The organism is Pelagibacterium sp., from assembly GCF_048264985.1.
Taxonomy (GTDB): Bacteria; Pseudomonadota; Alphaproteobacteria; order Rhizobiales; family Devosiaceae; genus Pelagibacterium.
This window is the reverse complement of the sequence record NZ_JBLXCL010000001.1, coordinates 1,531,819-1,647,161: the sequence shown is the minus strand read 5'-3', so window position 1 is coordinate 1,647,161 and position 115,343 is coordinate 1,531,819. Positions and strand designations below refer to the sequence as shown.

The window sequence follows — 115,343 nt, the reverse complement described above, 5'->3', positions numbered from 1 at the left end:
CCGTTGTCTTCGGACACGAAAGAGACGATGGGGTAAAAGTCCGCATAGCGGTCTTCACCCAGCATTTTCCCTTCGCCGTTGTAGATCGCAAGATCGAGGTCGGCGCAGTCTTCGTCGCAATCACCCATGATTTCGACAGCAGTGTTGGACGGCAAATCGAGCTCTATGCTTGCCGTTCCTGCTTCGTCGAGGCGAAGGACGCCAAAGGAATCAAGATAGAAGCCCGGCTTGGTGTATTCGATGTTCTCGAGAACCTGCTCATACAGACGCGAAATATGCACGTTCTGGCCCATCGCCGGGTGCGCCGCCATACACAGGGCAGACGCCGACAGCGCGGCGATGAAAGGCTTCACGTACACCATTGAATAGACCCTCGTTTTCATCGGTCCCCGTTGTCCGGGATTTACCTTCAGCAATAATCGGCCACCGCACTTACGGCAAGGCATAGGGAGAGGGAAAACGCGCTCAGGCTTAATTGTTCGCGCGGCCGTCCCGCCACGGGTGCGACTATGGCGCCATGTTAAGGGGGATTGGCGACGGCTCATTGATGACGGTGATCCTGATCCGCTCATTTGCCGCAAGGTAGGGATCATTGGCGAAAAATGGGTCGCTGCTAGCCCGTCCGACCACAGAGTGGATGTGATCGTCCGAAAGCCCGAACTCACCCAGAAGCGATCTTACGGTATTGGCGCGGTCGCTGGACAGTTCCCAAGCACCGTAAGCTGGATTGGAATAGACAGTTCCAGCGGCAGTGTGGCCCGAAACCCGGATCTGATTGGGGAGGCGCTGGAGTGTCGGCGCGACAGCTGCAATGGCGCCGCGCATCCACTCATAAGGGTATTTCGATCCTTCCTGAAACATGGGTCTCCCACGCTGCTCGACAATCTGAATGTCGAGGCCGTTTTCAGTGACTTCGACAATAAGGTTGTCCGACATCTCTGTGATGTCGGGCAGCGCTTCCCAGGCCTGCCTGATGCTGGCGGCTGCGCTGTGAAACATTTGCGGGTCAGATGCGGAAAGATCGAAGGCAGAGTCCTTTTCTGCAGTGGCTCCTTCGCGAACATTGCCGGCGCCGCGCGCCGAAGAATCACGGCTTTGGCCATCGACGGCTGCGATGCCGTTGGATTCAACGCTTGATGTCATGGCACCTTCATCGTCCATGGCTCGCCCTCCCATAGCGCCACCGGAACCTGACGTGCTTTCGCTAATGTTGGGAGGCGCGAAATAGTTGGCGAGCCCTTCTTTTTGTTCCGGGGTGGTCATGTTGATGAGCCACAGCAGAAGAAAAAAGGCCATCATGGCGGTTACGAAGTCTGCATAGGCAATTTTCCATGCGCCGCCGTGATGAGCGTGTGAACCCTTTTTGACCTTCTTGACGATGATCGAGCCTTGCTGACGCGACATGACAGGTTCTCCTGAAGGAATTTTAGACAGCGGCCTTCAGGTCGGACGTGGCGCGGTCGACTTCGGCAAAGCTGGGGCGGTCTTCTGACATGACCGCTTTTCGGGCGAACTCGATAGCAATGACTGGCGGGTAGCCCGAGACATGGGCGAGCAGGCCCGCCTTCATCGACAGGAAATATTTCGATTCCGCTTCGTTGGTATTGCGGAGAGCCTGAGCCATTGGGCCGAAAAATCCGTAAGCGACAAAAACACCAAGGAATGTGCCCACCAGCGCGCCACCGATCAGGTGACCGAGGACTTCGGGCGGCTCGGAAATGGCGCCCATCGTCTTGATGACGCCCAGAACCGCGGCAACGATGCCAAGGGCAGGTGTGGCATCGGCCAAGGACTGGACAGCATTTACGACGCGTTCAGTTTCCTGATGATGGGTTTCAAGCTCCTCATCCATGAGGGATTCGAGTTCATGGACTGCATATGTGCCCAGTGTAATCATGCGCAGGTAATCGCACATGAATTCCACTGCATGATGGTTTTTTGCAAATGTGGGAAAGCGCGAGAAGAGCTCAGACTGATCGGGATTCTCGATATGCTGTTCGAGAACGAGCAGTCCCTTGGATTGAACCAACTTGAAAATCGAGAATTGCAGGCCAAGCAGCTCCACATAGGATTGCTTGTTGTAGCGTGGACCTTTGAACAGCGAGCCGAAGACGCCAAGGCTTTGTTTGAGAATGGCTTTGGGATTGCCGATAATGAACGCGCCGATGGCAGCGCCCAATATGATGACGGCTTCGAAGGGTTGCCAGAGAACTTCGAGGTGGCCGCCCATAGCGGCGTAGCCCCCGAGCACCGAGACGAAGACGATTACGGCCCCGATAATCAATCGCATGCGTTCTGCACTCCCGCGGTCTCGGCGCCATTCTGCACCATCACCATCTATACCGGGGCAAAGTTACTGAACTCTAAGTTCGCTTTTAGTACGAATCCTGCTGCGCAACTCACCCTCGGCTGAGGGTCAGTCCGCGCAGGACACAGACCTGCAGAGTACGCATATCGCTGAAAATGGTAGGCTCGCCGGGGCTCGAACCCGGGACAACTCGATTAAAAGTCGAGTGCTCTACCAGCTGAGCTACGAGCCCTTACCGAAGCGGTCGACAAAGCGACCTGCTGGAGACGCGCGGAACATAGTGGCTGGCGACGTCGAGTCAACCCGTTTATTGAGCGAGATCCGTGCTAGACTTCATCGTGGAAGTGACGTGCCTGCGTATGGTGCGGGCTCGCAGGTCAGATCAAGCCTTACGATACGGGCGCAAAGCGCCTCTGCGGAGGGCAGATCGGGCAGGGGGCCAAGTACGATCCGGCTGTAGTCAGGTTGTGAAGATTCGACGGCTAGCGGAGCCGTGCCGAGGAGCAGCATTCCGGCCGTTGCGCTGATTTCGGCGTAGAGCGCAGGCGAATCGGCGAGCGTGACGTCGGGGCCGACGGCGATCCCCTGAAGCGCCGTAACGTCGACCCGCGTCGTTGTGGATGCTGGAGGAGCCGTAGGCACTAGCAGAGGCGGCATCGGCTGGTCGGCTGCTGGGGTAGGCACAGCGCCTTCGAAGAGCGGACTGTACCGCACGACCATCTTGCTACCGTCGAATTGGTAAATTTCTTCAGCCGCGTCTGCTATTGACGCTGTGAGCAGTGAGCGGTCGATATCACTGGTAAGGGGCAGGGATTCGATCAGAAGGGGAAGGCTTTTTTCGAGTGCTCCGAGGCGCGTTATGGCTTCGCCGCCATTGTCATCGAGCACATTAAAGCGAGCCAGTAACGCTCGATATTGAGCCATGATGCGCGTGCGATCTTCGGCCAATTCGGCAAGCTGGCTGCGCATCTGGTAATAATTGGCGCCATCCCGAAAGGGCGTATGCAGGCCACCAAGGGCGTTGGCGGGCAGAAGCGCCGACAAGTTGATCGAGGCGATAGCGATTGATCCGCACACAATTGCCGCGACGCCCCAGTGGGCAATCTCGGTACGATCGTCTGGCAGGGAAAACCGCTTCGGCTTTGGCACCTAAATATGTCCCGCTTTCTAGGCGAATCAGATCAAAGCTGAGTGTAGACAGACAAATGTAAACGGAGCGGTTACGCGGATCTGTTAGGGGAACTGCCAACACCGTGCCGCCACAAAGATGATTAAGAGGGGCGGCAAACAAAGGCTGGGGAAACAGATATGACCGATCTTATGGCAATTGTTCTGGCAGCGGGCGAGGGCACGCGCATGAAGTCAGCACAACCCAAGGTGCTGCACAAAGTCGGCGGGCGGCCAATTGCCGGACACGTCTTACAGGCAGCGCACGATGCGGGAGCATCCAAAATCGCAATGATTACCGGTCCTGGCCACGACGCGGTACGCAGGGCGATGGCTGGCATCGATCCCGATATCGCATTCTTTGAGCAGATTGAACGGAAGGGGACTGCCCACGCCGCTTCGATGGCGCAGCCGGCGTTTGCTGAGGCCAAAGGCTATGTCGCTGTCGTCTATGGCGATCATCCATTGCTGCGTGGAGCCGATTTTTCGCGTGTAACGGCGCGACTCGATGCCGGTCTGGACGTTGCGATATTGGGGTTCGAGCCGAAAGATCCGACTGGATATGGGCGGTTCATCACCGATGGCGAAAAATTGCTGGCCATTCGTGAACACAAGGATGCCAGTGAAAGCGAACGTGAAATCGGGCTGTGTAACGCCTGCATTCTGGCTTTCCGGGCGGAGGTTTTTACAGCTCTGATCAACAAAGTCGGCACCAATAACGCCCAAGGCGAATATTATCTTACTGACCTTGTCGCGCTTGCCAATGAGGCTGGGCACGAGGTCGGATACGCCGTGGCGCCCGAAGATAGTGTTATGGGCGTTAACGACCGTGCGCAGCTTGCGCGAGCCGAAGCCGTATTCCAGGCAGCGCGGCGCGAAGATTTCATGGCTGCCGGTGTGACATTGCACGATCCGGCAAGCGTCTATTTTTCGTACGACACCGAGATTGCGCAGGATGTGGAGATCGAACCGAATGTCGTGTTCGGCCCTGGCGTCAAAATCGAAAGCGGCGCTGTGATTCACGCGTTTTCTCATGTCGAGGGCGCCCACATTGGGCCGTATGCCAATGTTGGGCCGTTCGCGCGACTTCGGCCCGGCACTTCGCTCAGCGATAGGGCGAAGGTTGGCAATTTCGTTGAGGTCAAAAATGCGGATATCGGGGAGGGGGCCAAGGTGAGCCATCTGACCTATATCGGTGACGCTGAGATCGGGGCGGGTTCCAATATCGGTGCCGGTACAGTGACCTGCAATTATGACGGCTATAACAAGGCCAAGACCTTAATAGGCACAGGCGCTTTTATTGGATCGAACTCGGCTCTGGTGGCGCCGGTCGAGATCGGCGATGGAGCCTATGTCGCGTCGGGGTCGGTGATAACCGAGCCCGTTCCTTCCGATGCCTTGGGTATTGGGCGCTCGCGGCAGATCAACAAGCCGGGCTATGGCAAGGCGCTCAATGCGCGTTTCAAGGCCATCAAAGACAACAAATAGGGGCGGCGGCATGTGTGGCATAGTTGGAATTATAGGGGTCGAACCAGTTGCCGACCGGCTTGTCGACGCTTTGCGTCGTCTCGAGTATCGCGGCTATGATAGCGCCGGAATTGCAACACTAAGCAGTAGCGGACTGGATCGCCGACGCGCAGAAGGCAAGTTGAACAACCTTGCGAGCAAGCTTGCAGGCGAGCCTCTCGAAGGCACTATCGGGATTGGGCATACGCGTTGGGCAACTCATGGTGGCGCAACCGAAGGCAATGCGCATCCTCATATGGCGGGCAAGGTCGCAGTTGTCCATAATGGTATAATTGAGAACTTTAAAGATCTGCTCGAAGATCTTGCTCGTGATGGATATTTTCCCTCCAGTCAAACGGATACGGAGTCCGTGGCACTGTGGGTGACGCGGGAAATCGAGCGGGGCGTTTCTCCCCGTGAGGCCGTAGAAAATACGCTTCCTAAGCTGCGCGGAACGTTCGGTCTGGTGTTCATGTTTGCCGGTGAGGATCAATTGCTGATCGCCGCGCGGCAGGGGTCGCCGCTTGCTGTGGGGCATGGCACGAATGAAATGTATCTGGGGTCCGACGCTTTTGCCCTGGCACCTTTCACCAATCAGATCACGTATCTCGAAGAAGGGGATTGGGCCGTCATTACGCCGGGGAAGGTGGAAATTTTCGATTTCGACGGCAATCATATCGAGCGTGCACGGCAAGTGTCGTCAGCATCTGCAGCGCTGGCCGACAAAGGCAATCATCGCCACTTCATGTCCAAGGAAATTTACGAGCAACCCGAAACCGTTTCGCATACGCTTGCGCACTATCTTGATCTGGCCGGAGAGACGGTGAAACTGCGCGAGGCATTGCCTTTCGATTTCGCCAAGCTATCTCGCCTGACGATTACGGCATGCGGCACTGCATTTTATGCCGGTTTGGTGGCCAAATATTGGTTCGAGCGATACGCACGGCTACCCGTGGATGTGGATGTGGCATCCGAGTTTCGCTATCGCGAGCCGCCGCTGCCAAAAGACGGACTAACGCTCGTTATCTCCCAGTCGGGCGAGACAGCCGATACGCTTGCTGCTCTGCGCTACGCGGCTAAAGAGGGACAGCACATTGCGGCGTTGGTCAATGTGCAGGAATCAACGATTGCGCGCGAGAGCCACGTCATTTTCCCAACGCTGTGCGGACCAGAAATCGCCGTGGCCTCGACCAAGGCGACGACGGCGCAGCTTTCCATTCTCGCCAGCCTGGCGATCGCAGCCGGGCAGGCGCGGGGGGTGCTGAGCCCATCTGATGCCCATGCACTGGTGCGGGCGCTCATCGAATTGCCGCGCAACATCTCGGAAATGCTGCGATCTGAAGGACGTATCGAGGAAATCTCGCGCAATCTTTCAAGAGCCAAGGACGTGCTTTATCTTGGTCGCGGGCAGCTGTATCCGATTGCGCTCGAGGGCGCACTCAAGCTCAAGGAAATCTCCTATATTCACGCCGAAGGCTACGCGGCAGGGGAACTCAAGCATGGGCCGATCGCGCTGGTGAACGAGGAGATGCCGGTGATCGTGGTGGCGCCATCGGACGAGTTGATGGAAAAGACGCTGTCGAACATGCACGAGGTCGCGGCGCGCGGCGGCAAGATCATCCTGATTACCGATGCCGAGGGAAAGGCCGAGGCCGGCGCTGGGATTGACGATATCATCGAGATGCCGCGCGTTCATCCTTTCGTCGCGCCGATCCTGGCGGCGGTACCCGTGCAGCTTCTGGCCTATCACACTGCCGTTTTCATGGGGACCGATGTCGATCAGCCAAGAAATCTGGCGAAATCGGTGACTGTGGAGTAGGGCGCGGGGTGCAATTGCCCTAAGCTAGCGCCATGCCGGATCATTTGCGATATGCAGACGTGTCGCCCGCAGAGCAGCTTGCTGCGCTGGAAGCTCTGGTTCGCGGCAATCCCGGGCTGATGGGCGTCCTTGAGGATTTGCGGGCGGCCGGCTTGCCGCAGGTCATGGTCGGCGGCGGGGCTGTCTATCAGACCGTCTGGAATGCACTTACGAGCCGGCCGATCTGGCATGGTGTCAAGGATATCGACGTCATCTATTTCGATGACGCCGACTTGAGTTATGCGGCCGAGGACGCTGTGATACAGCGGGTTGGAGCGCTGCTGTTGAACGCTCCGGTGCCTGTCGAAATCCGCAATCAGGCCCGGGTGCATCTGTGGTTCGGACAAAAATTCGGGTTCGCCGTCCCGCCGCTTACATCATCGGCCGAAGCCCTGATGCGCTATGCGTCCCGCACGCATGCGGTTGCCGTCGCGCTGGACGAACACGGCAGTCTCAGGATCGAGGCGCCGTTCGGGCTGAGCGATCTTTTTGCATTCCGCGTCACGCCGAACAGACTGGGCAAGAGCCGCCGGGCTCACATCGAGAAGGGCGAGCGAGCCAGACGCGTCTGGCCGGAGGTGGAGGTCGAACCCTGGACGGAGGTTTAGGGCGTTCGACGGAGGCCACGGACAGCATCGCTTTGAGATATACAAGATTCGCATAATATATATTATGGAACTTATGCATATATGAAAATGCCGAAATTCTGACGTTTCCGTCTTGCGCATCAGCTAATTGGGTTCTGATGGCGTCAACCCGTTCTCATGTGAAGGCCACGCGATATCGGCCATCTGGCCATGATCTTGTGCGGCTGGTACAAGCGCGGCTTATTTCAACGTGGAATTTCAAAGATGGATAGCTGCGTTCTTGAACTCGGCAATTTTAATGTCCTTGTTCTCGATGCCTCCAATGATCTGCCGGCTGCGACCGTGCCAAACGATCTGATCGGGGTGGCGTGGGAGCATGAGGTGGAAATCGTTGCGGTGCCGACCAGCTGTCTGCCGGAGAAAGTTTTCGAACTGCGCTCGGGGCTGCTGGGTGAATTGGCGCAGAAAGCCGCCAATTATCGCATACGCCTGGTGATCGTCGGCGATGTCTCGCGCTATTTGGCGGCCAGCAAAGCCTTCCACGACTATGTCTATGAAACCAACACCGGCCTGACGTTGTGGTTCGTGCCGGACATGGCTGTGCTGGAGACACGGCTCACCAGCTAATTTCAGGGGTTTACTACTGTCCCTTTCCAATCGATGCGGCGGCGGCCCAGGTGCTGAGAAAGGCAAGGCATGCAGCCGCTGCCATGATCCAGCGATAGGACATGTTCAGGGTATCGGGCGATAGGGTTGCGAGATCGGTGCCGCCGAAGGCGAAACCGAGGGCCGCAACTGCAATCAGCCCGCCGATGCGCGAAGCAGCATTGTTGATGCCCGATGCTGTACCGCCGGCATCGTCGGGCGCAGCGTCGAACACGGCCGTCGTGAGCGGCGCGACGGTTATGGTCATGCCAATGCCGATGACTACGAGGCCCGGAAAGAAGGCCAGCCAATAGGAGCCCAGATCGACCATCAGGGCCAGGACGACATAGCCCACGCCCGTCGTCGACGGGCCGGCGATCAGCATGACGCGTGTGCCGATGCGTTTGGCGAGCGCCCCGGCAAAACGCGAACCCAGACCGAGCAAAATCGAGAACGGCAAAAGCGCGGCGCCAGCCATGGTGGCGCTGTAGCCATGGGCGTAGATGAGCACGAAGGGCAAAATGAACAGCGAGCCCGACAGCGAGGCATAGAGCGTTATGGTGAGCAGGTTCGCTCCGGAAAATTGGCTGTTGGCAAAAAGTCCCATGGGTACGAGTGGTTCGCTGGCCTGACGTTCGATGGCGAAAAAGACGATTGCGAAGGGTATCGATGCGGCGATGGCCAAGCCGCCGATGGTCCCGTTGCCCTCCCCTGCAGTGATGAGCCCAAAAGAGAGCAGACCTAGCCCAACGACCATGATTATGGTGCCGGCGATGTCGAAATCGCGATAGGTGCGGTTGGTGGGCGCCGTGGCGATGCGCCAAGCCATCGCCAGGGCCGCGGCGGCTATGGGGATGTTGATATAGAAGATGGCGCGCCAGCCGATGGTGTCGACAAGCCAACCGCCGAATGGCGGACCAAGCGCGGTCGTCAGGGCGCCTGCCGCCGCCCATGTTCCGATAGCCCTGCCGCGTGCTTCTCCCGTAAAGGCCGAGCCGATCAGCGCCAGGCTCGACGGAACGAGAAACGCCGCTGCAATGCCCTGGATGGTTCGCGCTGCAACAAGAGTAAGCGGAGTCGGAGCCAATGCACATGCAATCGAAGCCAGGGCAAAGCCGATAAGCCCCCAGAGAAATATACGCCTTTGCCCAAATCGATCACCGATGGACCCGCCAAGCAGTATAAGGCTGCCCAACATGAGCATGTAACCGTTGACTACCCATTGGGCCGTGGCCAATCCAGCGTTCAAATCCGATTGTATGGCGGGCAATGCGACGTTGACCACCGAGCTATCGATGAACCCAAGGCTGGACCCCAATATCGTGGCGGGTAGGACCCAGCGGGTATTGCGAATGGCAGTTTCGGAGGTGTCGGGTGTGCTCATTGCGCGTCCTTGGGATCGCGCTACTGTGCCTTACGGATCAATGCGGCGCTAGAGCTTGATCTCAATCTCCATGCCGTCAAAGGCCGGAACGACGTTGTGCGGAGTTTCAGCTGCGATCGTCGCGTAGTCCATATCGACATGAAGATTGGTAAGAATAGCGCGATGCGGGGCGTGCATTTTGATGAGGTCCAGCGCTTGTTCAAAATTGAGATGGCTGGGATGCGGCGTGTAGCGCAGAGCGTCGATAATCCAAGTGTCGAGGTCCTTAATCGCCCAAAGTGACGAACTGGGAATGCTCGATAAATCACACGAATAAGCTAGTTTCCCTATACGGAAACCCAAGGAGGTTATGGAACCATGTTGTTGCTCGAATGGCCTCAGCGTTATTGTGCCCCCTGCCCCTTCGACCAAGATGTTTTCTCCGTCGGCTATCGAGTTGGTATTGAGGATAGGAGGATAAGACGATCCTTCAGGTGATGAAAAACAGTAGCCAAAGGCTTCGCGCAGCCGTACTTCAGTTTCTGTCGACATATAGGCGTTGACGCGACGCTTTGCGTTAAGGGCCAATACCCGCAAATCGTCGATGCCATGGGTATGATCGGCGTGTTCATGCGTAAAAAACACACCATCGATCTCAGGCACAGCAGCAGCCAGCATTTGCTCGCGCAAATCTGGCCCGGCGTCGATCAGGACGCGGGTAACACCATCGGAATCTTCGCGTTTACCGGTGATGAGCAGCGCGCAGCGGAGACGGCGATTTCTTGGGTTGTCTGGATCGCAGGCGCCCCACATGTTGCCTATGCGTGGCACGCCTCCGGACGATCCGCAGCCAAGGATGCGGGCGGTGAGGTGTGTCGCCGGACTGCCGCTCATACGATCAGCCCGGTCTTTGAAAACAGGCGCGCAAAATTGCGGGTAGATTGTTCTGCGATGGTATCGAACGAAACTCCACGCAGCTCCGCCAGCTTTTCAGCTGTGTGGCGCACGTAGGCGGGCTGGTTCGGCTTGCCTCTGTGCGGTACAGGCGCAAGGTATGGCGCGTCGGTCTCTACAAGAAAACGGTCTTCGGGGACGAATTTGGCAACGTCCTGGATTTCGGCGGCATTCTTGAAGGTGACGATGCCGGAAAACGAGACGTAGCCGCCCAATGCCAAGCCTCGGCGCGCCAGTTCGGCCCCTGACGAAAAGCAGTGCAGAACGAACGGGAAGGCCCCCTGCCCGGTTTCTTCCTCGAGAATGGCAATCATGTCGTCATCGGCGGCGCGGGCGTGGATGACCAGCGGCAGTCCGGTCTGTCGCGCCGCGGCGATGTGGGTTCGGAAACCCCGAGCCTGCGCGTCGCGGGGTGAGGAATCGTAGTGGTAGTCGAGGCCGGCTTCGCCGATGGCGACACATTTGGAGTGCTGGGATAGAGCGACTATTTCTTCCAGGCTTATGTCGAGTTCTTCATGCGCGTTATGCGGATGCGTGCCGACCGAGCAGAAGACATTGTTGTGCTTTTCGGCGATGGCCAGAAGTGTATCGAAGCGGCGGATGCGCGTGGAAATGGTGACGCAATGGCTCACGCCATTGTCGCGCGCGCGCGAAAGTACGCCGTCGATATCGTCGGCCAGCACGTCGAAATCGAGATGGCAGTGGCTATCGACAAGCATCAGGCCGTGCCTTCGTCCTTTTCCACGTAGCGCGGAAAAATACCCTGCGGTGTGGGCAGTGCAGTACCGCCAACCAAGCGCCCGTAGTTCCCCAATTGCTCAAAAGAGCGTCCTTCGGCATGAAGACCGAGAAGGTCGAGGAGTTTTTCGCTCGATGCGGGCATGACGGGCTGGGCGAGAATGGCGACCTGACGCACCACTTCGATCGTGACGTAGAGCACAGTGGCCATGCGGGCCGGGTCGGTCTTGCGCAGCGCCCAGGGCTCCTGTCCCGCGAAATAGCGGTTGGCATCGGCCACGACCTGCCAGACGGCATTGAGCATCTGGTGGATGGCCTGATCGTCCATCGCCTTGCGCGAGGTTTCGAGCAGAGCATCGGCGGCGGAAAGGATTGCGGTGTCCTCGGCGGATAATTCCCCGGGTGTGGGCACCTGCCCATCGCAGTTCTTGGAGACCATGGAAAGCGAGCGCTGGGCGAGATTGCCCAAGTCGTTGGCAAGGTCGGCATTGATACGGTTGACGATGGCTTCGTGATTGTAAGAGCCGTCGCTGCCGAACGAGACTTCGCGCAGGAAATAATAGCGCATGGCGTCGAGGCCGTATTTCGCGACGAGCTCGAACGGATCGACGACGTTGCCGACTGATTTGCTCATCTTCTCGCCGCGGTTGAAGAGGAACCCGTGGGCAAAGACGCGCTTGGGCAATTCGATGTCGGCGCTCATCAAGAAGGCGGGCCAATAGACGGCATGGAAACGCACGATGTCCTTGCCGATCATATGAACGTCGGCCGGCCAGTACTTCCAGCGCTCGGCGCTCTCGTTGGGGTAGCCGGCGGCCGTAATGTAATTGGTCAGTGCATCGACCCATACATACATGATGTGTTTTGGATCGTTGGGAACAGGTACGCCCCAGTCGAAAGTGGTACGGGAAATCGACAGATCGCGTAGGCCGGATTTAACGAAGCTGGCAACTTCATTGCGTCGTTCGGCGGGTAGAATAAAGCCTGGGTTGGCCTCGTAATGAGCCAAGAGCTTGTCGCCATAGGCTGAAAGCCGGAAGAAATAGCTCTCTTCTTCAACCCATTCCACCGGGGAGCCGAGGGGCTCCCGACGCACACCGTCCTCGCCCAGCTTCGTTTCCTTCTCGTCGAAGAACGCTTCCTGGCGGACTGAATACCAGCCTGAATAAGAGTCGAGATAAATGTCACCTTTTTCGACCATCTTGTTCCAGATCGCCTGTGATGCGGTGTGGTGACGGTCCTCGGTCGTCCGGATATAATCGTCGTAGGAAACATTGAGGGTTGCCCATAGGTCCCTGAACGCCTGCGAGTTCTTGGTCGCCAGCTCAAGCGGCGTTATGCCTTCCTTCTCAGCGGTCTGCTGCATCTTCTGGCCATGCTCGTCGGTCCCGGTCAGAAAGAACACATCCTTACCGTCCAGCCGATGGAAGCGCGCGATGACGTCGCTTGCAATGGCGGTATAGGCATGACCGATATGGGGAACGCCGTTGGGGTAAAAGATGGGCGTGGTGATGTAAAAGGTCGGGCGGCTCATAGGGAAATCAGCTCACGGGCGTGGTTCTGCGCACATGATCGCGCAGAAAATCGAAAACAGCGACCAGCGTTTGCCGCCGGTCAAGATTATAGATATCAGCATCTGCGATAAGGGCGTTGGCCTTCTCCCACAGCCCATTGGCCGAAGCAAGGCGGAAACGCGAACCAGAGCCCGCGCGTGCGGCTGTTTCTGCCTCTGTGGCGAGCCAGTCGCGGATCATATCCTGAGCAAAACCGAGTTCGGCTCCTTTCGAGGCGGCCAGCCCTTCGGCAATCTTAAGATGGGCGCGGGTGGGATGGGCGGCCGGGTTCTCGAGCCAGGTTTGCAACGCATCCAGAACATCGCCTTCCTCAAGCATCAGCGATTCAAAAGCCCGGCGTGGCCGACCGTTTGCAAAACCAACAGCGCGAGAAACATCTTGCGGCGCGATATCAGGGCGTATTTTGGTGATGATCTGACCCGTCTGCTGGTCGTTAAGCGGACGCAGGCCGAAGCTCTGGCAACGGGACCGGATCGTCGCCAACATGCCGCCCGGTCGATGGGAGAGCACAATGAACATGGTGTCGGAGGGCGGTTCTTCGAGCGTCTTAAGTAGCGCATTGGCCGAATTGGCGTTGCAGTCATCTACGCTATCGACGATGGCGATGCGATAGCCTGCCCTGCCCCGCGTCTGATGCAGTGAATCGCGCATGGCGCGGACATCGTCGACCCGAATTGCAGAGTAGTATTTCTGCGCATTTGCGGGGTCTGTGGTGCGACGCAACAAGGATAGGTTGGGATGAGAAAGAGCAGCAACCTGGGCGCTTATCCGCTCCTCGGTCTCATCGGACGTGCGCGAAAGCACTTCTCGTGCAATCTCGAAGGCAAATGTTGCCTTGCCGATGCCGCGCGGACCATGCAGCAAAATGGCGCTTGGAAGGCGGTTGCGATCGAGCGCTGTCATCAACGAAGCAAGAGGGGCTTGATGGCCCACAAGCATTCCGAATTCGGGGGCTGGAACGTTCTCGATCTGGTCAGCTTCGCGGCGCTCCATACTCATCCCCACGCCGCTTTCTCAGCCAGGTCTGGGAAATGATCGAGCACTGCTCTCCAGATAGCCTCAGTGAGCACATCCTCCTCGGTGTCGGCCGACAACACGACACAACGGCCCGGATTTGCGATTGCGACGGCTAGAAAATTCTCACGTAGGCGACGATGAAACGCGAGATCTTCTTTTTCGAAGCGGTCGACAACATCGGCCATGCCTTCTTCAAGCGCCCGTTTGCGAACGCGCTCAAAGGCGATGTCGGGATCCATATCGAGAATAATGGTGAGATCGGGTAGATGCCCGTTCAGAGCCAGGTGCTCAAGCGCGTCGATCAGCTTGTCATCGACGCCGCCCGTCAGTCCTTGATAGGCGCGGGTTGAGTCGGCAAATCGGTCGCAAATGACCCATTTTCCCTCCGCCAGAGACGGCGCAATGAGCTGATTGACGTGGTCGAGACGCGCTGATGCGAACAGCACGGCTTCAGCGCCTACGCCCCAGCTTTCTGGATTGCCCTGCAATATGAACGACCGGATAGCCTCAGCCTTTGGGGTGCCGCCTGGTTCACGGGTACGGACGACTGAAATGCCCATTTCCGATAGCCGCATGGCGAGGCGGCGAACCTGTGTCGACTTGCCTACGCCCTCCCCACCCTCGAACGTTATAAATCGGGGTCTGATCGATCGGTGCTGATCTGCCGCCATCGTTTTCGTATCAAATCCTGTTGCTGCCGCCGGGCCGACATCATTTCTGAGATAACATCGAGATGTCGCGGTTCGTATTCGCGAACAGGCTCAAAGTCGTTGGTTTTGGTTCTAAAACCAGCCGAACGCCAGTTCCCAAATCGCATCCGTCGCCCGACGAACAACATCGCCCTGCCCAACGGCCTCAGCCGCATATAGCGGAGCGGTCTGAATAATCTGGTCATCGCAAAGTATGTTGAGTTGCGCAAGCCTGTCACCGGCGCGAACTGGCGGAAGGATGGGTGCAGCATAGGTAATGCTCGCGGAAAGACAGCGGCGATTGCCGCGCGGTAGGTAGATATCGATACTTCCCTCCCCGACAAGACCGACGCTGGCGCGCTCTCCACCATAAACACTGGCTTCGCCAACGATCGCTCCATTTGCGAAGGCCGGAATACGCTCAAAGCTCCGAGCGCCCCATGTGATCAGTGCACGGGCCTGTTCGTTCCGTTGGCTGACGCTGTCCATGCCGTGCAGGACGGCAACCAAACGACGCCCCCCCTCGGTTGTCGAGACGACAATACCGTAGCCAGCAGATTCTGTGTGGCCGGTCTTAAGGCCATCAACGCCGATTCCGAGACCGAGAAGCCCATTGCGGTTCGACTGCCGAATATTGTTCCAAGTGAACTCATCAATGGCAAATACCGGATAGTAGTCGGGAAACTCTCGGATAATGTAGCGGCCCAGATTGGCCAGATCGCGGGCGGTGACATGCATGTCAGGATCCGGAAGGCCACTGGCGTTGGTAAAATGCGAGTCTGCCAAACCAATGTCGGCGGCAAATTCATTCATGATCGACGCAAATGCCGCTTCGCTTCCCGCGACACCTTCGGCCAGGGCGATCGATGCATCATTGCCGGACTGGATGATGACCGAGTGCAGCAGATCATCAACGCTGACTTGCGATCCGAGTTCGGCAAACATCGCCGATCCACCTGAAGGCGCTCCACCAGTTCGCCAGGCATTTTCCGAAATGAAGAACTGGTCCTGAAGACTCAACGCACCACTATCGACCAAATCGAGTATGACAGCGACAGTCATCAATTTGGCCATGCTTGCCGGTTCGATCCGGGTGTCTGCTTCCTTTTGAAACAGGACCGTACCCGATTCATGATCGACAAGAATGGCGTAAGGAGCGCTTGTATCGAAATCGAGTTGGGCATTGGCGGGCGCCGTCAGAATGGCCGCAAGGGACAGTCCCACGAGCATCAAGCGCCAGCAACGTCCCAAAAAAGCCATGAAAGTAAGCCGCGCCGTGGCGCCCCTTCTCTAATTTAGACCTTGTTCCATCAATACAAAATTGGCGACGACAAGCCAAGTGAGGTTGCCAGATCGCGGGCGTCGGTTTCGGTCACACCTTCGCGAAGATGGGTAAGCATGAGATGTGTCACCGTTTGATCGCCTTGAACAATCGTTGTGGTGTCCACCGCTCCAATGAGCGCGAACTGGGTCGCTACCTCATTGGCAATGTTCGCGTCGGGCCATGTTCCGAGCACCATGCGGACTGGTGTGCCATTGGGTTCGCGAGCCGGTTCGAGATTGTCGGCGCCGGCGTATGACAGAACCTGGAATGGAATATAGTCCGGGGCTGCGATGCTGCCGGCGGCCTCCGAAGCAGTGGTCGGACGCTGAACTGGTGTGGGTGCCGGCGCTGCCGGTGCCTGCTCCGCTTGAGCGACCTGGACGGGCTCCTGGAAGGCCATGCGCGTGTTGTTCTGAAGTTCGTACGGGGTCAGCTGATTGATCGAGGCCACCAGAAATTTGGTATCGTCACCTTCAAGCGGTGCCGGCCCGATGTATTGCACACGGACGTCTGCCGTACCTTGCTGCTGAAAGCCAAGCACTTCGGCGGCACGGCGCGACAGGTCAATAGTGCGCTCGTATGAAAACGGCCCGCGATCGTTGATGCGAACGATCGTTGATGCACCGTTATCGGCATTTGTGACACGCACATAGGAGGGTAGAGGCAGTGTTGGGTGTGCACCCGAAAGTGCAAACATGTCGAACACTTCGCCATTTGCGGTCAGCCGTCCGTGGAACGCAGGGCCATACCAGGAAGCTCGGCCGGTGACGTCGAGGTCCGGCTGCTCTCGGGGAACAAATCGGTTGCCTGCAACTGTATAGGGCTGCCCAACAATATAGCGCCCACCCCCTTTGGGCACGTTGCGCGATGTGGTCACTCGAGGCGAAGCTTTTACGCCCATCGAGGACTCAGAGAAAAACTCGTTGCCCGCGAACAGGTCTGCTCCACTACAACCGGCCAAAAGCACAGCAGCAGCGACCGATGTGCCGATGGTGGCAAAGAGCGAACGGCGACGTGCCGATCCGATACTCGAACTCATACAATCTGACCCAATACTAACAAGATTGTCCTGCTCTCGAACTGCAGAAGTGGATGCCACTTTTGCTGAAAGCGCTCTCACGAGATTGCCGATGCTTTCGCGCGTTTAAACTTCCAAAAACCATAGGTTTGTGTAGGTTTTCTTAACAAACGAGCAATCTATGCTGCGTGAAAGGCTAGGTCGGTACGCGCGATCCAAGGGCGGCACGGACCGCCCGCGCATGCTCCAGCGCCCCTGTGGTATCGCCATGCAAGCAGATCGAGCTGGCCGCGGAGCGGAAAACGGTCCCGTCAAATGCGACAATTTCTCCCTCCTCTGCGAGACGTACGCATTGGGCGACAATGGCGGCGGTATCCTCAAGAACGGCGCCGGGCTGGCTGCGGGGAACAAGAAGCCCGTCAGGATTGTAGGCGCGGTCGGCATAGGCTTCGGTAATAACCGTAAGGCCGACCGACCGTGCTGCGGCCTCTTGGGCCGAAGCCGCCAGAGCCAGAATGGCCATGCCTGGAAATGTTTCAGCTACGCCCAAGAAAATGGCGTGCGAAAGAGTTTTGTCCTCGGCGGTCATGTTGGCCAGGGCGCCATGCAATTTTAGATATGAAACCGAGGCCCCCTCTTGAGTCGCAATGGCTACGAGGCGCGCCGTTTGGGAAACAACCTGGCTGCGAATTGTCTCCGATGACAAATCGAGCCGGCGGCGGCCGAAATGGTCACGATCCTCGAAACCCGGGTGGGCCCCGATACGGACTGCGTTGGCAAGTGCGCCCCGGATCGCCTTGCGCATGGTTTGATCGTCGCCTGCGTGTCCACCACAGGCGATCGATGCGCTGGATACAATTTGGAGCATGGCGATATCGTCGCCTATGCCTTCGCCCAGATCGGCATTGAGATCCATCATGGCTGCCATTTGGAAATACGGTGTGCGTGAGCGACTGTGACTGGTGAAAAACTCACCATTTTGCCGGGCCGGATTTGAGCGAATCTATCAAGATCGGCGTCAATTATGGTGCCGATGCGCGGATAGCCACCAGTCGGCTGACAGTCACGCATCAGAACGATCGGCGTACCGTCACCAAGGATCTGGATATCGCCGGGCACTACGGCGTCCGACACCAGATTGAGCAATTTGGCATCGGCAAAAACCGAGTTTGTGTCTTGTAGCTTGACGCCCATACGATCCATGCGCGCAGACACGCGGAATTCGGACGAGATGAACGCAGCTCTGGCCTGGGCCGTAAACAGTTCGGCGTGAATACCCCAAATGAAACGAATGGGCGCCCCGGGTTGCACTGGCTGGGGCCGTGAGTTCTCAAATTCGTCGCCAAGTTCGTTCAAGGGCACAAGTTCAAGATCATCGCCTGCCCTGAGAGTGCGTCCGTCGAGACCACCCAAGCCCACCGTTGCATTGGTCGAGCGGCTGCCTAGGACCAGTGGGACGCCGATTTGGGAAGCGAAACGCAAATAGGCGTAATTGCCCTGTGGGCCGGTCTTGATCGAAATCTCGGTATTGTCCGTTAGCACAACTTTGGTTGGCCAAGGAAGATGCGAGCCATTTACAGTGAGGCTGAATTCCCCTCCGGCGGCCCCAAACAGAAGCGGGGCGCCGTAGTAAGTGAAATCAAGGCCAAGGGGACCAATTTCTATGGCTGCGCCGCACGCCTGAGCCGTGACATCACCTGCAAGCACATAGCCGGCGCGGTCCATTGGACCCGAACCGCCAATGCCGTGAGCAAAAAGGCCCGGCCTGCCGGTATCCTGTATGGTCGTCATCGGACCGACGCGGGAGAGAACAATCCGGCTCATGGGGCACCCGTGAAGTTTATGATGTCCCCTGCCCTGATACGTGTCGGCGGATTTGTTGATGGATCGAAATTCTTAAACTGCGTGCGCCCGATTACGGCCCAGCCGGTGGGAACCGGCGTTGCTGTTACAGCGGTTTGGCGCGCCGCGAAAAGGATGCTCCCCGCAGGCACCGATAGTCTGACGTCAGCTCTACGCGGCACGTGCAAATCAGCCCCATGCATGCCGCAGTAAAAAAAGCCGGGGGCAAAGCCGACTGCGAGAATTTTGAGTAGTCTAGCCTGGTGCGCCGCGATGAAGGTGGGAACCGTCATCCCCAGCTCGCCGGCAACGGCAACAATGTCCGGGCCGTCTTCACCGCCGTAAGCAACATTGATTTCGTGGCTGTTAATCTGTGCGCCGTCCGGTGTGTTCGAATCGATAAGCCGAAGCTCGCCACTCAGGACGGCATACCCGATCCGCCTGGGGTCGTATCGCACCAGAACCGACGCAAGATTGGGTACGATCTCGATCACGCCGGGAATTGGGCGGCTTTGAAGGCGTCGCGCATAGTCTATGGCCGCCGCATTGGCATTTAGGTCGAGCCGATCGGCAAAGCGCAAGAGAATCCCGCTGTCACCCAATGGCATGAGTGTGGGTATGATTTCGCCAGCGCTTTCCAATGGGTAACCTTTTTTGCCAACCGCTGTCAGCGGGGTAGCCGGGTCTACTTGCATTAGCAAGTCAAACACGACACGATGGCTCAGGGATGGAGGCACCATGCGGATCTTTATGATAGCGGCCAGTCTTGTCGTTCTGGTTGTTGCACTTTTGACGTTGGGCCTTTCGGCGGCCGAGTTCGGATTTGTCATGCTCGGTGGCGCGCTCGTCGTGGCTGTCGTGATGTATTTCATCACACGCCGCCGTTATCAACGCATGAGCGACAGCGACAAGGATGGTCGCGAGCCGCCGAACCTGCCCTAGTGGTGATCCGCCGACACGAGATTTATTCAATTTTTCGGAATTGCGTTTGTCGGCCTTTGGCAACTTTGTGGTGAAGTGAGCGCCATGAAGCAGATGACATCAGAAACATTGCAGCAGCGCGCTGTTTGCGGCCAAGCTGAAGCCGTTCTTGAAAATCTTTGCCGCTCGCAAAGCCTACCGAGCTGTCTCAGCCTGTCGATCGAGGAGATTCTCGAGCGGGCGTGGGAACATGCATATCGCCAAAATGGCGGCCGTCGGGAAAGCAATGTGATCGTGGTGCCGCAATGGGCGTTTCATCATCGAGGTGTGACGGAACAGCGCTAGCCGTTGCGCCGATGCCAAGGGCAACCTAAATTTGCTCGGCATCGGTAAAGAAGGGCGCGGGCTATGAACGTCGAGATCGTCGACACGGCAACTTCTCCCAGTATCGGTGTGGCCCTGGGTGGCGGCGCGGCGCGCGGGCTTTCCCACATTCCCTACATTGAAGCCATGGATGAATTGGGTCTCAAACCGGCCCGAATTTCCGGTTGCTCGATTGGAGCGTTGATTGGCGCCGGTTGGGCAAATGGCATGACCGGAGCGGAGCTGCGCGAATATGCCTATAGCGTGCTTGGCAGTTTTCAACTTGTCGCAGGCACTGTGTGGTCGGCGCACCGCCCCAGTCTCATCGGCATCCTTCAGAACGGCATCAGTTTTCAGGTCGATCCTGAAAGTATCACCAAGGCTTTTTTGCCTGAGGGATTCCCTGAGGATTTTTCCGACCTTAAAGTCCCGTTCTCAACGGTTGCTGCCGATTACTACAGTTGGGAACAGGTCGTGTTCAATTCCGGCCCACTGCAGATCGCCATTGCGGCGTCGCTGGCAATACCCGCTGCATTCAAACCTGTCCATTTTGCCGGCCGCACTTACATTGATGGCGGTGTGATAAACCCTGTTCCGGTCGATCAGGTCACCGATGGTTCCGATATTGTTATTGCCGTCGACGTCAATGGTAGTCCGGAGCCGCCGCGACAGTCGGCAGCGCCAGGCATGGTCGATCTTGGGTTCGTTGCGACCCAGATCATGATTCAAACGATCGTCCGCGCCCAACTCGAAAGAAACCCGCCCGATATCTATGTGCGCCCCGCGGTAAATCCTTTCGGATTGATGGAGTTTTGGCGGGTCAGAGAGCTCTTGGAAGCTTGCGATCCCGACAAGGACCGGTTCAAGCGAGCTATGGAAGAAAAGCTGGAAAATTTCCAAAGTTCGGGGCATAGCATCAGTATTTGATCCGGTGATGAGACGAGACATATGAGAATTGTTGCTTTTGTACTTTGCCTGCTCGCCCTTGCAGGGTGCTCGTCCACTTCTCAGGGACGACCGGATCTCAATGTTCGCCAAAAGACAAAGGTCGAGTGCGTTGCCAGCAATTTTGAGCCCAATGGGTGCAAAACTTCACATGAGCTGGCAGTTTCGGCAACACTGACTACCGGTCAGGGTGCCCTGCCGAGTGCTGCTGATCTGCGTGCTTCGGGAACTGGCGAATCCGAGTTTTAGGCTGCCGCCTTCGATCCACATACGGCTGACGCACCAACACGTGTTTATCGGAGGAACCGAGCCAGGGTTCGCAGGTTTACCGTACACACTCATAAGCGGAGCCTGATTATGGATCATACGAACCACGTTCGCCTTGGCGAAACCGAGCTTAACGAAACCACGCTTAAGGACGCCACAGTATTTGGTGCTGACGATCACAAAGTCGGCAAAGTCTCCCATCTCCATGGGACCGGCGATGGCGCACAGGCTGTAATTGATGTCGGTGGCTTCCTAGGCATTGGGTCAAAGCCGGTTGCAATCGCAGTGAATCAGCTAGATTTCATGCGAGATGAGAACGGCGAAGTTCATGCTGTCACAGGGTGGACTAAGGATACGCTCAAAGACATGCCTGAACATCACCACTGATATCAGTATCTCGAGATAGAGCCCCTGCCCTGGTGGGGGCTTTTCTTTACCTTGAGCTAGCCGATTTTGTTAAAATCGACAGCTAGAGTGGCGGGTGGGGGGAGATTCGAACTCCCGAGACGCTCTCACGCCCGCCGGTTTTCAAGACCGGTGCATTCAACCACTCTGCCACCCACCCGTTGAGCTGCAAACCCTTCAAAGGGCTGGTCGATAGGATTGCGGTTTAGCGGTTCATTGCCAGGCTGTCCAGAGGATCAGAGCACTGTAATTGACGGTTTCTGTCTAGGGCGCAAAATCATGTCCTTGGAGGCCAGAATTGCGCCACCGGTGATGAGCACGCAAGCGAGGGTTACAGGGACGGTCAGAGCGCTGATGCCGAACAGGATCAGAAGCAGTGTGGATAGAAGCGGCGCTGCATAACTTGCTGCTCCGAGGATTTGAATGTTTCCGTGTTTCACGCCGTAGTCCCAGACAAAGAATGCGCCTCCAACCGGCATAAGCCCCATGCCCAACACGACCAGCCATTGTACGCTGTCGGCAGGCAAGACAGTTTCTTCAAGCGCAAGATGACATATAAGGGAAAGTACAGCGGCGGCCGCGCAGTACCCAGTGACCATACGTGTCGGGACCTGGGCAAACCGGCGGGACAAGAGTGAGTAGCTCGCCCAGGTGACGGCGGCCAAAATACCGAAGCCATATCCGATTGCAAACTCGGCCTCAAAGGCAAACCGTCCGCCGTCGGAAACGATCAATACAGTGCCCGCCAAACCCAAGAGTGCACCCGCGAGGTGATGCCAACGCAGTCCTTCACCGGGCATCAGGGTCGAGCCGAGTACGATGAGCAGCGGCCATAGATAATTTATCAGATTGGCTTCGATCACCGGCGCGTTACGAACCGCAGAGAAGTAAAAGAAGTGGTAGCCGAACAGGCCCCCAATCCCTACGACCCAGGCCATGAGCGGGACTTTTGCGGCAGGGCTGTGTGGTTTGCCCTGACGACCGGTTGCGACGAGGCCGATAAGTGTCGCGACAGCGAACGAAACGGCGCATAGAAGAAACGGCGGTACTGCGCCTGACAGGCTGGAAAACAACGCCAAGAGGGACCACATCAGGATCGCCGTGAAACCAGTTAGCGTCGCTCGAACCACCGTTGTTTCCTTTGCCCGCCGTAAATGGAGTCCATGCTATGGCCCCAAACCTTTAATGCGCGAAATCAGGGCAAGAGGATCGTCGAACCCACAGTTTTGCGACCTTCAAGTGCGCGATGGGCTTCCGCCGCTTCGGAAAGCGCGAAACGCTGGCCGATATGAGGTTTGACGGCACCGGATTCTACAGCGGAAAACAGCGCTTTGGCTCCGGCGAGCAGCGCGGGACGCTCGGCAAAGTAATGAGCCCCTGTCGGACGCGTCAGAAACAGCGATCCCTTCCGAGCAAGAATGCCGAGGTCGGGTACGGAAACAGGACCGGTTGCATTACCATAGCTGACCATGAGGCCCATCGGCCGCAGACAGTCGAGAGATTTTTCAAAGGTATCCTGCCCTACCCCGTCATACACAACGTCAACGCCTTTGCCGTTGGTTAACTCGCGCACCCGCGCGGCGAAGTCTTCCTCGGAATAGTTGATGACCTCATCACAGCCATTGGCCCTGGCCAGCGCAACTTTGTCTGCGTTACCTGCGGTACCGATGACCCGTGCGCCAATCGACTTGGCCCACTGGCAGGCAATGAGGCCCATGCCGCCCGCGGCGGCCTGAAACAGGATAGTTTCGCCCGAGCGAACCGGCCAGGTCAAAAACAGAAGATAATATGCTGTTAGCCCTTTGAGCATGATGCCGGCAGCCGTTTCGTAGTCGATTGCATCGGGCAGCAGCACGGCTTTGGACGCTGGCATTATCCGTTCTTCTGCATACGATCCGATGGTACCTTGATATGCAATCCGGTCGCCTGGCTTGAAACCTGTTACGCCGGCGCCAACCGATACCACTTCACCGGCTCCTTCAGAGCCGGGAACCAGTGGCAGGGGATTCGGATAGAGCCCAGTGCGGTGATATGTATCGATGAAGTTGACGCCGATGGCGTGATGGCGCACACGAATTTCACCGGAACCTGGTTCTCCGACCTCGATCTCACGGAAATCGAGGGTCTCGGGGCCACCAAACTGATCAACGACAATGGCTTTCATAGTTCCTGCCTATTCTCTTCTACGGGCCGTACGCAGCCTTGGGGGGCGGCGCCGGACAATGGTCTTTTTTCGGGGCGACTTTTGCACAGCGGCATCGTCTTCGCCAAGGGGCGGTTCGCCCTCGGGTATCATTTCCTCGAGTGAGGGGCCGTCGACAACGGCTGGTTCTACCGGCTCGACAGGTTCGTTGTCTGTCGCGAAAGTTGTTCGGCTCGGTGCCGGTTCGAATTCCTGATCAGGCAATTTATCGGTCCGATTTGCAGGTTCCAGATCCGGTTCGAGATGAGGTTCGGCGCGATCCTGAATGGGCATCACGGTCGTTCCGGACATTGCTGCCGATGGCGCCACGGCGTATTCCGCTCCTGTCGGCCTTAGATTTTTGGTGGTGTCTGCTTTGTGGAGAAGTTTTGATACCCCAAGCATTAGAACGCCTATTCCCATGGCGATATAGAGATAGTCGCGCAGCACCGGCATTCCGAGACCTTCGGCGACGAGCACGGTCCCTACAACGAACAAAATGCCAAAGGCTACCGCCCTTACAGCTGCGTGCCTTGCAAGAAACGCGGTTATCGGCACGGTCGCAAAATAAAGAATTGCGACTGCTGCGAGGATGGCTACAACAATCGCCTGGACATAGGTTGTCAGTCCAACAGCGAGCACGACCGAATCGGCCGAGAATACCACGCTAAGCGCAACCAGTTGGGCGACCACCATTGTCGGGCGATCAGAGAAGCCGATGTCCGCTTCTTCATGCGTGACGGATTGCGGCTCAACCATAAAATGCAGCTCGGTCACTGCCTTGTAGATCAGAAATAATCCCCCGCCCAGAAGCACGAATTGCCCCCAGGTGGGTGTCCACCCGGCTAAGGAGAACGCGACCCGTTCCAGCCCGAGAAGCCACAACAATACCGCAAGCAGGCCAAGCCGCATGATAGTCGATACGCCTGCTCCCAAAACTGCGGCGCGGCGCTGCTGCTCCTCCGGCAAGAGGGCTACGCGATTGGCGATCAGATTGGTGCTCTCGGTGCCCAGCACCACTTCCATGAAGATCAAGAGAATAAGGCTGGCCCAGAAGGCCGGTTCGATGAAAAATTCCAACATATTGCCCTCAGCGGTTGAGACATGGACGCCGATCAGATGTCCACGATAGAGAACGGCGACCGCCCCGGCGCGCGAATTGCGCACATTTGCGGCCAACAACGGCAATAAAGCGGCAGACATGGCACGGCGGCTTGCGAGGGCTGCCTTGGCGGCCTACATCATGGACAAGTATCGAGGTAAGCATGGCCAATCACAAACAGATCGCAGTTGTCGGCGGTGGGCTCGTCGGCAAGGCAACAGCAGTTGCTGCAGCCAGTGCCGGGTTCTCAACGATCCACGTAGCGCCGCGGACCCCGCTGGACCGCAGGACATCTGCGCTCATGGGGCCGTCCGTCACTTACATGATCGATGCAGGTCTGATCGGTGATCCCGAAACGCTGGGTGTCCCCCTTTCTCGAATTCGAATCATCGATGCGACCGAAAGATTACTGCGAGCGCCAGAAACGGTGTTTAACGCGGCCGAATTCGGCCATCGCGCCTTTGGGTGGAACTTTGCGAACGCGCGACTAGGTGAAAGTTTCTCTCAGGCCGGTGCGACGCGCGACAATCTGGAACTGCGTGCGGCCAGTCTTGGTACCGCCCGGCGTCTCGACGAAAGCTGGCAACTCGAACTCGACGACGGGACCGCGCTCACAGCCGACCTACTTGTTGGTGCCGACGGCAAAGGATCCAGCGTCAGAAAAGCCGCCGACATTGGCGTGCGCGAGCGCAACTTCGAGCAGGCAGCGATGGTATGCGATTTAGAACTGGGCCGGGGACTGGATGGAGAGTCGGTCGAGTTTCACTATCCCAACGGCCCCTTCACTCTGGTTCCAGCGGGTGAGAAACGAGCCAATTTGGTGTGGATCGACGCATTGGAGGTTCTGGAGGACGCCCGGCGTGATGCCGAACGTTTGGCGTCACTGCTCAATGAAAAGTCGCGACATCTGTTTGGCGTTATCAAGGTCGTGACGCCCAGTTTTGTATTCCCGCTTTCAATGTTATCGGTCGAGGTGGCGGGACGTGATGCAGCCGTTTTGGTTGGAGAATCAGCGCACGCATTTCCTCCCATTGGCGCACAGGGTCTAAACCTTGGTCTACGGGACGTCGCCAGCCTCAACGCTTGCCTTAACGCGGCAAATCCTGGGTCGTATGGGTGGGCAGATGCGGTTTCACGCAGCTATGCTGCAGCACGACGCAGCGATTTGACACGTACAGGTGCTTTTGTGGACGGGCTGTTTACGTCCCTGCTGTCTCCGCATCTGCCTGCGCAGGCCCTGCGCAGTGCGGGACTTTGGGGGCTCAAAACGGTCCCCGGTCTGAGAAAGCACGCGATTTCATTTGGCATGGGCCAATAAAAAAGGCGGACCATCTGGTCCGCCTTTTCATTTCTAGGATCACACAGAGCATTATTGAGCGGGTGCTGGCTCTGCAGGCGTTTCTTCGGCAGGTGCCTGGTCTGCCGGTGCAGTCTCGCCGCCTTCCATTTCCTCACGGAGCTGGTTAGCGCGATCTTGCAGAACCTGTTCGAGCACGTTTTCGGTCGAATTGGCCTGGTTGAGCTCTTCGATCGAAATGCCTTCTGGATTGTCATAAACAGCGGTGAAACCAGCAAGCGTAATATCAATAGCGATATCTTCGTTCTGGCGGTTCTTCGCAATGAGCTTGAGATTGCTGCCGCGTTTGAGGCTTTGAATATAAGACTCGTTGATCACGAGCTGAGCCGAACAGGCCTGCGGGTCGCACAGCATGTAAGGGACACGCACAGGCTTGCCACTGTCGATCTGCCAGGTCAGGCCAAAGGGCAGCAATACCCCGATTGGCACCGATGCGACAGCAAGCAGCCGGCTTTCCTGGCTGGGATCGTCGCGTAGCAGGAATGAACCGGTAAAGACGCCTGAATTGCTGACAACCTGGCGCATGATGCACGCCTGACTGCCGTCATCGAGGTCGCTACAAACCTTGAGCCAATTGTTGTCGGCAGAGCCCTCGGTGGGTTCTGCCTGATCGATCATTCCCGCGTTTGCGGACTGCGCATTGACAGCACCGACCATCGAAAAAGCCAGTCCCGTGGCAACAGCGCCTGCAAGTATCGCGTTTTTGAGTTTCATGGACATTCCTGTTGCTCTGGGCAGGTGGACCCCGCCGGAATCATTAGGTTCAAACACGTTCAAGAGCGGCGAAATCGGGCAATAGCATGACGTTGCGACCCTGCCAATGCGCTTGCACCATTCCTGTTGCCCAAAGACGTCACTGTCCGGCAAGCGCCGCGAGGCGCGAGAGGATGGTGGCGCTACCCTTGAGTCGTTGCTCGGCTGTTGGCCAGTTGCGCGCGAACATAATTTTTTGATCAGGTCGCAACCGTGCCGCTTGGCCGGGATCTGCGATATGGCGCACCAATCCGGCAGGATTTGGGAAAACGCCGTTGCGCAGGGTGACAAGTGCACCCTTGGGACCAGCATCGACCTTTTCGACATTGGCGGTGCGACACAAAGACTTGATCAGCACGACCTTGAGCAAAGCCTCCACCTCTTCTGGCAACGGACCGAATCGGTCGATCATTTCTGCACCGACCCCATCGATTTCGTTGGCGTCCGTCAGATCTCCAAGGCGACGGTATAGCTGCATGCGCACCTGAAGGTCCGGCACATAGGCTTCCGGAATCATCACGGGCATGCCCAGCGATATCTGCGGAGACCATTGCCCCTCCTCTGCTTCCTCGGCAGATTGCCCTGCCCTCAACGAAGCTACTGCTTCTTCGAGCATGGATTGATAGAGTTCGAAGCCGACTTCGCGGATATGCCCCGATTGTTCCTCACCCAACAGATTGCCGGCGCCTCGGATGTCGAGATCGTGGCTGGCGAGCTGGAACCCTGCCCCCAGGGATTCGAGGGACTGGAGGACTTGCAGACGGCGTTGGGCCTGGTCGTTGAGCTTGCGATCGGCAGGCACTGTGAAAATAGCGTAGGCTCGGGTCTTGGACCGGCCAATACGTCCACGGATCTGATAGAGCTGGGCGAGGCCGAATTTATCAGCCCGATGCACAATCAACGTGTTTGCGGTGGGAACGTCGAGACCGGATTCGACGATCGTTGTGGCAACAAGCACGTCGAACTTGCCGTCATAAAAGGCGTTCATAGTATCGTCGAGCTGCTGCGGAGCCATTTGGCCGTTGGCTACTACAAAGCTGACTTCCGGCACATGGTCTCTCAGAAATTGCGCGATGTCACCCTGGTCGGAAATACGTGGGCAGACATAGAATGCCTGGCCGCCCCTGTACTTTTCGCGCAACAGTGCTTCGCGGACGACCAGCGGATCGAAGGGTGACACGAAGGTTCGAATAGCAAGGCGATCAACTGGAGGCGTTGCCAAAAGCGAAAGGTCGCGCACCCCGGTCAGGGCCAGTTGCAATGTCCGTGGGATCGGCGTTGCGGAGAGTGTCAGCACATGGACGTTGGCGCGCATCTCCTTGAGCCGCTCTTTATGCGCGACTCCGAAATGCTGCTCCTCGTCGACGATCATCAGGCCGATATCGCGGAACTCGATCGATTTCGAGAGCAAGGCATGTGTGCCGACAACGATATCGACGCTACCATCCTTCAGGCCCTCTTTCGTCGCCTTGAGTTCGGCCGCCGGCACGAGCCGTGACGCTTGTCTCACGCGAACCGGCAGGCCGGCAAACCGTTCAGCGAAGGTTTTGAAATGTTGGCGAGACAGGAGGGTTGTGGGTACGACTATAGCGACCTGACGACCGCTCATAGCCATGACGAAGGCCGCTCGCAGCGCAACTTCGGTTTTGCCGAACCCGACGTCGCCACAGACCAATCGATCCATGATTCGGCCCGAGGTGAGGTCGTCGAACACGGCATCGATCGTTGTGATCTGATCTTCGGTTTCTTCGTATGGGAACCGAGCGCAGAATTCGTCATATGCGCCGGTCTGCACCTCGATCGGATCGGTATGTGCGGTCTGTCGCGCCGCGGCGATCTTGATGAGCTGCTCGGCCATGTCGCGAATGCGTTTTTTGAGCTTGGACTTTTTGGCTTGCCAGGCCACGCCGCCCAGCTTGTCAAGCTCAGCGCCCTCCGAGCCATAGCGCGAAAGCAGTTCAATATTTTCTACAGGCAGATAGAGCTTATCGCCTTTGGCGTATTCGATCTCTACGCAATCGTGGGGCGCGCCTTGCACTTCGATTGCTTTCAGGCCGATGAATCGACCGATGCCGTGATCAACGTGAACCACCAAATCATTTGCCGAAAGCGAGCTGGCTTCAGTCAGTGCATCGGAAGCCTTCCGACGCCGAGTTTGGCGGATGATGCGCTCGCCTAGAATGTCCTGTTCGGACAGAACTGCGATATCGTCTGTTACGTAGCCAGTTTCGAGCGGCAAAACGACCAGACCAAGCTGGCCGACCTTAAGAAGATCGATCTGTTTCCAGTTCTCAAGTTTTTTGACGGCCTTGAGGCCGTGGTCTTTGAGCACCTGCCCCATGCGGTCGCGTGTGCCTTCGGTCCAGCAGCTTATGACGGTCTTGCGCCCTGCCCGGGCCTCGGTCTTGATGCGGGCAATCACCGCTTCAAACAGGTTGGTGTCTGTTGCCTGACGCTCGGCAGCAAAGCTGGGCGCCAGGTGTCCCGAGCAATCGATGACAGGCAAGGTTTCATCGGCTGGAAGGAAAGGTGTGAGTTCGGAAATCTCGTGCCCGCGGATCAGCTCGTAAGGTCCCTGCTCTACGTTGTAGAGCAGCTCAGGCTTGAGAGGCTTATAGGGTGCGCCTGCGGTGCTACCTTGTTCACGAGCATCCTTGCGGGCAGTGAAGTAATCGAGGATCTGATCGCATCGCTCGGCATATGCTTCACGCGATTGATCGTCGAAATAGACCGGAGCGTCTCCGATGTAAGCCGCCAGGGTCGGCATTTCTTCGTAAAAGAACGGCAGCCAGTGTTCCATGCCCGCGAAACGCTGGCCCGCGCTGATCGCGCCGTAGAGCGGATCGTCCGCTGTGTTACCGCCGAAAGCCGTTGTGTAGTTACGGCGGAAACGCCTTATCGTCTCTTCGGTCAACATGGCCTCGCTCATCGGAACGAGAGTCACAGATTTGATATTGCCCGTGGTGCGCTGGCTTTCAGGATCGAAGGCGCGAATGCTTTCAAGCTGTTGACCAAAAAAATCAAAACGCAGCGGCGCGTCGTGGCCGGCCGGATAGAGATCGAGAAGTCCGCCACGCACTGCATACTCGCCAGCCTCTCGCACGGTTGGCACGCGAAGGTAGCCGTTATTGGTAGCCCATCCTATTAGCTTATCGCTGTCGACCATACGGCCAGCTGCGGCGGAGAACGTCATTGCTTCCACGACCTCACGCGGCACAACGCGCTGGATTAACGCGTTGACGGCAGTGAGAACGATAGCGCCATTGATGTTGGGTTCAACAAGCTTGGCGAGCGCAGACATACGCGCTGCGATCGTGATGGCATTGGGTGAAACGCGATCATAAGGCAAACAATCCCAAGCGGGAAAGATCAAGACTGGGTGCCCTGGCAGCATGGTTTGTATGATATCGGCCATACGTTGCAGCCGGCGACCATCGCGCGCAATAAACACAAGCGAAACAGGAGCTTGGGGCGCATCTTTGAGGCGCTGCTCGATTTCACGCACCAGCACCGCCGGCTGCATGCCGTCGGGAAGATTGGCGAGAATCCTTGAGGGTCTGTCGCGCAGCAAATCGTCCATGAGATTAGTTCTGTGAAAGTTTGTGGTTGCGGATCAAGTCGATCAACCTGTGATCGGCGTCATGAGGGATATCGCGCTGCCCCATGAGCCAGGCCTGCAGGTCGGTTTCCTCGTGATCCATGAGGCGCTCAATTCGTTCCAGCAGTTCAGAATCGAGCGTTTCCAGGTGATCGGCGACAAACCCACCGATGAGAATATCCATTTCCTGGGTCCCACGATGCTGGGCGCGATAAAGCGCGCGCTTACGGCGCATTTCGATGGTGATGTTGTCGGTCATGGTCCAGACAGAAATTAAGGCTTGGGACCGCACTTATTAGAGACATTTGGTGGCGCTGTCAGCCTTTTGCCACAGCGAACAAGCATATATTGTTCCGTTTCCGTTCATATGACCCCGTTTTGAGTCGTGCCGCGTCCCGATCTACTAAACCCGCTGTTCAAGTCGCTAAAATCGATGAAAGGCGTAGGGCCGCAATTGGGCGCCCTTTTCGCCAAATTCTTCGGCGCGCCGGACGGGCAGGACGCAGTTGTAATTGATGTTCTCACGCACATGCCGTCTGGCGTTATAGATCGTCGCGCTCAAGACGGTGTAGCCCATGCTCCTGTTGGATCGATCGCTACGCTCAAACTGCATGTCGACGAGCACATTGTGCCCCCGCGCAATAGCCGTGCCCCGCTGCGCATAAAAGCTCATGACGAGAGCGGCGAGATTACGCTGAGCTTTTTCGGTGCAAAAGGAGGCTGGGTCGAAAAACAGCTTCCCATTGGCGAGATACGCTACGTTTCGGGCGAGATCGGCTTTTTCGGTCGCGAAAAGCAGATGACCCACCCCGACTACATTGTCGAGCCGGACAAGTTGTCGAGCCTGCCGATGGTCGAGCCCGTTTATCCTCTGACGCACGGCTTGTCCTCCAGGGCTCTGCGCAAAGTGATCGCTTCGGGTCTCGAGTTGGTGCCAATCATCCCCGAATGGATCGGCAAGGACCGGCGAACCCTTATGAACTGGCCCGGGTTTTCCGATGCATTGCGCCACATCCACGCGCCGCAGAGGCCAAGTGAAGGCGATATTGTTTCGCCTTCACGTATGCGGCTGGCTTATGACGAATATCTCGCAGGACAGCTGGCTCTTTCATTGATCCGTGAAACTATGGTCAAGGCTTCCGGTATCGCACGACACTTTACTGAAGAGATCACCGAGAAGGTCGAAGCCGCTCTGCCTTTTGCATTGACCGATGGTCAGCGTCTCGCCGTCAGTGACATTCGCCAGGATCTTGAAAAACCGACCCGGATGTCACGGCTTTTACAAGGCGATGTGGGTTCGGGGAAAACAGTTGTGGCTTTGATGGCAATGGCCATGGTGGCTGAGGACGGCGGGCAATCCGCGCTGATGGCACCGACGGAGATTTTGGCCAACCAGCATTTTAGAACACTTCGGCCGCTGGCCGAAAGAGCGGGACTCAAAGTCGTCCTGATGACAGGAAAAATGCCCGCGGCCGAAAAACGAACCGCGTTGGCCGGCCTGGCGGATGGCTCGATTACCATAGCCGTGGGTACTCATGCTTTGTTTCAGACGGGTGTCGAGTTCGAAAATCTTGGACTTACCGTCGTGGACGAACAGCACCGGTTTGGCGTGCACCAGAGACTGGCGCTGTCGGAAAAGGGTAACAAGACAGACCTCTTGGTGATGACAGCTACGCCGATCCCCCGCACATTGGTTCTCACCCATTTCGGCGACATGGATGTTTCCATACTGCGCGAGAAACCTGCGGGACGACAACCGATCGACACGGCGACACTGCCAATTTCCGAATATGAGCGTGTTGTGGGACGCCTGGCGTCCAGGCTCGCCGAAGGCGCGCAGGCCTATTGGGTGTGCCCCTTGGTTGAGGAAAGCGACCTGCTTGATGTCGTGGCTGCCGAAGATCGCTTTGCCGAACTCAAGAATTCTTTCGGTGACAGGGTCGAGCTTGTCCATGGAAGGATGAGTGGCGCTGCCAAGCAGGAGGCCATGGCACGGTTTTCCTCAGGTGAGGCGCAGATTCTTGTCGCGACAACGGTTATCGAAGTGGGCGTTGACGTGCCCAATGCCACAATCATCATTATCGAGCACGCCGAGAGGTTTGGACTGGCACAGCTGCATCAGTTACGCGGACGCGTGGGACGAGGCTCGGCACGCTCGGCCTGTCTCTTGCTCTATTCCGATCCTTTGAGTGAAACAGCAAAACAGCGTCTCCAAGCCATACGTGATACCGATGATGGCTTTGAGATTGCCGAAAAGGATCTCGAACTTCGTGGTCAGGGAGATTTGCTCGGCACGCGCCAATCGGGCATGCCGGGATACAAAATTGCGGTCCCCGATGTTCATAAGCATCTGCTGGAAATGGCCCATGACGATGCGCGAGCGGCCCTCGACCGCAATCCAGGTCTCAAGGGTCCCGAAGGCGAGGCTCTGCGTTCCCTCCTATATATATTCCGCAAGGATTTGGCTATTCCGCTAATCAAGGCCGGCTGATTGGTGGCCGCCTACTCGCCCGACCGTTAATACGAACCCATCCTCTCCACTCTCAAGGTCATCTTATGCAGCCTTCCCGCGATATTTCCCGCCTCATCGAGATCATGGCGCGCCTGCGCGACAAGGAAACCGGCTGCCCGTGGGACGTCGAGCAAGATTTCAGGTCAATCCGACACTATACGATAGAAGAAGCCTACGAAGTGGCAGATGCCATCGAGCGTGAGGATTACGAAGACCTTCGCGACGAGCTGGGAGATCTATTGTTGCAGCCCATTTATCACGCGCAAATGGCCAAGGAAGTAGGCTTGTTCGAGATCGGCGACGTGATTTATGCAGTCACCGAAAAGCTGATCCGCCGTCATCCTCACGTCTTCGCTAACGATGAGGCAGGTACTGCAGCATCGAGTGAGAACCGCTGGGAGGCGATAAAGGCTGCCGAGCGGGCAAGAAAGGCCGAACGACGTGGTGGCGAGAAATCACCATCGCTGCTCGACGACGTCCCAACCGGACTGCCAGCTTTGACCCGAGCCGGAAAACTCGCCAAGCGTGCCGCTCGCGTGGGCTTTGACTGGCCCGATACAAAGTCGGTCGTCGCCAAGATCGAAGAGGAACTTGGCGAGGTTCAAGAAGCACTTGTCGGAGACAACGAGGCAGCGAAATCTGAAGAAATGGGCGACCTGTTATTTGCCGTCGCAAATCTGGCACGTCATGCCGGCATCGACCCGGAGGCCGCGCTTCGCGATGCGAACGCAAAATTTATTCGCCGCTTCGAGCATGTCGAAGCTCGGTGCAGAGAAGATGGGGCTGAGATTTCAGAGGCTGGGCTCGAGCGGCTTGATCGCTACTGGAACGAAATCCGCAGGGCCGATAAATCAGCCTGATCCATCAAGTCCGGTAATTCGACCTGCAAATTTCTCTGAAAATTCGGAGCGATGTCGCGGAAGAACGCGCACTTTATAGCGCGTGCCTTCATCGTCAGGCTCTCCGCGTTCAACCACTTCGGCGTTCGCATAAAGCCAACCGGTTTCCGAACTCGATTCGTGTGGGATCAGGACGCTGAACAGGCGTGAGTCTTGGGCGAGCGTTTTTTCGACAGCCAACAACAATTCGGGCAGGCCCTGCCCAGTCACCGCTGAAGCTGGGATACTCGCAGCAACCTTGCCCGCTGGTGCAATTGCCGCGAGGCCGTCGGTCGCCTCAGCCGGAACATTGTCGATCTTGTTCCACACTTCGATGATCGGAGTGGTCTCGCCTGTGACGCCAAGTGAGGCCAGGACCGAGAGCACGTCGGCGGCCTGGGCAGGATGGTCGGGGTTGGAAATATCGCGCACATGCAAAATGACCTGCGCTTGCGTAACTTCTTCGAGCGTCCCGCGGAACGCGGCGACAAGATCGGTCGGTAGATCCGAAATAAAACCGACAGTGTCCGATAGAATAATGTCACGTCCATGTGGAAGCGCGGCGCGGCGTACAGTCGTATCGAGCGTGGCGAACAACAGGTTTTCTGCCATCACGCCAGAGCCGGTAATTGCGTTGAAAAGACTCGACTTCCCTGCATTGGTGTAACCAACCAGTGCGACCACGGGGTAAGGCACTGCGGCCCGTGGACCACGCTGGAGCTGACGGGTGCGTCGGACTTTTTCGAGTCTGCGTTCGAGAACGAGGATGCGGTCCTGGATCTGGCGTCGATCCGATTCGATCTGGGTCTCGCCGGGGCCCCCGAGAAACCCGCCGCCACCGCGCTGACGCTCGAGATGGGTCCAAGACCTTACGAGGCGGCCCTTCTGGTAGTTGAGGTGAGCCAGTTCGACCTGTAGCACACCTTCTCGCGTTGCCGCCCGTTCACCGAATATCTCAAGAATAAGCGCCGTGCGATCGAGCACCTTCACGCCGACATCGCGCTCAAGATTGCGTTGCTGGATGGGAGAGAGTGGCGCGTCGACGACGAGCAACTCGATCTCTTTTTCCTTGGCCCATTCAGCAAGCTGTTGCACCTGCCCACCACCAAGATAGGTCGCCGGCTTGATTTCGCGGACGCGGAAAATTTCGGTGAACACGAGGTCGAGCGAAATTGCAGCGGCAAGTCCGATAAACTCGTCATGCCGCGCTTCAGCCGGTCTGGAATAGCGGCTATGCCTGACGTCTGGGGTGACAAGTCCAGTGCGTGTGGGGACTTCGCGAAGGTCTACGAAGCCCTTGCCGTCTTCATCTTCTTCTTTATCGATCAATCGGTATTGCTCTCGGGGTCGAACAGCTGAATGGGCGCGCCCGGCATAATCGTTGAAATTGCGTGCTTATAAACTAGCTGGCTCTGAGCATCGCGACGCAGCAGCAGACAGAAATTATCAAACCAGGTGATTACGCCCTGTAGTTTGACGCCGTTGACGAGAAAAATCGTCACCGGCACCTTGTTCTTGCGAACGTGATTGAGAAACGCATCCTGAAGGTTCTGAACCTTTTCACTGGGCATTGTTCGGCCTCTTGTTTGCGTCGGGCATGAGGCACCGGTCAGACGCCCCGACCTGCTTTTTGAATGACAACCAGCTTGGGTGCCGCGCTGCTCATTTCGACGCATTTAATGTCAACGCCGCAACTATTGCATATCTCGTGGAGCGAGCCTAGAGCGGAATTACCAGCGATTTCCAGTAATTGCCGCCAACACGACGAGGATTTCAATGCGAGCGATCGCCGCGAGCGCCGAGATGGTCAGCAATGTCGCGTCGGAAGCTACGCCTTGCGAGAGGCCAGGAATTGCTGAGTCGACAACATTGCCTACCTGAGAAAAAGAACCGGCAGCGATGGCCATAGCAGCAGGCAATGAGTGACCCTGCGCAGCAAAAATCAACAGTGCTATGGTCACGGCTACTATGCCGAGAAAGAATGTGCTCCAAACCGATTTGGCGATGATGCGTTGCTGGGTGTCATACTGCACATCGTCGCGCAGGATTGCGCTTGGATATACGAGCCTATCGAGTTCGTTGCCTACATGTTTGAGCATCGTGAGCAGCCTGAAGGCCTTGATTCCGCCTGCTGTCGAATATGAGCAGCCGCCGATAAAGACTATAATCAAAATTGCCTCGAACGGAATCGATACACCGAGGCGTTGGTCATGGGTTACGCCAGTGGTAGTAGCGATCGAGACCATGTCGAACACATAGTTGAATGCGCTATCCAGGCCGTATCGGCCAGCCGGTGGGGCAAAGATCGATGCAAGAATGGCAAGGGCGACCAAGGCGCCAATGGCGACAAGATAGCGGACGCTTTCATGATGCTCGCGGGAATCTCTCCCAACGCGCCCGATTAATAGCCGATGCCAGATAATGCTTGTGGCGCCGATCAGCATGAAAACCATCATGACAGTTTCCGCCAGCCGGTTGTCGAGCACAGACTGGGTTGAACCTGGCGGCACAAATCCGTTGGTCGACAACATGCTCATTGCCACCACGATGGCATCGTCGGCCGGCACACGGACGATGATAAGCAGCATGGCACAAAAAATCGTCAGCGTGAGGTAAGGAACGGCTATCGAGCGCAGCGTGACAAGTATGCGGGGATCGTTTTCGGTGCGCGAATGCTGGACTTGTCGCAGATTGGCGTTGGGAATCCCTCCGACACGATAGGGTCCCAGCACATACACCGCCAGGGTTAGCGTGGTTAGTCCGCCGACCCATGCCACCGTCGCGCGATAGAACGTCATCGACGGAGAAATATCTGCTGGCGGGCGCAATGTTGCACCCAAGGTGACTGCAGCTGAACTTGCCTCGAAAATCGCTGGAATCAGGGCTTGGCCCTCAACAAGAATGAACAAAGGGACTGCGGCAGCGATCAATGACAGCCATACGGTGATGGCCGCCATAAACACCCCTGCCCTGTTGAGTGTGCGAACGCGCCTGCTCAGGGAAAGGATCGTGACTGCCGACAGGAAGCCATAGCCGATGGCGACAAGAAAAATGGCTTCGAGCGCGCGCAAATTTCCTTCCACGAGGGCAACGAATAACGGCAGCACCAATGAGAGCGCGAACACCCCGAACACACCGGCAGAAAGAATTCCGATGGTGGGCAAACCCATCCCCTCGCGCGTGGAATATTAAAAAAAGTCGATGCTGACCCGGAACATCTGCTCAACCTGACGCAGACTCGCTGCCAGCGCAAAGACGATAACGAAATCGCCTGCACGCACTATGGTGTCGCCTGTGGGCATAATCGACTCACTACCGCGCACGATGGCGCCGATGCGAATCCCAGAGGGAAGTTTAAACTCGCGGAGCGGCTTGCCCACCAGGGTTGACGTCTCCAGCGCTTCGGCCTCGAGAATTTCTGCAGCGCCATTACCGAGCGTATAAACGCCCCGGATGCGGCCGCGCCTGACATGGCGTAGTACCTTGGAGACTGTGATGGCTCGTGGATTGATGAAGGCATCTACGCCCAAGCGGCGCGCGACCCGCGGGTATTGGCTCTGATTGACAAGAGCAATATTGGCGTGACAGCCCATTTCACTGGCGATGACAGACGAGAGGATGTTGGTCTTGTCGTCATTGGTGAGCCCAAGGAACATGTGAGCGTCACGGATGTCGACTTCGCGCATGATGTCTTCGGCCAGCGCGTCGCCGAAGACGACGATCGAGTGCTTCATGGCCTCAGCGGTACGCTGTGCGTTCTCGCGATTGCTCTCGATGATGCGAATTGAAACCGTTGGATCGGTTTCCTCGATCCGGCGTGCAACATAGCGGCCAACATTTCCTGCGCCGGCGATGACCACCCGGCTCGGCGGCGCCTCATCACGCCCGAACAGCCCTAGCACCCTCTGTACCTGATCGCGTGCGACGGCCACGACAGCCTGATCGCCTGCGATCATCTGTTCATGGGAGTGAATTATCCGCATTTCGCCATCGCGACGCACGGCCATTACCGTGGCCTGCAGATTGGGAAACAAATCGGTGAGATGGCGCAGGGGTGTATCGATCACCGCACAGTCTTCAGTGACGTTGACCTCAATCACGACAACCTGGTCGTCCTCGAAAGTGACGATTTCGTTGGCGCCGGGATAGGCCATGCGCTGCAGAATCAGTTCGCCCACTTCGACTTCAGGCGAGATGATCACATCGATTGGCAGGTGGTCCCGAGAGAACATGTTGCTCCATTCGGGGTCGAGATAGCTTTGGGAACGGATCCGCGCGATGCGGGTCGGCACCTCGAAGATCGAATGGGCTACCTGGCAGGCGGTCATGTTGACTTCGTCGACCTGTGTCACTGCAATCAGCATGTCGGCATCCCGCGCGCCGGCTTGCGCCAGCACGTCAGGATGTGAGCCGTGACCATGCAGTCCGCGCGCGTCGAGCGTGTCTCGGACGCGCTGCACCAATGCAGGGTTGTTATCGATAACTGTGACTTCGTTGCCTTCGGCCGACAGGCGTTCAGCGATCCCGTAGCCGACCTGGCCGGCGCCGCAGATAATGACTCTCATTTCAGCGTCCCAGATGGAAGCGAGGGCGCTTGTGTTAGCACGCCATCAGTCCTCACTAAAGCCCGAGCGATTTGATCTTGCGGTGTAGCGCGCTTCGCTCCATTCCCACAAATTCGGCGGTTTTCGATATATTCCCGCCAAAGCGCTCTATCTGGGCAATGAGATATTGGCGCTCGAAGACCTCTCGCGCATCGCGCAAAGGTAGGCTCATAAGATGAGCCGATGAGTCGGTGTCGCCGATGGTCGGCAGCACCTCTGAAATATCGGATGGCAACATCGACGCTGTTATGATGCCGTCATCGGGCTGCTGGTCGCGCACCAAAATGAGCAGTCGCTCAATGGCATTACGCAATTGCCGCGCATTGCCAGGCCAATCCTGCCCCTGGAGCACTGCGATTGCGTCATCGCCGAACAAAAAGCGCGGCAAATTGTGCATGCGGGACAACTGAGCCACAAACAGGCTGACTAATGAGGGAATATCCTCGCGCCGTTCGCGCAAAGACGTGAGTTGCAATGGTACGACCGAGAGCCTGTGGAACAGGTCCGTTCGAAACTTCCCTTCATCGATCAGGCCGGCAACGTTTTGCGAGCTTGAGGACACTATGCGCACATCGACGGGAACCGGACCATGGCCGTCTACACGGGTAAACTTGTTTTCGACAAGTGCCCGTAACAGGGACGTTTGGGCCTCCAGAGGCAGCGAGGCAACTTCCGAGAGATAGAGTGTTCCGCCGTGAGCCCGCTCAAGAGCGCCGACTTCCGTCCGAAGTCCGTTCTTTTCCCGCACTTCACGGCCAAATAGCACCACTGGGATTTCGTCGGGCGCATATAGCGAAGCATTTATCTCAATGAAAGGGCCAGTCGCGCGCGGGCTTTTGAAGTGAAGCAGGCGGGCACACATGCCCTTGCCTGTGCCGGCACCACCTGAAATGAAGACACGCGAGCGCGTTCCTGCAGACTTTTCGATAAGCGAGCGAACCTGGGCAATTGCGCCAGAGACGCCGACCAGTTCGGTTTCGTCACCAGTGCGCTCCTTAAGGTCGGCAACCTCAGTTCGGAGTTTGCTTGCCTCTATCGCCCGTTGAGTAATAAGCAGCAAACGATCAATCTTGAACGGTTTTTCAATGTAGTCGTATGCGCCGCGGCGGATAGCGGAAACCGCGGTTTCAACATTGCCGTGGCCGGAGATCATAACCACCGGAAGATCGGGATGATCGTTCTGCAAAACATCGAGCAATTGCAACCCATCGAGCCGCGACCCCTGCATCCAGATATCGAGGTAAACAAGATTGGGGCGTCGTTTGGCGATTTCGTTCAACGCGCCGTCGGCATCGGATGCCTGTCTCGGCTCGTAGCCTTCGTCTTCAAGAATTCCGGCGATCAGCTCCCGGATATCTTCTTCGTCGTCCACAATGAGAATGTCACGAGCCATTTACTTAATTGCCATCGCGGATGCGCGCGATGTCTCCTCTTGGGTCGTTTTGTCGATGTTTCGAACGTCGCCTTGGGACACAGCTGGCTGTTTTCCACTTTCATGCAACGGTAACGTGAAGGCGAAACAGGCGCCTATCCGGCCATGGGTGTCAGGAGCAGAGTCACGCAAATCGACGCGACCGCCATGCTGTTCAATGATCTTTGCGACAATAGCAAGTCCAAGACCGGTCCCTTTTTCGCGTGTGGTCATGTACGGTTCGAGAAGTTGGTGGCGGTTTTCCTCCGGCCAGCCCTTGCCATTATCGCTCACCTCAATGATTGCTTCGTCGCCGCGGATTGACGCAGACACTATCACTTCGGGATCTTGTATCGTTTCAAGTCCAATGGTTTCAATGGCTTCAACGGCGTTTTTGACAAGATTAGTCAGCGCCTGAGATACGAGCCTGGCGTCGAATTGGGCATAGATCGTCTCATCGGGAAGATCGGCTTTAATGTTGATCTCCGGCTGACGCACGCTCTCGAGAAAGACAGCCTGCCGCACTGTATCTGAAAGATCGGCGCGAGCTATTGCTGCCGATGGCATGCGGGCGAAGGATGAAAACTCGTCCACCATCCGACCGATGTCGCCGACCTGACGCACTATCGTCGAGATGCACTTGTCGAACACGTCGAAGTCATCGACCAGCTTGTTGGCGTAACGGCGACGCAGCCGTTCAGCCGAGAGCTGAATTGGGGTCAACGGGTTTTTGATTTCGTGAGCGATCCGGCGTGCCACGTCAGCCCAGGCACTGTTACGCTGGGCAGCGACGAGTTCGGTAATATCATCAAGCGTGACCACGTACCCCTTGGATTCGGTGATTGTGCCTTCGCGAGTCAGTCGCACCTGATATGTGCGACGGTCAAAGCCTGTGGACAGCTGTACCTGGTCTTGCACCCTGCCGCGGCGCGCCGATTGGGCCCTTTGCACTGTCGGGGCCAATTCAGGCGTGATTTGTGCCAATTCCTGGTTCATCAAGTCCAATTCGCTCTGACCAAGCGCTGCGCAGGCACGGGAATTGACCAATGTAATGCGGCCAAATGCATCAAGACCAATAATGCCTGCGGAAACGCCTTCCACTACCGCTTCAGTAAACTGACGACGCTGGTCATTGGTGCGACTGGCCGCAACAAGGGCTGCCCGCTGATTGCGTAATTGGGCCGTCATCTTGTTGAAGCGAACTGCCAAATCGTGCAGATCACCGCCCCGTTCAGGCACCGGAAGCTGTACATCGAGATCGCCATTCGAAACGCGGTTTGAGGCGATCATGAGATTGCGGATCGGATCGATCAGACCGTTGGCGAGTGCGATGCCGATCCAGAGCGCTGCGAGCAGGAAAACAAACGCCACGCCTACATACATCAGCGCAAATGTGATCTGGAAAGCCAGCCGGCTAGAGTCGTAGAGACGGTAATCCGTTATATTTTCGTCGGTTAGCCGCACATATTCGAGCACTTCGGGGTCAACAGGACGGGCGACGAAAAGATAGAGGTCTTCATAGCCTCGCAGTTTGACCACTGCCCCCACGAGTGAACTCGTTGCGCCCGGCGCGATCAACGTCGGCGCGCTTTCACCGGCAGCCTGCAACACTTCATCGGGAACGCGGGGTACTGCGCCCTGTACGTTGATCTGGGCGCGCATGACATTTTCGCCGGACCGGTTGACCAGGCTCGTAAATGGCAGCGATCGAGTGGTGGCAAGCGCCGTCAGAATGCGTTGAAAGCGCTCAGGATCATTGTTGTAGCTATCGCGAGCGGTTTCGAGTTCACTGGCAACCCAGATCGTATCATCACGCAACACCTGGGCATGTTCGAGCATATAGGAACGGGCAACCAGCCGAGAACTTTCCACCATCGAGCGCATCCGCTCGGAGAACCATTGGTCTAGGCCCTGGTTGAGGGAAAGCGTGGCGACGACGGCAACGATAAAGGCGGGACCTGCAGCAACGATCGCAAACATCGCGACTATGCGGACCTGAAGGCGTGCACCCTCCTGCTTGCGGATACGCGTTTGGACCAGCATGACCAGCTCGGTCAGAACCAGTGCCACAACCAAGGTGATCAAAATTGCGTTTGCAATCCAGATCCAGGTCCAAACATCGGGCCCCGGTTCAATGTTTGTAGCGCCGCTCATCACGAGGAATGAGCCTGTCGCTACGACCACCGATATCAGGACAACAACAAACCCCACCTGCCGAAGCAGGCGGTTATCGTTGAAGAGGGGAGCTGACTTATCCCTGGACCGTGAGAGCTGCCGATTGCTTGCTCTAACCGCCATACACGCCGCCTCTACTGCCCCGGCTCTCGGGCGTCGCAATACCTCCGGGGCCGCTATGGAGTGCTGCGCTTGATTGCATGCGGTCTTCCATTTTGACGGGTACTAAGGGGCCAAACATTCAGGCTACATAGAGTCTGAACCAACTTGGCCCTTGGTTCAAGAATATTGTTGCCAAAATGTGACAGTCCCTGCGCCCGCGGTTGGGGTCAGTCACCTCCGAACGGCGCTTAGCCCAATTGCCGAGAATGTTTTACGATCTCGATGCCGTGCCCGCGAATTTTCTTGCGAAGGGTGTTTCGATTTAGCCCCAGCAATTCGGCTGCCTTGATCTGATTGCCTGCGCACAAATTCAGGACAGTTGAAATCAAAGGCACCTCAACCTTGTCGATCACGCGTTGGTAAACTCCAGCGGGGGGCAAATTGGGTTCATATTCACGAAACAGTTCGGACAACTCGCTTTCGATGACGGTAACGATGTCGGCTGGCCCAGGCTTGGACGAGAAATTCCCACGGTCGGCAAGGTTGAGTTCGTTCTGTACGATCTCGAGCGAAATGACCTCATCGACGTAAAGTGCAGCGAGACGACGGACGAGATTTTCCAGTTCGCGCACGTTGCCGGGCCAGTGATACTGCTGCATCAATTTGAGCGCTTCGGATGAAAGCACTTTGGGCGCCTCATTGTCGCGTTGCGCTGCCTTCAGGAAGCTTGCAGCGAGATCCGGCACATCGTCGATACGCTCGCGCAACGGCGGAAGGCGGATCGGAACAACGTTCAGGCGATAATAGAGATCTTCCCGGAACAATCCTTGCCGAATGAGTTGGCTGAGATCTCGGTGCGTTGCCGCTACAATCCTGACGTCTGTCTTGATTGCAGTGCGGCCGCCGACCATTGTGTACTCACCCTCCTGCAAAACACGCAGCAATCGGGTCTGAGCGTCCATGGGCATGTCGCCGATTTCGTCGAGAAACAGGGTACCCCCTTCAGCTTGCTCGAACCGGCCGGAAGAACGCGATGTGGCGCCGGTGAAGGCCCCTTTTTCGTGTCCGAACAACTCGGCTTCAATGAGATCGCGCGGAATTGCGGCCATGTTTATGGCGACGAATGGCCCATTCTTGCGCTTTCCGAAATTGTGGAGAGCCTTTGCGACGAGCTCCTTGCCCGTACCGCTCTCACCCGTAATCATCACTGTAAGGTCGGTCTGCATCAGGCGAGCCAATGCGCGATAGATGTCTTGCATGGCAGCTGAGCGTCCGACCAGCGGCATGTTTTCGCCCTGCTCGTCCTGACGCCGATCGGGGGCTGGCCGCTTGGCTTCGGCAAGCGCCCGTCCGACAACTGCCAGCACTTCAGTCAGATCGAAGGGTTTGGGCAGGTACTCGTAGGCGCCCATTTCCGAGGCCCGGATGGCCGTCATGAAGGTGTTCTGGGCGCTCATCACGACAATAGGTAAATCGGGCCGAAGCTTCTTTATTTTGGGCATGACGTCGAACGCATTACCGTCCGGCATCGAGACATCGGTGATGAGCAGGTCCCCTTCACCGCGTGTTACCCAATTCCACATTGTCGAAATATTGCCCGTTGGCCGGACTTCGTACCCGGCCCTCGAAAGCGCCTGATTGAGCACCATGCGGATGGCAGCATCATCATCGGCGAGGAGAATTGTCTGTCCGGCCATGGTCTAGTCCTGATCTGCGGCTTTGAGGTCAGTTTTCTGAGCGACGGGCAAAAGGATGCGGAAACGCGTCCTGCCCGGCTTGCTGTCGCAATCGATGACGCCCCCATGGTCGCCAACAATCTTGGCAACCAAAGCAAGTCCCAGCCCCGAGCCCGACAACTTGGTTGTGACAAAGGGATCGAAAAGAAAGGGCAGTATGTCGGCTGGAACGCCAGGCCCGTTATCCTCAATGACAATTTCGAGCGGAAGCGAAACACGATTGCTGTTGCCAGCAACGCTGATACGTATGCCCGGCCGGAAGGCTGTCATAATTTTTATTTCGGCCTTTGCTGTTCTTTCAAGGGCTTCTGCGGCGTTCTTAATCAAGTTTAGGAAAATCTGGATCAACTGGTCGCGATCGCCGAGCACGGGCGGCAGGCTCGGGTCGTAATCTTCGGAAAACGTAATACCCTTGGCAACTCCATTCGAAGCGAGCAGTTTCACACGCTCGAGAATGACGTGGATGTTGATGGGTGTGCGCTCGACAGGGCGCTCGTCCCCGAATACTTCCATACGGTCCACAAGATCGACGATCCTGTCAGTCTCGTCGCGGATAAGCCGCGCCAGTGCCCTATCGTCGCCGACAGCTGACTGTTCGAGCAGTTGAGATGCGCCACGAATGCCCGATAGCGGGTTCTTGATTTCATGGGCAAGCATTGAAGCCAGCCCAGTCACCGAGCGCGCTGCGCCGCGTGAAACCAGCTGTCGATCGATTTTGTCCGCCATTGTTCGCTCCTGGAAAACGAGCGTGGCATGGCCCGGCATTTCCGGAATCGGACTTGCATAGACGTCGGCGACCCTATCCTCGACGACCCGAGCCGTACCCACTTGAACACGATACTCGATCATTGGCGCAAGCCTGGTCGCAACACTTTCAATCAACCCGAGAATTGGAGAGCCGAACGCTATGAAATCTGAGAGTTTTTGCCGGGTCAGTATGGAAGCTGATGCGTGAAAAAACGCCTCGGCAGCATAGTTGGCATATACGATGGATCCGTTCTGAGCACAGACGATGACCGGCTGGGGCAAAGACTGAAGTATGGAGGCATGCAGATCTATTTCCATGAGCGCGCTCATGCGGCCTGGCTCCATGTCAGTTCGAAAAGTTGCGGCAAGAGGCGCAGAACGGCGCACGGATCGCATTCAGTCATGATTGGGCGGCGTTCTGCGTTGGAAATATCGCCGGCGGCGTCGAGATACCAGCCGATGTGTTTTCTGGCCATGCGGACACCTAGTTCGGTTCCGTATTCGGACAGTATGTCCTCATAGTGCTCCGCGACCAGCGCGACCAGTTCGCTGCCCTGGGGTATCGATGGGGCGCGGCGGCCACCGAGGTGTGCCGCAACCTGCCCCACAATCCAAGGCTGCCCTTGTGCGCCACGGCCGATCATCACAGCATTGGCGCCAGATTGTGAGAGCGCTCTATCGGCGTGTTCGGCGCTGGTAATGTCGCCATTGACCACGACAGGAATGGTAACCGCTTCGGTTACCGGTTTGACGAGGTGCCAGCGGGCGGTATCCTTATAAAACTGCTGACGTGTGCGCCCATGCACTGTAATCATTTTGACGCCGGCGTCATGGGCCCGGCGGGCGATGTCTGCTGCATTGAGGCTATCGTCATCCCAGCCCAGCCGCATTTTCACGGTGACCGGCAGGTTCGTTGCAGCAACAACCGCATCGACCAACGAAAGGGCAATATCGGGTACACGCATCAAGGCGGATCCAGCAAAGCCGTTGGTTACGCGCTTTGAGGGACAGCCGAAATTTATGTCGATGACGTCCGCTCCGGCATCTTGGGCAATTTTTGCCCCGCGCACCAGCCAATCAGCTTCACAGCCGGCAAGTTGCACGATATGCGGCAACCCATGGCTCGGTGTGAGCTTTCTGATCATCTCCTTGTGCCCTGTGACGAGAGCGGCGCTGGCAATCATTTCCGATACAACAAGGCCGGCGCCGAATCGCGCTGCAAGGTCACGCATCGGACGGTCGGTTATTCCGGCCATCGGCGCCAAAAATGCTCGATTTGGCAGACGGAGGTCGCCTATGCTTATTTCAGAGGCATCTTCGGCCAATTTATTGCCTCAAAACTATACAGTGGCTGAATTTTGGTGACAGATTAGTCAAAATTCGATCCCGTTCAATGCCTCATGCTGGATCAGTTTGCTAAAGGCAGCGGTGCTGACCTTGTTTCGTCGGGCGTGGGGCTTTAATTGCGGATGAAGTTTGCGCAACGCATCGTCGGTAACGAGTAACGCCCTATGAGTGAAGATAAAACAATCGCTGCGCTAGTCGTCGCGGCTGGACGCGGCGAGCGTGCTGGTCCTGCAGGACTTCCAAAACAGTTTCGGCCCGTCGCCGGCGAACCGCTTTTGGCAAAAACGCTCAATGCGCTGCTCGCAGTGAAGGCAATCGATCAGGTTGTACCGGTAATCGGAGAGGGTCAGGAAGAGATGTTCGCTGCCATGGGGCTTTCTGACGCACGTCTTATGGCACCGGTAACGGGCGGAGACACCCGACAGGTTTCTGTTCTCAAGGGGCTGGAATCGCTATCCTCCCAAGCGCCGGATATAGTGCTCATTCACGATGGCGCACGGCCGTTTGTGGATGCGAGTTTGATCGAGAGCGTGATTGTTGCGCTTGATGATGCCGATGGCGCACTTCCCGTGACGCTGGTAACTGATACGATCAAGCGTTCGCTCGATGGCAAGACGGTTGGCGGCACAGAAGACCGAACGCAACTATTTGCTGCCCAAACGCCGCAGGGATTTCATTTCGATTCCATCTATAAAGCGCATAAGCGCGCTATCGAGATGAGCGATGGGTTCACCGACGACGCGGCGATCGCCGAGTGGGCAGGGCTTAGCGTTGCGCTTGCGCAAGGTAATACCCGCAACATCAAGATAACGCTGCCTGGTGATTTCGAACGGGCCGAACGAATGAGTGCTGAGGGACAGTCCATGGAAACACGCGTTGGGTCAGGCTACGATGTTCATGCCTTTGCCGAGGGGGACGCGGTCAAACTGGGCAATATTTCCATCCCGCACACTGCAAAGCTCAAGGGTCATTCCGACGCCGACGTTGTGCTGCATGCTCTTTCCGATGCAATTTATGGTGCCCTCGCTGATGGTGACATCGGCAAACATTTCCCTCCGAGCGAAATGAGCTGGAAAGACGCGGATTCTTCGATTTTCCTTGCTCATGCCGTGGGTCTCGTTCGCCAGCGCGGCGGGCGGGTGGTCCATATGGATGCGACAATTATCTGCGAATTTCCCAAGATAGGACCGCATGTGGACGCCATGCGGAGCCGTGTAGCCGAGATTGCTGGCGTGAGTGTGGATCGAGTTGCTGTCAAAGCCACCACCTCCGAACAGCTGGGCTTTACAGGGCGGGGCGAAGGAATCGCGGCGCAGGCTGTCGCCACCATAGAGGTGCCGAGGAGCTGAGCAATGCTTGACAACGAGACGCTCGCGCTTGCGCAGAAGGTCAATGATCGATTGATCCTGGCTGGACACACAATGGCGACCGCTGAAAGTTGCACCGGGGGCCTGATCGCCGCCGCCATAACCTCGGTTTCAGGATCATCGGCAGTGCTCTATGGAGGGTTCGTGACCTATTCCAATGCCGCCAAGACTGAGATGATCGACGTGCCTGCAACATTGATCGAGAGTTACGGGGCCGTTTCTGAGCCTGTAGCACGAGCCATGGCTGAAGGAGCAGTGCGCAGAACGGATGTGGATCTGGCAATTGCGGTGACCGGCATCGCAGGTCCGGGGGGTGGATCGGAGGAAAAACCGATAGGGCTTGTCCATTTCGGGTTGGCACACTCCGGCCAGTTTGTTCATCGCGAAAAACAGTACGGCGATCTTGGACGCGACGGTATTCGCCAAGCTACAGTGCGGGCCGCACTGGAAATGGTCCTGGAAGTCTACGCTCCATAACGCCTGAGCGCCTCTGCGACAAACGCATCCATAATTTCGTCCTGTTTGGCGGCGAAAGCGGGTTCGGCGACAGAGCGGATCAGCGGATTTGCAATCTTGAAGTCGATATCGAAGACAATGGCTGTCCCCTGCCCGTCGTCAGTAAATCGCCAAATGCTCTCGAGGTGGCTGAACGGTCCGTCAACGGCTCGGGCGCGCAATGTCATGGCTTTTCGGTCGACGACGATGCGACTCGTGTATGCTTGGCTGATTGGACCGAAACGTATGTGCATCCGCGCATCGAACTTTTCGTCCGGGCTCGCGCTGTCTCGGTTGACGTCCATTCGCTCGCAATGCGGGATGAACCGCGGATAGGTATCGACGTCAGCAACCAGCGCCAGCATTTGCGCAGCCGAATGCGGTACGTGCCGCTCCAAATGCTTCTGCATCAAACCAGTCCGAGTTTTTCCTGCCGCGCCTTGCGCAATGCGGCGAAATCTTCTCCCGCGTGGTGCGAGGAACGCGTGAGGGGGCTGGATGAAACCAGAAGAAAGCCCTTTGTCTTGGCCACAGTGGCGAAGGACTTGAACTCCTCGGGCGTGACGAACCGATCGACCTTGTGGTGTTTCCGGGTCGGCTGGAGGTACTGGCCGATCGTCAGAAAATCGACTTCGGCAACGCGCAGGTCGTCCATGAGTTGGAGCACTTCGTTACGTTCTTCGCCGAGCCCTACCATTATCCCTGACTTGGTGAACATTTGTGGATCAAGTTCCTTAACCCGCTGCAGCAGCCGGATTGAATGGAAGTAGCGAGCGCCAGGGCGAACCTTTAGGTATTTTGAGGGGACGGTTTCAAGGTTGTGGTTGAACACATCGGGTTTGGCGGCCACCACAATTTCCAAAGCGCCGTCTTTGCGCAGGAAGTCGGGCGTCAGAATTTCGATTGTCGTCTTTGGATTGCGGGCCCGGATAGCAAGGATCACGTCGGCAAAGTGCCGTGCACCTCCGTCGGCGAGATCGTCACGGTCGACTGAGGTTATGACCACATGCTCAAGGCCGAGTTTTTCAACGGCCTTGGCAACGTTTTCAGGTTCCTTGGGATCGAGAGCTGTTGGCAGACCGGTACGCACATTACAGAAGGCGCATGCGCGCGTGCAGATTTCGCCCATGATCATCATGGTCGCGTGTTTCTTGCTCCAGCACTCGCCAATGTTGGGGCAGCCAGCTTCCTCGCAAACGGTGACAAGATTGTTTTCGCGAACTATCTGTTGCGTTTCGCGATAGACAGCCGATCCTGGGGCTTTGACCCGGATCCAATCAGGCTTACGGAGCATCTCGGTGTCGGGACGCTTGGCCTTTTCGGGGTGTCTTGGTGATTTGGCGCCTACGGTATCGAGAAGAGTGACCATTGTGTCCTTTTCCGAACCTGTCAGGCTGATGAATCAACCACCCTGACAAAGGTTACGACGAATATGGCTCCAGCGGCTGCAACGCTGAGCTGACGTACCAGCCAGTTGGCTATCGGCACGTCAATACCAAAGTAAGCAATCGCAAAGCTGATTACCACCGATCCGGCCACGCCAGCGGCGAGGTAGCGCCAGATCAATTCGGTTCCAAACAAAAATGCGCCGATCAGGCCAATGGCCAGTCCGACCAGCACCCAGTACATCAACAGCTCTTGAGCCATGACGAACCCCAAATATGGACGGTTTCAGAGATCTATCCGCGCCATATTTAACATAGGTGCCACACATTCTGCGGCAGGATTAGCTGAATTGCTTACCGAATTATCAACCTTGAGTTTACTTTCCAACAAATCGAGCCGCTAAGCCCGGTCATTGCCTATATGTTGAGTGCCTGACCGTATGCGTCAAGTACGCTCTCTTTCATGGTTTCCGAAAGCGTTGGATGCGGGAAGATCGTGTGCATCAGGTCTTCTTCTGTGGTTTCGAGATTCATCGCCACCACAAAGCCCTGGATCAGCTCGGTTACTTCCGCACCGACCATGTGAGCGCCGAGCAATTCCCCAGTCTTTTTGTCAAATATCGTCTTGACCAATCCGTCAGGCTCGCCCAGTGCGATTGCCTTTCCATTACCAACGAACGGAAAGCGCCCCACACGGATTTCACGTCCGGCTTCCTTGGCTTTGGCCTCGGTCAGACCGACGCTTGCAACCTGTGGTTCACAGTAGGTACAGCCGGGAATCTTGGACTTGTCCAGACCGTGAACAGTCTTGCCAGCTATCGTTTCGACCGCGAGGACGGCTTCGTGCTCAGCCTTATGGGCCAGCATGGGAGGACCGGCAACATCGCCAATCGCCCAGATACCTTCGATATTGGTACGTCCGTGGCCATCGACGACAATCACACCGCGGTCGATCTTCACGCCGGCTTTTTCAAGTCCGAGGTTTTCCGAGTTCGCCTGAACGCCAACGGCGGAGATCAGCACGTCGGCCTTCACTTCCTTCTTATCGCCGTTCTTGAGTTCGACATGAGCAGCTACGCCATCTTTGGTCTTGTCGACCTTGGAAACCTTGGCGTCGGTGAGTATCGAGATACCACGTTTTTCGAACCGCTTGCGGGCAAGGCCGGCGATCTCGGCATCTTCGACCGGCATGATTTGGGGCAACAGTTCGATGACTGTCACTTCGGCTCCGAGCGAACGGTAGAAGGATGCAAATTCGATTCCGATGGCGCCTGAGCCCATCACAGCGACCGATTTTGGCATCTTTGCGGGCTTAAGAGCTTCGAAATAGGTCCAGATTTTCTCACCATCCGGCTCGATACCAGGCAGAACGCGTGGCCGCGCACCGGTCGCAATTATGATATTCTTTGCCTTATAGCTGCCTTCACCCAAGGTCGTCTTGGGTTTCGGATGCTGCGGTTCCACGGGCTTTTTCTTTGTCGCTTCGACTTTTATTTCGCCTGGCTCGGTGATCGTTGCTTCGCCCCAGATGATGTCGACCTTGTTCTTTTTCATCAAGAACTGAACGCCATCATTCATTCGCCCAGCGATGCCTCGCGAGCGCTTTACGATGGCATCAATTTCAAAACCGAATTTATCGGCAGTCAGGCCGTAATCCTTGGCATGGTCCATATGCCCGTAGACCTCGGCTGAGCGCAGCAGTGCCTTGGTCGGGATGCAACCCCAGTTCGAGCAGATGCCCGCCATGTGCTCGCGCTCGACTATTGCGGCCTTGAGGCCCAATTGGGACGCGCGGATGGCAGCAATATAGCCGCCGGGGCCGGCACCGATCACGATGATATCGTATTGATCCGCCATGGCTTTCCTCTTGGTTTTTTGGGCTAGAGCCCAAGCATGTCTTTAACGAGCGGCGCAAGTGCGTCGCCTATTGCGCGTGTATTTTCCGCATCGAGATGAACGCCATCGGCCGCATCGGCTTTCGCCACGTTCGCAGCATCGAAGAACCCGCATCCGAGTTCGTTCGCAATCCGTTTGTAATGGCCGGAAAGCAATTTCGATTCTTCAATGCCTGTCTTGAACATTGGATCGAGATCCCGGTGCTCGGTGGACACGCAATGCGGCGGCGATACCAACACGATTCCGGGAATGCTGGTCCCCTGCGGCCAGGGATGAGACCGAACAACTTCGACGAGCCGCTTCATGCCCATTGCAGCGCCGAGCGCACTGCCGCAGAGGTAAGACTTCATGTCATTCGTGCCGAGCATAATGACGACCGCATCGAGCGGTGCGTGGCTTGCCAGCAGTGTCGGCAAGATACGCGCACCATTCCGATCGCCGACTGCCGAAAAGTCGTCGAACACTGTTGTACGCCCGCCGAGACCTTCTGCAATTACTCGCGCCCTGCCCCCAAGACCCGCTTCGAGCCGAGTCGGCCAACGATCCTCATGCTCATGGCGCTTGCCAGCCACCACCGGATCGGTGCCGTAAGTCAAACTGTCCCCGAACGCCAGAATGGTTCTCATTTGCGCCATGGGATCAGGCCAGCATCATTACAGGCGTTTCGATCAGCTTTTTGAATGCTGCTAGCAATTCGGCACCCAGCGCGCCATCGACGGCCCGGTGATCGCACGACAGAGTGACCGTCATGAAGCTGCCGGTCTTGACTTGACCCTTATCAGCATAGACGCGTTCTTCGCCTGCGCCGACGGCGAGAATTGTACCGTGCGGCGGGTTGATGACAGCGCCAAAATGCTTGATGCCGTACATGCCAAGATTGGAGACCGAGGAGGCGCCGCCTTGATATTCATGGGGAGCCAACTTCTTATTTCTGGCCCGCGTTGCCAGATCCTTGACCTCTTCTGAAATCTGCCGAAGGCTCTTGGTGTCGCAGGACTTGACGACCGGCGTAAACAGCCCGCCGGGCACCGCGACAGCGACGGCCACATCTGAACGATGATGATAGAGGATCGAGTCCCCCGCCCAAGTCGCGTTGGCTTGCGGCACCTGCTGGAGGGCTGCAGCCCAGGCTTTCATCACGAAATCATTGACCGAAAGTTTGTATGCAGGTTTGCCTTCCTTGCTCTTGGGCGCGGCAGCGTTGATTTCCTCACGAGCTTTCATCAAGGCATCGATGTTGCAATCGAGCGTCAGATAAAAATGGGGAACTGTCTGCTTGGATTCCGTAAGGCGGGCCGCAACGGTTTTACGCATGCCGTCATTGGGCACGATGTCGTAAGTGCCCTCCTCGTACATAGCGAGAACCTGATTTTTGCCCATACCCGAGGGCATTGATGCTCCGGCTGCTGGCGACGCGCCAGGTTTTGACGAAACGCCGTCCTTTTTGGCCTTCTCGATATCGGCCTTTACCACACGGCCCTTTGGGCCTGAGCCTGAAAGGGCCGCAAGGTCTATGCCGGCATCTTTTGCAAGGCGACGGGCCAATGGCGAGGCAAACACACGCTTGCCGTCAGCCTTTGGTGCAGGCAGCGGTTCAGGCGCGGGCTTGGCGTCGGCACTCGAAGATGGAGCTTTTGGCTCGTCAGCTGAAGTCCCTTCAGCGGCCGGAATCTCTTTCTTCGCCTCAGATTTGGAGTCTTCCGCTTTGGGCGCTGGGGCAGCATCGCTGATATCGGAAGCGCTCTCGCCCTCTTCGAGCAGCACGGCAATTACAGCATTGACCTTGACGTTCTCACTACCCTCGGTGACCAGGATTTTACCGATCGTACCTTCATCAACGGCTTCCACTTCCATGGTTGCCTTGTCGGTTTCGATCTCGGCGATCACGTCACCGGACGAGACGGTATCGCCTTCCTTGACGTGCCATTTGGCCAGCGTGCCCTCTTCCATTGTGGGCGATAGGGCGGGCATCGTGATGTTGATAGGCATCGCAAGAGCCTCCCTTAGCTGCGGTACGTGACGGCATTGACCGCGGCGACGACCTCATCGACGCTGGGCAATGCCAGCTTTTCGAGGTTGGCGGCATACGGCATGGGCACGTCCTTGCCGGTTACGCGGGTCACCGGCGCATCGAGATAGTCGAAGGCGCGCTCCATAAGGCGGGCGGAGATTTCCGAGCCGATGCCACCCTGGGGCCAGCCTTCTTCGACAGTAACGATCCGGCCAGTTTTTTTGACCGATTCGACAACTGTATCGATGTCGAGTGGACGCAAGGTGCGCAGGTCGATCAATTCGACATCGACACCGGCTGCTACCAGCTTCTCTGTTGCCTGAGTGGCGTATCGCATTCCCATAGAGAACGAAACGATGGTTACGTCCTTACCTTCGCGTGCAACACGGGCCTTGCCGATTGGCAAGACGAAATCGTCCATCTTGGGCACTTCGCCCGTGGTGCCGTAAAGTAGCTCGTTTTCAAGAAACACCACTGGGTTTGGCGACCGAATGGCGGCCTTGAGCAAACCCTTGGCGTCAGCAGCGGTATACGGTGCGACAACAGTCAGCCCCGGCACGTGGCTATACCATGCCGAATAGTCCTGACTATGCTGAGCGCCGACGCGTGAGGCAACACCATTTGGGCCGCGGAAAACCATTGGGGCTGTCACCTGCCCGCCAGACATATAGAGCTGCTTGGCGGCAGAGTTGATGATTTGGTCAATGGCCTGCATGCCAAAATTCCAGGTCATGAACTCGATGATGGGCTTTAGTCCAGCAAATGCCGCCCCAACGCCAAGACCAGCAAATCCGTGCTCGGTGATGGGGGTATCGATCACACGCTCGGCGCCGAATTCCTGCAGCAGTCCCTGGGTCACCTTGTAGGCGCCCTGGTACTCGGCAACTTCCTCGCCCATGACGAAAACGTCCTTGTCGGCGCGCATTTCCTCGGCCATGGCGTCGCGCAGAGCTTCGCGAACTGTGATGGTCACCATCTCAACATCATCGGGGATATCGGGGTCATCCTGCGGCTTGAACTGCGGCGCCGCTGGAGCATCCTTGGCCTTAGTTGTTGGCTCAGACTTATCGGCAACTTCGGTGTCGGGACCAGGCTTTTCGGATTCTTTAGGCTCATCGGATGAGATTTCCGGTGTCGCAACGTCCGACGCGCTTTCGCCTTCACCGAGCAACGCGGCGATCGGAGTGTTCACCTTAACACCTTCGGTGCCCTCGGCGACGAAGATTTTGCCGATCACACCTTCATCAACCGCCTCGACCTCCATTGTGGCCTTATCGGTTTCAATTTCGGCCAGGACGTCGCCTGGGCCGACCTTGTCGCCCTCCTTGACGATCCATTTGGCAAGTGTGCCCTCTTCCATGGTGGGCGAGAGCGCGGGCATAAGAATATCGGTTGGCATATCGTGAGGTCTCCCTGCCGGCGCTTATACGGTGATGTCGGTATAGAGCTCGGATGTATCGGGCTCGGGATCGTTGGTGGCAAAGTCTGCGGCCTCGGTTACGATGGCACGGATATCCTTTTCGATCTCCTTGAGCTCGTCCTCGCTGGCAAACTTCTGTTCCAGAATGCGTTTTCTGACTTGTTCGATGGGATCCCGCTCGGAGCGCATCGTCGTCACTTCATCCTTTGAGCGATACTTCGCCGGATCGGACATCGAGTGACCACGATAGCGATAGGTGAGCATTTCGAGGATATAAGGGCCCTGACCTGACCGCGCGTGCTCGATGGCGCGCTCGGCGGCTTCCTTCACCATGCGGACGTCCATGCCGTCCACCTGCTCGCCTTGGATGCCGAACGACACGCCGCGCTGGGACAGGTCGGTGGTCGAAGCCGACCGCTCGATCGAAGTGCCCATTGCGTATTTGTTGTTTTCGATCACATAGACCACGGGCAGTTTCCAGAGCTTGGCCATGTTGAAGCTCTCATAAACCTGCCCCTGATTGGCGGCGCCGTCACCGAAATAGGTGATCGAAACCGATCCGTCGCCGCGGTATTTCGAGGCGAATGCCAGACCCGTTCCCAGCGAAGCCTGCGCGCCGACGATGCCGTTGCCGCCGTAAAAGCGATGTTCGTTGGAGAACATGTGCATCGAGCCGCCCTTGCCCTTGGACAACCCGCCCTTGCGGCCGGTCAGCTCAGCCATGACGCCCTTGGGGTCCAGCCCCATGACCAGCATGTGGCCGTGGTCGCGGTACCCGGTGATCTGGGCGTCCTCACCCTTCTTGGATGCCATGGTTATGCCGGTGACGACTGCTTCCTGGCCGATATAGAGGTGGCAGAACCCGCCGATCAGGCCCATGCCATACATCTGGCCGGCTTTTTCTTCAAAGCGCCTGATGAGCAGCATTTCGCGGAAAGCGTGCAGTTCCTGGTCCTTGGTAAATTCGGGGGCATTAGATTTGGCCTTGGCGGCCGTCGCTTTACGCGCCATGCGATATCTCCGGAAAGAACTTAATCGCTGCCGCCAACCGCATTGGGGCTAGACGGGATGCTGAATGCATTGATGCACAATAGACCCAGTCGCGCTAGACACCAAGCAGATCCATTGAGCAGTCACGCTGCCTATGGCGTTGATTAATTTGAGAATAATTGAATTAATCAGAAAGTGGTTAAAATATCCCATTAACCGAAATATGATTAATTTAATCGTCAGGGACTACGATGATGTCGTCTGGATGGACAAGCCCAAGCAGCGCGCGAGCGCGTTCGGTGAGAATATCCGGATCGAGTTGCCGGGGATCAAAGAGCGCAATGCGGTGCTCGTAGGATTCGATCTCAGTTTCCAGCGCGGCTCGCCGCGCCTCAAGAACCTTAACCTCGCCCAACATCTCGCGTCGGCTTTCGATGCCAAATGTTCCTGTCACCACGTGATAGCCCAGATACCCCTGAAACGCGAGGAGACTGGCTGTAATGCCTAGCTTCAAGAGAATGGAAGGACGTTTGACGCGGGTTGGCATGGGAACTCAAAACAATCGGACCAGCCTGTTCTTAATACCCCATCATGCTTAAGGACTTATTGATGTCGCCAGGTCACACCAGTTAGCCGGCGGGAAGACCTGGTTTTGGTAGCACGAGTGCCAGGCAGATCCGGGTATGATGGTCGCCAAGTATGCAATGTCACCTACACCTGAATTTCAGCCCAAAATGCCTAGTTAAGAAAAGGGGCGCCACCGCGCCCCTCATTCCTTAGCGACCCTTCAGGATCGAACGACCGGCGTAGCGGCCAGACGTTCCGAGGAACTCCTCAATGCGGATCAACTGGTTGTATTTGGCGAGCCGGTCCGAACGCGCCAGTGAACCGGTTTTGATTTGCCCGCAGTTGAGCGCCACTGCCAGGTCGGCAATTATCGAATCCTCGGTCTCACCCGATCGGTGCGACATGACTGAAGTGTACGAAGCCTTATGCGCGGCTTCGACGGCCTCAAGGGTTTCGGACAGCGAGCCGATCTGGTTGACTTTGACCAGAATGGAATTTGCGACACCCATCTTTATGCCTGAGGTCAAGCGCTCGGTATTGGTGACGAACAGATCATCGCCGACGAGCTGTACCTTCGATCCGATGGCATCTGTGAGTGCCTTCCAGCCGTCCCAATCGTCCTCGGCCATGCCGTCCTCGATCGAAATGATCGGAAAGCGGTTGGTCAGATCTTCGAGGTAGCGAACCATGTCGTCCGAACCCAAAGTCTTGCCTTCGCCTTTGAGATTGTATGTGCCGTTCTTGAAGAACTCGGTCGAAGCGCAATCGAGAGCGAGGAACACATCTTCGCCGGGCGCATAGCCTGCCATCTCAACGGACTTCATGATGAAGCCCAAGGCATTTTCGGTTGAGCTCAGATTTGGCGCAAAGCCGCCTTCATCGCCCACATTGGTGTTGTGTCCCTGCTCGGCCAGGCCCTTTTTTAGGGTATGAAAAATCTCCGAACCAATCCGCACGGCATCAGCAAGCGAATTCGCGCCGACCGGCATTATCATGAATTCCTGGATGTCGATCGGATTGTCGGCGTGCTCGCCACCATTAATGATGTTCATCATCGGAACGGGGAGCATACGCGCGTTTGGTCCGCCGACATACCGCCACAGCGGCAATGCACTGGATTCGGCGGCGGCGCGCGCAACAGCAAGCGACACGCCAAGGATGGCATTGGCGCCGAGCTTGGCCTTGTTGGGTGTGCCATCGAGTTCGATCATCGCCTGATCCACTGCGATCTGATCGAGAGCATCGAGACCCTCGATTTCACTGGCGATCAAGGTATTGACGTTGTCGACGGCGTTGAGCACGCCCTTGCCCAGATAAGCTTCGCCGCCGTCGCGCAATTCAACGGCTTCATGTGCGCCCGTGGACGCGCCCGACGGAACGGCGGCGCGGCCGAAGCTGCCATCGTCCAAAACCACGTCGACTTCGACAGTCGGATTGCCGCGGCTGTCAAAGATTTGACGGCCAATGACGTCAACAATTGCAGACATAGATGCGCCCTTCGTTTCATGAATAAACCCGGTTGCAGCCCTTCTAAATAAGGCGGCCCGGCTTAGGAAGGGCTTGGCGTAAAAATAATATGGCCCGATGACAAATCATGGGGCCACATAGATCTTAACTTATATTACCTCGGGCTAATGCCAGTAGGGATCGACCTTGTAATAGGAATAGGCTTCCTGACGGGCGTGCATCCCATCATCCTTGGTCAGTTCTGTGATCGTATCGGCCGGACCAGCCTCGAGTTCGTCGCGCGTGAAGGGCACGACATAACCCTCCTGTTCCTGATTGTAATCGAGTGTAGCCCAAGGAAGCGCGTGATATTTTTCGCCCATTCCGAGGAAACCGCCGAAACCGACGACGGCAAACATGATGGAACTGTCGGTCTTGTCGAGAATGATATCCTCGACCTTGCCGATCTTTTTGCCATCGAGATTATAGACATCTGTGCCAACAGCGCGCGTGGCGCGAATGGCGGTCGTGTGTCCGGATGCAGTAGGCATGAGCAACCTCCGTTTGTGGGGTCTTTTGTTATGCGCGTACACAACGCCCCCAAGACGTTCAGGTTCCTATTCCTTGCTATCAGATTCACGTTTGTGAAAATCGAGGCGCTTGGCGTCGAGATCAGCCTGTTTGTCGGCGCTCTCGCGCTCGGACTTTGAACGACCAAATTTCGCGCGATTTCCATCAGCTGCGCGCACCTTCTCGGCGCGCAGCTTGTTTTTGCGAGCCTGACGGAGATTGACGATCTCAGCCATGCACCCTGCCCCTAGACCAGACGGCTCTGTTCGACCGCAGCGGCGATGAAGGAGCTGAACAGCGGATGCGGTTCAAAGGGTCGCGATTTCAGTTCGGGATGGTATTGAACGCCAATGAACCATGGGTGATCAGTCCGTTCCACTATCTCGGGCAGCGTGCCATCGGGCGAAAGACCGGAGAACAGCAGGCCATTTGCCTCAAGCACCTTGCGGTACGTCATGTTGACTTCGTAGCGATGCCTGTGACGCTCGGAAATGCGGTTCGTGCCGTAGATATCGGCGACGCGACTCCCGCGGACGAGCTGTGCAGGATAGGCGCCCAGCCGCATAGTGCCGCCAAGATCCTTGTCCGAGCCGGCACGCTTTTCATTGTCTTTCAACCACTCGGTCATCAAGCCAACAACAGCCTCTTTGGTCGGTCCGAATTCGGTCGAAGACGCTTTGGGAATGTGTGCCGTGTTGCGGGCAGCTTCGATACATGCCATCTGCATGCCAAAACAAATTCCGAAATAGGGGACGTCGCGGATGCGGGCAAACCGCGCAGCGTTGATTTTGCCTTCCGAGCCACGCTCACCAAACCCGCCTGGCACCAGTATGCCGTGGATTCCCTCAAGATACGGTGCCGGATCGTCCCGTTCAAAGACCTCAGAGTCGATCCATTCGAGGTTCACCTTGACATTGTTGGCGATGCCGCCATGTGCCAAAGCTTCGGACAGCGACTTATAAGCATCCTTGAGGCCGGTATATTTTCCAACGATGGCGATGTTGACTTCGCCCTCGGGGTTATGGATCCGGCGTGAGGTTTCACGCCACCCTTCAAGCTTAGGCGCCGGTGCATCCTTGATGCCGAAGGCGGCTAGAACTTCGTCGTCCAGACCTTCTTCGTGATAGGAAATCGGCACGTCATAGATCGAGGACACGTCGAGAGCCTGGATGACCGCCGACGGACGAACGTTACAGAACAGGGAAAGCTTGCGCTTTTCTCCTTCCGGGATCGGGCGGTCGCAACGGATCAGAAGAACATCAGGCTGAATGCCGATCGAGCGCAATTCCTTGACCGAGTGCTGGGTCGGCTTGGTCTTGAGTTCGCCAGCGCTTGGTATGAAAGGCATCAGCGTCAAATGCACAAACACAGCATCGCCGCGTGGCAGCTCGTTGCCGAGTTGGCGGATCGCTTCAAGAAACGGCATGGCTTCGATGTCACCGACAGTGCCGCCAATTTCGCATAAGACGAAATCGAAATCGTCATTGTCGGAAGTCACGAAGGATTTGATCTCGTCGGTAACGTGCGGAATTACCTGGACGGTCGCGCCGAGATAATCGCCCCGGCGCTCTTTGGCCAGAATATCGGAATAGATTCGACCGGTTGTCACGTTATCCTGCTGATTGGCCGAGCGCCCGGTGAAGCGCTCATAGTGGCCGAGATCGAGGTCTGTTTCCGCGCCGTCATCGGTCACGAACACTTCGCCATGCTGATATGGCGACATCGTCCCCGGATCAACGTTGAGATAGGGGTCGAGCTTGCGAAGCCGAACCTTGTACCCACGCGTTTGCAGCACGGCGCCAAGCGCCGCCGAAGCAAGACCTTTTCCGAGCGAGGAAACCACGCCACCGGTGATGAAAACGTACCGAGCCATGGAGCTTTACCTTACATAAGCCGCTTTCGATTCGAAGCGCGAAATTGATCGCACCCACACAAAAAAGAAGGGGATGTTTCCATCCCCATTCTCCGTATCCTATTCCGGCGCCGCTAGTTGCCGGTGGTCGTTGTTGCTTCCGCCGGAGCCTCTTCCTCCGCAGCGGGCTCCTCCGACATTGTCGACATCATCGACGTTTCAGGAGCGATGGCCTCCGACTCTCCGGTCGTTGCAGGCGTCTCGGTCGTAGCAGGAGCTGGCGCCTCGGGCGCTACCGGTGCTGCAAGATCGTCATTGATTGCCGCAGGCTGCGCTGGAACGGCCAGGTCGTCATTCTCAGTACCAAGAGCGTCCAGAGCGTCAAGCACCGTTGCAGGGCTGCCGTCGGCATTCTGAGCTGCCTGATCCAGGATCGAAGTGGAGCTGCGGTCGGTCTGACTAATAATAGTGAGGCCAATCGCCGTTACCATAAAAAGAGTACCCAGGATTGCAGTGGTCCGGGTCAGCAAATTGGCCGAGCCTCGCGAGGACATGAAATTGCCGCCGCCGCCGCCACCCATTCCAAGACCGCCACCTTCAGAGCGCTGGAGCAGGATCACCACGATCATGGCGATCACGATCAACAGATAGGCAACAATAAGTACTGTGGCCATTTAATGGTTCGTCCTTCAAATGCTCTCGCGCCCAGACTGACGTATATGGGATGCAGGCCCCGGCAGCGCAATATCCATATGATGCGAGCAGAGCGTTCTTTCCCGTTGGGGCTTAACGGCTCAAGCCCTGCCCCGACCGTCTGACCGGGAAGCAAGGCTCTGCACAGGCATCGCTTTGGCCGGCGTTCTACACGCAAAGATCGGTATTGGCCAGCCCTCTGGCGCTACAGTTTCTTGTTCAAATTTCAAGTGGCGACTATGATTGAAAAGAAGTCATTGGCAAGAAGGCTCGCGCCCCCCACCAGTGCTCCATTGACGTCTGCCGTCCCCAAGATTTCCTCGGCATTTGATGGCTTTACCGACCCACCATAGAGCAGCAAGGCGTTTTCGCCCGTAGAGCCGAAACGGCTGACCAGCAACGTACGTATGTGCGCGTGCATCTGTGCGATATCATCAAGTGTGGGCGTGCGACCGGTGCCGATGGCCCAGACGGGCTCATAGGCGATGATGATACGCGTTTTACCAAAGTTGTCCGGCAGCGATGTACTGAGCTGTTCATTCACCACCTGATTCGCTGTTCCATCGAGGCGTTGGGCTTCCGTTTCTCCGACACAGACAATGGGGATCAAACCGGCCGATAACGCGGCTTGCACCTTCTCATTGACGGCCTGGCTCGTCTCGCCGTGGTCAGTCCGACGTTCCGAGTGCCCCAAAATTACATGAGAAGCGCCCGCGTCGAATAGCATTGTGGCGCTGACATCACCGGTATGCGCGCCGTTCGGATTTGAATGGCAGTCCTGGCCACCGATGCGGATCGGGCTTCCCTCAGCGCTTTGAGCTGCCCTGTGCAGCAGGGTCGCCGGTGGGCATACAAGCACATCACTTTCGATATTGCCTGCTTCTTCGAGAAGAGTCTTGAGCTTGGCGATCTGCTCGAGCGCAGCGCCTGTTCCATTCATCTTCCAGTTTCCGGCAATCAATGGCCGCATCCGGTCCTGCATCCCTACTCCAACAACACCTTGCACGCACACTGAGAATGGCTTAACCGGGCGTCCTGTGTGTGCCTTGCAGGTCCCGATATACCCTGTCTATTATGCGCGCGCTTCGAATGCCATAGGGTGTGCCTACGACAATAGGCTAGAGTTCACCTTCAACCGATCGGTACTAAATGCTCGATAATCTTCGTAATTTCGGCCGTAGCTGGGTCGCCAAAGTTTTTCTTGGTGTTTTGATCATCGCTGTCGCCGGTTTCGGCATTCCGAGCGTTTTTCTCGACCTTAACGCCAATACAGTAGCGCGAGTTGGCGATCAGAACATTTCTGTGCGCGATTTTGATCGGGTCTATCGTGGCCAGGTCAACCAGTTCGCTGCCCAGACCGGAATGGCCCCAAGTGCGCAGCAGGCAATGAGCTTTGGTATTCCCAATGCCGCTATTGCGCGGCTGGCCAATGATGCTTCCATCGAAATTCTGGCCCGCGATCTGGGTCTGGGAGCCTCCGATGCCAAACTTGCAGAGCTGGTGCGCCAGGACCCAAACTTTTCCGGCGCGCTCGGCCTGTTTGATGCCAGCGAGTTTGTCGCCGTGCTGCGGCAGTCGGGCTACACTGAAACCGAATATCTTAATCTTCAGCGCCGCGCCGCCGGCCGCGAACAGATTGGTTCGATTTTTGAAGGGGTCAAAGTGCCTCAGATCGCTCTCGATATTGCTCGGTCCTATGATGGCGACCAGCGCACTATCGAATACATTGAACTCAATCCTGTGCTGTTCTCGGTGACCGAAGAGCCGAGCGAACAAGATCTGCAGCAGTTCTTTGAGGAAAACCGTGGCCGGTTCCGCACTGTCGAAACGCGTGTCGTGAGTTTGCTGCCTCTGACGGTTGACGCTCTCGCACAGGGCGTTGATGTTACTGAAGACGAGGTTGCTGCTGAATACGAGCGGAGCGCGGGCCAGTTCGTTGCGCCTGAACGTCGGACGATAAGTCAACTGATTCTGGCTGATGCGGACGCGGCGCAACCATTTGTCGATGGTGCTGAAAGCGGCGCCTCCTTTGCCAGCGTCGTCTCTGAGACCGGGCTGCAGACAGAAGTGTCGTCTCTTGGCACTTTGGCGCAGAACCAGATTACAGATGCCAATCTCGCTCAGACTGCCTTTGGACTTGAGGAAAATGGTTTTGCTGTGCTCGAAGGCAGCAATGGTTTTCGTGTGGTTTGGGTCAGTTCCATCGACGAAGGCGGCCAGCAACCACTCGATGAAGTGCGCGATCAGCTTGAGCAGTCTGTAGCGACGCGCAAGGCGCAGGACATCCTGTTCGATGTCTATGATGCTATCGAAGAGGCGCGGGCAGCTTTCCAGCCCATCGCGGACGTTGCAGAGCAATATGGCCTGGAAATCTATGATCTCGAGCTGACCGCAGATGGCGCCCAACTTGCCGATATCGAGTCGTTACCGCAAGGCTCGACACAGACCATTACTGATGCCGTGTTTTCGGCATCGCCTGATGCGCGCGTGACACCAGCGATCAGCCTTGGTTCGAATCGCACAGTGTTTTTTGAGCTTGCCGAGGTTCAACCCGCGCGCGATCAGGCGCTGGACGAAGTGCGTGATGAAGTTGTTGCGGCCTGGCAGGAACTTCAGACCGACATGGAGATGACCCGCACTGCCGAAGATATCGTTGCGGCTGTTGACAGCGGAAGCGACATCTTCAGTGTTGCAGCCGAACGTGGGCAGATTCCACAAAGCTCAGTACCATTTTCGCGCAACAGTGCTGGCGCAGCGATCGACCCAGATTTGGCCCAGGCGGCATTCCAGGGTGGCGAAGACTACGCAAACTATGTCTCGACCCAGGACGGTGATGTCGTCGTGTTTCAGGTAACAGAAGTTATCGCTGCCACGGCAGACACCACCTCGCAGGTCGCCGACGCATTACAGGTTGATTTCCCCGATCTGATCTTTGCCAATTTTGTCGAAGGGCTCCGCTCGGATGTGGGAATCAGGATCAACGAGGAAGCCCTCAATCGCGTGATCGGGCTCGAATAGGTTCGCCATGTCGGACGGCTATGACTTTGAGTCCTTTGCGAAAATATATGAATCCGGCAAGGGTCAGGTTCTCTACAAGCGCATCGTGGCCGACCTTGAAACGCCGATCGGCACCTATCTGAAGCTGGCCGATGGGCTGCGCTACAGCTTCCTGCTTGAGTCAGTCGAAGGTGGAGCCGTTCGCGGACGCTACTCGATGATCGGCCTTGACCCCGACATCTTGTGGAGGGTCCGCGACGGGGTTGCCGAGATCAACAGAACGGCTCAAACCGCCAGCGATACTTATTCGCATCTTGGCGAACTACCGCTTGATGCGCTTCGATCGTTGATCGCTGAAAGCCAGATCGACATGCCCAAGGAGCTGCCTGCCAACTCGGCTGGTGTTTTCGGCTACCTTGGCTACGACATGGTGCGGTTCATGGAAGAACTGCCAGACAACAATCCCGATACGATCGGTGTTCCGGATGCAATGATGATGCGGCCCTCAATGCTGGCCGTCTTCGATACACTGAAGGACGAGTTATTTCTTACGGCACCCGTGTACCCGCGCGATGGTATAACCGCTCGGCAAGCATTTGAAGCTGCCAACGAACGCATTGAAAGCGCTATCTTGCGGTTGGAAAAGCCCCTGCCCCGCATGAACGAGATTCCCGATCTGGCCAAAATCGAAATTACGTCGAACACTTCGCGCGAGCGGTATTTCGATATGGTTCGCGCGGCACAGGATTACATTGCGGCCGGTGACATTTTTCAGGTGGTCCTGAGCCAACGTTTTTCTGCTGACTTCACTTTGCCGCCCACAGCGCTTTATCGCGCCCTGCGGCGTACAAATCCCTCGCCCTATATGTACTTCTTGGATTTCGGGGATTTCGCCGTTGCAGGTTCGAGTCCGGAAATTCTGGTTAGAGTGGATGAGGGCGAAGTCACGATCCGTCCCATCGCCGGAACGCGCAAACGTGGCGCTACACCCGAGCAGGACAAGGCAATGGCCGATGAGCTGTTGTCGGATCCCAAGGAATTGTCCGAGCATTTAATGCTGCTCGATCTTGGCCGCAACGATGCTGGCCGTGTCTCGCAGATCGGGACGGTCAAGGTCACCGATAAGTACTTTCTAGAGTACTATTCCCACGTAATGCACATCGTTTCCAACGTCGTGGGCAAGCTTGATCCCAAATACGACAACATCGATGCATTGGCCGCCGGCTTCCCCGCGGGAACGGTGTCGGGCGCTCCCAAGGTGCGAGCTATGGAAATCATTGATGAGCTCGAGGTGGCGCGCCGCGGCGTTTATGCCGGGTGTGTTGGGTATTTCGGCGCAGATGGACGCATGGATACGTGCATCGTCTTGCGTACGGCGATCTTGAAAGATGGCAAGCTGCATGTGCAGGCCGGTGCGGGGATCGTTGCGGATTCCAAACCCGAGCTGGAACAGCTCGAGTGCGAGAACAAGGCTCGAGCCCTGTTCAGTGCTGCCGAAGAAGCGCTACGCTACGCCCGTCAGGCACGGGTGGGCCAGTAGATGCGTATCTTGATGATCGATAACTATGACAGCTTTACCTACAATCTCGTCCATTATATCGGAGAGCTTGGGGCCGAGGTAGACGTGGTGCGCAATGACAAGATCACGCTGAATGCCATTCTAGAAAAAGCACCAGAGGCGATCGTCATTTCGCCGGGTCCGTGTACGCCGAATGAAGCGGGTATATGTCTGCCGCTCATCGCCCGCTTCGCTGATGAAATTCCGTTGTTTGGCGTTTGTCTGGGCATGCAGTCGATGGGCCAGGCTTTCGGCGGTGATGTCGTGCGAGCGCCCCATCCCATGCATGGCAAAGTTTCTGCGATTACCCACGACGGGCGGGGTGTGTTTCGGGGGGTGAACAAGCAGTTTGACGCGACCCGCTATCATTCGCTGGTTGTTCGCGATGAAACGCTGCCCAGCGAACTGATTGTAACGGCACGCTCCGACGATGGGCAGATCATGGGCTTGCAGCACCGCGACCTTCCAGTTCATGGGGTGCAGTTTCATCCCGAGAGCATCTCTTCAGAAAATGGCCACGCCATTTTGCAGAATTTTCTCAACATAGCGCGCGATTTCCATTCAGACCGCGCTGCCTGACTGTAAAGTGTCCGTCGCCCCTTGTTTGTCCTTCCATCAAAGCTCGAGGCAATCGGTCGTTGGGAGTAAAGGAGCTTGCCGCTTGCCCCCTGGACACCTCTGCGGTACTTCCCGGCGAGCAACAGCACTAGGCCGGACAGGAAGGAAACAGCATGGACATCAAAGGGGCGCTGAACCGAATTGCCGATGGCAAGGATCTGACCGGCACTGAAATGCGCCAGGTGATGGACATCATCATGAGCGGGGAAGCGACTGCGTCGCAAATTGGCGCCTTTCTGATGGGTATGCGGGTCAAGGGCGAAAGTGTCGGAGAGATCGCAGCAGCCGTCTCGATCATGCGCAAGAAGATGGTTCCGGTCGATGCCCCTGACGATGCTATCGATATCGTTGGAACGGGGGGGGACGGCGCTGGAACACTCAATATTTCTACTGGCGCATCCATAGTGGTGGCCGCTGCTGGAGTACCCGTCGCCAAGCATGGCAATCGTGCCCTGTCATCGAAATCAGGCTCGGCCGAAGCGCTGCAGAAGCTCGGCATCAGCCTTGAGCTTTCGCCCGAACAAATCTCAGCTTGTATCCGCGAGGCCGGAATCGGTTTCATGTTTGCGCCCAATCATCATCCCGCCATGCGTCATGTCGGCCCGACACGCAGCGAAATGGGCGTCCGCACCATGTTCAACCTGCTTGGTCCTCAATCGAACCCAGCCGGCGTAAAGCGCTACGTCCTGGGCGTTTTCGATAATGAATGGGTCGAACCAGTTGCAGCCGCCCTCCTTGCCAATCAGGCGCAATCCGCATGGGTTATGCACGGAGACAGCGGGCTGGATGAGCTTTCTACTACTGGTCCTTCGTTCGTCTCCCAGATCAAGAACGGCAATCTTACATCTTTCGAAGTCACTCCAGAGGATGCCGGGCTGCCGCGCGCGCGGCTCGATGATATTATCGGTGGCGACCCTGAATACAACGCTGGCGAACTTCGCAAGCTGCTGGATGGCGCTAAGGGGGCTTACCGCGATATCGTTCTTTTCAACGCTGCAGCAGCTTTTATCGTGGCCGAAAAAGTCGAAACGCTGCCTGAAGGTGTTGCAATGGGTGCCGAAGCGATCGACAGCGGCAAGGCCAGGGCTACGCTTGAAAAGCTTGTTGCCGTATCGGGGGCACAATGACCGACATTTTGCGCAAGATCGAAGCCTACAAACGCCAGGAAATTGCCGCTGCCAAGTCGGCCATTCCGATAGCAGAACTTACCGCAATGGCGCGCGAGCAAGATAACCCCCGCGGATTCGTCGCTGCGTTGCGTGCCAAGCGGGCGGCCAACCAGTTTGGTTTGATCGCTGAGGTCAAGAAGGCTAGCCCGTCAAAGGGCCTGATCCGCCCCGATTTTGATCCCCCGCTTTTGGCCAAGGCCTATGAGGACGGTGGAGCTGCGTGCCTTTCAGTACTTACTGACACGCCATCTTTCCAAGGTCGCCCGGAGTTTTTAGGAGCAGCACGATCTGCCACCCAACTCCCTGCCCTACGCAAGGATTTTCTGTTCGAACCCTATCAGGTCGTAGAAGCCCGGGCCTGGGGCGCGGATTGCATTCTTGTCATCATGGCATCGGTCGATGATTTTGCGGTCCAGGCATTGCTCGAGAGCGCTGCAGAATGGGGTATGGACGCGTTGGTGGAAGTCCATGATGCCGAAGAAACCGAGCGTGCCCTCGCGTTGGGTGCGGCGTTCATTGGCATTAACAATCGCAATTTGCGTACATTCGACGTGTCGCTTGAAACCACTGTAGCGCTCGCCAAACTTGTCCCTGAAGACAAATTGCTTGTGTCGGAAAGTGGTGTCTTTTCTTTCGAAGACGTTAGATATCTCCAGTCCGAGGCTGGCGTCGGCTGCTTTCTGGTGGGCGAAAGCCTTATGCGACAAGACGATGTAGCCAGTGCAACGCGATCGCTTTTGACTGGAACCTGATATGCCGCATGAATTGACACATCTTGATGAAACCGGCGCCGCCCGGATTGTCGACATTTCAAACAAGTCCGAGACCGTTCGTCGCGCCGTCGCGGGAGCCGTCCTGCACGCTACGCCTGAGATCGTCGACGCAATTTTCGGTGGTACGCTCAAAAAAGGCGATGCCATTGCAGTTGCGCGTGTTGCAGGCATCATGGCGGCTAAAAAGACCTCAGAATTGATCCCGCTATGCCATCCGATACCCGTGACCAAGATCGGCGTCGACATAGAGCGTGGGCCAGCATCAAGCACCATTATGATTGCTGCAACCGTCGAGACTATTGGGCGCACTGGTGTGGAGATGGAGGCTTTAACCGCCGCCTCAGTTACAGCGCTGACCCTCTACGACATGGCCAAGGCGATGGACAAGTCCATGACTATTTCCGACTTGCAACTAATCGAGAAGAACGGCGGTAAGTCGGGCGATTTCAAACGGGTCTCGCGTTGATTTCCGTTGACGAAGCGCTTGAACGCATACTGAAGTCGATCACTGTGCTGGGCAATGAGCGCATCCCTCTTGCGCAGTCCTTCGGACGCACATTGGGCGAGGACGTTCGAGCCCACTTGTCCAACCCAGCCTTTGATGTCAGCGCCATGGACGGCTACGCTGTGCGCGCCAATGACGTTCAACCGGGTGTGACACTGGCCATGATCGGTGCGTCGCAAGCCGGTGCCGGTTTTGCCGGAACTGTTGGGCCGGGCCAGTGCGTGCGGATATTTACCGGTGCTCCGGTGCCGAGCGGCGCCGATGCGGTAATCATGCAAGAAGAAGCGCGGGCTCAAGAGGATGCGATAACCTTTGAGTGCGATGTGGCAGCAGGACGTAGCATCCGGTTCCAGGGAGACGACTTTTCCGATGGCGATGTGTTGGTCGCGACCGGGCTCATCCTTGATCCGCGCAAGATCGCACTGGCCGCCGCAGGTAACGTCGCAGATGTAACGGTTGCAAGGCAACCGCGCGTGACTTTGTTGGCGACCGGAAATGAGCTGGTGCAGCCAGGCAGCGTCGTCGGTCCCGATCAGATCGTTGCATCCAACTCGGTTGGATTGGATGCTTTTTTTTCCGGACATGGCGCTGCTGTCTCTGATTATGGCATTGTTGCCGATGACAAGCGCGTTCTCGGTGAGGCTCTGGCGAAAGCCTTGGACGAAAAACCCGATATCTTGCTGACCACCGGCGGCGCTAGCGTCGGAGAACATGATTTTGTCCAGGAAATGTTGCGGACAAACGGTGTCGACATAGATTTCTGGCGTATCGCCATGCGCCCCGGCAAGCCGTTAATGTTCGGACGCCGCGGGGAAACCATAGTCTTCGGACTACCCGGAAATCCAGTTTCGGCCCTGGTTACGGCACGAATGTTCGTCTTGCCGGCCGTGTTGGCCATGATGGGTGCAAAAGCTCCTTTCCCGCTCTATTTGCCATTGGCCAACGACATTCCGCCTAACGGACCCAGGCGCCATTTCTTGCGCGGTCGGCTGATCAGCGACGCAGCGCATGGGGCGAGAGTTGAGCCTGTTCGGCAAACTGACAGTGGACACCTGTCATCGCTGGCATCGGCAGATGTATTGATTGTTCAGAACGAGAATTGTCCCGGCAAATCAAGCGGAGACATCGTGGCTACACATAAACTGTAGTTTGCATGTCGAAACACGGAGACCGGCAGAGCCAAAGTGCGAGCACTTGCGGAACATTTACGGAACATGTATAAAAAGTTCAATATTTGTTCCGATTCGACGTCGCCGAGGGATCCGCTAATGTTGACGCGCAAACAGCACGAACTTCTGATGTTCATCCATGAGCGGATGAAAGAAAGCGGCATTCCGCCCTCCTTCGATGAAATGAAGGAGGCGCTAGATCTGAAGTCGAAGTCAGGCATTCATCGTCTGATTACCGCTCTTGAAGAGCGGGGCTTCATTCGGAGGCTGCCCAACCGAGCCCGTGCGCTGGAGGTGGTCAAGCTTCCGGATTCCATGAACCCCTCACTTGGCGGTCGCAAGGCGCGCTTTGAACCTTCGGTTATTGAAGGAACCCTTGGAAAAGCGCCAGCAAAGTCAATGACGCCGAAGCATGACAACGGTGGCTCGGTATCCATTCCTGTGATGGGGCGCATTGCAGCAGGTGTGCCTATCGAAGCAATTCAAAGCCATTCTCATTCGATCGCCGTTCCACCCGAGATGTTGGGTTCGGGCGAGCATTTTGCCCTCGAAGTGCGCGGTGACTCGATGATCGAAGCGGGCATTTTCGACGGCGATACTGTTCTGATCCGCAAGCAGGATGCTGCGGGCAATGGTGAAATCGTGGTTGCGCTCGTGGATGATGAGGAAGCGACCCTGAAGCGGCTGCGCAAAAAGGGCAATGCCGTGGCGCTGGAAGCAGCAAACCCTGCCTATGAGACCCGCATTTTTGGGCCGGATCGCGTCAAGGTTCAGGGACGGCTTGTCGGCCTGATGCGGCGCTACTGATTTTTTATTCGCCAGGGCCGGTTTGGTCCATCGATTGCGGTCCGGATTGTCGGGGGGAGGTGGGGGCCGTTCCAATCGATCATATGGGCGCCATATCTTGCCAAGTCGGAAGCATCTATGACCAAGGCGGCTGCCTTGTGACATTGGGACGGCGCTTCGAGGCGAGAAATCACGATATCCGCGATGCGGCAATCTTCTTCAAAGAGGTCGCGCGATTTGATCAGGGCTACAGTGTAACCGTCTTTTGTCGCTAGAAAGCAACCGCGACTGTCGCAACCGGTTTCGGTATGTGAGTCTTCGATTTGGGTTATGTAGCGCTCTGACCAGATCGTCGTTGCAAACGTGTTGTTTCGGCCAGCAATCAACGCGATCTGGTCGCCGCTGCGCACAGCCAGTGCCTGGCTTTGATCTGCAATAAAAATATCAGGCGCTTGTTCGAGACAGAGAACGGCGATGAGCGGAACGGCGATCAATGGGCCGATAAGGCGTATTGGTGTTCTGAAATAGGCCATCCATGCCAATGCCAATAGGGCTACGATAAGCGCGGCGGGTGATAGGATGGGGCTTGGGTCAAAGCCACCACTTAACAGCCGCACAAAGTTTGCGCACCAGAGCATTGCCTCAATGTTCCACCCAAGCACCGTGTAAGGAAGTGTTTCAAGGCCGAAGGGAAGTAGAAGTGTTCCGAGCAGTGCGGCGGGCATCATCACAAAGCTCACAATCGGCATAACCATGAGATTGCCCAACACGCCGAACGGCGCCGTCTGTTGGAAGTGATATGCGGTAAAAATCAAAGTGGCCAGGCCGGCGATGACGCTTGTCGTTGCGATGTCAAATATGAGGGCAAGTGCCCTGCCCCTTTGCTGCCTTCCCTTATTTTCGCGTCGTTGGCGCGCCAATTCATAAGCGCCGATCAGTGCAATGACCGCAGCGAATGATAGCTGGAATGAGGCGCGAAAAACGCTGGTCGGCTCGAAGACGATGATTGCCATCCCAGCAATAGCAACGTTGCGCATAGTGAGCGCCTGGCGACCTGCAATAACCGCAGCAAAAATCAATCCCAGCATTATTGTGGATCGTACAGCGGGTATGACCATTCCAGAGATGACCATATAGGCTAGAGCAGTTGCGATGCCGAACCCCGCGGCAATTTTCTTGATTGGCAGACGCTGCGCGACTCCATGGTTTAATGACAGCAGAAAGCGAACGCACGCAAACATCGTGCCTGCGACCAGTGTGAGATGGAGCCCCGAGATTGCGATGACGTGAGCGATGCCGGCGGCTGCCATGAGGTTGCGATCTTCTTCGGCGATGCGGCTCTGGTCACCCGTCACGAGAGCAGCGGCTATACCACCGATGCGGTCTCCCAACTGGCCGACAATTCGACCAGTGATTGCTGCGCGAAGGTCTTTGACGATACGCGCCAGCCCCCCTGTCCCGTGCTTTTCTATCCCAATATCACCAAACGCTGTGCCATATGCGCCGATGCCATCAAAGTGGCTGACGAACTGGGAATCATACCCGCCGGGTACAGCGGGTGGCGGAACCGGATAAAAGCGGATACGTGCTGTAACCACATCGCCAGGAGATACGGCATAGACGCCCTGCACCGTCACGCGCGCCATACGGACTTCGGGCACTGCCCACTCTGGCTCGCCCGCAATGCCAGACAGCACCCAGCGCTGCTGGCTACCGTCATCATAAGTGACGGCTTCTATCCGGGCCGTGTAAGTACCGTATTTGGGCGCTTCGAGCATTGTCGTGCCAAAAAGCGCACCGTGAATTGGAAGGAGCATGGCTCCGATCGAGAACATTACCGCTAACAGCCCAATTTCGCGCAAGCGCGGATGATTGCGGCCAAGCAAAAAGGTAAAAAGAGCGCAGCCCATTAGGATAGCGAGCTGCCCTAAGCCAGGTTCCTCGGGGAGCACTCGGTAGCCGATCAGCCCGAAAATCATGGCAAACGGAAAAAGTATGAAATTGCGGCGCTGCGTAGTCGCGTCAGCTACTGCAATATAGAAATTGTGAAAAATTGCTGTTGTTCGCGCCACGAGCCAACCAAGCAGACCCATGGGCCGCTCGTTTCCGGGATTTTTTACGACTGGAAAGTTGACCATACTGGCGCGCCCCCACCCTTGCGCTCGTCGAGCGCTATGGTACACACGGCCCGAACATTTCTCCAAGCGGTAAGCCCTATGTCCAAGCCCGTCATCACGCGTTTTGCGCCTTCCCCCACCGGTTTTTTGCACATTGGCGGCGCGCGCACTGCGCTGTTCAACTGGGTGTTCGCGCGCAAGATGGGCGGCAAAATGCTGCTGCGCATCGAAGACACAGACAGGGAGCGGTCCACCGATGAAGCCGTTGCGGCCATTCTTGATGGCATGAGCTGGCTTGGGCTGGATTGGGACGGCACGCCGATCAGTCAGTTTGCACGTGCCGACCGGCATACCGAAATCGCGCTGCAACTTCTTGAGAGCGGCAACGCTTACAAGTGCTACTGTACCCCACAAGAATTGACGGACATGCGCGAAAAAGCTCGCGCTGATGGCCTGCCGCCCCGCTATGATGGACGCTGGCGCGATCGTGACGCCTCCGAAGCTCCGGAAGGCGTTAAGCCGGTCATCCGTATTAAAGCGCCCCAGTCCGGTGATATTGTAGTTAAGGATCGCGTTCAGGGCGACGTTGTCTTCAAGGCTGAAAACCTAGATGATTTCATCATCTTGCGGTCTGACGGTACGCCAACCTACATGCATGCCGTTGTCGTGGATGATCATGACATGGGCGTAACTCACATCATTCGTGGCGACGACCACTTGACGAATGCTGCAAGGCAGATTGTCATTTATCGTGCCATGGGATGGGACGTCCCGGAGATGGCGCATATCCCGTTGATCCACGGTCCCGACGGCGCAAAGCTGTCCAAACGACATGGCGCCATGGGTGTCGAAACATACAGACAGATGGGATATTTGCCCGAGGCGCTGCGCAATTATCTGGCACGGCTCGGATGGGCGCACGGTGACGAAGAAATCTTCTCGACAGACAAGATGGTCGATTGGTTTTCGCTCGAAGCTCTCAACAAGGGCGCTTCGCGGTTCGACTTTGTCAAGCTCGACAACCTCAATGGTCACTATATCCGTTCGGCTGATCCGGCGCGTCTGTACGACGTCATGGTCGAAACCGCCTCTGAAGTCGGGCGTAATGCCGATTATGCGGGACTGGTATCGAACAAGGAGACGGTGCTGGCAGCTATCCCCGAATTGCAGCCACGTGCAAAAACTGTGCTCGAGCTAATCGACCTGGCGCAATTTATATACGCCGAACGTCCGTTGCCCATTGAGGAAAAGGCAGCCCAACTGCTCACTCCGGACAGTGCTGCGCATCTTGCCGCGCTGACTGCAGCGTTCGCCGGGCTTGACACATGGTCAGTCGAGGTTCTGGACACCACTGTTCGCGCATATGCTGACTCTGTCGAATTGAAGTTGGGAAAAATAGCCCAACCTTTGCGGGCTGCATTGACGGGACGAACGATTTCGCCTGGCATCTTCGAAGTGATGGTGCTGATCGGTCGCGATGAAAGCCTGGGCAGGCTGTCTGACATCGTTGGTGTCGGCGCGCACCCAAGCGCTTAAAAACGTTCGCGATAGATACGCGGAGCGTTGTTTTACCTATACGTCAAGAGGCATGACGCAGTTGCATGACATGACGTTTTCGGATACCCAAGCGAAGCGTTTTAAAAGACGTCATTGTGCGTGCTCAGAGCCTGCGAGCCTAGCGTTTGCGGCGTGCCTGAGCCGAAACCCGGGAGGCACATGAATGAGCGACAAATCCGCAAGAATTACTCTGGGCGATGAGACTTTCGAGTTCCCCGTGCTCAGTGGCACTGTAGGGCCCGATGTCATCGACATTCGTTCGCTTTACGCCAAAACCGGCTTGTTCACTTACGATCCCGGCTTTACGTCCACGGCGGCATGCGACAGCACCATCACCTATATTGATGGCGACAAGGGTGAACTTCTCTATCGCGGTTACCCCATCAACCAGCTCGCGGACAAAAGCTCTTACATCGAAGTCTGTTATCTTCTGCTTTATGGCGAGCTCCCTTCAAAGGCAGACCTGAAGGATTTTGAGAACCGCGTGACCCGTCACACAATGGTGCACGAGCAAATGCACTATTTCTATCGTGGCTTCCGCCGTGACGCGCACCCAATGGCGATTGTTACTGGTGTCGTAGGCGCAATGGCTGCCTTCTATCACGACTCTACCGATATTTCGGATCCTGAGCAGCGCGAAATTGCCTCAATCCGGATGATCGCCAAGCTGCCAACTATTGCAGCAATGGCTTACAAATATTCGGTTGGGCAGCCGTTCGTGTATCCCCGCAACGACCTCGACTATGCTTCAAATTTCCTGCACATGTGTTTCGCTGTGCCAGCCGAAGAATACAAAGTTGATCCTGTCGTCGCCAAGGCAATGGACCGTATCTTCACGCTCCATGCGGACCACGAGCAGAACGCATCGACCTCAACAGTGCGCCTGTCGGGTTCGTCCGATGCAAATCCGTTTGCCTGCATTGCTGCCGGCGTAGCGTGCCTCTGGGGTCCAGCGCATGGCGGTGCAAACGAAGCCGCACTTAATATGCTGCGCCAGATCGGCACCGTGGACCGCATTCCCGAGTTCATCGCCAGGGCAAAGGACAAGAACGATCCCTTCCGGCTGATGGGCTTTGGTCACAGGGTCTACAAGAATTACGATCCGCGCGCTGCTGTAATGCAAGAATCCGCACGCGAAGTGCTCGATTTGCTCGGCGTTGAGAACAACCCAACACTGCAGGTCGCTCAGGAGCTTGAAAAGATCGCTCTCGAAGATCCTTACTTTGTCGATCGCAAGCTTTACCCGAATGTGGACTTCTATTCCGGCATTATCCTTGATGCCATCGGGTTCCCCACATCGATGTTTACTGCGATTTTTGCCTTGTCGCGTACAGTGGGCTGGATTGCGCAGTGGAAGGAAATGATCGGCGATCCGCAGAAAAAGATCGGCCGCCCGCGTCAGCTCTACAATGGCGCGACAATGCGCGATTACGTGGACATTTCAGCCCGCTAGAGATGCGCTGCAATTCTGTCGACAGGACTTTCAAGGGGCGCTTCCAGCGCCCCTTTTTCCATCAGGGCTCTGATTTCGCAGAAAGCCTCAGCTTGAGCTTTCAGGGCTGTCGAGTTGTTAACGAGAGCGATAGCAGCGTCGGCAAGTGTTTCGGGGTGCCCCTTGTGGGCAAACAGTATTTCCGGGACGACTTCTTTTTGGGCGATAATATTGGGAAGGCCGATAAACCGCGTCGTTGCGTTTTCAAACATTTTGACCTGGGCGCCCTCGGCAACATAGGTCAGAATATGGGGCACGCCGGACAGAGCCAGCTCCAACGTGACAGTACCGCTTACTGCAATAGCAGCAATGGCTGCCTCAAGCGCCTCCTGCCGCTGCTCTTGCGCAACGATTACGTTTATCGGGACGCTCCATTCGGCAACTATCCGCTTTATGCGATCAGATTGCGAGCGCGTTGCCAGTACAGAAAAACCTGTAACTTTTGACTGGGACGATAAACGTTCGGCCACACTCTTCATCATGGGAAGGTGGCGGTTGATCTCACCTGTACGGCTGCCTGGCAAGAGCAAGATTGTGCCTATGGCCGGCTGGTTTTGACGCATCGGATATGAATGGAGGGCGGGATGTCCGACATAAGCCGTTTTGGGTCCGCCCAGCTTGCGCATCGCTTCTGGCTCGAATGGCAGAACGCTCAAGACCTCATCGAAGATATCGGTGAGTTTTCGGGCCCTCTCTCCCCCCCATGCCCAAACAGCTGGCGCGACATATAGAATAATACTGCCGCGATAGCCGCGCCGACGTAAGGCGCGCGCAACGACTTTGGAAAACACTTGAGCATCTATGAGAATCACAGCGCTCGGTCGCTGCCTGACAATTGCAGACGCAACTTGGCGTGCACGCCAAAGCAACAGCGGCAGTCGCATGATCACGTCGCGATAGCCCATCACCGCCAAATCGTCGATAGGAAAGAGGCTGGTTAGCCCCTCACCTTCCATAGCGTCCCCGCCGACGCCGGCGACCGACAGTTCAGGAAACACACGTCTCAGTCCGGCGATGAGATTTGCGCCAATGCGGTCACCTGACGCTTCACCAGCGAGTATGAAAACACTAGTCATTTTGCGCGACCATGCCGATCAGAGCGATGCCTGCTGCATCAGCAGCTGCAATCATATCGGCGCGCCCGATCAAGAGTGTGCGACCCGTTTCCAGCACAATGGCACGAATACCAGCTTGATGCGCAAGCTCGACTGTCGTCTTTCCCACAGCAGGAAGATCGACATGCAAGGGCTGGCCGGGCTTGGATGTCTTTGCAAATACGAGCTGTCCCTGCCCGTCTCCGATAAGCCCTCGTTCGCTGTAAACCCGACAGCGCACCAGCAACTCGTCGGTTCCTCCGATGTCTTCGGTGGCAATTACACGCCCGCCGGCGACCACAAGCGCTTGACCGAGATCCAACGAACCTGCCTTCCGGGCGGCGTTGAAGCCAAATTGTGCGGTGCGCAAAAGGTTCTCGTCAGCAGCGACGGTGCCAATAAGGCCCTCCGGCGCCAGCAGATCGGAAACGATCTCATGCACGCCGACAAACGGGAGCCCGAGTATTTTAAGCAAAGCAGCCCCAAGTTGCGAAAGCTTGCTATCGCCCTTCGCTGCAACCTCTTTGTCGCCAGCAAATTCAGCAAATGTCTCGCGCTCGCGATCGGACATATGCATCCCGCCAACGGCACAAACGTGTGTAGCCTTGAATCTGCGAATTTCACGCAGCACCTGATCCGGGCGCGATATCTTGATCGGAAAAGGGTCTTCGGCATCGAGATCGCTTCGTGGATGAAGCGAGAGCACGCGTATCTGCCAGCCGGCGGCACGCGCAGCAGCTATGGTTTGTGGAACGAGATCACCCGATCCGGCGACCAGCGCCAGTCGGCCGGGAGCAGTCATTGTTCTACTGGCGCGCCGTTGCGTGGCATACAAAGAGCCCGTTCGGACGGCTTGCGAATGAATTCAATGACATCTTCGACGAGTGTTTCGCCTTCAAAGATTTCGGCGGCATCTTCAATGCGTTCGCGCAGTGTCCCCTCACTCGAGAAAATCATTCGATAGGCGGCACGTAGCGCGTGAATAGACCCCCGCTCGAATTTGCGGCGCTTGAGACCCACAAGGTTCAAACCACCCAGATAGGCGCGGTTGCCAAGCACTGACCCGTAGGGAATGACGTCGTTCTCGACGAAAGACATTGCGCCCACAAACGCATGAGCACCGATACGAACGAACTGATGAACGCCACAAATGCCGCCAAACCGAACGTAGTCATCGACCACGCAATGGCCAGCCAGCGATGCCTGGTTGGCCATTACCACATGATTGCCCACAATGCAGTCGTGAGCGATATGCACTCCGACCATGAGGAGACAGCTGTTGCCGACGCGGGTTACCATCCCGCCACCAGATGTCCCCGGATTGATTGTTACGTACTCGCGCAACACGCAGTCATCGCCAATCGATACGGTGCTCGGCTCGCCCTCGAATTTCAGGTCCTGTGGCGGATGTCCAATAGACGAAAACGGATATATCGTTGTGCGGGCACCTATCGAAGTGCGACCGTCGATCGATACATGAGAGACCAATTTAGCGCCATCACCGAGAGTAACCTCGCCGCCCACAACGCAATAAGGGCCGATCTCGACATTATTGCCGAGTTGTGCGCTGTCACTGACAATTGCCGTAGGGTGAATGGATGAGGTCACGCTTGTTCCTTGACGATCATCGCACCGATCTCAGCCTCAGCCACGACGACACCGTTAACAATCGCCTTAGCTTCGTATCGCCCGACAGTCTTCCGGCGATGGATCTTTTTGATGTGGTACTCAAGCTTGTCGCCAGGCTTCGCGGGCTTGCGGAACTTCACCGCGTCTACTGTCAACAGGTAGACGATATGACGATCACCCGACTTGTTTTCCAGGTTGATGACAATAGCACCGGCCGTTTGGGCCATACCTTCGATAATCAGCACGCCGGGGAAAATCGGTTCACCCGGAAAATGCCCTTGGAACTGAGGCTCGTTATACGTGACGTTTTTGATGCCAATTGCCGAGTCGTCACCATTGATTTCAATGATGCGGTCAATCATCAGGAACGGGTAGCGATGCGGAAGTGCCTGAAGCACTGCATCGATCTCCATGGTGGAGAGTTCAGTGGCCTGCCCGGCCTTTTCTGGACTGAGGGTACTCAAGTCTTATCCCCTTTTGACAACCGTCTAACCGCTACGATTTCTCGCTTCCACATCTTTACATCCTGCGCGGGCGCTCCTGCAATGTTGGAGCCGGACGGAAAGCTGTGAGTAACACCCGAACGGGCAAGAACCAATGTTTTTGCGCCAAGTCGCAAGTGACCTGCGGTACCAGCACCGCCCCCCATTACGACCCCATCTTCCAGTACTGTTGAGCCCGACAGTCCACACATTCCCGAAATCACACAATTGCGTCCAATACGGCAATTGTGACCGACCTGAACCAGATTATCGATCTTGGTGCCTTCGCCTATTACTGTGTCGCCCAAGGTACCGCGGTCGACAGTTGTGTTGGCGCCCAACTCAACTCGATCCTGGATGATCACCCGTCCAAGCTGGGGGATCTTGCGGTGCTGGTCTGATCGCATCTGGAAACCGAAGCCTTCAGCGCCAATAATGACACCTGGCTGGATCACCACGTTATTGCCCAAATGGGCGCAGTCTATGGCCACGTTTGAACCTATGACGCAATCACGACCTATGGTTACGCCTGCACCAATGGTTGTGTTAGCCCCGATCATTGTACCCGTCCCGATTTGGGCACCGGCACCGACAGTAACATTGGGGCCGAGAATTGCTCCGGGTTCAATCAGCGGGGAAGGTTCTGATCGCATTGACGCACGGATGCGGGTGGCTCCATCGTCGGGATAAAGAACGTTAAGCACGTCCACGAAGACATCGTAGGGTTTGTCACAAACGACCGTCGTTGTCTTCGCGGAAGCAAAAGCGTGAAGATCTGCAGTGACAAGAATCGCACCAGCCCGGCTTCGGCCCAATTTTTCTGAGTAGGCCTTGCTTGCGGCGAAAGAAATATTTGCTGAACCGGCATCGGCAAGATCGCTTGCCCCATCGATTGAGAGGTCAGCAGCCAAGCTTTCTGCCAATTCGTGATGTCCTGCCGCTTCGAGAAGATCCGACAGGAGCATCGGGCCGGTACAATCATGGAATCGAGGATCGATCATTGCTGCGCCTAAAAAAGAAACCGCGGCTCTGATACGCCGCGGTTTCTGTTTTTTCAATAAGGGCGAACGATTTAGAACAATGTCGAAAGCGTCAGCTGGAACACCTGAGTGCGATCAAAGGTGTCAGGTTCGATAACGTGGGCAAAATCGCCACGCAACGGACCAAGAGGTGATTCCCAAATCAGCGACCCGCCAACCGAGGATTTCAGCGGATTGCCAATTCCATCGGCTGTCTCATAGCCACCGGCTGGGATGCCTTCGATCCAGCCAACATCACCCCAAACTGCACCACGCAGACCCCAGTTCTCGGGCAGGAACGGCAGCGGGAAGTCGATCTCCGCAGACAGTCCAGCATAAGAGAGAACACCCAGCGCGTCGTCAGTTCCGGCCGCGCGGGCCCCCATGCCACCGAAGCGATAACCGCGGACGAGGTTGGGACCAAGCTGGAATGTGTCAGTGGGATGAACCCCGCTACCACCAAGGTCAGTGACCGTGCCAGCAAGACCTCGCAAGCTGCCCACTACGCCCATTTCTTCCCAGATAGGATAGTAAACGCGCGCCCTGACTTCTGTCTTGAGGAAGTCTGCAGTGAGAGTCGTATAGTCCTGCGAGAAGGACAGGATCATGCCTTCGGTCGGACGCTGCTGGTTGTCGAGCGTATCATAGGTCAGTGTATAGCCCACATTCAGACGATCGCGTGTTCCGCCGATATAGGCGGGAGCCGCAGGGGCGTCGTTATCTGTGAAAACCACCTGCTCGAGGCCAATGCGCGTCGTCAGTGTCAGATCCTGAGCTACCGGAAGACCGAAGCGGAGCTGACCACCAGTGGTTTCCGTGCCGTAGGAGAAGTTGGAACCTTCTGTCGTCACGCGACGGTACGCGTCAACACCGGCAGAGATGCGAAGACCCATAAAGCGCGGCTCAGTGAAACTGAAGTCGTAAGTTTCACCATTCTCTGAGCGACCGAGCGCCACGCGAAGATACTGACCGCGACCAAGGAAGTTCCGCTCTGTCAGCGAAATTTCACCAAAGATGCCATCGCGAGTCGAATAGCCAGCGCCCACGCCATAATCGCCTGTACTGCGCTCAACAACGGATACGTTCAACACGACGCGATCAGGAGAGCTTCCGGGTGCCGAAGTCACCTGCACAGCAGAGAAGAAACCAAGAGCTTCAATGTCAGCCCGGCCCTTTGTGACCAAAGCACGATTGAACGGATCACCTTCAGCAAATTCAAATTCGCGCCGAATGACGAAATCGCGAGTCTTGGTGTTACCAGTGATGTTGATGCGCTCAACGTAAACGCGGGGACCCTCATCAACTAGGTATGTGATGTTAAAAGTGTTGTTGTTGATGTCACGATCAATCCGCGGACGCACCTCGGCAAATGGGTAGCCCTGATTGGTCGCGCGAAGCGCCAGCTCTGACGTCGATTCGCTCAAATCGGACAGCGAATAGCGGCTACCAGATCCAGTACGGATGCCGCCGCGCAATGCGTCTGCATTCAAACCCGGAATGGATGTTTCAATAGCAACATTGCCGAAATCGTAGAGCTGGCCTTCGTCAACAGTGAAATTGATGAAGTATGCATTGCGGGTTGCATCAAACTCAGCGACCGAAGACAAAACGCGCGCATCGGGGAAACCGCGATTGGCATAATAGAGACGAACCCGTTCACGATCGACTGCAAGCCTGTCTTCGCTATAGAGGTCGTCACGGAACAACCAGCTGAATACGTGCGTTTCCTTTGTGCTGACAACGCCCTTAAGAACCATCGAACTAATCGAATTGTTGCCAGTGAAATTGATGGCAGCGATACCCGCGCGATCACCTTCATTCACATCAAAGAATACGCGCACACGGCCGTCGGCGGTCGGCTCTGTCCGCGAAGTCACGGTTACGTTTGTGTAGCCCGCCTGGGTATAGGCAGTTTGAATTGACTGCGCATCGTTGGCCACGCCAGCCTGAGTGTATACCCGGCGCGCAGCAACATCGACCATCGCCGAAAGCTGGTTATCATTGAAGCGACTGTTACCGTCGAACCCTATCGCAGAGACTTGCGTCCCTTCAGCAACTTGAGCCTGTGCAGGAGATACACCCAAAATCAGCGCCGCATTTCCGACGAACGGCGCAAAGGTGAAAAGCACCATGGCGAAGAGGATGCTGTGCAAAAGCTTGGCTGATTTCATCATGATTGTTCTTGCTTGCCTTTTGAGACTTGGGCCGGGAATCGTCTCAAGACGTGGATTCCCCCATACTCCGATGACAGGTTTTACCTGTTTTTGTTCAACGAGCAAGGCGAAACCCCCTGCTCTGCGGCCAAAAGATGGCCAGTCATGTATTCATGCAACACTTGCTAACCCCTTGATACCGCGCGACACCCGCCGCTGGCCTGACTTCAGACCAGGTCGTTGATCAGCGTAAAAACCATCAGCGTACACACCAGGGCAAAGCCAATGCGGTACCCGATTTCCTGAACGCGCTGGCTCAGGGGGCGGCCGCGCACTGCCTCGTAAAGGTAGTACATCAGGTGTCCACCATCCAACATTGGGACTGGGAACAGGTTAATTATGCCAATGTTTAACGATAAAAGTGCCGTAAGGTTAACCAATGCTAACAGGCCGAGCGTAGCGACCTCGCCAGAGACTTGCGCCATTCCGACGGGCCCGGCCACTTGGTCAAGATCAGCGCGGCCGATGAAAATATCGCCCAAAAAGTTCAAGGTGCGGTCAATAATGAAATATATTTCTTCGAAGGTCATTCCGACTGCTTCTATGGGCCCAGGCCGATAAAGCACCACGTCCCCTTCACCGACGTCGCGCGTGACGCCCATGCGTCCGACTTTGAGTTCTCTTCCAAATCGCGTCGTTGCGGTCTCGGTGCGCGGTATGAGCGAAAGGTTCACTGTTTCGCCTTCGCGCTCAATAACCATGGGCACCGAACGCTCCGGCGCCGTGGACACAATCCGCTGCACATCTTCAAAGCCGCGAATGTCATAGCCATCCACTGACAAAAACCTGTCGCCCGGCTCCAACCCAGCCACTGCAGCAGGTGATTCCGCGATGACATCTCCAACGACCGGATCGAGCGTCAGGCGCCCATATCCGAGCAACATTGCGTAGAGAATCAGGAATGTAAGAAGGAAGTTTGCTGCCGGGCCAGCAACGACAATGGCCATCCGCTGAAAGACGGACTTGTTGGAAAACAGACGGGGCCTGATGGCAGGATCGAACCGCTCCGTATCGGGGTCGGGCATGCTCGCGGCATTCATGTCGCCGGTGAATTTAACGTAGCCACCGAGGGGGAAGGCTGCAATGCGCCAGCGTGTGCCGTGTTTATCGTTCCAGCCAATCAGTTCGGGGCCAAAACCAATAGAGAACGCATCGATGGCCACCCCATTCCAGCGCGCCACGAGATAATGTCCCATCTCATGGACGAAAACGATGACCGTAAGAATACCGAGAAAAGGTATGATGTAGTTCAGGAAGAACGGAAGTTCACTGATCATCGAATTCCCTTTCAAGCAATGCCGTCATATGCGGGGCATGCCTTGGTGTTCCATTGCGTCGAATTGGTGTCCTACCAGAACAAGATGCCCTGGGGTACCGCGCCAAGTCCGCGATTTGCCAAGCCAATGCACCACAGAACGATACCCGCCGATGTGAGGCTGTCGATTCGATCCATGAGGCCGCCATGCCCCGGGATGATGTCACCGCTGTCTTTGACGGCGAAGCGGCGCTTTACCGCACTCTCGGCCAAATCTCCGAGTTGACCGGAAATCGATATGACGACCGAGATCAAAAGACCGATTGCAAATGGCGATGGTGTATCGAGCGCCCACCCTGCAAGGAACCACACGGCTATTCCGCTCAGTGTCCCAGCGCACAATCCGCCAGCGGCTCCTGACCAGGTTTTCGACGGCGACACGTCGGGAGATAACTTGGTGCCGCCCACGATGCGACCGATAAAATAGGCGCCGATGTCGGTCATCCAGACGATCGATACCAAAAAGACACCAGCCCAGATTCCAACGCCTGAACTGCCGCGAATTGCGAGAAACGCAATTGTGGCGATGCCGAAAAAAACGATTCCACCAATGCGCCAATGTCGATTTGGTGCCTTGATGCCGACCGCAGCCACTATGGCAAAACCGAAGACTATAGAACTTGTCCAAGCACCATTCATGGGGTGCCCGACGGCGGCGATAGCAATTAGCCCCATAAAGAAAACCGCCGGCCAGGCAGATTGTCGGCCGGTGATCATCGTTTCCCACTCGCGGTAGGCGCCGGCCATAACCAGCGCGATCAACAACGCAAAGGGAATCCAACCTGCGATCAGAGCAATAGCAGTTAGGGGGATCAACACGATAGCCGACAGTAGACGTGGAAGCAGGTCCGGTCCGAAGGGCCATAGCTTTGCGTAAGCTTTTTTCGCCGCGCCTTCTTTTTCCGTCACGTCCTGATACCGCCAAATCGCCTGTCTCGCTTAGTGTAAGACTTGAGCGCGCGGACGAAAACCGATTCGTCGAATTCGGGCCAATTCTCCTCGACAAAGACGAGTTCGGCATAGGCGGATTGCCAGAGCAAAAAATTAGAGAGCCTCATCTCGCCGCTTGTCCGCAAAATGAGGTCGGGATCGGGCAGCCCTGATGTGTCGAGATGTTGATCGATTGTGCTTTCATCAATCTCTTCGAGCCGCAACTCTCCAGCGGAAACCTTACGCGCAATGGCTTTGGTTGCTGAAACAATCTCGGTTTTGGCACCATAGTTGAAGGCTATAACAAGATTGAGGCCGCTATTTCCCGCGGTACGGCTTTCGACATCGTCGATGGTGCCGCGCATTCCACGATCGAGCCCATCACGATCTCCGATAATCCGGATACGCACGTTTTGCGCATGCAGTTTTTCGAGATCCGACGATACAAAGCGCCGCAAAAGCCCGAAAATAAAACGGACCTCATCGGGAGGTCGCCGCCAGTTTTCGGCAGAAAACGAGAACAATGTAAGGCATTGCACGCCATATTCGATGGCAAAGCCAACTATGCGACGAACGGCCTCTACGCCTGCGCGATGCCCTTCGGAACGGCTTAGCCCTCGCTGATTAGCCCAGCGACCATTCCCATCCATGATCACGCCGAGATGACGCGGGATCTTTAAATCCCGCTGCGGCTCAATCGGTGCTGTTGCCGGATGTGTCGACATCGGTTTCCTCAGACCGGAACCAATCCGGCGCATGCCTAGACGTGCATGATTTCCTGTTCCTTGGCAGCCACGAGCTGATCGATCTCAGCAATCGCGTCGTCAGTTGCCTTCTGAACTCGGTCAGTCTCGTTGCGAGCATCGTCCTGGCCCATGTCGCCATCTTTCTCGAGCTTGCGAAGCAGCTCGATTCCGTCGCGGCGGACATGGCGTACGGCAACACGCGCCTGCTCGGCATATTGGTGGGCGACCTTGGAGAGCTCACGGCGACGCTCTTCGTTCAATTCGGGCAGTGGCACGCGGATAATTTGCCCCTCGGCCATGGGATTGAGACCGAGCGATGATTCGCGAATAGCTTTGTCGACAGCAGATGCCATTGATCGATCCCAAACCTGAACCGACAACATACGCGGCTCTGGCACGGAGACAGTGGCAACCTGATTGAGCGGCATCAAGGATCCATATGCATCGACCATGATTGGCTCAAGCAGGCTGGCGCTGGCGCGTCCGGTGCGCAGTCCTGCGAGGTCACCCTTCATCGATTCAATGGATTTCTTCATCCGCGTACGGAGGTTTTCGAGTGAGAATGCTTCGGACATCAAGTTTTCTCCCGGTCGCCTGCAGGGCACCACGGCCCGTTAGCCGCCTAACAATCCAGTCAGGCAATTATATGAATTTTGTTGGAGCACCCGGCGTCAGCCGACGCGCGTACTCGGGGTCCGGCCATCGAGAACGCCTACAAGGCCCTCTTTGTCCGACAAGGCGTAAACGATTATCGGCAAGCCGTTGTCGCGTGCAAGGGCAAATGCTGCAGTGTCCATGACCCGAAGGTCCTGGGCAATGACTTCCTCGTGGGAAATTGTGTCGAACCGGGTGGCCGCAGGATCTTTTTCGGGATCAGCCGAATAGACACCATCAACCTTGGTGCCTTTAAGCAGCACATCGCATCGCAGTTCGATGGCCTTCAGTGCTGCAGCAGTATCGGTCGTAAAGAACGGATTCCCCGTGCCGCCGGCACAAATTACAGTGGCACCACCTTCAAGCGCCGCAATCGCTGCACGCTGGGTGAATGTATCGCAGATCGAAGGCATGGAAACCGACGAAAAAACATGCGACCTCCCCCCCGCCCTGCGAATGGCATCACCTAATGCAAGAGAATTGATAATTGTCCCGAGCATACCCATGTGATCGCCGATCACACGGTCACCGCCTTTAGCGGCGACTGCCATGCCCCTGAATATATTTCCGCCACCAATAACAATGGCGACCTGCATGCCGGCCCTTGTCAGATCGACGATCTGACGTGCAACGGAATTGAGAAATTCAGGCTCTATTCCATATGACTGGTCTCCGGCGAGTGCTTCGCCGGAGACCTTGAGCAAGACGCGTGAATAGCCGGTTCTGGACATATATGTGTCCTGCTTTCGAGCTTATTGCGACAACGAATCCGAAAAAATTTCGGCTAAGTTACGCGGTGCCCGCAGCGGCGGCAACCTCGGCAGCGAAGTCCGATTCCTGCTTTTCGATACCTTCACCAAGAGCAAAGAGCACGTAACCGGCAACTTTGATCGGAGCGCCTACGTCTGCTTCAGCATTCTTGACGGCCTGTTCGACGGTGTTTTCGCCATCGATCACGAATGTCTGCGCGAGAAGAGTCACTTCCTCGTAATACTTGCGGATACGACCTTCGACCATCTTTTCGATGATATTATCAGGCTTTCCGGACTGGCGAGCTTGCTCGGAGAATACGGCGCGCTCCCGCTCAACAGCCTCTGGATCGAGATCAGCAGACGAAAGTGACAGCGGTTTGGTGGCAGCGACATGCATTGCGATCTGGCGGCCCAAAGCTGCAAGCTTTGTCTGGTCACCGGCAGATTCGAGCCCAACGAGCACACCAATGCGGCCCAAACCTTCAGAAATCGATGAATGGACGTAGCTACCGATTGCCCCCTGAGCGACTTCCATGACTGCAGCGCGGCGCAGAGTCATGTTTTCGCCGATCTTTGCGATCGCTTCCGTCAGCTCCTGAGAAACCGTACGGCCTGTTCCAGGGAATTGGGCAGCGCCAAGCGCTTCAACATCGCCATTCGCTTCCAACGCAAGCTTTGCAGAGTTCCGCACGATGCCCTGGAACTGTTCGTTACGGGCAACGAAATCGGTCTCAGAGTTGATTTCGACGATTGCTGCGCGATTGCCTTCAACGGCAATACCCACCAGACCCTCTGCAGCCACGCGATCTGCCTTCTTGGCAGCCTTGGCAAGACCCTTTGAGCGCAGCCAATCGACCGCAGCTTCAATATCGCCATTGGTTTCGGTGAGCGCCTTCTTGCAGTCCATCATGCCCACGCCGGTCATTTCGCGGAGCTGCTTCACATCTGCTGCACTGATTGACATCTCGGTACCTCTTTGTCTGCCCAGATCCCGCGCCAAGCGGCGCGGGATCATAGGCACGGATAATGATAAATGCGTGTCGGGGATATGACGCGCTGGCAATTATGCCTGCGCGGCTTCACCTTCGGCCGGCTGTTCTGCAGCGGGCTCCGCTTCGAGAGCAGGCTCTTCAAGAACCTCTTCAGAAGCACCGATGTCGCGCCCCATCGAAGATGACGAGCGGGCGATACCATCGATCGCAGCCTTGGAGACGAGCGAGAGATAAAGCTCGAGGGCACGCGCAGCGTCATCGTTGCCCGGGATTGGGTAATCAACGATGTCGGGATCACAGTTAGTGTCGACAATAGCAACGACGGGAATACCGAGACGACGGGCTTCCTTGATAGCGTTGGCTTCCTTGTTAGTGTCGATGACGAACATCAGATTCGGGATGTTACCCATGTCCTTGATGCCGCCCAAGTCACGTTCAAGACGTTCCTGCTCGCGGCTGCGCTGCAGACGTTCACGCTTGGTCAAGCCGGTCGCGCCCTCCGCCTGGAGCGATTCCAGCTCACGCAGACGTGCGATGGAGTTCGAAATTGTCTGCCAGTTGGTCAGCATACCGCCGAGCCAGCGCGAGTTGACGTAGTACTGAGCGCTCTGGCGGGCAGATTCCGCAACCAGCGGAGCGGCCTGGCGCTTGGTGCCGACAAACAGTACGCGGCCGCCATCTGCGACGGTGTCGCTGATGAGCTGAAGGGCGCGATACAGCGCTGGCACGGTCTGGCTCAGATCGATAATGTGAATGTCGTTACGAACGCCGAAAATGTAGCGTTCCATCTTGGGGTTCCAGCGGTGCTTCTGGTGACCGAAGTGGACGCCGGCCTCAAGCAATTGACGCATGGAAAAATCTGGCAATGCCATTTGGTATACTCCTTTACCGGTTATGCCTCTGCAAAGGAAAAGAGGCGGTTTCCCGCCACCGGATGGACCTGTTTAGACACAGGGCCGCCTTTGCATGTGGATTTGACGCTGCGGGCTATATAGCAGCCCCACTCATATGGCAAGCATTAGCGCCTAGTTCAAGCGAACATCAACCACGCCGGTGATCGCCTTTAGTCCACCGGCCAGTTGTGGCGTCAGGCGAAAATGGCCCGCCAATTCAATTTCATACTCGCGTTCGCCTTCATTGCGAACGAGAACAAGACTGACTACCCCTTCCCCCCCCGGTTGGAGCTGGGACTTGATCGGACCAAGACACCGTTCATTGCCGGCAAAAATCGTCATGCGTCTGCCGAGCTTTTCGACCGAAGCATCTATGGGTTCACAATTGATGAGACGAAGCCGGACACCGTCAGGTCGAGAATCGGCGCCAACTTCGAGCACTATTGAATTGCCCGGCTCCAGCCAGCGCCCGAAATCGCTGATCTGTTCGGAAAAGGCAATGCACTCGAAGGATCCGCTGGGGTCAGAGAACATCATTATCGCCATGGTCGATCCCTTGCGGGTACGGCGATCCTGGCGCGAGATCAAAGTTCCGGCCAAACGGCCTGCCACGGCACCGTTACGCGCCGAACGTTCGAAGGTGGACCATTGCTGGACCCGCAATTTTTCAAACAGCTCGCTATAGTCATCGAGTGGGTGCGCAGAGAGATAAAAGCCGATCGCCGCGTGTTCACGTGCCAAACGTTCAGTCAGGCTCCACGGTGCGATGTGCTCGGGAGGCTCGATCGCCTGTGGCTGGCTCGATGCAAACATATCAACAATACCGTCAGCCCGACCGCTGGTTTCGCGCTGGGCGGTGTTGACGATGGTGTCAATCACCTCGACCAGCCGCTCACGCCGCTTGTTCAGCAAGTCGAAAGCACCCGCGTTGATCAGGGTTTCGAGCGTCCGCTTATTGATAATTTTGGGATCTATGCGCGATGCAAAGTCAGCGAGATCCTTGAACGGGGAGTCACCGCGAACTTCGACGATATGTTCGGCAACGTTGCGCCCCACACCTTTAACTGCACAAAGCGAATAAAGAATGCGGCCATCGCGTACTGAGAAGTTGACTTCGGACCGGTTGATGCAGGGGGGCACAACCTCAATGCCCTTTTTCTGAGCCTCACGACGAAAATCGGATAGCTTGTCGGTCTGGGCCATATCGAGCGTCATTGACGCTGCATAAAACTGCTCTGGGTAGTGGGTCTTCAGATAGGCGGTCTGGTAGGACACCCAAGCGTAAGCGGCAGCGTGGCTCTTATTGAAGCCGTAATTGGCGAACTTGGCCAACAAATCAAAGATCGTGTCAGCTTGACCCTTCTTGATGCCGTTTCGAACTGCACCTTCCTGGAAACGGACACGCTGTTTGTCCATTTCCGCCTTGATCTTTTTCCCCATGGCCCGGCGCAGCATATCGGCTTCACCCAGCGAGTACCCGGCGAGAAGCTGAGCGATCTGCATCACCTGTTCCTGATAGACGATGATGCCATAGGTTTCATCGAGCACGGTCGCGAGGGTGTCATGTGGATACACGACCTTCTCGGTTCCATGCTTTCTGTTGATGAAGCTCGGAATGTTGTCCATGGGACCAGGGCGATAGAGCGCGTTCATCGCGATCAAATCTTCGATCCGGTCAGGCTTGAGCTCAACGAGAGAGCGTCGCATTCCCGGACTTTCAAACTGGAAAATGCCGTAGGTATCTCCATCGGCATAAAGCTTGTAAGTCGGGGCATCTTCAAGCGGTATGGCATCGATATCGAGATCGACGCCGATCTCCTTGACCATCTCCACTGCGTAGCGAATCGTAGTCAGTGTCTTGAGGCCGAGAAAGTCGAACTTGACCAGGCCCGCCGGCTCAACCCATTTGAGATTGTACTGGGTAACAGGCATGTCGGAGCGTGGATCGCGGTAGAGCGGCAGCAGTTTTTGCAGCGGGCGATCGCCGATCACAATGCCTGCGGCATGGGTCGAGGCGTGTCGGAACAATCCCTCAAGTTTGCCGGCAATTCGCAAAAGTTCGGCGACTGTTTCGTCTTCATCGCGCATCATTTGCAGACGCGGTTCGTCATTGATCGCCTGCGTCAAAGTCACAGGATTCGCAGGGTTGTTCGGTACCAGCTTGCAGATGCGATCAACCTGCCCATAGGGCATCTGAAGTACCCGGCCCACGTCACGCAGCGCAGCGCGCGGTTGAAGCGTTCCGAATGTGATGATCTGCGCAACTTGCTCATACCCATACTTGTCCTGAACGTAGCGAATGACCTCTTCGCGGCGTTCCTGACAGAAGTCGATATCAAAGTCGGGCATCGACACGCGCTCAGGATTGAGAAAGCGTTCGAAAAGCAAATTGTAGCGCAGCGGATCCAGATCGGTGATCGTAAGAGCATAGGCCACGAGCGAGCCCGCTCCGGACCCGCGACCAGGCCCGACAGGAATGTTGTGGGCCTTGGCCCATTTAATAAAATCTGCAACGATAAGGAAGTAGCCGGGAAACTTCATGTCCCGTATCACTTTTATCTCGAACTCCAGGCGATCTTCGTATTCCTGGGTCGTTCGGTCGGGCGCATGACCATAATCGGTCAGTCGTGCTTTAAGACCTTCGCGCGCTTGTCTGGCAAGTTCCTCGCCTTCCGCCGTAACGGCCTCTTCCTCGCCGACTCCATCCGCGGCTGCAAACTTCGGCAGAATCGGATCGTGGGTTCTTGGCCGGTAGCTGCAGCGTTGCGCGATCTCGACAGTATTTTCCAGCGCTTCGGGAAGGTCGGAAAACAGCGCAATCATTTCCTCGCGGGACTTGAAGCTATGTTGATCCGATAGCCGACGGCGTTCACTCTGGGCTACGACGGAACCGGCTGCAATCGCCAGCAGAGCATCATGAGAGTCGTAGTCTTCCTGCTTGGGGAAATAGGGCTCGTTCGTGGCCACCAGCGGCACACCGAGTTCATAGGCAAGTTCAACCAACCTCGGTTCGACGGCGTTTTCGAGCGGTCGGTCATGGCGCTGGAGTTCGACATAGAGCCGATCACCGAATACACGATGGAGTACGGTCAACCGTGCCTCTGCCTGCACATCCAGTCCAGCGGCGAGGTAAGGATCGATTGCCCCTTCCGGGCCCCCGGTCAGACACAGCAATCCCTGGGCGTTATCGACCAACCATTCGATATGGATCGCCGTGCGGCCATCACTGCCCTCCTGATATGCTCGGGAGACCAGCTCGGCGAGATTGGAAAATCCACCGGCATCCGCTGCAATCAGGACAACCGACCCCTTGCCAAGATTTACACGGTCGGAAGGTTTTTCTGAATCTGAGCCGAAATCGAGAGCCAACTCGCATCCGATAATGGGCTGAATGCCCTTCCCTGAAGCCTTCTCTGAAAATTCCAAAGCGCCGAACAGGTTATTTGTGTCTGCAATGCCGATTGCGGGCTGCCCGTCCGCTTTTGCCATATCCAAAATTGTCGCGAGGGGCAGCGCGCCCTCAAGCAGGGAAAATGCAGAGTGGACATGGAGATGAACGAAGCCGGGACCGGACATTGTTAGCTACCCGAATATATTGAACTGCCTTTGTGCCAGCCCAAGGTTCAAGAAGCCACCTTGAGAGCGGTTTATGCACAAAGAGGAATCAGACGAAGTAAGGCATCATATCCAGATAAACCAGTGTCACGCCACCAAAGGCCGTGAGCGAAACAAGAGCCATGAAATCCTTGACGAAATCGAGCATGGAAGCCTCCGTTACACAGTGTTTATGGTTTGTTCTTATAAATTCCCGTTTTGTTCTTGTCCACATTATTCACAGGACGCGCATTCCATTGGTTAAGAAACTCTTGCCCCCCCCCCTAACCGGCACGCCTATGCCAGAGCCAATGGGGTGATCTTTATGGCGCAGTAAGCAGGACCGTTCAGCAGCTCAGTAATGACCGACACGCCAGCCGCAGTTAGCCCCTGTCGCTGCCCCATCCAAATGCGGCGGCGGCCTGGATGGCATGTGTTAAAGCGTTGCGGGCTGGATCTTGCCGTCGACTATGGTCACGATCCGGTCGGCTTTGCGGGCCAGATCATGGTTATGGGTTGCGATGATGCAGCCGGCATTTTGTTGCCGTATGAGTTCTGCCAAAGCTGAAAACACCGTGTCCGAGGTGGTCGGGTCAAGATTGCCCGTAGGCTCGTCAGCAAGAATAAGGCTCGGCTTATTGGCTGATGCGCGGGCAATCGCTACACGCTGTTGTTCGCCACCCGAAAGTTCTGCGGGGCGATGGGTCGAGCGGTGCCCAATACCCATGGCATCAAGCAATTGTTTCGAGCGCGCGTCGCCATCGCGTTGACTTTCGCCAGCAATCAATTGCGGCATTGTTACATTTTCGAGCGCGCTGAACTCGGGAAGCAGATGATGGAATTGGTATACATAGCCAATCAAATGGCGGCGCAGCAATGTCCGCTGGCGATCAGCCAGCTTTGCCGTGCGTTCTCCATCGATATCAACATCGCCGCCCGTTGGGCGTTCAAGCAAACCACATATGTGCAGCAAGGTCGACTTGCCAGCGCCTGACGGAGCAATCAGCGCGACGATTTCACCACGCCGGATTGTGAGATCTGCCCCATTGAGGACATGAACAGCCCCTGCCCCGTCACCATAGGTCTGCTGCACATTCTTGAGTTCGAGAAGTACATCACTCATAGCGCAAAGCCTCTACAGGGTCATACTGTGCGGCGCGCCAAGCAGGATAGAGCGTTGCCAGGAAAGACAACCCAAGTGCCATCACAAGCACCACCGTCACTTCTACAGCATCGACGCGGGAAGGAAGCTGAGACAGCATGAACACTTCGGGCGGAAAGAGTGCCACGCCAATGACGTTGGAGACCCAGGCGCGAATGGTTTCGGCATTGACGGCCACAACCAGCCCAAGCAGAAATCCGGCAATTGTGCCAACAAAACCAATTGCGGTGCCAGTAATGCAGAAAATTCGCATAATTGAAGACCGTGTCGCGCCCATTGTGCGCAACACCGCGATATCGGCACCCTTGTCCTTAACGAGCATGACGAGGCTAGAAATGATATTGAAGGCGGCAACGAGGACAATCATTGATAGTATTGTGAACATCACAACGCGCTCGACCTGCAGCGCCGAGAAGAAAGTGGCGTTGCGCCGCTGCCAGTCGGTAAACACCATCGGCCGCCCTGCAGCCTGCTCAAGCACGAGCTGCATGTCCCAAGTGGCATCGGGGTCATCGAGAAACACTTCGACGGCTGTCGCTGTATAAATCCGTTCGTAGGCCGCATCGATTTCTTCATCGGTGGCCATGATGTCAGGCGCTTCCATGCCCTCGCGCAGGCGATCTTCGTAAAGCCGGAAATAATTCTGCGCGGTTCTGATCGGCATAAATATGAACAGCGAGTCGAATTCGACCATCCCAACGTCGAAAACGACATTGACGGGATAGGAGCGTATCTGCGGTGTTGAACCGAGCGGCGTACGCGGACCATCCGGCGTGACGATGGTTATTGTGTCGCCCACGGTCACGCCGAGCTGGGAAGCCATGCGGCCCCCAATGGCAACGCCCTGGAGATTGTCCCAGTCGTCCCAACCGCCAGACAACGCGCTCGAATAGAGCAAAGGAAGCTTTTCAATGTCGTCGAGCGTCATGCCGCGCACATTTGCGCCAGTCGAGTTGTATGTACCGGTGACCAGCGCCTGACCTTCTACAAACGCGACAGCCGACACGACCCCATCAATGCCCTGAAGTCTATCTCGCACCGCCTCATAGTCGTCGAAAGTCTCTTCGATTGGAAAGGCGGTGAAGTGGCCATTCAATCCGAGTATTTTTGACAGCAGCTCGTCGCGAAACCCGTTCATAACGCTCATGACCACAATAAGAGTTGCAACGCCTATGGCGATGCCAATCATTGTCAGGGCGGCGATGACAGAAATGAACGCATCACTCCGCCTTGCCCGCAAATAGCGGCCAGATACCAGCCACTCAAAGCGTGAAAATGGGCGCGTTCCCTTTTGTTGCCGGGCGGCGTCGACGGAGGTCAAATGGTATCTCTGCGTTCTGGCTCAATAAGCGCCTTGAGGCGGGCAATGGCGTCTTCGATGCCAATTGTTTCGCGTTCGCCGGATTTACGGTGTTTGATTTCCACTTCTCCTGACGCAAGGCCGCGCGGTCCAACGATCAACTGGAAGGGAATGCCAATAAGATCAGAGGTCGCGAATTTCTGGCCGGCACCAGTTGTACGGTCATCGTAAAGCGCATCAATCCCCGCAGCATTCAGTTGGCCATAGAGCTTTTCATTGGCGGCGTCACATTCAGCGTCGCCTGCCTTCAGGTTGATGAGCGTTACCTCGAACGGTGCCACTGATACCGGCCACACGATGCCATTCTCGTCATGACTGGCTTCGATAATCGCCGCCGCCAGGCGCGATGGGCCGATGCCATATGATCCCATGTGAACAGGCACTTCCTTGCCGTCCGGTCCCATCACCTTCGCCCCCATAGGCTCGGAGTACTTGGTGCCGAAATAGAAGATGTGCCCCACTTCAATACCACGTGCGGACACGCGCTTGTCCTCAGCTACATCACTTTCATATTCAGCCATATCGACCATTTCTTCTGTCGCAGCGTACAACGAGGTCCAATCTTCGAAGATGGGACTCAGATCCGCATTGAAGTCGGTGTCGGCTGAAGGAATTGGCTTTTCCAGAAGATCCCGGTGACAAAACACTTCGCTCTCGCCTGTGTCGGCAAGAACGATGAACTCGTGAGAAAGATCGCCACCGATCGGGCCCGTGTCAGCACGCATGGGTATGGCCGTCAGGCCGAGCCGATGAAAAGTGCGCAGATAGGCCACGAACATACGGTGATAAGAGCGGACTGCACCTTCCTGATCCAGATCGAACGAATAGGCATCCTTCATCAAAAACTCACGGGCTCGCATCGTCCCGAAGCGAGGGCGTACTTCGTCGCGGAACTTCCACTGGATGTGGTAGAGATTGAGCGGCAAGTCCTTGTAGGATTTTACATAGGTCCGGAAGATGTCAGTTATCATCTCCTCGTTGGTAGGACCGTAAAGCATCTCTCGTTCGTGACGATCCTCGATGCGAAGCATTTCCTTGCCATAGGCTTCGTACCGTCCACTTTCGCGCCAAAGATCGGCGGATTGAATGGTAGGCATCAGCAATTGGATAGCGCCAGAGCGGTTCTGCTCTTCTTCGATGATCTTCTCGATTTTGCGCAGCACCTTAAAACCGAGCGGCAGCCAGGAATAAAGGCCGGACGCCTGCTGTCGGATCATGCCGGCACGCAACATGAAACGATGAGACGTAATTTCCGCCTCTTTGGGCGTCTCTTTAAGGACGGGCAGGAAATAACGGGAAAGGCGCATGAGAACTCCGATTTGCCGGGAACCGACTCAAAGGCTCAATACCGGGCTGCGCAATCAAGCGCAAGGAACGTTCAAAAGGCAAGTCCGCCCGGCATCGATCAACTTCCTGTCGGTTTTTTGTCAGGACGCGACAATTGTCGAATTTTCTGCTTGTAGCGACAATTTGTCCTTGATAGGGTCCGCCCCATATAAAGAGAGGTGGGTACAACCTGCCGACGCTGACAATATCAAGGGAGGAGCACTGGCCGCCCGATCTGAGCGCTGTAAGACCAGTGGATTGTCGCGAAACTTTTTTTGAAATGCAGGGCTTTAGCCCTGCATTTTTTTGTTCTACATCAGCTGATTTGATCTGCTGAACTCCCGCCCTCAGCTCCAGTATTCTATCAACCAGGGCGATGTCATTCCCCAAAAGATCAGGACTGTCAGCACTGCTGAAATCAGTGTAGTTGCGAGCACTTTTTGCCATATGTGGACTTTGACCGGCGCGCCGGGATCGGTGCCGTCAAGCACCTCCCCGTCTTCATGCTGGCTTCGTACACCGAACGGAAGAACGGCAAAAAGCACTGTCCACCAAACGATGAAATAGATGGCGACGTAGGTAAACGGCTGCATTATCTAAGCTACACCTTATGAACGAAGACCTTGACGATAGGCTTGCGACCCCATGCGGCATTGAGTTCCGAGCGCACCGCACGACGAATCGCTTCCGCAAAACGGCCGGTATCTGAACGGCGTTTTTCCGGAAAGCTCTTGATCACTCCTCGGGCCGCTGAATGGGCGACAGCGCTGAGTGGATCGTCATCGTCTGCCAGTTCGGGAAGCCCGTCCAGATCGAATTCCGGACCTGAGACGATCTGCCCCTTGGAGTTGACCACGAGACTGACGATGGCAACGCCACCAAAGGCGAGCCGACGACGATCACGGACATTCGATTCTTCTGGCGTACACAACAGGTTGCCATCAAGATAAAGGATGCCCGTACGCACTTCGGCACGGTGGTGCTTGGTGTTGGGAAACAACTGGACCATGTCGCCGTTGCGGATCGAGAGGACAGTCTTGATGCCCTTTTCACGCGCGAATTTAGCGTGAGCTTCGAGATGCATGGGTTCGCCGTGGACCGGAATGAGGATGTCGGGCTCGAGCCATTCATAGAGTTGAGCCAGCTCATGTCGCCGCGGATGCCCGGAAACGTGGATCATCTCGTCACGCCCGGTGACAATCTGCACGCCCTTGTCGACCAGCTTGTTCTGAATATCGAGTACTGCCTTTTCGTTGCCCGGGATGGCCCAGGACGAAAAGATGGCCATATCTCCGGGCGAAAGATCAATGACAGGGTGGGAGCCGTCTGCAATGCGAGCCATCGCAGCACGCGACTCGCCCTGACTGCCTGTGGCGATCAGCACGACCTTGTCGCGGGGCAAGTATCCATAGGCGTCCTGATCGAGAAACTCGGGGACGCCCTCCATCAAACCCAACTCGCGTGCAATGCCGGCGATGCGATGAACCGCCCTGCCCGCGGCAACGACCTGCCGATCGGCCTTGGCCGCTGCATGAGCTATGGAAATCATGCGTCCGAGGTTCGAGGCAAAGATGGTCACAGCGACGCGGTTTTTTGCTGTCGCGATCAAGCGTTCAAGGTTGACCCCTACTTCTGTTTCCGAAGGGCTATCGCCTTCTTTCATCGCATTAGTAGAATCGCAGATCAGGGCGAGCGGTTTGCCATCCGATCCAATCTCCTTGAAGCGCTTTATGTTAGTGGGCGCGGTTCCGATCGGCGATGGGTCGATCTTCCAGTCACCCGTGTGAATAACACGACCGGCTGGTGTTTCGATCAACAGGGCGTTGGACTCGGGGATCGAATGAGAAACCTCAATCGGCTCAACCTTGAACGGTCCCACCTGAAAGGCAACGCCTGGCGTAAAGATCTGAACTTCGACATCATCTTCAATGTTGTTCGATATCCGCTTTGCCTTGAGCATGGCTGCGCCGAACCGACCGGCGAATACAGGCTTGTCGAAGGCCGGCCAGATATCGAGGATCGCACCGTAGTGATCTTCGTGAGCGTGTGTCAGCACGAGCCCGACGACATTATCGCTCTCTTCTTCGAGAAACGTTGGATCTGGCATTACCAACTCGATGCCAGGCAATTCGGGACCGCCAAAACTTACGCCGCAATCGACCACCAGCCATTTGCGATTATCAGCCGGGCCAAAACCGTAAAGCCCCATATTCATGCCGATCTCACCGACACCGCCAAGGGGCAGGAAGACCATTTCGTCCTGTCCGGACTGTTTATTTGCCATGGGCTATTGCGCGACCGGATGCCGGTCACGCCCTTTCAAAATTGAACGGCAATCGCCCTCTCAGCGCAGCGTTGCCGTGGTTCCAAAATGGACGTCGCCCGCTGCTATGGCGATACGATGTCCTTCATCGTCGCGGACAATCAGATGGCCCGCATCATCAATGGTTTCAAATACGCCGCGCAGCACACCGTCACCGCGCTTGACGGCAACCTCGGCACCAATCCCGGCAGCGCTTTCGCGCCAGAGACGGATAATGTTGCCTGTTCCGGCCCCATTGTTCCAAGTCTGGTAACACTCGACCCAACTTTCGGCCAGTGACTCAAAAACGGCTGCCGCATCGAACCGCACGCCCATTTCAGCCAGTGAGGTCGCAGGGTAAGGCAGCCCCTCAGGCGCCGCCGCGACATTTACACCGATGCCAACGACGATTGCCGTCCTGCCATCAGGGCGCTTTTGTGCTTCAAGCAGTATGCCAGCAATTTTGGCGCCATCGGCGAGCAAATCGTTTGGCCATTTCAGTGCTATCCGCGCGGCGCCCCCATCACTGACTCCATCGGCACCGTCGACCCCGCTGCGAATTGCGGCGGACGGTAAAAGCCGGGACAGTGCAGTGTTGAGCGCTACGCCCGCAACAAAACCCAAACCTGCAAGTCCCGACGCTGGTGCGTCCGGAACCATCATGAGCGATGCCGCCAGGTTTCCGTGTGGGCTTTCCCACGCGCGCCCGCGACGTCCCTTGCCCTCTGTTTGTTGTAGAGCTGCGTACCAGATCTTGCCTGCGTCGCCGGCCATCGCGGCACGCATAGCCTCGGCATTGGTCGAGCCAACGTTATCAAAGCCGATAACGCGATAACCGGCCTCGACAGCATTTTCAGGGAGCGGAAAGGCGACCACCCGACCCTACTCTAGAATAAGGAGTTGGCCGCACCGTTGGCTATAGCCGTCAAAGGCGCACCGACAGTGAAGAAGTAGCTGAGCACCAAAAAGCCAGTGATCGCCATGACCACCCGCAACTCAACTGCCGGCACTGCATAGGATTGTACAGGCTCGTCGAAATACATAACCTTTATGACGCGCAGATAGTAGAATGCACTGACGGCGCTTGCCAGCATGCCGATAACGGCCAGCACAAACAGCTGAGCTTCGATAGCCGCCAAAAACACCTGCCATTTAGCGAAGAAACCGGCAAGTGGCGGCAATCCAACCAGGGAGAACATGAAGAGCGCCAGAATGGCAGCAACGAACGGACGCGACTTCGAAAGGCCAGCGAGATCGTCAATGGTCTCGACGTAGCCATCCTCATTCTTGAGCGCGAGGATGCATGCGAACGTGCCGATCGTCATGGTAAGGTAGACTGCCATGTAAATGGCGACCCCTTCCACACCAATGATGTTACCTGCAGAAAGGCCGACAAGGGCGAACCCGACGTGTCCAATCGATGAATATGCAAGTAGCCGCTTGAGATTGTTCTGACCTATGGCAGCAAACGACGCCAGAACCATTGATGCGATCGAAATGAAGATTACAACCTGCTGCCAATCGCTGGCGATGGGTTCGAACCCGTCGAACACGACCCGGATAAGCAGGGCCATCGCGGCGACTTTGGGCGCCGACGCGAAAAACGCTGTGACCGGCGTAGGTGCACCTTCATAAACGTCCGGCGTCCACATGTGGAACGGCACTGCTGAGATCTTGAAAGCGAGGCCGGCAAGAAGGAACACAAGCCCGAACACAATACCCGGTGTCCGCTCACCGAGCGCAACCGCCTGGGCGATCTGATCGAGTTGAGTATGACCAGTAAAACCGTAAACCAACGAAGCGCCGTAAAGCAGCATGCCCGACGACAAGGCGCCCAGCACAAAATACTTCAGGCCGGCTTCGGTAGCCTTCCCGCTATCACGCTTGAATGAGGCGAGCACATAGAGGGCGAGCGACTGCAATTCGAGGCCCACATAGAGGCTCATCAAATCATTGGCCGAGACCATCATCATCATGCCGAGCGTCGCAAGGACGACAAGCACTGGATATTCGAACTTGTTAAGGCCGTTATCCGAGGCGCTGGACACAGATAGGACGAGCGCGAACGCCGATCCCACCAGGATAAGAACCTTCATGAAACGGGCAAAGCCATCATTAATGAATCCGCCCGAAAAGATCACACCTTCGGAAGGAAGGAACGACACCATAACCGCGATGGCGACCAGCAAACCGATAGCAATGCCCGTAATGCCCGTTGCAATTTCCTTCTTGGCGAACACGCCAATGAGCAAAAGCACCAACGCGCCAACGGCGAGCAGCATTTCGGGATAGGCGGGCGCCAGAGAGGCAAAACCGGCAAATTCAGACACCACATTCACCTCCTAATGAGTCGAGCTGGCAGGCACTGCTGCATCTGCAGCAGGCACCGTCACATCGACAAGCGCAGACATCGGTTCGATGCCAACAGCGGCCTGGTACTGATCAACAAGCGCGCCCACCGAAGTGGCCATCGCGTCCATCAAAGGCGCCGGATAGAAACCAAAGAGAATAGTGAGGATGATCAGGGGGACGATCGTCACCATCTCGCGAGCATTGAGGTCGAGAATTGACTTCAAGCTTTCCTTTTCAAGCGCACCCCAGACTATCTTGCGATAGAGCCAGAGCGCATAACATGCCGACAAGATCAGCCCTGTTGCCGCCAACACCGCAAACCATGTGTTGACTTGGAAAATACCCAAAAGCGTCAGGAACTCACCGACAAACCCGGACGTACCCGGTAGCCCAACATTGGCCATGGTGAATACCATGAAGGCAAATGCGTATCTGGGCATGCGCTCAACGAGTCCGCCATAGGCTGAGATATCGCGGGTATGCATGCGATCATAGATGACGCCGACCGAAAGAAAGAGCGCGCCCGAAACAATACCGTGCGAGATCATCTGAAAGATCGCGCCCTGAACACCGTAAACATTTCCTGCGAAAATACCCATCGTCACGAAACCCATATGCGCAACGGACGAATAGGCAATCAGCTTCTTGATGTCGGTCTGAACAAGCGCCACCAACGAGGTGATGATAATTGCTGCAACCGACAGGAAGAATACGAAGTTCGAAAAGTAGAGCGACGCATCTGGAAACATGGGCAGTGAAAAGCGCAGGAAGCCATAGCCGCCAAGCTTGAGCAGGATCGCCGCAAGAATGACAGAACCCGCAGTAGGCGCTTCCACGTGTGCTTCAGGTAGCCACCGGTGGAATGGCCACATTGGCATCTTCACGGCAAGCGATGCAAAGAAAGCCAACCAGAGCCAATACTGCACATTCTCCGGGAAGTCGTAATCCAGCAGTCGCGCGATATCGAGCGTTCCAGCCTGCCAATACATGGCCATGATGGCCAGCAGCATCAGGACAGAGCCGATGAAGGTATAAAAGAAGAACTTATACGACGCCTGAATACGCCGCTTGCCGCCCCAAATTCCGATGATGAGAAACATCGGAACAAGCGTACCCTCAAAGAACACATAGAACATGGCAAGATCGAGTGTCGAGAAGACCCCGATCATCAGCATCTCAAGAACCAGGAACAGCACCATGTATTCTCGAATGCGGAACGAGATCGAATCCCAGCTCGCAAGAATACACATGGGCATCAACAGCCCAGTCAGAACAATGAAAAGAACTGATATGCCATCCACACCCATGCGGTAGCCGATGACATCACCAAGCCATGGATGGTTCTGAACAAACTGGAAGTCCGCAGTCTCCGGATCGAACATGCCCCACATGACTAATGTGAACACGAAGGTCACAACGGTTGTGGCAAGCGCTATGCGCTTGATGTTGAGTTGCGCGACGGCGTCGCCACCCGGGGTTAACAGAATGAAGAAGGCCCCGACCAGCGGCAGAAAAGTAACGATGGTCAGGATGTTGTTTTCAAGGATCATCCCAGAAGTCCCCCGGCGGCGATGGCCCAAGTGATAAGGGCGGCAACGCCGATGAGCATGGCGAAGGCGTAGTGATAGAGATAACCGGACTGCAGACGGGTGACATATCCCGTCACCTGCCGGACGCGGCGACCGAGACCCTCCACAAGGGTCTGGTCGATCAACCAATCGTCGAAGCCCTTCCAGAGCGCTGTGCCAATCCAGCGCGCCGGCCGGACGAAGATGCGGTCATACAGCTCGTCGAAGTACCACTTATTGAGCAGGAACTTGTAGAGCAGCGGCTGTTCGGCGGCGAGCTGCCGTGGGGTATCCGGTTTGCGGATATACATGTACCAGGCGGTCACGAAGCCGATCAGCATGGCGACGGTTGCAGACCATTTGACCCAAGTCGGGACATGGTGGGCTTCATCGATTATGAGCTCGTCAACAATGATCGCACCATGGAAGAAGTGCTCAATATGCTCGGCGTGCCCGAAGAACACGTCATAGAAAACCACACCGGACAGGACAGCGCCTGCGGCCAGTACGTATAGCGGGATCAGCATTACGTTCGGGCTCTCGTGCGCGTGGTCAAAAGTGTGATGATCTGCGCGTGTCGGGCCATGGAATGTCAGGTGGACAAGGCGCCACGAGTAAAAGCTGGTAAACAGTGCCGCGATCACAAGCAACCAAAAGGCAAACGAGCCAGCGGTGCCACCGAAAGCGTATGACGCCTCGATAATGGCATCCTTGGAGAAGAAGCCTGCAAAACCGAACGATGTGCCTGGAATTCCCACCCCGGTAAGAGCCAAAGTACCAATGAGCATCATGGCATAGGTAATCGGGATCTTGCGTGCGATACCGCCCATGTTGCGCATGTCCTGCTCGTGATGCATCGCGTGGATCACTGAGCCTGCCCCAAGGAACAACAGAGCCTTGAAAAACGCATGCGTAAACAGATGGAAGATGCCCGCCGAATACGCACCAACACCCAGCGCCACGAACATGTATCCGAGCTGTGACATTGTCGAATAGGCGATGACGCGTTTGATATCGTTCTGAACAAGCCCGATTGTCGCCGCGCAGAATGCAGTTATTGCGCCGATATAGATGATGAATAGCGTCGCTGCCTCGCTCAGCTCAAACATCGGCGACAATCGCGCGACCATGAAGACACCTGCTGTCACCATCGTCGCCGCGTGAATTAGCGCGGAGACCGGTGTTGGGCCCTCCATGGCGTCGGGCAACCAAGTGTGCAGCAGAAACTGCGCGGACTTGCCCATGGCACCCATAAAGAGCAGCAGGCAAATGACGGTCATCGCATGCGCATCCCACCAAAGGAAAGGCATCGCTGCATCTGCAACGCCCGGTAGAGCGGCAAATGTCTCATCAAACCCCAAAGTGCCAACGAGAAAGAAAGTGCCAAAAATCCCTAGTGAAAATCCGAAGTCACCAACTCGGTTGACAACGAACGCCTTGACCGCAGCTGCGCGAGCCGACTCTTTTTTGTACCAGAAGCCGATTAGCAGATAGGATGCCAGGCCAACACCTTCCCAGCCGAAGAACATCTGGACGAAGTTGTCCGCAGTTACCAGCATTAGCATCGCAAAGGTGAAGAGCGATAGATAGGCGAAGAAGCGCGCGCGGTGCGGATCCTCGTGCATATAGCCGATGGAATAGAGGTGAACCAATGAGGAGACGGTGTTGACCACGACCAGCATTATTGCGGTCAGAGTATCAACACGCAGCACCCAGTCGATCTCGAGATCTCCTGAATGGATCCACGATAGAACGGTAATCTTATAGGCTTCCCCATCGCCCAGAAAGAACGGAAGGAAGACGATCCACGATAGAACTGCGGCAATCATCAGCAGCGATGTGGTGATGATCTCCGCGGGCTTGTGCCCGATGGCACGGCCAAAAAGGCCAGCCACCAGCGCGCCGATCAGCGGCAGGAATACGATTGCCTGGATCATGGCCGCCCTAGCCCTTCATCATGTTGACGTCATCTACCGCGATCGAGCCCCGATTGCGGAAGAAGATAACGAGGATCGCGAGGCCAATTGCTGCCTCCGCTGCTGCGACGGTCAGGATCAAAAGCGCGAAGATCTGCCCCACAAGGTCACCCTGATGAGCAGAAAACGCCACGAAGTTGATGTTGACTGCAAGCAGGATGAGTTCAATCGACATCAAGATAATGATGATGTTCTTGCGATTGAGAAATATCCCGAACACGCCAATGGTGAACAGAATGGCCGCTACGGTCAGGAAGTGACCGAGCCCGATTACCGGTGTCATCATAGTCCCCTTACAGCCCTTTTCCGCTCTCGACCTTGACGATCTCGACGCCCGTCGCCTTGGTCCGCGCAACCTGCGCAGCGATATCTTGACGCTTGACGTTCGGCTTGTGACGCAATGTCAGAACGATGGCTCCGATCATAGCCACCAGAAGCACGAGACCACACGCCTGGAAGAGATAAATGTAATTCGTATAGAGCACCCGCCCCAAAGCACGCGTATTTTCCACGCCGCCATCAATAGGCAGAACGCCACTCGATGCGGCATCCGGGGCGAGGTACGCAGAGCCGGCGACCAGCAAAAGCTCCAGGAGCAAAATGATGCCGACCACCACGCCAATCGGAGCGTATTGGAGGATGCCTTTGCGCAACTCTCCAAAGTCGACGTCGAGCATCATCACGACGAACAAGAAGAGTACAGCTACCGCGCCGACATAGACGACGATCAGGATCATCGCGAGAAACTCTGCTCCGGCCAGCATGAAGATACCTGCCGCATTGACGAATGCCAGAATGAGGAACAGTACCGAGTGGACGGGATTTCGCGACGAAATCACCATGATCGCCGACGCCACGACGACGGATGAAAACAGGTAAAAGAAAAACAGCGGCAAGGTCACCTGTCGCTCCTAACGGTACGGCGCATCAAGGGCGATATTGGCAGCGAGTTCACGCTCCCAACGGTCGCCATTGGCCAGAAGACGGTCCTTGGAGAAATAGAGCTCCTCGCGCGTCTCGGTTGCAAATTCAAAGTTCGGCCCTTCAACAATTGCATCGACAGGGCATGCTTCCTGACAGAAGCCGCAATAGATGCATTTGACCATGTCGATGTCGTAACGAACCGTACGCCGTGTGCCATCATTCTGGCGCGGCCCGGCTTCGATCGTGATTGCCTGGGCTGGACAGATCGCTTCGCACAGCTTGCAGGCGATGCAACGCTCTTCCCCGTTCGGGTAGCGGCGCAGCGCATGTTCTCCACGAAAGCGCGGTGAAACTTCACCCTTCTCGAACGGATAGTTGATGGTCGGTTTTGGCGCGAAGAAATAGCGCATGGCCAGGAAGAAGGTAGATACGAACTCCCTGAGCAGCAGAGCATCGAGAAACCGCAAGGCTTTCATTGTGGTTCTCTCCTTATGCCATGCCGCCGTGCCAGCCCCAGCCCGTAAGCTGAAGAACAAAGGCAACGACAACAATCATGAACAACGATATCGGCAGGAAGACTTTCCAGCCAAGACGCATCAATTGGTCATAGCGGTAGCGTGGGACGAAGGCCTTGACCATGGCAAACATGAAAAAGACCAGCGAGAGTTTGAGCACAAACCAGACAGCGCCTGGAACCCAAGTGAATGGCGGCAAGTCGATCGGCGCCGTCCAGCCACCAAGGAATAGAATCGTGGTCAGGGCGCACATGAGAATGATCGAAACATACTCGCCCAGCATGAACATCATGTATGGAGTCGAGCCATATTCCACCATGAAACCGGCGACCAGTTCGGATTCCGCTTCAGGAAGATCGAACGGCGGTCGATTTGTTTCGGCCAATGCTGAAATAAAGAAGATAATGAACATCGGGAACAGCGGCAGCCAGAACCAGTTCAGGAAGGTCAGCCAAGGCACACCAAGCATGTGTGCCAGACCGCCCGATTGCTGGGCCATCACAATGTGAGTGAGGTTGAGCGAACCGACGCACAATAGGACAGTAACAATCACGAAGCCGATCGAAACTTCGTACGAAACCATCTGAGCTGCGGAGCGAAGGGCGCCAAGGAATGGGTATTTCGAGTTGGAGGCCCAACCGCCCATGATGACGCCGTACACACCAAGCGACGAAATCGCCAGGATATAAAGGATTCCAATATTGACATCTGCAAGCGCCCAGCCCTCTGCGACGGGCACCACTGCCCAAGCGGAAAGCGCCAGAAGAACGGTGACGAGCGGCGCGAGGAGGAACACCGCCTTATCGGCGCCCGCAGGAATAACCGGTTCCTTGAAGACGAACTTGAGCAGATCGGCAAAGCTCTGGAACAAACCGAAAGCGCCGACAACGTTGGGTCCGCGACGGATTTGTACAGCCGCCCAGATCTTACGATCGGCAAGCAGGACGTAAGCTGTAAAAACCAGCAGGGTTACCAGCAGCAGGAGCGCTTTCCAGACAAACCCGATCATGGTGCCAAGTCCAAAAATCGGGGCACCGAACAGATAGTCGAGCGCGTATAAAATCCAGTCCATATCGCTGCCTTACTCCGCGGCCTGTTTCAGACCCGACATGATCTGCGAGCATTCGGCCATTACGGCGGATGCACGCGCTATGGGGTTGGTTAGGTAGAAGTCGCTGACCGGAGAGATCAGAGTGTAGCTCGACTTCGGCGCTGCAGTATCTGCCAGTGCGGATACATCGGAAGCGCTGCCTGGCGCAATGGCATCAAGCTGGGCAAGGTGTGGGTATTCCCCATAAAGCAGTGCTCGAAGCGCCGAAAGCGAGTCAAAGGGCAATGGTTGGCCCAAGACTGTCGACAGGGCGCGCAGGATTGCCCAGTCTTCCTTGGCGTCACCTGGCGCGAAAACGGCCCTTGCCGTCACCTGCACGCGCCCTTCGGTGTTGACATATGTCGCCGACTTTTCCGTGTAAGTCGCCGCTGGCAGAATGACATCGGCCCTATGTGCCCCAGCGTCGCCATGGGTACCGATATAGATGACCTTGGTATCACCGAGCGCCGTCATATCGATTTCATCAGCGCCGAGAACAAAGAGAACATCGAGCTTTCCGCCGGCTGCCGCCTTTAATATGCCGGCTGTGTCCAAGCCGCCCCGGCCAGGAACAAATCCAATATCAAGCGCACCGACGCGCGATGCGGCGTTGTGCAGGACAGCAAATCCATTCCAATCGGCGCTAAGTGCGCCGGCCGCTGACGCAATCTGTGTTGCCAGGCCGAGAACGTTTTTGGCCGAAGAACCGGTTAGCGCACCTTCACCAACGATAATGAGCGGGCGCTGTGCATTCTTGAGCACTTTAGCGAACCGCCCTTTGCCAGCAGCCAGTTCGGACAACGTATCGAGGCCAGCGCCAATATGGTCATAATCATAGGTCAAATCGGCTGCTTCGCCAACGAGCCCTATTTCGACGCCGCCTGCCCGCCAAGCCTTGCGGATACGTGCGTTAAGGACGGACGCCTCACGACGCGGGTTGGCACCTATAATCAGGATAGCATCGGCCTGTTCGATACCTGCAATTGTTGGATTGAAGATATAAGACGCCCTGCCCTTTTTCGGATTAAGGGCTGAATCGGCAGGACGGGCATCCATGTTGGAAGAGCCGAGTGAAACCATCAGGGTCTTGAGGGCATACATTTCCTCAACACCAGCCAGATCTCCAGCAATAGCTGCAATACGGCCCGGTTCGGTGGTTTTGACCAAAGCAGCAATGGCGGCAAACGCTTCGTTCCAGGATACAGCCTGAAGCTTCTTGTTTCTGCGAACATAGGGTCGATCGAGGCGCTGCGTGCGCAGACCGTCCCAGATAAATCGGGTCTTGTCGGAAATCCACTCTTCGTTGATGCCCTCGTGAATACGGGGCAAGACGCGCATTACTTCGCTTCCGCGGGAGTCGACACGAATGTTGGAACCGACAGCATCCATAACGTCGATGGACTCGGTCTTATTGAGCTCCCAGGGTCGCGCCTGGAAGGCGTAGGGTTTAGATGTCAGTGCGCCTACGGGACAGAGATCTATAACGTTGCCCTGCAGTTCGCTGGTCAGCGCCTGCTCAAGATAAGATGTGATCTCGGCATCTTCGCCACGCCCGATCAATCCAAGCTCGGAAACACCAGCAACTTCAGTCGTGAAGCGGACACAGCGGGTGCAGTGAATGCACCGGTTCATGATCGTCTTTACGAGTGGTCCGACATATTTGTTTTCGACAGCGCGCTTGTTTTCCCAATAGCGGGACGTATCCACACCATAGGCCATGGCCTGATCCTGAAGATCGCATTCACCGCCCTGATCGCAGATCGGGCAATCGAGCGGGTGATTGATCAGCAGAAATTCCATCACGCCTTCGCGGGCCTTCTTGACCATCGGCGTGTTGGTGAACATTTCCGGCGCTTCGCCATTCGGACCCGGGCGCAAATCGCGAACGCTCATAGCGCAGCTTGCTTGGGGCTTGGGTGGGCCACCCTTCACTTCAACAAGACACATGCGGCAGTTCCCCGCCACCGAAAGCCGCTCATGGTAGCAAAAACGCGGGATTTCCGCGCCTGCCGCCTCAGCAGCCTGCATCAGCGTGAAGTGATCGGGAACTTCGATCAGTTCACCATCGACCTTGATTTGCGCCATTGGTTCTTACTCCGCCGCAACCGAGGGCACTGCGCCATCGGAGGTGGACTTGTAGGTGTATGCGTCGATCCGCTCTTCAATCACGTGCCTGAAGTTGCGGATAAGGCCCTGAATGGGCCAGGCTGCGGCATCGCCCAGAGCACAGATTGTGTGACCTTCGACCTGCTTGGTAACTGCAAAAAGCATATCGATTTCGCGTTTTTGCGCTTCGCCACGCACCATGCGTTCCATAACCCGCATCATCCAGCCAGTGCCTTCGCGGCATGGCGTGCATTGGCCGCAACTCTCATGCTTGTAAAAGGCCGACAGGCGCCAAATGGCTTTGATAATGTCGGTCGACTTATCCATGACAATCACGGCAGCGGTGCCGAGAGATGAGCCAACTTCCCGCAAGCCGTCAAAGTCCATATGTGCCGAACGGATTTTTTCGCCTGGAACACAAGGTACCGACGATCCGCCTGGGATCACTGCCAGAAGGTTGTCCCAGCCGCCGCGGATACCGCCGCAGTGTTTTTCGATCAACACGTCAAACGGCGTTCCCATTTCTTCTTCGAATGTCGCAGGATTATTGACGTGCCCCGAAACACAGAAGAGCTTGGTACCTGTGTTGTTTTCACGGCCCAACCCGGCAAACCAGGAAGCGCCACGACGCAGAATTTCCGGCACAACTGCAATCGATTCGACGTTGTTGACCGTTGTCGGTGAACCATAGAGTCCCATGCCAGCCGGAAATGGCGGCTTTAGGCGCGGTTGACCTTTTTTACCTTCAAGGCTTTCCAGCAGCGCTGTCTCTTCACCACAAATGTAAGCACCGGCACCGTGGTGGACGATGATATCGAAATCCCATCCGTGAACGTTGTTCTTGCCGATCAGTTTGGCATCATAAGCCTGCTGAACAGCGGCTTCGAGCCTATGACGCTCGCGCATGAACTCGCCGCGGACATAAATGTAGGCGGCATGTGCATCCATGGCTCTCCCGGCGATCAGACAGCCTTCGATCAGATGATGCGGATCGTGACGCAGGATTTCGCGGTCCTTACATGTGCCCGGCTCGGATTCGTCTGCATTTACGACGAGATAATGCGGACGCCCGTCGTTGACCTTGGGCATGAACGACCATTTCAGGCCCGTCGAAAAGCCAGCGCCGCCGCGGCCGCGCAACCCCGACGCCTTGACCTCATTGGTCAACCATTCGCGTCCCTGGTCGAGCAAATCCTTGGTACCGTTCCACGAACCCCGACGACGCGCGCCCTCAAGCCCCCAATCGTCTTGGCCATAGAGGTTTGTGAAAATGCGATCCTGATCAGTGAGCATCGATCAAATCCTCTAGCGCGGCTTCTTGCCGAAGACGCGGACATATTCGTCGACGCCACCGTCGGCCAGCGCTTTTGCCTGGCCTTTCCAGTTGTCTCGGGCAATACGTCCTTTGAAATTTAGAACTGCGTCGACCTTTTCGACCTCTGCATCTGTGAAGGCCGCAACCTGAGCATATTGAGTGATCCCCAGACCATTGAGCTTGCGCTCGATCACAGGTCCGACCCCGGAGATAAGCTTAAGATCATCCGCTCCACCCTGCGGACGTGTGAAGAGCGGCGCGGAATCGGTGGTTGTACCTGCAGATGTCGCCGCAACCGTTTCGGACTTGCCATTTGTGCGTCCGGTGGTCTTGGTTTCCTGTCCGGTCTGGCTAGCAGTCTTTTCGACGGCGGGCGACTCAGCACCAGTAGCGCCTTCACGCGCAGCCTGATCGGGCTTGCGCCGAGCAGGACCGGAGGCCCTCTTTTCGGCTGACTCGGCTTCCGCTGCCGAAACCTTACCATTCTCGGAAGGGCCCTTAATCGCAGGAGCGGCCTCTTCGTCGATTTTTTGTTTACGACCTGGCTTGGTCGCAGCCTGCTCCGTCTCCACAGGTCCGGATTCCTTGCGCGGCCTCGACTTTGCTGGCTCGCTCAACAAAGTGGTTCGACCATCAAGCGGCGCAGAGAATGTACGACCGTTCTGGGGGCCGGCTGGAACAGTTTCACCATGGCCGTCACGGAACGCGATCAGAATTTCTTCGAAGCGTTCGGGAGTCAGGTCTTCATAGGTGTCGAATCCGATCGTTACCATCGGAGCGTTGACGCAGGCGCCGGCACATTCGACCTCCTCCCAGCTCATCGTTCCATCTTCATTGAGATGGTGCGGCTCGGTGTGAATGTGTTTCTGACAAACAGCGCGGATGTCTTCAGCACCCCGCAGCATGCAGGGCGTCGTGCCACACACTTGGATGTGGGCGCGCGTGCCGACCGGCTGCAATTGAAATTGCGTATAAAAAGTCGCGACTTCAAGCACGCGGATATAGGGCATGTCGAGCATTTGCGCGACCGACTCAATAGTGGCGCGCGATACCCAGCCATCCTGTTCCTGCGCACGCATCAGCAGCGGAATAACAGCAGACTGCTGCCGGCCAGCCGGATACATGGCAATACGTTCTTTTGCCCAAGCCGTATTCTCCTTGGAAAAGGAAAAGTTTGCCGGCTGGACGGCTTCTTCTGCAAGGCGACGCACGCTCATCAGCGATCAACCTCTCCGAACACGATGTCGAGCGATCCCAAAATTGCCGAAACGTCGGCCAACAGGTGTCCACGACAGAGAAAATCCATGGCTTGAAGATGCGCAAACCCAGGGGCGCGGATCTTGCAGCGATACGGCTTGTTGGTGCCATCCGACACCAGATAGACACCAAACTCACCCTTAGGTGCTTCGACGGCGGCGTAAACTTCCCCTTCGGGCACACGGTAGCCCTCGGTGTAGAGTTTAAAGTGATGGATCAATGCCTCCATCGAGCGCTTCATCTCGCCACGCTTGGGCGGCACAACCTTACCGTCCATTGTCGAAACCGACCCCTGCCCTTCAGGTGAGTTCAGCAGATCAACACACTGGCGCATAATCGAGTTGGACTGGCGCATTTCTTCCATGCGAACCAGATAGCGATCGTAGCAATCGCCATTCTTTCCGACAGGAATGTCAAATTCGAGCTGGTCGTAGCATTCATAGGGTTGGCTCTTGCGCAGATCCCAAGCAGCGCCCGAACCGCGCACCATGACCCCCGAAAAACCCCAGGCCCAAGCATCTTCAAGCGACACCTTTGCGATATCGACGTTGCGCTGCTTAAAGATGCGGTTTTCAGTAATCAGGTTATCGATGTCAGCAAGAGCCTTCGGGAAGGTTTCGGTAAACTTGCCGATATCATCGATCAGGTCCTGCGGCAGATCCTGATGAACGCCGCCCGGACGCACATACGCTGCGTGCATACGCGAACCTGACGCGCGCTCATAGAACACCATTAGCTGCTCGCGCTGCTCGAAGCCCCAGAGCGGCGGAGTCAGCGCACCAACGTCCAGAGCCTGCGTCGTTACGTTTAGCAGGTGTGAAAGGATGCGACCGATTTCCGAGTACAACACCCGGATGAGCTGGCCGCGAAACGGCACTTCGATGCCCAGGAGCCGCTCGACCGCCAAAGCGAAAGCGTGCTCCTGATTCATCGGCGCCACGTAGTCGAGGCGATCGAAATACGGCACGGCCTGGAGATAGGTCTTGGCTTCAATGAGCTTCTCGGTTCCGCGGTGCAGCAACCCCACATGGGGATCGACCCGCTCTACCACTTCTCCGTCAAGCTCAAGCACGAGCCGCAAAACACCATGGGCCGCGGGGTGCTGCGGACCGAAGTTAATGTTGAACGTGCGTACGTCGTGCTCGGTCATTGCTTGGCCTTCTCATCACCCGGCAACACATAGTCGGTGCCTTCCCAGGGCGAAAGATAATCGAAATTCCGAAATTCCTGCGCCAGTTTGACCGGCTCATAAACAACCCGCTTCCGCTCTTCGTCGTAACGTACTTCGACAAAGCCTGTCAGCGGGAAGTCCTTTCGCAGCGGATGACCGTCAAATCCATAATCGGTGAGAATGCGACGCAGGTCATGATGGCCCGAGAACAGGATGCCATATAGGTCATAGGCTTCACGCTCAAACCAATCCGCTCCGCGAAAAATACCGGTGATGGACGGAACCGGCGTCACTTCGTCAGTGACGATACGCACGCGAATGCGAGTGTTCTGTTGCGGGCTTAGCAAGTGATAGACCACGTCGAAACGCTGCGCCCGCTCCGGGTAATCAACGCCACACACATCGATTATGCACGTAAACTGGCAGCGCGGGTCATCACGCAACGTCCGCATGACATTGAGGATGGCGTCCGGCCTAGCCTCAAGGGTCAATTCGCCATAAGCGACGTTGTAGCCATCGAGCGCTTCGCCCAGCTTGAGCGTAATGTACTCGCCGAGTTCGGAAAGGGCGTCTTCCATTGATTGGCCTTATCGCTCGATGGTTCCGGTGCGCCGTATCTTCTTTTGAAGAAGGAGAACGCCATAGAGAAGGGCTTCAGCAGTCGGGGGGCAGCCGGGAACGTAGATGTCGACGGGCACCACGCGGTCACAACCGCGCACCACTGAATAGGAATAGTGATAATATCCACCACCATTGGCACAACTGCCCATGGAGATGACATAACGCGGCTCTGGCATCTGGTCATAAACCTTGCGCAATGCAGGCGCCATTTTGTTGGTCAGCGTACCAGCGACGATCATCACATCGGATTGACGTGGCGAGGCGCGCGGCGCGAAGCCGAAACGCTCGCAGTCATAGCGCGGCATGGACATCTGCATCATTTCCACTGCGCAGCACGCCAAGCCGAACGTCATCCACATCAACGACCCCGTGCGGGACCAGTTGATCAGCTCATCCGTTGAAGTGACGAGAAAGCCCTTGTCGGCCAACTCATTGTTGATCTCGACATAGTAAGGATCTGTCGCGCCGACGGGTAGACTGGTCGCGGGATCGATAATCCCGCGTGGCCGGGGTGCAACCAAAGTATTGTTGTCGGTCAATCCCATTCCAGAGCACCTTTGCGCCATTCATAGATGAAGCCGACAGTAAGGACCCCCAAAAAGATCATCATCGACCAAAAACCGTACCAACCGATCTCGCCAAAAGCCACGGCCCAAGGGAAAAGAAACGCCACTTCGAGATCGAAGATAATGAAGAGAATCGCCACCAGATAAAACCTGACGTCGAATTTCATGCGCGCATCGCTGAACGCCTCGAAGCCGCATTCATATGCGGACACTTTTTCGGGATCTGGCCGCTTCACGGCGATCAGAAAGGGGGCAACAAGCAACGCCAAACCAATAACGGCGGCAAGCCCTACAAAAATCAAAATCGGCAGATATGCGCTGAGCAGTTCGTTCATTGACAGCCAAGCCTTCAATAGGGCCCGGCTGGGAGCCGAGCGTGAGGACTCGCGGCTATCCGAGCCCCTGTCTTTGGACAGGGCTTAACCCACCCCCCATATGGTTTCAAGGGGAGATAAAACTGATTATTGTAGTCATGTTTTAATGGCGCTCGACGCAAGCATCCAAAGCGCGGCAAACCGTTGAAAAATCCAACGCGGCGCGTGGCTTGCGAGAAGAGACCGACTGCAACTGTGCCCGCCGCGGCTAGCGGTTCGGCAAACACAATCACGAGATCGAAGCCGCGCTGAGTCTAGAGGTGAAATGCCACACCTGCGGTCACCCGCATATCAGATGGCATCGAGCCCCACGAGCCTGTTCCGAGAACCTCGCCGCGGACGCTCATGTAATCGGTGAAGCCATATTCTGCACCACCGCCAAGGGCATAGCCGAAATCACCTGAAATGAGGCCAGTACCGCCGGTTGCGTAGATCAGCGCGTCTCCAAGTGAGACACCGCCCTTACCCAATACAAGGGCATCGATCGAAGTGGATCCGTCGATATCTGCGCCTAGCTGGGCTTCTACACCGACCACTGCGCTATCGATGGCCACGTTGACGCCCGAGAAGACACCGGCGTTCCATGACGTCGTTCCGAAGGGCACGCCGCCACCGTAGACACCGGCATAAAAGCCATCCCAATCAAAGCCATAGCCTGACCCGAGGCTCGTCGATCCGCTGACTCCATAGGGGCCATAGTCCTGAGCGGATGCGGGCCCGGCAAGGGCGATTCCAGCGACCAGGACGGCCGCCATGCGAAGAGCGAAAGACATTGGCGTCACTCCATTAAGGTTAATTGACACCATTATTGCCTCGCTGGCCCAGCTCTCAAGCCAAGGTTATGAACGTGGCTAAAACTTTACTAAAATCCGCCCTACTCTGCGCCACACCGAATGACAACAATGGCCCTAAAAACTACGGAGTTGAGTGTATTTGACGGTCAGATTGCCAGTAAATTGGCAACAAAAAAACGGCCCGGCGAATGCCGGACCGTTTTTGACATCGAATTATGGCTGGCGTTGCCCCCGCCTTGCCAGCCTCGAGTCCTAGAAGTGGAAGTTTGCACCGATGGTGAACTTGTGGATGTCGGAGTCGCCAGCATCAATGCCCCAACCGTAGACATAACGGCCATCGACCGAGATGCTGTCGGAAACAGCGAATTCAACACCAACACCGGCGAGAACCTGGTTGCCAACGCCCGAAGCGGCAGGCGCATCGAAATCGGTGCCGTAACCGACAGTACCATACAGAAGCACTTCGGAGAATGCCACGCCGCCACGTGCGGTGACTTCGCCATATGCGTATGTGTCAGGATCACCGAAGACGGCGTCGACAGCAACTTCAGCACCGAGGACGAACATGTCCCACTGTGCGTTCACGCCGAGTTCGCCACCGACGAGCCAATCAGTGTCGACAGTGTCGTTCAAACCGCCAACGCGAACACCAGCGTAGAAGCCGGACCAATCGAAGACGGGGTCAACAACCGGAGCAACCGGAGTAACGGGCATCGGCATGATCGGATCAGCAGCCTGGGCAGCCGAAGCGATTGCGACGGTAGCAGCTGCAGCAAGCAGCGTGGATTTAAGAATAGTCATTGGTGTACCTCACAGCACGGGG

General features: G+C 56.4%; 105 protein-coding genes and 2 tRNA genes (1 of these 107 running past the window's edge). 23 read left to right on the top strand and 84 right to left on the bottom strand.

The window, feature by feature from the left end; genetic code table 11:
• The 5 genes from ACN0TA_RS08100 to ACN0TA_RS08080 all read right to left on the bottom strand — a co-directional run.
• Positions 1-383: the 5' portion of a hypothetical protein gene (locus tag ACN0TA_RS08100; RefSeq protein WP_417581575.1), read on the bottom strand. Its footprint begins 88 nt before the window's first position; the window shows 383 of its 471 coding nt (coding positions 1-383); it begins with the start codon at positions 381-383; its stop codon lies off the left edge, out of view.
• A 124-nt stretch (positions 384-507) separates the two neighbouring features.
• A complete protein-coding gene (locus ACN0TA_RS08095) occupies positions 508-1,404 on the bottom strand; it encodes a flagellar motor protein MotB (protein WP_417581573.1) in 897 nt (298 codons plus the stop codon).
• A 22-nt stretch (positions 1,405-1,426) separates the two neighbouring features.
• Positions 1,427-2,290: a flagellar motor stator protein MotA gene (gene motA / locus ACN0TA_RS08090; protein ID WP_417581571.1), complete on the bottom strand. Its 864-nt coding sequence runs from the start codon at positions 2,288-2,290 to the stop codon at positions 1,427-1,429.
• Between the two features lie 174 nt (positions 2,291-2,464).
• Positions 2,465-2,540, bottom strand: a tRNA-Lys gene (locus ACN0TA_RS08085).
• A 101-nt stretch (positions 2,541-2,641) separates the two neighbouring features.
• On the bottom strand, positions 2,642-3,457 hold the full coding sequence (locus ACN0TA_RS08080) for a hypothetical protein (protein ID WP_417581569.1): 816 nt from the start codon (positions 3,455-3,457) through the stop codon (positions 2,642-2,644).
• 159 nt (positions 3,458-3,616) lie between these two features.
• On the opposite strand from ACN0TA_RS08080, the gene glmU reads away from it, so the two are divergent.
• The 4 genes from glmU to ACN0TA_RS08060 all read left to right on the top strand — a co-directional run bounded on the left by glmU (position 3,617) and on the right by ACN0TA_RS08060 (position 8,053).
• Positions 3,617-4,963 (top strand): bifunctional UDP-N-acetylglucosamine diphosphorylase/glucosamine-1-phosphate N-acetyltransferase GlmU, encoded by a 1,347-nt coding sequence (glmU, locus tag ACN0TA_RS08075; RefSeq protein ID WP_417581567.1) that lies wholly within the window; start codon positions 3,617-3,619, stop codon positions 4,961-4,963.
• Between the two features lie 10 nt (positions 4,964-4,973).
• Positions 4,974-6,800 carry a glutamine--fructose-6-phosphate transaminase (isomerizing) gene (gene glmS, locus ACN0TA_RS08070; protein ID WP_417581565.1) on the top strand — a complete coding sequence of 609 codons (1,827 nt, stop codon included), beginning with the start codon at positions 4,974-4,976 and terminating at the stop codon, positions 6,798-6,800.
• A 32-nt stretch (positions 6,801-6,832) separates the two neighbouring features.
• Positions 6,833-7,447 (top strand): nucleotidyltransferase family protein, encoded by a 615-nt coding sequence (locus tag ACN0TA_RS08065; protein WP_417581563.1) that lies wholly within the window; start codon positions 6,833-6,835, stop codon positions 7,445-7,447.
• A 243-nt stretch (positions 7,448-7,690) separates the two neighbouring features.
• Positions 7,691-8,053: a DUF4180 domain-containing protein gene (locus ACN0TA_RS08060; RefSeq protein ID WP_417581561.1), complete on the top strand. Its 363-nt coding sequence runs from the start codon at positions 7,691-7,693 to the stop codon at positions 8,051-8,053.
• A gap of 13 nt (positions 8,054-8,066) precedes the next feature.
• On the opposite strand, the gene ACN0TA_RS08055 is transcribed toward ACN0TA_RS08060, so the two are convergent.
• From ACN0TA_RS08055 to ACN0TA_RS08005, 11 genes are all read right to left on the bottom strand, one after another.
• Positions 8,067-9,455, bottom strand: coding sequence for an MFS transporter (locus tag ACN0TA_RS08055; RefSeq protein WP_417581559.1), 1,389 nt, complete (start codon positions 9,453-9,455; stop codon positions 8,067-8,069).
• Positions 9,456-9,503: 48 nt separating this feature from the next.
• Entirely contained in the window at positions 9,504-10,328 is an 825-nt protein-coding gene (locus ACN0TA_RS08050; RefSeq protein WP_417581557.1) for an MBL fold metallo-hydrolase, read from the bottom strand.
• Entirely contained in the window at positions 10,325-11,107 is a 783-nt protein-coding gene (locus ACN0TA_RS08045; protein ID WP_417581555.1) for a TatD family hydrolase, read from the bottom strand. The genes ACN0TA_RS08050 and ACN0TA_RS08045 overlap by 4 nt, the downstream gene beginning before the upstream one ends.
• Positions 11,107-12,660, bottom strand: a complete 1,554-nt coding sequence (gene metG / locus ACN0TA_RS08040) for a methionine--tRNA ligase (protein WP_417581553.1) — start codon at positions 12,658-12,660, stop codon at positions 11,107-11,109. The genes ACN0TA_RS08045 and metG overlap by 1 nt, the downstream gene beginning before the upstream one ends.
• A gap of 7 nt (positions 12,661-12,667) precedes the next feature.
• Positions 12,668-13,693 carry an AAA family ATPase gene (locus ACN0TA_RS08035; RefSeq protein ID WP_417581551.1) on the bottom strand — a complete coding sequence of 342 codons (1,026 nt, stop codon included), beginning with the start codon at positions 13,691-13,693 and terminating at the stop codon, positions 12,668-12,670.
• 2 nt (positions 13,694-13,695) lie between these two features.
• A complete protein-coding gene (gene tmk / locus ACN0TA_RS08030; protein ID WP_417581549.1) occupies positions 13,696-14,388 on the bottom strand; it encodes a dTMP kinase in 693 nt (230 codons plus the stop codon).
• A 111-nt stretch (positions 14,389-14,499) separates the two neighbouring features.
• Entirely contained in the window at positions 14,500-15,636 is a 1,137-nt protein-coding gene (locus tag ACN0TA_RS08025) for a D-alanyl-D-alanine carboxypeptidase family protein (RefSeq protein WP_417582100.1), read from the bottom strand.
• 80 nt (positions 15,637-15,716) lie between these two features.
• Positions 15,717-16,769, bottom strand: coding sequence for a septal ring lytic transglycosylase RlpA family protein (locus tag ACN0TA_RS08020; protein WP_417581547.1), 1,053 nt, complete (start codon positions 16,767-16,769; stop codon positions 15,717-15,719).
• A 175-nt stretch (positions 16,770-16,944) separates the two neighbouring features.
• Positions 16,945-17,676 (bottom strand): 5-oxoprolinase subunit PxpA, encoded by a 732-nt coding sequence (locus tag ACN0TA_RS08015; protein ID WP_417581545.1) that lies wholly within the window; start codon positions 17,674-17,676, stop codon positions 16,945-16,947.
• Positions 17,664-18,572, bottom strand: coding sequence for a biotin-dependent carboxyltransferase family protein (locus ACN0TA_RS08010; RefSeq protein WP_417581543.1), 909 nt, complete (start codon positions 18,570-18,572; stop codon positions 17,664-17,666). Before ACN0TA_RS08010 ends, ACN0TA_RS08015 begins: the two co-directional genes overlap by 13 nt.
• Positions 18,569-19,285 (bottom strand): 5-oxoprolinase subunit B family protein, encoded by a 717-nt coding sequence (locus tag ACN0TA_RS08005; protein WP_417581541.1) that lies wholly within the window; start codon positions 19,283-19,285, stop codon positions 18,569-18,571. The genes ACN0TA_RS08010 and ACN0TA_RS08005 overlap by 4 nt, the downstream gene beginning before the upstream one ends.
• 43 nt (positions 19,286-19,328) lie before the next feature.
• Here ACN0TA_RS08005 and ACN0TA_RS08000 point away from each other — a divergent pair, with 43 nt between their 5' ends.
• From ACN0TA_RS08000 to ACN0TA_RS07985, 4 genes are all read left to right on the top strand, one after another.
• On the top strand, positions 19,329-19,532 hold the full coding sequence (locus ACN0TA_RS08000) for a hypothetical protein (RefSeq protein ID WP_417581539.1): 204 nt from the start codon (positions 19,329-19,331) through the stop codon (positions 19,530-19,532).
• 84 nt (positions 19,533-19,616) lie between these two features.
• Positions 19,617-19,856 carry a hypothetical protein gene (locus ACN0TA_RS07995; RefSeq protein WP_417581537.1) on the top strand — a complete coding sequence of 80 codons (240 nt, stop codon included), beginning with the start codon at positions 19,617-19,619 and terminating at the stop codon, positions 19,854-19,856.
• Positions 19,857-19,919: 63 nt separating this feature from the next.
• Positions 19,920-20,801 carry a patatin-like phospholipase family protein gene (locus ACN0TA_RS07990; protein WP_417581535.1) on the top strand — a complete coding sequence of 294 codons (882 nt, stop codon included), beginning with the start codon at positions 19,920-19,922 and terminating at the stop codon, positions 20,799-20,801.
• A gap of 375 nt (positions 20,802-21,176) precedes the next feature.
• Positions 21,177-21,473, top strand: a complete 297-nt coding sequence (locus tag ACN0TA_RS07985; protein WP_417581533.1) for a PRC-barrel domain-containing protein — start codon at positions 21,177-21,179, stop codon at positions 21,471-21,473.
• A gap of 88 nt (positions 21,474-21,561) precedes the next feature.
• Here ACN0TA_RS07985 and ACN0TA_RS07980 read toward each other — a convergent pair.
• The 4 genes from ACN0TA_RS07980 to ACN0TA_RS07965 all read right to left on the bottom strand — a co-directional run bounded on the left by ACN0TA_RS07980 (position 21,562) and on the right by ACN0TA_RS07965 (position 24,876).
• Positions 21,562-21,651, bottom strand: a tRNA-Ser gene (locus ACN0TA_RS07980).
• Between the two features lie 76 nt (positions 21,652-21,727).
• Positions 21,728-22,621 (bottom strand): DMT family transporter, encoded by an 894-nt coding sequence (locus ACN0TA_RS07975; RefSeq protein ID WP_417581531.1) that lies wholly within the window; start codon positions 22,619-22,621, stop codon positions 21,728-21,730.
• Positions 22,622-22,686: 65 nt separating this feature from the next.
• Positions 22,687-23,655 (bottom strand): quinone oxidoreductase family protein, encoded by a 969-nt coding sequence (locus ACN0TA_RS07970; protein WP_417581529.1) that lies wholly within the window; start codon positions 23,653-23,655, stop codon positions 22,687-22,689.
• Between the two features lie 9 nt (positions 23,656-23,664).
• The gene (locus ACN0TA_RS07965; protein ID WP_417581527.1) at positions 23,665-24,876 is read right to left on the bottom strand and encodes a TerC family protein; all 1,212 of its coding nucleotides are present in this window, start codon (positions 24,874-24,876) and stop codon (positions 23,665-23,667) included.
• 62 nt (positions 24,877-24,938) lie between these two features.
• Between ACN0TA_RS07965 and ACN0TA_RS07960 the strand changes: the two genes are divergently transcribed.
• Entirely contained in the window at positions 24,939-26,093 is a 1,155-nt protein-coding gene (locus ACN0TA_RS07960) for an FAD-dependent monooxygenase (protein ID WP_417581525.1), read from the top strand.
• 51 nt (positions 26,094-26,144) lie between these two features.
• Here the strand turns inward: ACN0TA_RS07960 and ACN0TA_RS07955 are convergent, their stop codons facing one another.
• The 3 genes from ACN0TA_RS07955 to ACN0TA_RS07945 form a co-directional block, all read right to left on the bottom strand.
• Positions 26,145-26,846 (bottom strand): invasion associated locus B family protein, encoded by a 702-nt coding sequence (locus ACN0TA_RS07955; RefSeq protein WP_417581523.1) that lies wholly within the window; start codon positions 26,844-26,846, stop codon positions 26,145-26,147.
• A 139-nt stretch (positions 26,847-26,985) separates the two neighbouring features.
• On the bottom strand, positions 26,986-30,465 hold the full coding sequence (mfd, locus tag ACN0TA_RS07950) for a transcription-repair coupling factor (RefSeq protein WP_417581521.1): 3,480 nt from the start codon (positions 30,463-30,465) through the stop codon (positions 26,986-26,988).
• A gap of 4 nt (positions 30,466-30,469) precedes the next feature.
• Entirely contained in the window at positions 30,470-30,742 is a 273-nt protein-coding gene (locus tag ACN0TA_RS07945) for a succinate dehydrogenase assembly factor 2 (protein WP_417581519.1), read from the bottom strand.
• 126 nt (positions 30,743-30,868) lie between these two features.
• Between ACN0TA_RS07945 and recG the strand changes: the two genes are divergently transcribed.
• Entirely contained in the window at positions 30,869-32,974 is a 2,106-nt protein-coding gene (recG, locus tag ACN0TA_RS07940) for an ATP-dependent DNA helicase RecG (protein ID WP_417581517.1), read from the top strand.
• A gap of 65 nt (positions 32,975-33,039) precedes the next feature.
• A complete protein-coding gene (gene mazG / locus ACN0TA_RS07935) occupies positions 33,040-33,855 on the top strand; it encodes a nucleoside triphosphate pyrophosphohydrolase (protein ID WP_417581515.1) in 816 nt (271 codons plus the stop codon).
• Here the strand turns inward: mazG and hflX are convergent.
• From hflX to dusB, 9 genes are all read right to left on the bottom strand, one after another.
• Positions 33,847-35,202, bottom strand: coding sequence for a GTPase HflX (gene hflX, locus ACN0TA_RS07930; RefSeq protein ID WP_417581513.1), 1,356 nt, complete (start codon positions 35,200-35,202; stop codon positions 33,847-33,849). The genes mazG and hflX overlap by 9 nt on opposite strands.
• On the bottom strand, positions 35,199-35,444 hold the full coding sequence (gene hfq / locus ACN0TA_RS07925) for an RNA chaperone Hfq (protein WP_014130571.1): 246 nt from the start codon (positions 35,442-35,444) through the stop codon (positions 35,199-35,201). The genes hflX and hfq overlap by 4 nt, the downstream gene beginning before the upstream one ends.
• 159 nt (positions 35,445-35,603) lie before the next feature.
• On the bottom strand, positions 35,604-37,037 hold the full coding sequence (locus ACN0TA_RS07920) for a potassium transporter TrkG (RefSeq protein WP_417581510.1): 1,434 nt from the start codon (positions 37,035-37,037) through the stop codon (positions 35,604-35,606).
• Between the two features lie 24 nt (positions 37,038-37,061).
• Positions 37,062-38,438 (bottom strand): Trk system potassium transporter TrkA, encoded by a 1,377-nt coding sequence (trkA, locus tag ACN0TA_RS07915; protein WP_417581508.1) that lies wholly within the window; start codon positions 38,436-38,438, stop codon positions 37,062-37,064.
• Between the two features lie 55 nt (positions 38,439-38,493).
• Positions 38,494-39,870: a sigma-54-dependent transcriptional regulator gene (locus ACN0TA_RS07910; protein WP_417581506.1), complete on the bottom strand. Its 1,377-nt coding sequence runs from the start codon at positions 39,868-39,870 to the stop codon at positions 38,494-38,496.
• Entirely contained in the window at positions 39,871-42,186 is a 2,316-nt protein-coding gene (locus ACN0TA_RS07905; protein ID WP_417581504.1) for an ATP-binding protein, read from the bottom strand.
• A gap of 227 nt (positions 42,187-42,413) precedes the next feature.
• Positions 42,414-43,862 carry a nitrogen regulation protein NR(I) gene (gene ntrC / locus ACN0TA_RS07900; protein WP_417581502.1) on the bottom strand — a complete coding sequence of 483 codons (1,449 nt, stop codon included), beginning with the start codon at positions 43,860-43,862 and terminating at the stop codon, positions 42,414-42,416.
• A 3-nt stretch (positions 43,863-43,865) separates the two neighbouring features.
• Positions 43,866-44,978 carry a two-component system sensor histidine kinase NtrB gene (locus ACN0TA_RS07895; RefSeq protein WP_417581500.1) on the bottom strand — a complete coding sequence of 371 codons (1,113 nt, stop codon included), beginning with the start codon at positions 44,976-44,978 and terminating at the stop codon, positions 43,866-43,868.
• Positions 44,975-45,973 carry a tRNA dihydrouridine synthase DusB gene (gene dusB / locus ACN0TA_RS07890; protein WP_417581498.1) on the bottom strand — a complete coding sequence of 333 codons (999 nt, stop codon included), beginning with the start codon at positions 45,971-45,973 and terminating at the stop codon, positions 44,975-44,977. Before dusB ends, ACN0TA_RS07895 begins: the two co-directional genes overlap by 4 nt.
• Before the next feature lie 186 nt (positions 45,974-46,159).
• Between dusB and ACN0TA_RS07885 the strand changes: the two genes are divergently transcribed.
• Both ACN0TA_RS07885 and ACN0TA_RS07880 read left to right on the top strand, forming a co-directional pair.
• The gene (locus tag ACN0TA_RS07885; protein ID WP_417581496.1) at positions 46,160-47,344 is read left to right on the top strand and encodes a bifunctional 2-C-methyl-D-erythritol 4-phosphate cytidylyltransferase/2-C-methyl-D-erythritol 2,4-cyclodiphosphate synthase; all 1,185 of its coding nucleotides are present in this window, start codon (positions 46,160-46,162) and stop codon (positions 47,342-47,344) included.
• 3 nt (positions 47,345-47,347) lie between these two features.
• On the top strand, positions 47,348-47,839 hold the full coding sequence (locus ACN0TA_RS07880) for a CinA family protein (RefSeq protein ID WP_417581494.1): 492 nt from the start codon (positions 47,348-47,350) through the stop codon (positions 47,837-47,839).
• Here the strand turns inward: ACN0TA_RS07880 and ACN0TA_RS07875 are convergent.
• The 15 genes from ACN0TA_RS07875 to tpiA all read right to left on the bottom strand — a co-directional run bounded on the left by ACN0TA_RS07875 (position 47,827) and on the right by tpiA (position 61,669).
• Positions 47,827-48,267, bottom strand: a complete 441-nt coding sequence (locus ACN0TA_RS07875; protein WP_417581492.1) for a type II toxin-antitoxin system RatA family toxin — start codon at positions 48,265-48,267, stop codon at positions 47,827-47,829. The two genes, ACN0TA_RS07880 and ACN0TA_RS07875, sit on opposite strands and share 13 nt — an antisense overlap.
• Positions 48,267-49,226, bottom strand: a complete 960-nt coding sequence (gene lipA / locus ACN0TA_RS07870) for a lipoyl synthase (RefSeq protein ID WP_417581490.1) — start codon at positions 49,224-49,226, stop codon at positions 48,267-48,269. Before lipA ends, ACN0TA_RS07875 begins: the two co-directional genes overlap by 1 nt.
• A gap of 20 nt (positions 49,227-49,246) precedes the next feature.
• Positions 49,247-49,504, bottom strand: a complete 258-nt coding sequence (locus ACN0TA_RS07865) for a hypothetical protein (protein ID WP_417581488.1) — start codon at positions 49,502-49,504, stop codon at positions 49,247-49,249.
• A 155-nt stretch (positions 49,505-49,659) separates the two neighbouring features.
• Positions 49,660-51,099: a dihydrolipoyl dehydrogenase gene (gene lpdA / locus ACN0TA_RS07860; protein ID WP_417581486.1), complete on the bottom strand. Its 1,440-nt coding sequence runs from the start codon at positions 51,097-51,099 to the stop codon at positions 49,660-49,662.
• 23 nt (positions 51,100-51,122) lie between these two features.
• On the bottom strand, positions 51,123-51,764 hold the full coding sequence (locus ACN0TA_RS07855; RefSeq protein ID WP_417582098.1) for an SGNH/GDSL hydrolase family protein: 642 nt from the start codon (positions 51,762-51,764) through the stop codon (positions 51,123-51,125).
• A 13-nt stretch (positions 51,765-51,777) separates the two neighbouring features.
• A complete protein-coding gene (locus tag ACN0TA_RS07850; protein WP_417581484.1) occupies positions 51,778-53,127 on the bottom strand; it encodes a pyruvate dehydrogenase complex dihydrolipoamide acetyltransferase in 1,350 nt (449 codons plus the stop codon).
• A 14-nt stretch (positions 53,128-53,141) separates the two neighbouring features.
• On the bottom strand, positions 53,142-54,509 hold the full coding sequence (locus tag ACN0TA_RS07845) for a pyruvate dehydrogenase complex E1 component subunit beta (protein ID WP_417582096.1): 1,368 nt from the start codon (positions 54,507-54,509) through the stop codon (positions 53,142-53,144).
• Positions 54,510-54,572: 63 nt separating this feature from the next.
• Positions 54,573-55,580 (bottom strand): pyruvate dehydrogenase (acetyl-transferring) E1 component subunit alpha, encoded by a 1,008-nt coding sequence (pdhA, locus tag ACN0TA_RS07840; RefSeq protein WP_417581482.1) that lies wholly within the window; start codon positions 55,578-55,580, stop codon positions 54,573-54,575.
• Between the two features lie 211 nt (positions 55,581-55,791).
• Positions 55,792-56,106: an FtsB family cell division protein gene (locus ACN0TA_RS07835; RefSeq protein ID WP_417581480.1), complete on the bottom strand. Its 315-nt coding sequence runs from the start codon at positions 56,104-56,106 to the stop codon at positions 55,792-55,794.
• 229 nt (positions 56,107-56,335) lie between these two features.
• Positions 56,336-57,613, bottom strand: a complete 1,278-nt coding sequence (gene eno / locus ACN0TA_RS07830; RefSeq protein WP_417581478.1) for a phosphopyruvate hydratase — start codon at positions 57,611-57,613, stop codon at positions 56,336-56,338.
• Between the two features lie 144 nt (positions 57,614-57,757).
• A complete protein-coding gene (locus ACN0TA_RS07825) occupies positions 57,758-58,123 on the bottom strand; it encodes a PRC-barrel domain-containing protein (RefSeq protein WP_417581476.1) in 366 nt (121 codons plus the stop codon).
• 66 nt (positions 58,124-58,189) lie between these two features.
• Positions 58,190-58,378, bottom strand: coding sequence for a DUF4169 family protein (locus ACN0TA_RS07820; protein WP_417581474.1), 189 nt, complete (start codon positions 58,376-58,378; stop codon positions 58,190-58,192).
• An 11-nt stretch (positions 58,379-58,389) separates the two neighbouring features.
• Positions 58,390-60,015 (bottom strand): CTP synthase, encoded by a 1,626-nt coding sequence (locus ACN0TA_RS07815; protein WP_417581472.1) that lies wholly within the window; start codon positions 60,013-60,015, stop codon positions 58,390-58,392.
• A gap of 113 nt (positions 60,016-60,128) precedes the next feature.
• Positions 60,129-60,668: a preprotein translocase subunit SecG gene (secG, locus tag ACN0TA_RS07810; protein WP_417581470.1), complete on the bottom strand. Its 540-nt coding sequence runs from the start codon at positions 60,666-60,668 to the stop codon at positions 60,129-60,131.
• Between the two features lie 245 nt (positions 60,669-60,913).
• Entirely contained in the window at positions 60,914-61,669 is a 756-nt protein-coding gene (gene tpiA, locus ACN0TA_RS07805; RefSeq protein ID WP_417581468.1) for a triose-phosphate isomerase, read from the bottom strand.
• A 167-nt stretch (positions 61,670-61,836) separates the two neighbouring features.
• Between tpiA and ACN0TA_RS07800 the strand changes: the two genes are divergently transcribed.
• The 8 genes from ACN0TA_RS07800 to lexA all read left to right on the top strand — a co-directional run bounded on the left by ACN0TA_RS07800 (position 61,837) and on the right by lexA (position 70,283).
• The gene (locus ACN0TA_RS07800) at positions 61,837-63,705 is read left to right on the top strand and encodes a SurA N-terminal domain-containing protein (RefSeq protein ID WP_417581466.1); all 1,869 of its coding nucleotides are present in this window, start codon (positions 61,837-61,839) and stop codon (positions 63,703-63,705) included.
• A gap of 7 nt (positions 63,706-63,712) precedes the next feature.
• Positions 63,713-65,224 (top strand): anthranilate synthase component I, encoded by a 1,512-nt coding sequence (trpE, locus tag ACN0TA_RS07795; RefSeq protein WP_417581464.1) that lies wholly within the window; start codon positions 63,713-63,715, stop codon positions 65,222-65,224.
• Positions 65,225-65,821: an anthranilate synthase component II gene (locus tag ACN0TA_RS07790; RefSeq protein WP_417581462.1), complete on the top strand. Its 597-nt coding sequence runs from the start codon at positions 65,225-65,227 to the stop codon at positions 65,819-65,821.
• A 152-nt stretch (positions 65,822-65,973) separates the two neighbouring features.
• On the top strand, positions 65,974-66,987 hold the full coding sequence (trpD, locus tag ACN0TA_RS07785; RefSeq protein WP_417581460.1) for an anthranilate phosphoribosyltransferase: 1,014 nt from the start codon (positions 65,974-65,976) through the stop codon (positions 66,985-66,987).
• Positions 66,984-67,781: an indole-3-glycerol phosphate synthase TrpC gene (gene trpC, locus ACN0TA_RS07780; protein WP_417581458.1), complete on the top strand. Its 798-nt coding sequence runs from the start codon at positions 66,984-66,986 to the stop codon at positions 67,779-67,781. The genes trpD and trpC overlap by 4 nt, the downstream gene beginning before the upstream one ends.
• A 1-nt stretch (position 67,782) precedes the next feature.
• Entirely contained in the window at positions 67,783-68,268 is a 486-nt protein-coding gene (moaC, locus tag ACN0TA_RS07775; RefSeq protein WP_417581456.1) for a cyclic pyranopterin monophosphate synthase MoaC, read from the top strand.
• On the top strand, positions 68,265-69,455 hold the full coding sequence (gene glp, locus ACN0TA_RS07770) for a gephyrin-like molybdotransferase Glp (protein ID WP_417581454.1): 1,191 nt from the start codon (positions 68,265-68,267) through the stop codon (positions 69,453-69,455). The genes moaC and glp overlap by 4 nt, the downstream gene beginning before the upstream one ends.
• 120 nt (positions 69,456-69,575) lie before the next feature.
• The gene (gene lexA / locus ACN0TA_RS07765; RefSeq protein ID WP_417581452.1) at positions 69,576-70,283 is read left to right on the top strand and encodes a transcriptional repressor LexA; all 708 of its coding nucleotides are present in this window, start codon (positions 69,576-69,578) and stop codon (positions 70,281-70,283) included.
• Here lexA and ACN0TA_RS07760 read toward each other — a convergent pair.
• Positions 70,277-72,355 (bottom strand): ComEC/Rec2 family competence protein, encoded by a 2,079-nt coding sequence (locus tag ACN0TA_RS07760; RefSeq protein WP_417581450.1) that lies wholly within the window; start codon positions 72,353-72,355, stop codon positions 70,277-70,279. The two genes, lexA and ACN0TA_RS07760, sit on opposite strands and share 7 nt — an antisense overlap.
• A gap of 123 nt (positions 72,356-72,478) precedes the next feature.
• Here ACN0TA_RS07760 and gltX point away from each other — a divergent pair, with 123 nt between their 5' ends.
• The gene (gltX, locus tag ACN0TA_RS07755; RefSeq protein WP_417581448.1) at positions 72,479-73,915 is read left to right on the top strand and encodes a glutamate--tRNA ligase; all 1,437 of its coding nucleotides are present in this window, start codon (positions 72,479-72,481) and stop codon (positions 73,913-73,915) included.
• 184 nt (positions 73,916-74,099) lie between these two features.
• On the top strand, positions 74,100-75,389 hold the full coding sequence (gene gltA, locus ACN0TA_RS07750; protein WP_417581446.1) for a citrate synthase: 1,290 nt from the start codon (positions 74,100-74,102) through the stop codon (positions 75,387-75,389).
• Here gltA and ACN0TA_RS07745 read toward each other — a convergent pair.
• The 36 genes from ACN0TA_RS07745 to ACN0TA_RS07570 form a co-directional block, all read right to left on the bottom strand.
• A complete protein-coding gene (locus tag ACN0TA_RS07745) occupies positions 75,386-76,504 on the bottom strand; it encodes a lipid-A-disaccharide synthase (protein ID WP_417581444.1) in 1,119 nt (372 codons plus the stop codon). The two genes, gltA and ACN0TA_RS07745, sit on opposite strands and share 4 nt — an antisense overlap.
• Positions 76,497-77,324, bottom strand: coding sequence for a UDP-2,3-diacylglucosamine diphosphatase LpxI domain-containing protein (lpxI, locus tag ACN0TA_RS07740; RefSeq protein ID WP_417581442.1), 828 nt, complete (start codon positions 77,322-77,324; stop codon positions 76,497-76,499). The genes ACN0TA_RS07745 and lpxI overlap by 8 nt, the downstream gene beginning before the upstream one ends.
• Positions 77,321-78,130 (bottom strand): acyl-ACP--UDP-N-acetylglucosamine O-acyltransferase, encoded by an 810-nt coding sequence (lpxA, locus tag ACN0TA_RS07735; RefSeq protein ID WP_417581440.1) that lies wholly within the window; start codon positions 78,128-78,130, stop codon positions 77,321-77,323. The genes lpxI and lpxA overlap by 4 nt, the downstream gene beginning before the upstream one ends.
• Positions 78,127-78,564, bottom strand: coding sequence for a 3-hydroxyacyl-ACP dehydratase FabZ (fabZ, locus tag ACN0TA_RS07730; protein ID WP_417582094.1), 438 nt, complete (start codon positions 78,562-78,564; stop codon positions 78,127-78,129). Before fabZ ends, lpxA begins: the two co-directional genes overlap by 4 nt.
• Before the next feature lie 47 nt (positions 78,565-78,611).
• Positions 78,612-79,634, bottom strand: coding sequence for a UDP-3-O-(3-hydroxymyristoyl)glucosamine N-acyltransferase (lpxD, locus tag ACN0TA_RS07725; RefSeq protein WP_417581438.1), 1,023 nt, complete (start codon positions 79,632-79,634; stop codon positions 78,612-78,614).
• Positions 79,635-79,705: 71 nt separating this feature from the next.
• Positions 79,706-81,826 (bottom strand): outer membrane protein assembly factor BamA, encoded by a 2,121-nt coding sequence (bamA, locus tag ACN0TA_RS07720; RefSeq protein ID WP_417581436.1) that lies wholly within the window; start codon positions 81,824-81,826, stop codon positions 79,706-79,708.
• 206 nt (positions 81,827-82,032) lie between these two features.
• Positions 82,033-83,142 carry an RIP metalloprotease RseP gene (gene rseP, locus ACN0TA_RS07715; protein ID WP_417581434.1) on the bottom strand — a complete coding sequence of 370 codons (1,110 nt, stop codon included), beginning with the start codon at positions 83,140-83,142 and terminating at the stop codon, positions 82,033-82,035.
• 71 nt (positions 83,143-83,213) lie between these two features.
• Complete coding sequence (locus ACN0TA_RS07710) at positions 83,214-84,089, bottom strand: phosphatidate cytidylyltransferase (RefSeq protein WP_417581432.1); 876 nt, start codon at positions 84,087-84,089, stop codon at positions 83,214-83,216.
• A complete protein-coding gene (locus ACN0TA_RS07705) occupies positions 84,086-84,835 on the bottom strand; it encodes an isoprenyl transferase (protein WP_417581430.1) in 750 nt (249 codons plus the stop codon). Before ACN0TA_RS07705 ends, ACN0TA_RS07710 begins: the two co-directional genes overlap by 4 nt.
• 35 nt (positions 84,836-84,870) lie before the next feature.
• A complete protein-coding gene (frr, locus tag ACN0TA_RS07700; protein WP_417581428.1) occupies positions 84,871-85,431 on the bottom strand; it encodes a ribosome recycling factor in 561 nt (186 codons plus the stop codon).
• Positions 85,432-85,527: 96 nt separating this feature from the next.
• Positions 85,528-86,241: a UMP kinase gene (gene pyrH, locus ACN0TA_RS07695; RefSeq protein WP_417581426.1), complete on the bottom strand. Its 714-nt coding sequence runs from the start codon at positions 86,239-86,241 to the stop codon at positions 85,528-85,530.
• Positions 86,242-86,299: 58 nt separating this feature from the next.
• The gene (gene tsf, locus ACN0TA_RS07690; RefSeq protein WP_417581424.1) at positions 86,300-87,226 is read right to left on the bottom strand and encodes a translation elongation factor Ts; all 927 of its coding nucleotides are present in this window, start codon (positions 87,224-87,226) and stop codon (positions 86,300-86,302) included.
• 99 nt (positions 87,227-87,325) lie between these two features.
• On the bottom strand, positions 87,326-88,126 hold the full coding sequence (rpsB, locus tag ACN0TA_RS07685) for a 30S ribosomal protein S2 (RefSeq protein WP_417581422.1): 801 nt from the start codon (positions 88,124-88,126) through the stop codon (positions 87,326-87,328).
• Between the two features lie 153 nt (positions 88,127-88,279).
• On the bottom strand, positions 88,280-91,723 hold the full coding sequence (dnaE, locus tag ACN0TA_RS07680) for a DNA polymerase III subunit alpha (RefSeq protein ID WP_417581420.1): 3,444 nt from the start codon (positions 91,721-91,723) through the stop codon (positions 88,280-88,282).
• A gap of 454 nt (positions 91,724-92,177) precedes the next feature.
• Entirely contained in the window at positions 92,178-92,864 is a 687-nt protein-coding gene (locus ACN0TA_RS07675; RefSeq protein ID WP_417581418.1) for an ABC transporter ATP-binding protein, read from the bottom strand.
• Positions 92,857-94,224 carry an ABC transporter permease gene (locus ACN0TA_RS07670; RefSeq protein WP_417581416.1) on the bottom strand — a complete coding sequence of 456 codons (1,368 nt, stop codon included), beginning with the start codon at positions 94,222-94,224 and terminating at the stop codon, positions 92,857-92,859. Before ACN0TA_RS07670 ends, ACN0TA_RS07675 begins: the two co-directional genes overlap by 8 nt.
• Positions 94,221-95,570 (bottom strand): proline--tRNA ligase, encoded by a 1,350-nt coding sequence (gene proS, locus ACN0TA_RS07665; RefSeq protein WP_417581414.1) that lies wholly within the window; start codon positions 95,568-95,570, stop codon positions 94,221-94,223. The genes ACN0TA_RS07670 and proS overlap by 4 nt, the downstream gene beginning before the upstream one ends.
• Before the next feature lie 366 nt (positions 95,571-95,936).
• Positions 95,937-96,182, bottom strand: coding sequence for a DUF1467 family protein (locus ACN0TA_RS07660; RefSeq protein ID WP_417581412.1), 246 nt, complete (start codon positions 96,180-96,182; stop codon positions 95,937-95,939).
• An 8-nt stretch (positions 96,183-96,190) separates the two neighbouring features.
• Complete coding sequence (locus ACN0TA_RS07655; RefSeq protein WP_417581410.1) at positions 96,191-97,873, bottom strand: ribonuclease J; 1,683 nt, start codon at positions 97,871-97,873, stop codon at positions 96,191-96,193.
• A gap of 60 nt (positions 97,874-97,933) precedes the next feature.
• Positions 97,934-98,767 (bottom strand): biotin--[acetyl-CoA-carboxylase] ligase, encoded by an 834-nt coding sequence (locus ACN0TA_RS07650; protein WP_417581408.1) that lies wholly within the window; start codon positions 98,765-98,767, stop codon positions 97,934-97,936.
• 11 nt (positions 98,768-98,778) lie between these two features.
• Positions 98,779-100,224, bottom strand: coding sequence for an NADH-quinone oxidoreductase subunit NuoN (gene nuoN / locus ACN0TA_RS07645; RefSeq protein WP_417581406.1), 1,446 nt, complete (start codon positions 100,222-100,224; stop codon positions 98,779-98,781).
• Between the two features lie 9 nt (positions 100,225-100,233).
• Positions 100,234-101,793 carry an NADH-quinone oxidoreductase subunit M gene (locus ACN0TA_RS07640; RefSeq protein ID WP_417581404.1) on the bottom strand — a complete coding sequence of 520 codons (1,560 nt, stop codon included), beginning with the start codon at positions 101,791-101,793 and terminating at the stop codon, positions 100,234-100,236.
• Positions 101,790-103,748 (bottom strand): NADH-quinone oxidoreductase subunit L, encoded by a 1,959-nt coding sequence (gene nuoL, locus ACN0TA_RS07635; RefSeq protein WP_417581402.1) that lies wholly within the window; start codon positions 103,746-103,748, stop codon positions 101,790-101,792. Before nuoL ends, ACN0TA_RS07640 begins: the two co-directional genes overlap by 4 nt.
• A gap of 7 nt (positions 103,749-103,755) precedes the next feature.
• Complete coding sequence (nuoK, locus tag ACN0TA_RS07630) at positions 103,756-104,070, bottom strand: NADH-quinone oxidoreductase subunit NuoK (protein WP_417582092.1); 315 nt, start codon at positions 104,068-104,070, stop codon at positions 103,756-103,758.
• Positions 104,071-104,080: 10 nt separating this feature from the next.
• The gene (locus ACN0TA_RS07625) at positions 104,081-104,689 is read right to left on the bottom strand and encodes an NADH-quinone oxidoreductase subunit J (protein WP_417581400.1); all 609 of its coding nucleotides are present in this window, start codon (positions 104,687-104,689) and stop codon (positions 104,081-104,083) included.
• Positions 104,690-104,698: 9 nt separating this feature from the next.
• Entirely contained in the window at positions 104,699-105,187 is a 489-nt protein-coding gene (gene nuoI, locus ACN0TA_RS07620; protein ID WP_014130494.1) for an NADH-quinone oxidoreductase subunit NuoI, read from the bottom strand.
• Positions 105,188-105,200: 13 nt separating this feature from the next.
• Complete coding sequence (gene nuoH, locus ACN0TA_RS07615; protein WP_417582090.1) at positions 105,201-106,235, bottom strand: NADH-quinone oxidoreductase subunit NuoH; 1,035 nt, start codon at positions 106,233-106,235, stop codon at positions 105,201-105,203.
• Positions 106,236-106,307: 72 nt separating this feature from the next.
• Positions 106,308-108,401 carry an NADH-quinone oxidoreductase subunit NuoG gene (nuoG, locus tag ACN0TA_RS07610; RefSeq protein WP_417581398.1) on the bottom strand — a complete coding sequence of 698 codons (2,094 nt, stop codon included), beginning with the start codon at positions 108,399-108,401 and terminating at the stop codon, positions 106,308-106,310.
• A gap of 6 nt (positions 108,402-108,407) precedes the next feature.
• Positions 108,408-109,715 (bottom strand): NADH-quinone oxidoreductase subunit NuoF, encoded by a 1,308-nt coding sequence (nuoF, locus tag ACN0TA_RS07605; protein WP_417581396.1) that lies wholly within the window; start codon positions 109,713-109,715, stop codon positions 108,408-108,410.
• Positions 109,716-109,727: 12 nt separating this feature from the next.
• Positions 109,728-110,954, bottom strand: coding sequence for an NADH-quinone oxidoreductase subunit NuoE (nuoE, locus tag ACN0TA_RS07600; protein ID WP_417581394.1), 1,227 nt, complete (start codon positions 110,952-110,954; stop codon positions 109,728-109,730).
• Positions 110,954-112,144 (bottom strand): NADH-quinone oxidoreductase subunit D, encoded by a 1,191-nt coding sequence (locus ACN0TA_RS07595; RefSeq protein WP_417581393.1) that lies wholly within the window; start codon positions 112,142-112,144, stop codon positions 110,954-110,956. The genes nuoE and ACN0TA_RS07595 overlap by 1 nt, the downstream gene beginning before the upstream one ends.
• On the bottom strand, positions 112,141-112,743 hold the full coding sequence (locus ACN0TA_RS07590) for an NADH-quinone oxidoreductase subunit C (protein WP_417581392.1): 603 nt from the start codon (positions 112,741-112,743) through the stop codon (positions 112,141-112,143). Before ACN0TA_RS07590 ends, ACN0TA_RS07595 begins: the two co-directional genes overlap by 4 nt.
• Positions 112,744-112,752: 9 nt before the next feature.
• Positions 112,753-113,331 (bottom strand): NuoB/complex I 20 kDa subunit family protein, encoded by a 579-nt coding sequence (locus ACN0TA_RS07585; protein WP_417581390.1) that lies wholly within the window; start codon positions 113,329-113,331, stop codon positions 112,753-112,755.
• The gene (locus ACN0TA_RS07580) at positions 113,322-113,687 is read right to left on the bottom strand and encodes an NADH-quinone oxidoreductase subunit A (RefSeq protein WP_417581388.1); all 366 of its coding nucleotides are present in this window, start codon (positions 113,685-113,687) and stop codon (positions 113,322-113,324) included. Before ACN0TA_RS07580 ends, ACN0TA_RS07585 begins: the two co-directional genes overlap by 10 nt.
• A 293-nt stretch (positions 113,688-113,980) precedes the next feature.
• Positions 113,981-114,499, bottom strand: coding sequence for an outer membrane protein (locus ACN0TA_RS07575; RefSeq protein ID WP_417581386.1), 519 nt, complete (start codon positions 114,497-114,499; stop codon positions 113,981-113,983).
• A gap of 273 nt (positions 114,500-114,772) precedes the next feature.
• On the bottom strand, positions 114,773-115,321 hold the full coding sequence (locus ACN0TA_RS07570; RefSeq protein ID WP_417581384.1) for an outer membrane protein: 549 nt from the start codon (positions 115,319-115,321) through the stop codon (positions 114,773-114,775).
• Between the last annotated feature and the right edge of the window lie 22 nt (positions 115,322-115,343).

Excerpts from the sequence above, each read along its gene's own strand:
- ACN0TA_RS08095 (WP_417581573.1), bottom strand. The coding sequence starts at position 1,404 with ATGTCGCGTCAGCAAGGCTCGATCATCGTCAAGAAGGTCAAAAAGGGT.
- motA (WP_417581571.1), bottom strand. The coding sequence starts at position 2,290 with ATGCGATTGATTATCGGGGCCGTAATCGTCTTCGTCTCGGTGCTCGGG.
- glmU (WP_417581567.1), top strand. The coding sequence starts at position 3,617 with ATGACCGATCTTATGGCAATTGTTCTGGCAGCGGGCGAGGGCACGCGC.
- glmS (WP_417581565.1), top strand. The coding sequence starts at position 4,974 with ATGTGTGGCATAGTTGGAATTATAGGGGTCGAACCAGTTGCCGACCGG.
- ACN0TA_RS08065 (WP_417581563.1), top strand. The coding sequence starts at position 6,833 with ATGCCGGATCATTTGCGATATGCAGACGTGTCGCCCGCAGAGCAGCTT.
- ACN0TA_RS08060 (WP_417581561.1), top strand. The coding sequence starts at position 7,691 with ATGGATAGCTGCGTTCTTGAACTCGGCAATTTTAATGTCCTTGTTCTC.
- ACN0TA_RS08055 (WP_417581559.1), bottom strand. The coding sequence starts at position 9,455 with ATGAGCACACCCGACACCTCCGAAACTGCCATTCGCAATACCCGCTGG.
- ACN0TA_RS08050 (WP_417581557.1), bottom strand. The coding sequence starts at position 10,328 with ATGAGCGGCAGTCCGGCGACACACCTCACCGCCCGCATCCTTGGCTGC.
- ACN0TA_RS08045 (WP_417581555.1), bottom strand. The coding sequence starts at position 11,107 with ATGCTTGTCGATAGCCACTGCCATCTCGATTTCGACGTGCTGGCCGAC.
- metG (WP_417581553.1), bottom strand. The coding sequence starts at position 12,660 with ATGAGCCGCCCGACCTTTTACATCACCACGCCCATCTTTTACCCCAAC.
- ACN0TA_RS08035 (WP_417581551.1), bottom strand. The coding sequence starts at position 13,693 with ATGGAGCGCCGCGAAGCTGACCAGATCGAGAACGTTCCAGCCCCCGAA.
- tmk (WP_417581549.1), bottom strand. The coding sequence starts at position 14,388 with ATGGCGGCAGATCAGCACCGATCGATCAGACCCCGATTTATAACGTTC.
- ACN0TA_RS08025 (WP_417582100.1), bottom strand. The coding sequence starts at position 15,636 with ATGCTCGTGGGACTGTCCCTTGCGGCCATTCTGACGGCGCCCGCCAAT.
- ACN0TA_RS08020 (WP_417581547.1), bottom strand. The coding sequence starts at position 16,769 with ATGAGTTCGAGTATCGGATCGGCACGTCGCCGTTCGCTCTTTGCCACC.
- ACN0TA_RS08015 (WP_417581545.1), bottom strand. The coding sequence starts at position 17,676 with ATGGCAGCCATGATGGATCTCAATGCCGATCTGGGCGAAGGCATAGGC.
- ACN0TA_RS08010 (WP_417581543.1), bottom strand. The coding sequence starts at position 18,572 with ATGAGCCGGATTGTTCTCTCCCGCGTCGGTCCGATGACGACCATACAG.
- ACN0TA_RS08005 (WP_417581541.1), bottom strand. The coding sequence starts at position 19,285 with ATGCAAGTAGACCCGGCTACCCCGCTGACAGCGGTTGGCAAAAAAGGT.
- ACN0TA_RS08000 (WP_417581539.1), top strand. The coding sequence starts at position 19,329 with ATGCGGATCTTTATGATAGCGGCCAGTCTTGTCGTTCTGGTTGTTGCA.
- ACN0TA_RS07995 (WP_417581537.1), top strand. The coding sequence starts at position 19,617 with ATGAAGCAGATGACATCAGAAACATTGCAGCAGCGCGCTGTTTGCGGC.
- ACN0TA_RS07990 (WP_417581535.1), top strand. The coding sequence starts at position 19,920 with ATGAACGTCGAGATCGTCGACACGGCAACTTCTCCCAGTATCGGTGTG.
- ACN0TA_RS07985 (WP_417581533.1), top strand. The coding sequence starts at position 21,177 with ATGGATCATACGAACCACGTTCGCCTTGGCGAAACCGAGCTTAACGAA.
- ACN0TA_RS07970 (WP_417581529.1), bottom strand. The coding sequence starts at position 23,655 with ATGAAAGCCATTGTCGTTGATCAGTTTGGTGGCCCCGAGACCCTCGAT.
- ACN0TA_RS07965 (WP_417581527.1), bottom strand. The coding sequence starts at position 24,876 with ATGTCTGCCGCTTTATTGCCGTTGTTGGCCGCAAATGTGCGCAATTCG.
- ACN0TA_RS07960 (WP_417581525.1), top strand. The coding sequence starts at position 24,939 with ATGGCCAATCACAAACAGATCGCAGTTGTCGGCGGTGGGCTCGTCGGC.
- ACN0TA_RS07955 (WP_417581523.1), bottom strand. The coding sequence starts at position 26,846 with ATGAAACTCAAAAACGCGATACTTGCAGGCGCTGTTGCCACGGGACTG.
- mfd (WP_417581521.1), bottom strand. The coding sequence starts at position 30,465 with ATGGACGATTTGCTGCGCGACAGACCCTCAAGGATTCTCGCCAATCTT.
- ACN0TA_RS07945 (WP_417581519.1), bottom strand. The coding sequence starts at position 30,742 with ATGACCGACAACATCACCATCGAAATGCGCCGTAAGCGCGCGCTTTAT.
- mazG (WP_417581515.1), top strand. The coding sequence starts at position 33,040 with ATGCAGCCTTCCCGCGATATTTCCCGCCTCATCGAGATCATGGCGCGC.
- hfq (WP_014130571.1), bottom strand. The coding sequence starts at position 35,444 with ATGCCCAGTGAAAAGGTTCAGAACCTTCAGGATGCGTTTCTCAATCAC.
- trkA (WP_417581508.1), bottom strand. The coding sequence starts at position 38,438 with ATGAGAGTCATTATCTGCGGCGCCGGCCAGGTCGGCTACGGGATCGCT.
- ACN0TA_RS07910 (WP_417581506.1), bottom strand. The coding sequence starts at position 39,870 with ATGGCTCGTGACATTCTCATTGTGGACGACGAAGAAGATATCCGGGAG.
- ACN0TA_RS07905 (WP_417581504.1), bottom strand. The coding sequence starts at position 42,186 with ATGGCGGTTAGAGCAAGCAATCGGCAGCTCTCACGGTCCAGGGATAAG.
- ntrC (WP_417581502.1), bottom strand. The coding sequence starts at position 43,862 with ATGGCCGGACAGACAATTCTCCTCGCCGATGATGATGCTGCCATCCGC.
- ACN0TA_RS07895 (WP_417581500.1), bottom strand. The coding sequence starts at position 44,978 with ATGAGCGCGCTCATGGAAATAGATCTGCATGCCTCCATACTTCAGTCT.
- ACN0TA_RS07885 (WP_417581496.1), top strand. The coding sequence starts at position 46,160 with ATGAGTGAAGATAAAACAATCGCTGCGCTAGTCGTCGCGGCTGGACGC.
- ACN0TA_RS07880 (WP_417581494.1), top strand. The coding sequence starts at position 47,348 with ATGCTTGACAACGAGACGCTCGCGCTTGCGCAGAAGGTCAATGATCGA.
- ACN0TA_RS07875 (WP_417581492.1), bottom strand. The coding sequence starts at position 48,267 with ATGCAGAAGCATTTGGAGCGGCACGTACCGCATTCGGCTGCGCAAATG.
- lipA (WP_417581490.1), bottom strand. The coding sequence starts at position 49,226 with ATGGTCACTCTTCTCGATACCGTAGGCGCCAAATCACCAAGACACCCC.
- ACN0TA_RS07865 (WP_417581488.1), bottom strand. The coding sequence starts at position 49,504 with ATGGCTCAAGAGCTGTTGATGTACTGGGTGCTGGTCGGACTGGCCATT.
- lpdA (WP_417581486.1), bottom strand. The coding sequence starts at position 51,099 with ATGGCGGATCAATACGATATCATCGTGATCGGTGCCGGCCCCGGCGGC.
- ACN0TA_RS07855 (WP_417582098.1), bottom strand. The coding sequence starts at position 51,764 with ATGAGAACCATTCTGGCGTTCGGGGACAGTTTGACTTACGGCACCGAT.
- ACN0TA_RS07850 (WP_417581484.1), bottom strand. The coding sequence starts at position 53,127 with ATGCCTATCAACATCACGATGCCCGCCCTATCGCCCACAATGGAAGAG.
- ACN0TA_RS07845 (WP_417582096.1), bottom strand. The coding sequence starts at position 54,509 with ATGGAAGAGGGCACACTTGCCAAATGGATCGTCAAGGAGGGCGACAAG.
- pdhA (WP_417581482.1), bottom strand. The coding sequence starts at position 55,580 with ATGGCGCGTAAAGCGACGGCCGCCAAGGCCAAATCTAATGCCCCCGAA.
- ACN0TA_RS07835 (WP_417581480.1), bottom strand. The coding sequence starts at position 56,106 with ATGCCAACCCGCGTCAAACGTCCTTCCATTCTCTTGAAGCTAGGCATT.
- eno (WP_417581478.1), bottom strand. The coding sequence starts at position 57,613 with ATGTCTGCAATTGTTGACGTCATTGGCCGTCAAATCTTTGACAGCCGC.
- ACN0TA_RS07825 (WP_417581476.1), bottom strand. The coding sequence starts at position 58,123 with ATGCCTACTGCATCCGGACACACGACCGCCATTCGCGCCACGCGCGCT.
- ACN0TA_RS07820 (WP_417581474.1), bottom strand. The coding sequence starts at position 58,378 with ATGGCTGAGATCGTCAATCTCCGTCAGGCTCGCAAAAACAAGCTGCGC.
- ACN0TA_RS07815 (WP_417581472.1), bottom strand. The coding sequence starts at position 60,015 with ATGGCTCGGTACGTTTTCATCACCGGTGGCGTGGTTTCCTCGCTCGGA.
- secG (WP_417581470.1), bottom strand. The coding sequence starts at position 60,668 with ATGGCCACAGTACTTATTGTTGCCTATCTGTTGATCGTGATCGCCATG.
- tpiA (WP_417581468.1), bottom strand. The coding sequence starts at position 61,669 with ATGCAGGACCGGATGCGGCCATTGATTGCCGGAAACTGGAAGATGAAT.
- ACN0TA_RS07800 (WP_417581466.1), top strand. The coding sequence starts at position 61,837 with ATGCTCGATAATCTTCGTAATTTCGGCCGTAGCTGGGTCGCCAAAGTT.
- trpE (WP_417581464.1), top strand. The coding sequence starts at position 63,713 with ATGTCGGACGGCTATGACTTTGAGTCCTTTGCGAAAATATATGAATCC.
- ACN0TA_RS07790 (WP_417581462.1), top strand. The coding sequence starts at position 65,225 with ATGCGTATCTTGATGATCGATAACTATGACAGCTTTACCTACAATCTC.
- trpD (WP_417581460.1), top strand. The coding sequence starts at position 65,974 with ATGGACATCAAAGGGGCGCTGAACCGAATTGCCGATGGCAAGGATCTG.
- trpC (WP_417581458.1), top strand. The coding sequence starts at position 66,984 with ATGACCGACATTTTGCGCAAGATCGAAGCCTACAAACGCCAGGAAATT.
- moaC (WP_417581456.1), top strand. The coding sequence starts at position 67,783 with ATGCCGCATGAATTGACACATCTTGATGAAACCGGCGCCGCCCGGATT.
- lexA (WP_417581452.1), top strand. The coding sequence starts at position 69,576 with ATGTTGACGCGCAAACAGCACGAACTTCTGATGTTCATCCATGAGCGG.
- ACN0TA_RS07760 (WP_417581450.1), bottom strand. The coding sequence starts at position 72,355 with ATGGGTCTGCTTGGTTGGCTCGTGGCGCGAACAACAGCAATTTTTCAC.
- gltX (WP_417581448.1), top strand. The coding sequence starts at position 72,479 with ATGTCCAAGCCCGTCATCACGCGTTTTGCGCCTTCCCCCACCGGTTTT.
- gltA (WP_417581446.1), top strand. The coding sequence starts at position 74,100 with ATGAGCGACAAATCCGCAAGAATTACTCTGGGCGATGAGACTTTCGAG.
- ACN0TA_RS07745 (WP_417581444.1), bottom strand. The coding sequence starts at position 76,504 with ATGACTAGTGTTTTCATACTCGCTGGTGAAGCGTCAGGTGACCGCATT.
- lpxI (WP_417581442.1), bottom strand. The coding sequence starts at position 77,324 with ATGACTGCTCCCGGCCGACTGGCGCTGGTCGCCGGATCGGGTGATCTC.
- fabZ (WP_417582094.1), bottom strand. The coding sequence starts at position 78,564 with ATGGAGATCGATGCAGTGCTTCAGGCACTTCCGCATCGCTACCCGTTC.
- lpxD (WP_417581438.1), bottom strand. The coding sequence starts at position 79,634 with ATGATCGATCCTCGATTCCATGATTGTACCGGCCCGATGCTCCTGTCG.
- bamA (WP_417581436.1), bottom strand. The coding sequence starts at position 81,826 with ATGATGAAATCAGCCAAGCTTTTGCACAGCATCCTCTTCGCCATGGTG.
- rseP (WP_417581434.1), bottom strand. The coding sequence starts at position 83,142 with ATGATCAGTGAACTTCCGTTCTTCCTGAACTACATCATACCTTTTCTC.
- ACN0TA_RS07705 (WP_417581430.1), bottom strand. The coding sequence starts at position 84,835 with ATGTCGACACATCCGGCAACAGCACCGATTGAGCCGCAGCGGGATTTA.
- frr (WP_417581428.1), bottom strand. The coding sequence starts at position 85,431 with ATGTCCGAAGCATTCTCACTCGAAAACCTCCGTACGCGGATGAAGAAA.
- pyrH (WP_417581426.1), bottom strand. The coding sequence starts at position 86,241 with ATGTCCAGAACCGGCTATTCACGCGTCTTGCTCAAGGTCTCCGGCGAA.
- tsf (WP_417581424.1), bottom strand. The coding sequence starts at position 87,226 with ATGTCAATCAGTGCAGCAGATGTGAAGCAGCTCCGCGAAATGACCGGC.
- rpsB (WP_417581422.1), bottom strand. The coding sequence starts at position 88,126 with ATGGCATTGCCAGATTTTTCCATGCGTCAATTGCTTGAGGCCGGCGTC.
- dnaE (WP_417581420.1), bottom strand. The coding sequence starts at position 91,723 with ATGTCCGGTCCCGGCTTCGTTCATCTCCATGTCCACTCTGCATTTTCC.
- ACN0TA_RS07675 (WP_417581418.1), bottom strand. The coding sequence starts at position 92,864 with ATGAGTGATGTACTTCTCGAACTCAAGAATGTGCAGCAGACCTATGGT.
- proS (WP_417581414.1), bottom strand. The coding sequence starts at position 95,570 with ATGCGCCTTTCCCGTTATTTCCTGCCCGTCCTTAAAGAGACGCCCAAA.
- ACN0TA_RS07660 (WP_417581412.1), bottom strand. The coding sequence starts at position 96,182 with ATGCAGCCGTTTACCTACGTCGCCATCTATTTCATCGTTTGGTGGACA.
- ACN0TA_RS07655 (WP_417581410.1), bottom strand. The coding sequence starts at position 97,873 with ATGGCAAATAAACAGTCCGGACAGGACGAAATGGTCTTCCTGCCCCTT.
- ACN0TA_RS07640 (WP_417581404.1), bottom strand. The coding sequence starts at position 101,793 with ATGATCCTTGAAAACAACATCCTGACCATCGTTACTTTTCTGCCGCTG.
- nuoL (WP_417581402.1), bottom strand. The coding sequence starts at position 103,748 with ATGATCCAGGCAATCGTATTCCTGCCGCTGATCGGCGCGCTGGTGGCT.
- nuoK (WP_417582092.1), bottom strand. The coding sequence starts at position 104,070 with ATGACACCGGTAATCGGGCTCGGTCACTTCCTGACCGTAGCGGCCATT.
- nuoI (WP_014130494.1), bottom strand. The coding sequence starts at position 105,187 with ATGAAAGCCTTGCGGTTTCTCGATGCTCTGCTGCTCAGGGAGTTCGTA.
- nuoH (WP_417582090.1), bottom strand. The coding sequence starts at position 106,235 with ATGATCGGGTTTGTCTGGAAAGCGCTCCTGCTGCTGGTAACCCTGCTG.
- nuoG (WP_417581398.1), bottom strand. The coding sequence starts at position 108,401 with ATGGCGCAAATCAAGGTCGATGGTGAACTGATCGAAGTTCCCGATCAC.
- nuoF (WP_417581396.1), bottom strand. The coding sequence starts at position 109,715 with ATGCTCACTGATCAGGATCGCATTTTCACAAACCTCTATGGCCAAGAC.
- nuoE (WP_417581394.1), bottom strand. The coding sequence starts at position 110,954 with ATGAGCGTGCGTCGCCTTGCAGAAGAAGCCGTCCAGCCGGCAAACTTT.
- ACN0TA_RS07595 (WP_417581393.1), bottom strand. The coding sequence starts at position 112,144 with ATGACCGAGCACGACGTACGCACGTTCAACATTAACTTCGGTCCGCAG.
- ACN0TA_RS07590 (WP_417581392.1), bottom strand. The coding sequence starts at position 112,743 with ATGGAAGACGCCCTTTCCGAACTCGGCGAGTACATTACGCTCAAGCTG.
- ACN0TA_RS07585 (WP_417581390.1), bottom strand. The coding sequence starts at position 113,331 with ATGGGATTGACCGACAACAATACTTTGGTTGCACCCCGGCCACGCGGG.
- ACN0TA_RS07580 (WP_417581388.1), bottom strand. The coding sequence starts at position 113,687 with ATGAACGAACTGCTCAGCGCATATCTGCCGATTTTGATTTTTGTAGGG.
- ACN0TA_RS07575 (WP_417581386.1), bottom strand. The coding sequence starts at position 114,499 with ATGTCTTTCGCTCTTCGCATGGCGGCCGTCCTGGTCGCTGGAATCGCC.
- ACN0TA_RS07570 (WP_417581384.1), bottom strand. The coding sequence starts at position 115,321 with ATGACTATTCTTAAATCCACGCTGCTTGCTGCAGCTGCTACCGTCGCA.